This window comes from Pseudomonas sp. IT-P395, from assembly GCF_949767675.1.
Lineage (GTDB): Bacteria > Pseudomonadota > Gammaproteobacteria > Pseudomonadales > Pseudomonadaceae > Aquipseudomonas.
Genome location: NZ_CATKPW010000003.1, coordinates 113,471 through 221,153, shown reverse-complemented (window position 1 = coordinate 221,153; position 107,683 = coordinate 113,471). Strand labels below are relative to the sequence as shown.

The 107,683-nt window shown below is 59.0% G+C and carries 97 protein-coding genes, 1 tRNA gene and 1 riboswitch; of the genes, 49 read left to right on the top strand and 49 right to left on the bottom strand.

What is annotated here, in order from left to right; all coding sequences use genetic code 11:
• Nucleotides 1–103: 103 nt before the first annotated feature.
• Both ACM6IN_RS03355 and ACM6IN_RS03350 read right to left on the bottom strand, forming a co-directional pair.
• Nucleotides 104–1,579 (bottom strand): inorganic phosphate transporter, encoded by a 1,476-nt coding sequence (locus ACM6IN_RS03355; protein WP_007917114.1) that lies wholly within the window; start codon nt 1,577–1,579, stop codon nt 104–106.
• Between the two features lie 374 nt (nt 1,580–1,953).
• Nucleotides 1,954–2,154 (bottom strand): hypothetical protein, encoded by a 201-nt coding sequence (locus ACM6IN_RS03350; RefSeq protein WP_008080067.1) that lies wholly within the window; start codon nt 2,152–2,154, stop codon nt 1,954–1,956.
• A gap of 650 nt (nt 2,155–2,804) precedes the next feature.
• On the opposite strand from ACM6IN_RS03350, the gene pcaR reads away from it, so the two are divergent.
• The 11 genes from pcaR to pcaC all read left to right on the top strand — a co-directional run bounded on the left by pcaR (nt 2,805) and on the right by pcaC (nt 13,787).
• On the top strand, nt 2,805–3,647 hold the full coding sequence (gene pcaR, locus ACM6IN_RS03345) for a pca regulon transcriptional regulator PcaR (protein WP_007917109.1): 843 nt from the start codon (nt 2,805–2,807) through the stop codon (nt 3,645–3,647).
• 294 nt (nt 3,648–3,941) lie between these two features.
• Nucleotides 3,942–5,288, top strand: a complete 1,347-nt coding sequence (locus tag ACM6IN_RS03340; protein WP_007917107.1) for an MFS transporter — start codon at nt 3,942–3,944, stop codon at nt 5,286–5,288.
• Nucleotides 5,289–5,538: 250 nt separating this feature from the next.
• A complete protein-coding gene (locus ACM6IN_RS03335) occupies nt 5,539–6,396 on the top strand; it encodes a CoA transferase subunit A (RefSeq protein ID WP_007917105.1) in 858 nt (285 codons plus the stop codon).
• Nucleotides 6,393–7,175, top strand: a complete 783-nt coding sequence (locus tag ACM6IN_RS03330; protein ID WP_176472360.1) for a CoA-transferase subunit beta — start codon at nt 6,393–6,395, stop codon at nt 7,173–7,175. The genes ACM6IN_RS03335 and ACM6IN_RS03330 overlap by 4 nt, the downstream gene beginning before the upstream one ends.
• Nucleotides 7,172–8,377 (top strand): 3-oxoadipyl-CoA thiolase, encoded by a 1,206-nt coding sequence (gene pcaF / locus ACM6IN_RS03325; RefSeq protein ID WP_414915403.1) that lies wholly within the window; start codon nt 7,172–7,174, stop codon nt 8,375–8,377. Before ACM6IN_RS03330 ends, pcaF begins: the two co-directional genes overlap by 4 nt.
• 36 nt (nt 8,378–8,413) lie before the next feature.
• A complete protein-coding gene (gene pcaH / locus ACM6IN_RS03320) occupies nt 8,414–9,118 on the top strand; it encodes a protocatechuate 3,4-dioxygenase subunit beta (RefSeq protein ID WP_007917099.1) in 705 nt (234 codons plus the stop codon).
• A 1-nt stretch (nt 9,119) separates the two neighbouring features.
• Complete coding sequence (gene pcaG, locus ACM6IN_RS03315; RefSeq protein WP_414915402.1) at nt 9,120–9,686, top strand: protocatechuate 3,4-dioxygenase subunit alpha; 567 nt, start codon at nt 9,120–9,122, stop codon at nt 9,684–9,686.
• A gap of 187 nt (nt 9,687–9,873) precedes the next feature.
• The gene (locus ACM6IN_RS03310; protein ID WP_414915401.1) at nt 9,874–11,169 is read left to right on the top strand and encodes an MFS family transporter; all 1,296 of its coding nucleotides are present in this window, start codon (nt 9,874–9,876) and stop codon (nt 11,167–11,169) included.
• 46 nt (nt 11,170–11,215) lie between these two features.
• Entirely contained in the window at nt 11,216–12,580 is a 1,365-nt protein-coding gene (locus ACM6IN_RS03305) for a 3-carboxy-cis,cis-muconate cycloisomerase (protein WP_007917095.1), read from the top strand.
• Between the two features lie 12 nt (nt 12,581–12,592).
• Nucleotides 12,593–13,381, top strand: a complete 789-nt coding sequence (gene pcaD, locus ACM6IN_RS03300) for a 3-oxoadipate enol-lactonase (RefSeq protein WP_095113834.1) — start codon at nt 12,593–12,595, stop codon at nt 13,379–13,381.
• Between the two features lie 13 nt (nt 13,382–13,394).
• Nucleotides 13,395–13,787 (top strand): 4-carboxymuconolactone decarboxylase, encoded by a 393-nt coding sequence (pcaC, locus tag ACM6IN_RS03295; protein WP_095113833.1) that lies wholly within the window; start codon nt 13,395–13,397, stop codon nt 13,785–13,787.
• A gap of 131 nt (nt 13,788–13,918) precedes the next feature.
• Here the strand turns inward: pcaC and ACM6IN_RS03290 are convergent, their stop codons facing one another.
• The 5 genes from ACM6IN_RS03290 to ACM6IN_RS03270 all read right to left on the bottom strand — a co-directional run bounded on the left by ACM6IN_RS03290 (nt 13,919) and on the right by ACM6IN_RS03270 (nt 22,459).
• Nucleotides 13,919–14,722 carry a methyltransferase domain-containing protein gene (locus ACM6IN_RS03290; protein ID WP_414915400.1) on the bottom strand — a complete coding sequence of 268 codons (804 nt, stop codon included), beginning with the start codon at nt 14,720–14,722 and terminating at the stop codon, nt 13,919–13,921.
• Between the two features lie 267 nt (nt 14,723–14,989).
• Nucleotides 14,990–16,249 (bottom strand): OprD family porin, encoded by a 1,260-nt coding sequence (locus ACM6IN_RS03285; protein WP_414915399.1) that lies wholly within the window; start codon nt 16,247–16,249, stop codon nt 14,990–14,992.
• A gap of 442 nt (nt 16,250–16,691) precedes the next feature.
• Entirely contained in the window at nt 16,692–18,152 is a 1,461-nt protein-coding gene (gene emhC, locus ACM6IN_RS03280; protein WP_007917089.1) for an efflux RND transporter outer membrane subunit EmhC, read from the bottom strand.
• Nucleotides 18,149–21,298: an efflux RND transporter permease subunit EmhB gene (gene emhB / locus ACM6IN_RS03275; RefSeq protein WP_007917083.1), complete on the bottom strand. Its 3,150-nt coding sequence runs from the start codon at nt 21,296–21,298 to the stop codon at nt 18,149–18,151. The genes emhC and emhB overlap by 4 nt, the downstream gene beginning before the upstream one ends.
• 3 nt (nt 21,299–21,301) lie before the next feature.
• Nucleotides 21,302–22,459, bottom strand: coding sequence for an efflux RND transporter periplasmic adaptor subunit (locus ACM6IN_RS03270; protein WP_007917081.1), 1,158 nt, complete (start codon nt 22,457–22,459; stop codon nt 21,302–21,304).
• Nucleotides 22,460–22,725: 266 nt separating this feature from the next.
• Here ACM6IN_RS03270 and emhR point away from each other — a divergent pair, with 266 nt between their 5' ends.
• Nucleotides 22,726–23,358, top strand: coding sequence for an efflux system transcriptional repressor EmhR (gene emhR, locus ACM6IN_RS03265; RefSeq protein WP_414915398.1), 633 nt, complete (start codon nt 22,726–22,728; stop codon nt 23,356–23,358).
• A gap of 374 nt (nt 23,359–23,732) precedes the next feature.
• On the opposite strand, the gene ACM6IN_RS03260 is transcribed toward emhR, so the two are convergent.
• The 3 genes from ACM6IN_RS03260 to ACM6IN_RS03250 are packed head-to-tail and all read right to left on the bottom strand — an operon-like array spanning nt 23,733 to nt 26,314.
• Nucleotides 23,733–24,782, bottom strand: coding sequence for an alkene reductase (locus tag ACM6IN_RS03260; protein WP_122845029.1), 1,050 nt, complete (start codon nt 24,780–24,782; stop codon nt 23,733–23,735).
• A 28-nt stretch (nt 24,783–24,810) separates the two neighbouring features.
• A complete protein-coding gene (locus tag ACM6IN_RS03255; RefSeq protein ID WP_007917078.1) occupies nt 24,811–25,977 on the bottom strand; it encodes an MFS transporter in 1,167 nt (388 codons plus the stop codon).
• Between the two features lie 34 nt (nt 25,978–26,011).
• A complete protein-coding gene (locus tag ACM6IN_RS03250; protein WP_007917068.1) occupies nt 26,012–26,314 on the bottom strand; it encodes an ArsR/SmtB family transcription factor in 303 nt (100 codons plus the stop codon).
• 170 nt (nt 26,315–26,484) lie between these two features.
• Here ACM6IN_RS03250 and ACM6IN_RS03245 point away from each other — a divergent pair, with 170 nt between their 5' ends.
• Nucleotides 26,485–27,063 (top strand): ACP phosphodiesterase, encoded by a 579-nt coding sequence (locus tag ACM6IN_RS03245; RefSeq protein WP_007917067.1) that lies wholly within the window; start codon nt 26,485–26,487, stop codon nt 27,061–27,063.
• Nucleotides 27,064–27,187: 124 nt separating this feature from the next.
• Here ACM6IN_RS03245 and ACM6IN_RS03240 read toward each other — a convergent pair whose 3' ends face one another.
• Together ACM6IN_RS03240 and olsB are read right to left on the bottom strand one after the other, a co-directional pair.
• Nucleotides 27,188–27,979 (bottom strand): lysophospholipid acyltransferase family protein, encoded by a 792-nt coding sequence (locus ACM6IN_RS03240; protein WP_095113830.1) that lies wholly within the window; start codon nt 27,977–27,979, stop codon nt 27,188–27,190.
• Nucleotides 27,979–28,734 (bottom strand): L-ornithine N(alpha)-acyltransferase, encoded by a 756-nt coding sequence (olsB, locus tag ACM6IN_RS03235; RefSeq protein WP_007916280.1) that lies wholly within the window; start codon nt 28,732–28,734, stop codon nt 27,979–27,981. The genes ACM6IN_RS03240 and olsB overlap by 1 nt, the downstream gene beginning before the upstream one ends.
• A gap of 153 nt (nt 28,735–28,887) precedes the next feature.
• Here olsB and ACM6IN_RS03230 point away from each other — a divergent pair, with 153 nt between their 5' ends.
• The 5 genes from ACM6IN_RS03230 (at nt 28,888) to ACM6IN_RS03210 (ending at nt 33,268) form a co-directional block, all read left to right on the top strand.
• Complete coding sequence (locus tag ACM6IN_RS03230; protein ID WP_414915397.1) at nt 28,888–29,766, top strand: acyl-CoA dehydrogenase; 879 nt, start codon at nt 28,888–28,890, stop codon at nt 29,764–29,766.
• Nucleotides 29,767–29,932: 166 nt separating this feature from the next.
• Nucleotides 29,933–31,006, top strand: coding sequence for a serine hydrolase domain-containing protein (locus tag ACM6IN_RS03225; protein WP_414915396.1), 1,074 nt, complete (start codon nt 29,933–29,935; stop codon nt 31,004–31,006).
• Nucleotides 31,003–31,299, top strand: coding sequence for an amidase (locus tag ACM6IN_RS03220; RefSeq protein WP_123376349.1), 297 nt, complete (start codon nt 31,003–31,005; stop codon nt 31,297–31,299). Before ACM6IN_RS03225 ends, ACM6IN_RS03220 begins: the two co-directional genes overlap by 4 nt.
• A 219-nt stretch (nt 31,300–31,518) precedes the next feature.
• Entirely contained in the window at nt 31,519–32,109 is a 591-nt protein-coding gene (locus ACM6IN_RS03215) for a YceI family protein (RefSeq protein ID WP_414915395.1), read from the top strand.
• Nucleotide 32,110: 1 nt separating this feature from the next.
• The gene (locus ACM6IN_RS03210; RefSeq protein WP_414915394.1) at nt 32,111–33,268 is read left to right on the top strand and encodes a phospholipase D-like domain-containing protein; all 1,158 of its coding nucleotides are present in this window, start codon (nt 32,111–32,113) and stop codon (nt 33,266–33,268) included.
• Nucleotides 33,269–33,400: 132 nt separating this feature from the next.
• Here ACM6IN_RS03210 and bglX read toward each other — a convergent pair whose 3' ends face one another.
• Nucleotides 33,401–35,692, bottom strand: a complete 2,292-nt coding sequence (bglX, locus tag ACM6IN_RS03205) for a beta-glucosidase BglX (protein WP_095113824.1) — start codon at nt 35,690–35,692, stop codon at nt 33,401–33,403.
• Nucleotides 35,693–35,953: 261 nt separating this feature from the next.
• Between bglX and ACM6IN_RS03200 the strand changes: the two genes are divergently transcribed.
• From ACM6IN_RS03200 to ACM6IN_RS03185, 4 genes are all read left to right on the top strand, one after another.
• Nucleotides 35,954–36,562 carry a LemA family protein gene (locus ACM6IN_RS03200; RefSeq protein WP_007916301.1) on the top strand — a complete coding sequence of 203 codons (609 nt, stop codon included), beginning with the start codon at nt 35,954–35,956 and terminating at the stop codon, nt 36,560–36,562.
• 13 nt (nt 36,563–36,575) lie between these two features.
• Nucleotides 36,576–37,331, top strand: coding sequence for a TPM domain-containing protein (locus tag ACM6IN_RS03195; protein ID WP_095113823.1), 756 nt, complete (start codon nt 36,576–36,578; stop codon nt 37,329–37,331).
• 33 nt (nt 37,332–37,364) lie between these two features.
• Entirely contained in the window at nt 37,365–37,982 is a 618-nt protein-coding gene (locus ACM6IN_RS03190; RefSeq protein ID WP_414915393.1) for a TPM domain-containing protein, read from the top strand.
• Between the two features lie 305 nt (nt 37,983–38,287).
• Nucleotides 38,288–39,505: a class I SAM-dependent methyltransferase gene (locus ACM6IN_RS03185; protein WP_095113821.1), complete on the top strand. Its 1,218-nt coding sequence runs from the start codon at nt 38,288–38,290 to the stop codon at nt 39,503–39,505.
• Between the two features lie 24 nt (nt 39,506–39,529).
• Here the strand turns inward: ACM6IN_RS03185 and ACM6IN_RS03180 are convergent, their stop codons facing one another.
• Entirely contained in the window at nt 39,530–40,420 is an 891-nt protein-coding gene (locus ACM6IN_RS03180) for a DMT family transporter (RefSeq protein WP_414915392.1), read from the bottom strand.
• Between the two features lie 269 nt (nt 40,421–40,689).
• On the opposite strand from ACM6IN_RS03180, the gene ACM6IN_RS03175 reads away from it, so the two are divergent.
• The 3 genes from ACM6IN_RS03175 to ACM6IN_RS03165 all read left to right on the top strand — a co-directional run bounded on the left by ACM6IN_RS03175 (nt 40,690) and on the right by ACM6IN_RS03165 (nt 42,127).
• Complete coding sequence (locus ACM6IN_RS03175; protein ID WP_007916312.1) at nt 40,690–41,271, top strand: DJ-1/PfpI family protein; 582 nt, start codon at nt 40,690–40,692, stop codon at nt 41,269–41,271.
• A 13-nt stretch (nt 41,272–41,284) separates the two neighbouring features.
• A complete protein-coding gene (locus ACM6IN_RS03170) occupies nt 41,285–41,590 on the top strand; it encodes a ribbon-helix-helix domain-containing protein (protein ID WP_007916314.1) in 306 nt (101 codons plus the stop codon).
• A gap of 192 nt (nt 41,591–41,782) precedes the next feature.
• Entirely contained in the window at nt 41,783–42,127 is a 345-nt protein-coding gene (locus ACM6IN_RS03165; protein WP_007916316.1) for a YegP family protein, read from the top strand.
• Between the two features lie 138 nt (nt 42,128–42,265).
• On the opposite strand, the gene ACM6IN_RS03160 is transcribed toward ACM6IN_RS03165, so the two are convergent.
• Nucleotides 42,266–43,147: a dihydrodipicolinate synthase family protein gene (locus ACM6IN_RS03160; protein WP_414893900.1), complete on the bottom strand. Its 882-nt coding sequence runs from the start codon at nt 43,145–43,147 to the stop codon at nt 42,266–42,268.
• A gap of 22 nt (nt 43,148–43,169) precedes the next feature.
• Nucleotides 43,170–43,952, bottom strand: coding sequence for an aldolase (locus tag ACM6IN_RS03155; protein WP_007911518.1), 783 nt, complete (start codon nt 43,950–43,952; stop codon nt 43,170–43,172).
• Between the two features lie 106 nt (nt 43,953–44,058).
• Here ACM6IN_RS03155 and ACM6IN_RS03150 point away from each other — a divergent pair, with 106 nt between their 5' ends.
• Nucleotides 44,059–44,601, top strand: coding sequence for a helix-turn-helix domain-containing protein (locus tag ACM6IN_RS03150; RefSeq protein ID WP_201227620.1), 543 nt, complete (start codon nt 44,059–44,061; stop codon nt 44,599–44,601).
• Nucleotides 44,602–44,664: 63 nt separating this feature from the next.
• Here ACM6IN_RS03150 and ACM6IN_RS03145 read toward each other — a convergent pair whose 3' ends face one another.
• Entirely contained in the window at nt 44,665–45,684 is a 1,020-nt protein-coding gene (locus ACM6IN_RS03145; RefSeq protein ID WP_123594798.1) for a DUF4917 family protein, read from the bottom strand.
• A 156-nt stretch (nt 45,685–45,840) separates the two neighbouring features.
• Here ACM6IN_RS03145 and yiaY point away from each other — a divergent pair, with 156 nt between their 5' ends.
• Nucleotides 45,841–46,989, top strand: a complete 1,149-nt coding sequence (gene yiaY / locus ACM6IN_RS03140) for an L-threonine dehydrogenase (RefSeq protein WP_007911504.1) — start codon at nt 45,841–45,843, stop codon at nt 46,987–46,989.
• 15 nt (nt 46,990–47,004) lie between these two features.
• Here the strand turns inward: yiaY and ACM6IN_RS03135 are convergent, their stop codons facing one another.
• Nucleotides 47,005–47,610, bottom strand: a complete 606-nt coding sequence (locus ACM6IN_RS03135) for a hypothetical protein (protein ID WP_414915391.1) — start codon at nt 47,608–47,610, stop codon at nt 47,005–47,007.
• A 219-nt stretch (nt 47,611–47,829) separates the two neighbouring features.
• Here ACM6IN_RS03135 and ACM6IN_RS03130 point away from each other — a divergent pair, with 219 nt between their 5' ends.
• On the top strand, nt 47,830–49,152 hold the full coding sequence (locus tag ACM6IN_RS03130; protein WP_414915390.1) for a hypothetical protein: 1,323 nt from the start codon (nt 47,830–47,832) through the stop codon (nt 49,150–49,152).
• 167 nt (nt 49,153–49,319) lie between these two features.
• Here the strand turns inward: ACM6IN_RS03130 and ACM6IN_RS03125 are convergent, their stop codons facing one another.
• Nucleotides 49,320–49,808 carry a DMT family transporter gene (locus ACM6IN_RS03125; protein WP_095113814.1) on the bottom strand — a complete coding sequence of 163 codons (489 nt, stop codon included), beginning with the start codon at nt 49,806–49,808 and terminating at the stop codon, nt 49,320–49,322.
• Between the two features lie 78 nt (nt 49,809–49,886).
• Here ACM6IN_RS03125 and ACM6IN_RS03120 point away from each other — a divergent pair, with 78 nt between their 5' ends.
• The 8 genes from ACM6IN_RS03120 (at nt 49,887) to ACM6IN_RS03085 (ending at nt 55,708) form a co-directional block, all read left to right on the top strand.
• Entirely contained in the window at nt 49,887–50,798 is a 912-nt protein-coding gene (locus ACM6IN_RS03120) for a LysR substrate-binding domain-containing protein (protein WP_414915389.1), read from the top strand.
• 20 nt (nt 50,799–50,818) lie between these two features.
• A complete protein-coding gene (locus tag ACM6IN_RS03115; protein WP_414915388.1) occupies nt 50,819–51,553 on the top strand; it encodes a hypothetical protein in 735 nt (244 codons plus the stop codon).
• 37 nt (nt 51,554–51,590) lie between these two features.
• Complete coding sequence (locus ACM6IN_RS03110; RefSeq protein WP_007911492.1) at nt 51,591–52,307, top strand: hypothetical protein; 717 nt, start codon at nt 51,591–51,593, stop codon at nt 52,305–52,307.
• A 4-nt stretch (nt 52,308–52,311) separates the two neighbouring features.
• Nucleotides 52,312–52,728 carry a fosfomycin resistance glutathione transferase gene (gene fos, locus ACM6IN_RS03105; protein ID WP_123376339.1) on the top strand — a complete coding sequence of 139 codons (417 nt, stop codon included), beginning with the start codon at nt 52,312–52,314 and terminating at the stop codon, nt 52,726–52,728.
• Between the two features lie 60 nt (nt 52,729–52,788).
• Complete coding sequence (locus ACM6IN_RS03100) at nt 52,789–53,427, top strand: LysE family translocator (protein ID WP_095113810.1); 639 nt, start codon at nt 52,789–52,791, stop codon at nt 53,425–53,427.
• A 79-nt stretch (nt 53,428–53,506) separates the two neighbouring features.
• Nucleotides 53,507–54,856, top strand: a complete 1,350-nt coding sequence (locus tag ACM6IN_RS03095; RefSeq protein WP_414915387.1) for a diguanylate cyclase domain-containing protein — start codon at nt 53,507–53,509, stop codon at nt 54,854–54,856.
• Nucleotides 54,857–54,972: 116 nt separating this feature from the next.
• Nucleotides 54,973–55,128, top strand: a complete 156-nt coding sequence (locus ACM6IN_RS03090; protein WP_007911485.1) for a KGG domain-containing protein — start codon at nt 54,973–54,975, stop codon at nt 55,126–55,128.
• Between the two features lie 76 nt (nt 55,129–55,204).
• Nucleotides 55,205–55,708 (top strand): DUF4142 domain-containing protein, encoded by a 504-nt coding sequence (locus ACM6IN_RS03085; RefSeq protein ID WP_007911484.1) that lies wholly within the window; start codon nt 55,205–55,207, stop codon nt 55,706–55,708.
• A gap of 86 nt (nt 55,709–55,794) precedes the next feature.
• On the opposite strand, the gene ACM6IN_RS03080 is transcribed toward ACM6IN_RS03085, so the two are convergent.
• A complete protein-coding gene (locus ACM6IN_RS03080; RefSeq protein ID WP_038358294.1) occupies nt 55,795–56,205 on the bottom strand; it encodes a low affinity iron permease family protein in 411 nt (136 codons plus the stop codon).
• A gap of 214 nt (nt 56,206–56,419) precedes the next feature.
• Between ACM6IN_RS03080 and ACM6IN_RS03075 the strand changes: the two genes are divergently transcribed.
• Nucleotides 56,420–57,505, top strand: coding sequence for a type I restriction endonuclease (locus ACM6IN_RS03075; RefSeq protein ID WP_414915386.1), 1,086 nt, complete (start codon nt 56,420–56,422; stop codon nt 57,503–57,505).
• Nucleotides 57,506–57,541: 36 nt separating this feature from the next.
• Here the strand turns inward: ACM6IN_RS03075 and ACM6IN_RS03070 are convergent, their stop codons facing one another.
• Nucleotides 57,542–58,081 carry an AidA/PixA family protein gene (locus tag ACM6IN_RS03070; protein ID WP_414915385.1) on the bottom strand — a complete coding sequence of 180 codons (540 nt, stop codon included), beginning with the start codon at nt 58,079–58,081 and terminating at the stop codon, nt 57,542–57,544.
• A gap of 125 nt (nt 58,082–58,206) precedes the next feature.
• On the bottom strand, nt 58,207–58,710 hold the full coding sequence (locus ACM6IN_RS03065) for an inclusion body family protein (protein WP_007911481.1): 504 nt from the start codon (nt 58,708–58,710) through the stop codon (nt 58,207–58,209).
• Between the two features lie 377 nt (nt 58,711–59,087).
• Between ACM6IN_RS03065 and tam the strand changes: the two genes are divergently transcribed.
• The gene (tam, locus tag ACM6IN_RS03060; RefSeq protein ID WP_414915384.1) at nt 59,088–59,858 is read left to right on the top strand and encodes a trans-aconitate 2-methyltransferase; all 771 of its coding nucleotides are present in this window, start codon (nt 59,088–59,090) and stop codon (nt 59,856–59,858) included.
• A 160-nt stretch (nt 59,859–60,018) separates the two neighbouring features.
• Here the strand turns inward: tam and ACM6IN_RS03055 are convergent, their stop codons facing one another.
• Nucleotides 60,019–60,747, bottom strand: coding sequence for a class I SAM-dependent methyltransferase (locus ACM6IN_RS03055; RefSeq protein WP_414915383.1), 729 nt, complete (start codon nt 60,745–60,747; stop codon nt 60,019–60,021).
• Nucleotides 60,748–61,319: 572 nt separating this feature from the next.
• On the opposite strand from ACM6IN_RS03055, the gene ACM6IN_RS03050 reads away from it, so the two are divergent.
• Nucleotides 61,320–61,682 (top strand): DUF6124 family protein, encoded by a 363-nt coding sequence (locus ACM6IN_RS03050; RefSeq protein WP_414915382.1) that lies wholly within the window; start codon nt 61,320–61,322, stop codon nt 61,680–61,682.
• Between the two features lie 58 nt (nt 61,683–61,740).
• On the opposite strand, the gene ACM6IN_RS03045 is transcribed toward ACM6IN_RS03050, so the two are convergent.
• The 16 genes from ACM6IN_RS03045 to ACM6IN_RS02970 form a co-directional block, all read right to left on the bottom strand.
• Nucleotides 61,741–63,018 carry a type II toxin-antitoxin system HipA family toxin gene (locus ACM6IN_RS03045; protein WP_007911475.1) on the bottom strand — a complete coding sequence of 426 codons (1,278 nt, stop codon included), beginning with the start codon at nt 63,016–63,018 and terminating at the stop codon, nt 61,741–61,743.
• Nucleotides 63,011–63,328 carry a helix-turn-helix domain-containing protein gene (locus tag ACM6IN_RS03040; protein WP_007911474.1) on the bottom strand — a complete coding sequence of 106 codons (318 nt, stop codon included), beginning with the start codon at nt 63,326–63,328 and terminating at the stop codon, nt 63,011–63,013. The genes ACM6IN_RS03045 and ACM6IN_RS03040 overlap by 8 nt, the downstream gene beginning before the upstream one ends.
• Before the next feature lie 143 nt (nt 63,329–63,471).
• A complete protein-coding gene (locus ACM6IN_RS03035) occupies nt 63,472–63,879 on the bottom strand; it encodes a type II toxin-antitoxin system HicB family antitoxin (RefSeq protein ID WP_414915381.1) in 408 nt (135 codons plus the stop codon).
• A 36-nt stretch (nt 63,880–63,915) separates the two neighbouring features.
• Nucleotides 63,916–64,077: a type II toxin-antitoxin system HicA family toxin gene (locus ACM6IN_RS03030; RefSeq protein WP_414915404.1), complete on the bottom strand. Its 162-nt coding sequence runs from the start codon at nt 64,075–64,077 to the stop codon at nt 63,916–63,918.
• 225 nt (nt 64,078–64,302) lie between these two features.
• Nucleotides 64,303–64,376: transfer RNA gene (locus ACM6IN_RS03025), tRNA-Gly, on the bottom strand.
• A 158-nt stretch (nt 64,377–64,534) separates the two neighbouring features.
• Entirely contained in the window at nt 64,535–65,419 is an 885-nt protein-coding gene (locus ACM6IN_RS03020) for an alpha/beta fold hydrolase (RefSeq protein WP_007911470.1), read from the bottom strand.
• A 316-nt stretch (nt 65,420–65,735) separates the two neighbouring features.
• Nucleotides 65,736–66,428, bottom strand: coding sequence for a pseudouridine synthase (locus ACM6IN_RS03015; RefSeq protein WP_414915380.1), 693 nt, complete (start codon nt 66,426–66,428; stop codon nt 65,736–65,738).
• 33 nt (nt 66,429–66,461) lie between these two features.
• Nucleotides 66,462–66,692 carry a cysteine-rich CWC family protein gene (locus tag ACM6IN_RS03010; protein WP_414915379.1) on the bottom strand — a complete coding sequence of 77 codons (231 nt, stop codon included), beginning with the start codon at nt 66,690–66,692 and terminating at the stop codon, nt 66,462–66,464.
• Nucleotides 66,685–68,172: a sensor domain-containing diguanylate cyclase gene (locus ACM6IN_RS03005; protein WP_095113801.1), complete on the bottom strand. Its 1,488-nt coding sequence runs from the start codon at nt 68,170–68,172 to the stop codon at nt 66,685–66,687. Before ACM6IN_RS03005 ends, ACM6IN_RS03010 begins: the two co-directional genes overlap by 8 nt.
• Nucleotides 68,173–68,556: 384 nt before the next feature.
• A complete protein-coding gene (gene atzF, locus ACM6IN_RS03000; RefSeq protein ID WP_414915378.1) occupies nt 68,557–70,329 on the bottom strand; it encodes an allophanate hydrolase in 1,773 nt (590 codons plus the stop codon).
• Between the two features lie 24 nt (nt 70,330–70,353).
• Nucleotides 70,354–73,986 carry an urea carboxylase gene (gene uca / locus ACM6IN_RS02995; protein WP_414915377.1) on the bottom strand — a complete coding sequence of 1,211 codons (3,633 nt, stop codon included), beginning with the start codon at nt 73,984–73,986 and terminating at the stop codon, nt 70,354–70,356.
• Nucleotides 73,987–74,264: 278 nt separating this feature from the next.
• Nucleotides 74,265–74,906, bottom strand: coding sequence for an urea amidolyase associated protein UAAP2 (locus tag ACM6IN_RS02990; protein WP_095113798.1), 642 nt, complete (start codon nt 74,904–74,906; stop codon nt 74,265–74,267).
• Nucleotides 74,907–74,917: 11 nt separating this feature from the next.
• Entirely contained in the window at nt 74,918–75,643 is a 726-nt protein-coding gene (locus tag ACM6IN_RS02985) for an urea amidolyase associated protein UAAP1 (RefSeq protein WP_042704882.1), read from the bottom strand.
• Nucleotides 75,644–75,668: 25 nt separating this feature from the next.
• Nucleotides 75,669–76,457 (bottom strand): ABC transporter ATP-binding protein, encoded by a 789-nt coding sequence (locus tag ACM6IN_RS02980; RefSeq protein WP_123376328.1) that lies wholly within the window; start codon nt 76,455–76,457, stop codon nt 75,669–75,671.
• Nucleotides 76,454–77,269: an ABC transporter permease gene (locus ACM6IN_RS02975; protein ID WP_095113796.1), complete on the bottom strand. Its 816-nt coding sequence runs from the start codon at nt 77,267–77,269 to the stop codon at nt 76,454–76,456. The genes ACM6IN_RS02980 and ACM6IN_RS02975 overlap by 4 nt, the downstream gene beginning before the upstream one ends.
• An 18-nt stretch (nt 77,270–77,287) precedes the next feature.
• Complete coding sequence (locus ACM6IN_RS02970) at nt 77,288–78,355, bottom strand: putative urea ABC transporter substrate-binding protein (RefSeq protein ID WP_007911457.1); 1,068 nt, start codon at nt 78,353–78,355, stop codon at nt 77,288–77,290.
• 63 nt (nt 78,356–78,418) lie between these two features.
• Nucleotides 78,419–78,519: riboswitch (guanidine-I (ykkC/yxkD leader) on the bottom strand.
• Nucleotides 78,520–78,802: 283 nt separating this feature from the next.
• On the opposite strand from ACM6IN_RS02970, the gene ACM6IN_RS02965 reads away from it, so the two are divergent.
• Nucleotides 78,803–79,066 (top strand): hypothetical protein, encoded by a 264-nt coding sequence (locus tag ACM6IN_RS02965; protein ID WP_007911455.1) that lies wholly within the window; start codon nt 78,803–78,805, stop codon nt 79,064–79,066.
• A gap of 180 nt (nt 79,067–79,246) precedes the next feature.
• Nucleotides 79,247–79,654 carry a hypothetical protein gene (locus tag ACM6IN_RS02960; RefSeq protein WP_007911452.1) on the top strand — a complete coding sequence of 136 codons (408 nt, stop codon included), beginning with the start codon at nt 79,247–79,249 and terminating at the stop codon, nt 79,652–79,654.
• A 132-nt stretch (nt 79,655–79,786) separates the two neighbouring features.
• On the opposite strand, the gene ACM6IN_RS02955 is transcribed toward ACM6IN_RS02960, so the two are convergent.
• Nucleotides 79,787–84,886: an SET domain-containing protein-lysine N-methyltransferase gene (locus ACM6IN_RS02955; RefSeq protein WP_414915376.1), complete on the bottom strand. Its 5,100-nt coding sequence runs from the start codon at nt 84,884–84,886 to the stop codon at nt 79,787–79,789.
• A 580-nt stretch (nt 84,887–85,466) separates the two neighbouring features.
• Between ACM6IN_RS02955 and ACM6IN_RS02950 the strand changes: the two genes are divergently transcribed.
• Genes ACM6IN_RS02950 through ACM6IN_RS02940 form a run of 3 tightly spaced genes read left to right on the top strand, consistent with a single transcriptional unit; the run spans nt 85,467 to nt 93,113 of the window.
• Nucleotides 85,467–86,711, top strand: a complete 1,245-nt coding sequence (locus ACM6IN_RS02950) for a glycosyltransferase family 4 protein (protein WP_414915375.1) — start codon at nt 85,467–85,469, stop codon at nt 86,709–86,711.
• Nucleotide 86,712: 1 nt separating this feature from the next.
• A complete protein-coding gene (locus ACM6IN_RS02945; RefSeq protein WP_414915374.1) occupies nt 86,713–87,567 on the top strand; it encodes a hypothetical protein in 855 nt (284 codons plus the stop codon).
• A 2-nt stretch (nt 87,568–87,569) separates the two neighbouring features.
• On the top strand, nt 87,570–93,113 hold the full coding sequence (locus tag ACM6IN_RS02940) for a calcium-binding protein (RefSeq protein WP_414915373.1): 5,544 nt from the start codon (nt 87,570–87,572) through the stop codon (nt 93,111–93,113).
• A 68-nt stretch (nt 93,114–93,181) separates the two neighbouring features.
• Here ACM6IN_RS02940 and ACM6IN_RS02935 read toward each other — a convergent pair whose 3' ends face one another.
• Nucleotides 93,182–94,294 (bottom strand): enoyl-CoA hydratase/isomerase family protein, encoded by a 1,113-nt coding sequence (locus ACM6IN_RS02935; RefSeq protein WP_007911443.1) that lies wholly within the window; start codon nt 94,292–94,294, stop codon nt 93,182–93,184.
• Nucleotides 94,295–94,426: 132 nt separating this feature from the next.
• On the opposite strand from ACM6IN_RS02935, the gene ung reads away from it, so the two are divergent.
• Nucleotides 94,427–95,119, top strand: a complete 693-nt coding sequence (ung, locus tag ACM6IN_RS02930; protein WP_007911441.1) for a uracil-DNA glycosylase — start codon at nt 94,427–94,429, stop codon at nt 95,117–95,119.
• Between the two features lie 85 nt (nt 95,120–95,204).
• On the opposite strand, the gene ACM6IN_RS02925 is transcribed toward ung, so the two are convergent.
• Genes ACM6IN_RS02925 through ACM6IN_RS02905 form a run of 5 tightly spaced genes read right to left on the bottom strand, consistent with a single transcriptional unit; the run spans nt 95,205 to nt 100,586 of the window.
• The gene (locus tag ACM6IN_RS02925) at nt 95,205–96,239 is read right to left on the bottom strand and encodes an AbrB family transcriptional regulator (RefSeq protein WP_414915372.1); all 1,035 of its coding nucleotides are present in this window, start codon (nt 96,237–96,239) and stop codon (nt 95,205–95,207) included.
• Entirely contained in the window at nt 96,232–97,746 is a 1,515-nt protein-coding gene (locus ACM6IN_RS02920) for a tripartite tricarboxylate transporter permease (protein WP_007911435.1), read from the bottom strand. Before ACM6IN_RS02920 ends, ACM6IN_RS02925 begins: the two co-directional genes overlap by 8 nt.
• A gap of 1 nt (nt 97,747) precedes the next feature.
• Complete coding sequence (locus ACM6IN_RS02915) at nt 97,748–98,206, bottom strand: tripartite tricarboxylate transporter TctB family protein (protein ID WP_007911434.1); 459 nt, start codon at nt 98,204–98,206, stop codon at nt 97,748–97,750.
• A 56-nt stretch (nt 98,207–98,262) separates the two neighbouring features.
• On the bottom strand, nt 98,263–99,240 hold the full coding sequence (locus ACM6IN_RS02910; protein WP_007911432.1) for a Bug family tripartite tricarboxylate transporter substrate binding protein: 978 nt from the start codon (nt 99,238–99,240) through the stop codon (nt 98,263–98,265).
• A 53-nt stretch (nt 99,241–99,293) separates the two neighbouring features.
• Entirely contained in the window at nt 99,294–100,586 is a 1,293-nt protein-coding gene (locus ACM6IN_RS02905) for an OprD family porin (protein ID WP_007911430.1), read from the bottom strand.
• Between the two features lie 236 nt (nt 100,587–100,822).
• On the opposite strand from ACM6IN_RS02905, the gene ACM6IN_RS02900 reads away from it, so the two are divergent.
• The gene (locus ACM6IN_RS02900) at nt 100,823–101,494 is read left to right on the top strand and encodes a response regulator (protein ID WP_007911422.1); all 672 of its coding nucleotides are present in this window, start codon (nt 100,823–100,825) and stop codon (nt 101,492–101,494) included.
• Complete coding sequence (locus ACM6IN_RS02895; RefSeq protein WP_007911421.1) at nt 101,487–102,872, top strand: sensor histidine kinase; 1,386 nt, start codon at nt 101,487–101,489, stop codon at nt 102,870–102,872. The genes ACM6IN_RS02900 and ACM6IN_RS02895 overlap by 8 nt, the downstream gene beginning before the upstream one ends.
• Nucleotides 102,873–102,978: 106 nt before the next feature.
• Here ACM6IN_RS02895 and ACM6IN_RS02890 read toward each other — a convergent pair whose 3' ends face one another.
• Nucleotides 102,979–103,800, bottom strand: coding sequence for an HDOD domain-containing protein (locus tag ACM6IN_RS02890; RefSeq protein ID WP_007911420.1), 822 nt, complete (start codon nt 103,798–103,800; stop codon nt 102,979–102,981).
• A gap of 35 nt (nt 103,801–103,835) precedes the next feature.
• Nucleotides 103,836–104,777, bottom strand: coding sequence for a YgfZ/GcvT domain-containing protein (locus ACM6IN_RS02885; RefSeq protein WP_414915371.1), 942 nt, complete (start codon nt 104,775–104,777; stop codon nt 103,836–103,838).
• 150 nt (nt 104,778–104,927) lie between these two features.
• On the opposite strand from ACM6IN_RS02885, the gene ACM6IN_RS02880 reads away from it, so the two are divergent.
• Together ACM6IN_RS02880 and ACM6IN_RS02875 are read left to right on the top strand one after the other, a co-directional pair.
• The gene (locus tag ACM6IN_RS02880; protein WP_007911418.1) at nt 104,928–105,182 is read left to right on the top strand and encodes a succinate dehydrogenase assembly factor 2; all 255 of its coding nucleotides are present in this window, start codon (nt 104,928–104,930) and stop codon (nt 105,180–105,182) included.
• On the top strand, nt 105,166–105,618 hold the full coding sequence (locus tag ACM6IN_RS02875) for a protein YgfX (protein WP_095113789.1): 453 nt from the start codon (nt 105,166–105,168) through the stop codon (nt 105,616–105,618). The genes ACM6IN_RS02880 and ACM6IN_RS02875 overlap by 17 nt, the downstream gene beginning before the upstream one ends.
• Here the strand turns inward: ACM6IN_RS02875 and nadB are convergent.
• Nucleotides 105,587–107,203 (bottom strand): L-aspartate oxidase, encoded by a 1,617-nt coding sequence (gene nadB / locus ACM6IN_RS02870; protein WP_007911416.1) that lies wholly within the window; start codon nt 107,201–107,203, stop codon nt 105,587–105,589. The two genes, ACM6IN_RS02875 and nadB, sit on opposite strands and share 32 nt — an antisense overlap.
• Between the last annotated feature and the right edge of the window lie 480 nt (nt 107,204–107,683).

Below are 107,683 nucleotides of genomic sequence, written 5' to 3'. Positions count from 1 at the left end.
AACACCCGCAGCAACGGATATGCCCCCCCCCAATTCCAAACCCCCAAACACAAAAAAAGGCGCGATCCTCTCGAATCGCGCCTTTCTCATGTCCCGCTATCTATCAGCTACCCAGCGCCTTCGAAGCCAGCCAGAACAACCCAGCGGACAGCGCCACAGTCGCCGGCAAGGTCAACACCCAAGCCAACAGAATGGTGCGAACCGTTCCACCCTGCAGGCCGCTCTTGTTGGCGACCATGGTGCCCGCCACGCCCGAAGACAGCACGTGAGTGGTCGACACCGGCAGGCTGAAGATGTTGGCCATGCCGATCAAACTGGCAGTAGTGATCTGCGCGGACATGCCCTGGGAATAGGTCATGCCCTGCTTGCCGATCTTCTCGCCGATGGTCAGCACCACGCGTTTCCAGCCAACCATGGTGCCCAGGCCCAAGGCCAGTGCAACCGCCAGAATCACCCAGAACGGCGCGTATTCAGTGGTGGTGGTCAGGTCTTTGCGCAGCTTGTCGAGGTCAGCCTTTTCACGGGCTTCCAGGCCAGGCAGTTTGCCAACCTTCTTCGCGGTGTCGTCCAGGCAGAGCAGGTAGCGACGTACTTCGATGCGGCTTTCCGACGACAGCGAGTGGTAGTCCGCTACGCCTTTAAGCGTGTGCAGCAGGGCGCTGATGGTCGGTTCGGTCTGCTGCGGGTTGCAGCGGAATTTCTCCGGCAGGTCGCCTTCCACGCTCTTGCCCAAGGCCAGGAATTCACCCAGCGAATCGGCGTTGCGCTGGTAGAACTGGCTCAGGTGCAGGGTCGCATCGCGGGTGCGTTCGATCTGATACGTGGTGCTGTTCAGGTCGAGGACGAACTGCGCCGGGACGATACCGATCAGCACCAGCATGATCAGGCCGATGCCTTTCTGACCATCGTTGGAGCCGTGCACGAAGCTCACGGCCATGGCCGAGATCACCAGGACCAGACGGTTCCAGAACGGTGGATGCTTCTTGTCGTCGATCTTGCGGCGCTGTTCCGGTGTCTTGTGCATCTTCGACAGCGGACGCCACCATTTCAGGCCGATCAGAATCAGCGCGGCGATCAGGAAGCCGGCCATTGGCGAGAACACCAGCGAGGCGCCAATGTCGATCGCTTTCTGCCAGTTCACGCCGTCGGCCAACGGAATGTCGTTGATCAGGGCGTTGGCCAGGCCGACACCGAGGATCGAGCCGATCAAGGTGTGCGAGCTGGAAGCCGGGATACCGAAGTACCAGGTGCCCAGGTTCCAGGCGATTGCCGCGGCGAGCAACGAGAACACCATCGCCAGGCCATGGCCGGTGTTCACATTGATCAGCAGTTCAACCGGCAGCAAATGGACAATGGCATACGCCACGCCAACGCCGCCCAGCAGCACGCCGAGGAAATTGAACACACCGGAAAAGAACACCGCCAGGTGGGGCGGCATGGCTTTGGTGTAGATAACAGTGGCTACCGCGTTAGCGGTGTCATGAAATCCATTGATGAACTCGAAGGCGAGGACAAACGTCAGGGCGAGCAAGAGGCTCACAAGCACCCAAGCATCCAGTCCGCTGAATAAATCGATCATGAAGGTTTTCTGACCCGGTCGTAAGGGGGCGCGATTATGCCAGAAAAGACTGGAAATCGATCCCCTACCTGCTCATCGGTTACACACTTCTTCGATTTAATTTGTTGCAGCGCATGAAAACCCAGCGCAGCGCAGGGTTTTTCAAGTCATTGATTTATATAGTAAAAGGCTCATTTCGCAGGCGATTTCATCGTCGCGGAGAGGTCTCGAACGCTTGTCTGAAATATCTGTGAAACCTGTAGGACGCCCGTCCTCAGTCTGCCAGATCGGATGATGGCCGCTGCCCGCGGGTAGCGGGCGCGCAAGGCATCGTCGTTCCACCGCGCTTGTAACCGGTGTGGACGTAAAACCTTCAACGATCGAAAAACTGTGGCTCAAGGCTCTTCGGCTTTGAGTTCCTTTTCGATCTTTTCGATTTCTTGCTTGAAGACCTGATCCTGAACGGTCGGGCGTTTACGCCACGCTTTGCGTTCCGGTTCGGGCTGAGCGGCGTAGGTGGTGACTTCCCCGCCGTAAACTTCCTTGTAACGTTGTTCCTGGCGCTCAAGTTCCGCGCGCAGTTCGTCTTTCGTCACAGTGCTACCTGTATGAGTTGAGTTAAGTGTCTGGTGAAACGCACTGCAACGAATCGATTGAACGAAGCCACCGAGCATCCAGCACCTGAACAGGCATTGGTGTAATCGGTGGGGCGATCAAGACTTCCGTGTTACAGGCGGCTACGGCACCAGATAAAAACTGACGCAGCATCAGTTTCCTGTTTCAGCGAGCGCAGGCGTTGCATGAGTGATGCGCGTCAGGCGCTGGCCGGGCTGTTGGCGATGGACATCGCCGCAGCGGGTGACGACCTCTGCGTTTAAAAACGAGGTGCCACTGAGGTGCATTATAGCGGTCGATTCAGGAATGACTATCTTTGCCAAGTTAAAAACGGTTCTGAATGTGTGATTGTTTTGTGACTCGCAACTTTTCTCGCTAGTTGAAGTGCAGACGCCCACTATTTAGCGAGCGATCTGTTTTTGGCGCCATTTAGTCGAACAACTAAGGCCGTGATTCAGATAAAAGCCAAAGTTCAGCCGAACCCTTGGAGCGTCGACGCGAGCCGCATGGCTGATTGCGATTATCGGCCCGCGGTTCGATAATCGCCCAATCTTGCAGGTCCGACGCTTGTGCATTTGTTGGCGAGCCGCTTGTATAGCCCATTGATCCGTGCCGGATAAAAGGACAAGAAATGAACGATCAAATGCGCAACTCTTTCACCTCCGTGGCGCCGCCGATCGTCGCCTCGCCGGCCAAACGCATCCAGGCGTTGACCGGTGATCCGGACTTCATGACCTCGCTGGCCCGGGGCTTGGCGGTGGTGCAGGCGTTTCAGGAGCGCAAGCGTCATCTGACCATCGCCCAAATCAGTCACCGCACGGAAATTCCTCGCGCCGCCGTGCGCCGGTGTCTGCATACGCTGATCAAACTCGGCTACGCCACCACCGACGGGCGCACCTATTCGTTGCTGCCCAAAGTGCTGACCCTCGGCCACGCGTATCTGTCGTCGACGCCGTTGGCGGTGTCCGCCCAGCCCTACCTCGACCGCATGAGCGAGCAACTGCACGAAGCCTGCAACATGGCCACGCTTGAAGGCGACGACATTCTCTACATCGCGCGTTCGGCGACCACCCAACGGCTGATATCGGTGGATCTGTCGGTGGGCGGTCGGTTGCCGGCGTATTGCACATCGATGGGCCGGATTCTGCTGGCAGCCCTCGACGATACGTCGTTGCGTGAGTACCTCGATCACGCCGAACTGGTCGCCAAGACCAGTCGCACGATCCATACCCCTGATGCGTTGCTCGAATGTCTGCAGGAAGTGCGGCAGCAAGGCTGGTGCATTGTCGATCAGGAACTGGAACAAGGCCTGCGTTCGATTGCCGTGCCGGTCTACGATGCCTCGGGCCAAGTGGTGGCGGCGCTCAACGTCAGTACCCACGCCGGTCGCGTCAGTCGGACCGAGCTGGAGCAGCGCTTCCTGCCGGGCTTGCTCAGTGCCAGTCGCGACCTCAGCGCACAGCTGTTCGCCTGATGAAGCTGTTCGATAAACGCACAGTGTTGCGTTTATCGAATTGACGCTAAAACCCTCGGATCATTAATGTCGCGGCAGCGTCATCCGGCGCTGATGTGAATGAGCCCGCCGGACTGTCGACTCCCATAATAATGACAAGAGGCAACTCACCATGCGCACGCTCTCCGACTGTCTCCGCTCCACCCGCTGTTGCCGGGTTTCCCGCAACGCCTGATCCAGACCTTCTATTCTCGTGACCGTGCCTCTCTCTGGCCGGCCGCCGTTCGACTGCGTTTTTTGCGTGGAATAAAAATAATGAACCAGCCTCAGTCCGCTGTAGGTAACTGCCTCGACGTGCAGACCTTCATCAATGCCCAACCGATCTCGCGCTATCAGTGGCGGGTGGTGATCTTGTGTTTCCTGATTGTCTTTCTCGATGGCCTCGACACCGCCGCGATGGGCTTCATTGCCCCGGCGCTGTCGCAGGACTGGGGCATCGACCGCGCCAGTCTTGGCCCGGTGATGAGTGCGGCGTTGATCGGTATGGTCTTTGGCGCACTGGGTTCCGGTCCATTGGCTGACCGCTTCGGGCGAAAAGTCGTACTCGTCGGCGCTGTGGTGCTGTTCGGTGCCTTCAGCCTGGCGTCGGCCTACAGCACCAACGTCGAACAACTGTTGGTGTTGCGTTTCCTCACCGGTCTGGGTCTGGGCGCCGGCATGCCCAACGCCACCACGCTGCTCTCGGAATACACCCCGGAGCGCAAGAAATCGCTGCTGGTGACCAGCATGTTCTGCGGTTTCAACCTCGGTATGGCCGGTGGCGGGTTTATTTCCGCCAAGCTGATCCCCGCGTTCGGCTGGCACAGCCTGCTGCTGATCGGCGGGATCTTGCCGCTGATCCTCGCCGTGGTGCTGCTGTTCTGGCTGCCGGAATCGGCGCGCTACCTTGTAGTCCGCAATCGTGGCACTGACAAAATCCGCAAAACCCTGGCGCCGATTGATCCGCTCACTGTGGCCCAGGCTTCCAGCTTCAGCGTGCCGGAACAGAAAACCGTCAAGGCGCGAAACGTGTTCGCGGTGATTTTCTCCGGTACTTACAGCACTGGCACCTTGCTGCTGTGGCTGACCTATTTCATGGGCTTGGTGATCGTTTACCTGCTGACCAGTTGGCTGCCGACGCTGATGCGTGACAGTGGCGCGAGCATGGAACAAGCCGCGTTTATCGGTGCGTTGTTCCAGTTTGGCGGGGTGTTGAGTGCGGTGGCGGTGGGCTGGGCCATGGACCGCTTCAATCCGCACAAGGTCATCGGCACGTTCTACCTGCTGGCCGGGGTGTTTGCCTACGCGGTGGGGCAGAGCCTGGGCAATATCACGTTGCTGGCGACGTTGGTGCTGGTGGCGGGGATGTGCGTGAACGGTGCGCAGTCGGCGATGCCGTCACTGGCGGCGCGGTTTTATCCGACCCAAGGGCGGGCGACCGGGGTCTCGTGGATGCTGGGGATTGGCCGCTTTGGCGCGATTCTCGGGGCGTGGATGGGCGCGACGTTGTTGGGCCTGGGCTGGAATTTCGAGCAGGTGCTGACGGCGTTGGTGATTCCGGCGGCGTTGGCCACCACGGCGGTGCTGATCAAAGGCATGGTCAGTCATGCGGATGCGACCTGATATTTCGATGTAAAGCGAAAAGATCGTAGCCTTCGACAGCTCCTACATGTGAACGCGTAACCCTGTAGGAGCTGCCGAAGGCTGCGATCTTTGAACCGATAGGTTGACAACAATCTGTTCGATAAACGAACACTCAGTCGATTATCGGATTGTTTGGTGATTTTCCCAGGCTTAATCTTCAGTCACTCCGGCGCTGAACCTCGCGCCTTTTTATCACTGGCGATTCATTACAAAAACAGGAGCCCGCTCCATGGCTGAGATCCTTTCGCTGCACGACGCGGTGAAGCAATTCGTCAATGACGGTGACACCGTCGCACTCGAAGGCTTCACTCACCTGATCCCTACAGCAGCGGGTCATGAAATCATTCGTCAGGGCAAGAAAGATCTGACACTGGTGCGGATGACGCCTGACCTGATCTACGACCAACTGATCGGTGCCGGTTGTGCCCGCAAATTGATTTTCTCCTGGGGCGGCAACCCTGGCGTGGGTTCGCTGCACCGTCTGCGTGATGCGGTCGAGAAGCAATGGCCGCACGCTCTCGAAATCGAAGAGCACAGCCACGCCGACCTGGCCAATGCCTACGTCGCCGGCGCCTCCGGCCTACCGTTCGCGGTGCTGCGAGCCTACGCCGGTTCCGACCTGCCAAAGGTCAATCCGCTGATCAAAACCGTGACCTGCCCGTTCACCGGTGAAGTGTTGGCGGCGGTGCCGTCGGTGCGTCCGGACGTGACCGTGATCCACGCACAGAAAGCCGACCGCCAGGGCAACGTGTTGCTGTGGGGCATTCTTGGTGTGCAGAAAGAAGCCGCACTGGCCGCCAAGCGCTGCATCGTCACGGTTGAAGAAATCGTCGATGACCTCAACGCGCCGATGAACTCTTGTGTATTGCCGACCTGGGCCTTGAGCGCGGTCTGCCATGTTCCCGGCGGCGCACATCCTTCCTACGCCCACGGTTACAACGAGCGCGACAATCGTTTCTATCAGGCGTGGGATCCGATCGCCCGAGACCGTGAGACGTTTACTGCGTGGATCAACGAATACATCCATGGCTGCGCTGACTTCAGCGCGTTCCAGGCCAAGTTGGCCGCTGCTTCGGAGGCCAAATAATGACTTACACCACCAATGAAATGATGACCGTCGCCGCGGCCCGTCGCCTGAAGAACGGCTCGGTGTGCTTCGTCGGCATCGGCCTGCCGTCGAAAGCCGCCAACCTTGCGCGCCTGACTTCTTCGCCGGACGTGGTGCTGATCTACGAATCGGGTCCGATTGGCGCCAAGCCAAGTGTGCTGCCGCTGTCGATCGGTGACGGCGAACTCGCTGAAACCGCTGACACCGTCGTACCGACCGGCGAGATTTTTCGCTACTGGTTGCAGGGCGGGCGTATCGACGTCGGTTTTCTCGGCGCCGCGCAGGTCGACCGTTTCGGCAACATCAACACCACCGTGGTCGGCGATTACTTCTCGCCGAAAGTGCGTCTGCCAGGTGCCGGTGGCGCGCCGGAAATTGCCGGTTCGGCGAAAAGCGTGTTGATCATCCTTAAACAGTCGGCGCGTTCGTTCGTCGACAAACTCGATTTCATCACCTCGGTCGGTCACGGCGAGGGCGGTGATTCGCGCAAACGTCTGGGCCTGCCGGGCGCCGGTCCGGTCGGGATCATCACCGACCTGTGCATCATGGAGCCGGAAGAGGGCACCCACGAATTTGTGGTCACCGCACTGCATCCGGGCGTAACCCGCGAGCAAGTGGTCGCGGCCACCGGTTGGGCGGTTCGTTTTGCTGACAACGTCGAAACCACCGCTGAACCGACCGACGTCGAACTGACGGCGCTGCGCGATCTCGAAGCGCGCACGGCCGCCGCCCACGGCCAGGCACCGGGAGAAGCATGATGCGTGAAGTCTATATCTGCGACGCGGTTCGCACCCCGATCGGCCGTTTCGGCGGCGGTTTGTCTGCCGTTCGCGCCGACGACCTGGCCGCTGTGCCGATCAAGGCCCTGATGGAACGCAATCCGTCGGTGGACTGGAGCGCCATCGACGAAGTGTTCCTCGGTTGCGCCAACCAGGCCGGCGAAGACAACCGCAACGTCGCGCGCATGGCGCTGCTGTTGGCAGGCCTGCCGGACAGCGTGCCGGGCGTGACCCTCAATCGTCTTTGCGCTTCGGGCATGGATGCGATCGGCACGGCATTCCGTGCCATCGCCAGCGGCGAGATGGAGCTGGCGATTGCCGGCGGTGTCGAGTCGATGTCCCGCGCGCCGTTTGTGATGGGCAAGGCTGACGCAGCGTTTTCGCGCAACATGAAGCTGGAAGACACCACCATCGGCTGGCGTTTCATCAACCCGTTGATGAAGGCGCAGTACGGCGTCGACGCGATGCCACAGACCGCCGATAACGTCGCCGACGACTATAAAGTCTCGCGCGCCGATCAAGACGCTTTTGCCCTGCGCAGCCAGCAACGTACCGCCGCTGCGCAGGCTGCTGGCTACTTCGCTGAAGAAATCGTCGAAGTGCGGATTGCCCACAAAAAGGGCGAAACCGTGGTTAGCCAGGATGAACATCCTCGCGCCGACACGACCCTCGAAGCGCTGACCAAGCTGAAACCGGTCAACGGCCCGGACAAAACCGTCACCGCCGGCAATGCCTCCGGCGTTAACGACGGTGCCGCCGCGCTGATTCTGGCTTCCGCCGAAGCCGTAAAAAAACATGGCCTGACCGCCCGCGCCAAAGTGCTCGGCATGGCTAGTGCTGGTGTCGCCCCTCGGGTGATGGGCATCGGCCCGGTGCCAGCGGTGCGCAAATTGATCGAGCGCCTCGGCGTCGCGGTCAGCGATTTCGACGTGATCGAACTCAACGAAGCGTTTGCCAGCCAAGGTTTGGCGGTACTGCGTGAACTGGGTCTGGCGGATGACGCCGCGCAGGTCAATCCGAATGGCGGCGCGATCGCCCTCGGTCATCCGTTGGGCATGAGCGGTGCGCGTCTGGTGCTGACCGCGCTGCATCAGCTTGAAAAGATTCAAGGCAAGAAAGGTCTGGCGACCATGTGCGTCGGTGTCGGCCAAGGTCTGGCCCTGGCCATCGAACGCGTCTGACGCAAGCCGTGACGAAAAAGAACAGAGGAAAGCGACATGTCTGACAAGCCTGGTTACCGTCGTCCGCAGGAAGGCACTCAGCCTGAGTACCTGCACCCGACGTATCAATCCACCAACCTGCGCTCGCCGTCGAAGCCGTTGGTGTTTCTGCCGCACTCGCTGTCGGAAATCACCGGGCCGACCATCGGCGCCGAGCACGTGGGCGACACCGATAATGACCTGACCGCGCAGCACGAAGGCGAGCCGCAGGGCGAACGCATCATCATTCACGGCCGCGTGCTCGATGAAAATGGTCTGCCGGTGCCGGGGATTCTGGTGGAGATCTGGCAGGCCAACGCTGCCGGCCGCTACAACCACAAGCGCGACCTGCACGACGCGCCGCTGGACCCGAATTTCACCGGCACCGGCCGCACCGTCACCGACGCCGACGGCTGGTATCAATTCCAGACCATCAAACCCGGCGCCTACCCGTGGGGCAACCACCACAACGCCTGGCGCCCGGCGCACATCCACTTTTCGCTGTTCGGGCCGAGCATCCTCACCCGTCTGGTCACGCAAATGTATTTCCCGGGCGATCCGCTGCTGGCCTACGACCCGATCTACAACTGCGTGCCGGATACTTCGGCCAAGGAACGCCTGATCGCCAGTTTCGATCTGGAAAAAACCATTCCGTCCTACGCCCTCGGTTATCGCTGGGACATCGTGCTGCGCGGGCGTGAAGCCACGCCGATGGAGAAATAAGATGACGCTGACTGCGACCACGTCCCACACCGTCGGGCCGTACTACCACATCGGTCTGACCTGGCTGAACCGTGAAGACCTCACCGTCGAACAGACTCTGGGCGAACGCGTGGCGATCACCGGGCAAGTGGTGGATGGCAACGGCGATGTCGTCAACGACGCCATGCTCGAAGTCTGGCAGGCCAACGCCGCCGGCAAGTACGACCACCCGGAAGACGAGCAGGACAAACCGCTCGATCCGCACTTTGAAGGTTTTGGCCGGGTGCCGGTGGATGCAGAAGGGCGCTTCCGCTTCACCACGATCAAGCCGGGCACGGTTGAAGGGCTGAAGGGTTCGACCCAGGCGCCGCATCTGGTGGTGCTGGTGTTTGCCCGTGGCCTGGTGAAGCACTTGCTGACGCGGATCTACTTTGAGGGCGAGCCGGCCAACGTTGATGATCCGTTGCTCGAATGTGTGCCGGCTGAACGTCGCACGACCTTGCTGGCGAAAAAGGATGCGTCGGGTGTTTACCAGTGGAATGTGATTCTGCAGGGCACTGATGCCGAAACCGTGTTCTTCGATTACTGATCGCTGACAACTGATCGTTCCCACGCTCTGCGTGGGAATGCCGCCATGGACGCTCCGCGTCCACTGTGACGCGGAGCGTCACCGGATGCGTTACCACGCGGAGCGTGGGAACGATCGATATAGGATGTGGAACGGGACTGTTGCAAAGTATGTCTAGACTCTCACTGTCCCTATCGAGTGAAAAACAATGACAACTACCACCTCCCATTACACCGGCGAAGAGCGCAGCAAGCGCATCTTTGCCATTGTCGGCGCCTCGTCCGGCAACCTCGTCGAATGGTTCGACTTCTACGTCTACGCCTTCTGCGCGATCTATTTCGCCCCGGCGTTTTTCCCCTCCGACAACCCGACGGTGCAACTGGTCAACACCGCTGGCGTGTTCGCTGCCGGCTTCCTGATGCGCCCGATTGGTGGCTGGATTTTTGGCCGGGTCGCCGACAAGCACGGGCGCAAGAATTCGATGCTCATCTCGATTCTGATGATGTGCTTCGGCTCGTTGCTGATCGCCTGCCTGCCGACCTATAAAGACATCGGCGTCTGGGCACCGGTCCTGCTGTTGTTCGCACGGTTGCTGCAAGGCCTGTCGGTCGGCGGCGAGTACGGCACCACCGCCACCTACATGAGCGAAGTCGCCCTCAAGGGCCAGCGCGGATTTTTCGCCTCGTTTCAGTATGTGACGCTGATCGGCGGGCAACTGCTGGCGGTGTCGCTGGTAGTGGTCCTGCAGCAGTTCCTCACCGAAGAAGACCTGCTTGCCTACGGCTGGCGGATTCCGTTTGTGGTCGGTGCGGTGGCGGCATTGATTTCGCTGTTTCTGCGTCGCAGTCTGAAAGAAACCACCAACAAGGAAACCCGCGAACACAAGGACGCCGGCAGCATTGCCGCGCTGTTCCGCGATCACAAAGCTGCGTTCATCACCGTGCTCGGCTACACCGCCGGTGGCTCGCTGATTTTCTACACCTTCACCACCTACATGCAGAAGTATCTGGTGAACACCGCCGGCATGCACGCCAAGACCGCCAGCTACATCATGACCGGCGCGCTGTTCCTGTATATGTGCATGCAGCCGCTGTTCGGCATGCTCGCCGACAAGATCGGTCGACGTAATTCGATGCTCTGGTTCGGCGCGCTCGGTACGCTGTTTACTGTGCCCATTCTGTTGAGCCTGAAAAGCGTCAGCAGCCCGTTCCTCGCGTTTGTGTTGATCACCGTGGCGCTGGCGATCGTCAGTTTCTACACCTCGATCAGCGGCCTGGTGAAAGCCGAAATGTTCCCGCCGGAGGTCCGCGCCCTTGGCGTTGGTCTGGCCTATGCGGTGGCGAATGCGATCTTCGGCGGTTCGGCGGAATTCGTCGCCCTGAGCCTGAAGAACATCGGCATGGAAAACTCCTTCTACTGGTACGTGACGGCGATGATGGCGATCGCTTTCCTGTTCAGTTTGCGCTTGCCGAAACAAGCGGCGTACTTGCACCACGATCTCTAACCCGAAGCGCGCGAGCCGTGATGGCCCGCGCCGGCAAGGACTGTTTATGACTCAGCGACCGGGCAATCAATTGTTCGATGCCTATTTCACTGCCCGCGATATGCGTGAAGTGTTCTGCGATCAGGGCCGCGTGCAGGCGATGCTCGACTTTGAAGCGGCGCTGGCCCGGGCCGAGGCGCGGGTTGGTTTGATTCCTTCCTCTGCGGTGGCACCGATTGCGACGGCTTGCAGTGCCGGTCTGTATGATTTCGCGGCACTGGGCGAGGCGATTGCCACAGCCGGCAATTCGGCGATTCCGCTGGTCAAGGCGTTGGGTAAACAGATTGCCGCGACCGATGCACAAGCCGAGCGTTATGTGCATTTGGGTGCGACCAGTCAGGACGTGATGGATTCCGGGCTGGTGCTGCAATTGCGGCAGGCGCTGGCACTGATTGAAAGCGATCTGGCGCAATTGGCCGATTCCCTCGCGGTTCAGGCGCAACGTCATGCCTCGACGCCGCTTGCCGGACGCACCTGGCTGCAACACGCGACGCCGGTAACCCTCGGCATGAAAATCGCCGGATGGTTGGGCGCTGTCACTCGCAGTCGTCAGCGTCTGCGCGAACTCAAACCGCGTTTGCTAGTGCTGCAATTCGGTGGTGCATCCGGGACCCTCGCCGCGTTGGGCGAACAGGCCTTGCCGATTGCCCAAGCGTTGGCCGAAGAACTGCAACTGACCTTGCCCGAACAACCGTGGCACACCCAGCGTGATCGCGTGGTCGAGTTCGGCGCAGTGCTCGGTTTGATCGCCGGCAGCCTCGGCAAATTCGGCCGCGACATCAGCCTGTTGATGCAGACCGAAGCAGCAGAAGTGTTCGAGCCATCGGCACCGGGCAAGGGTGGCTCGTCGACCATGCCGCACAAGCGCAATCCAGTGGGTGCAGCGGTGTTGATTGGCGCAGCGACGCGCGTGCCCGGTCTGGTCTCGACGCTGTTCAGCGCGATGCCGCAGGAGCACGAACGCAGCCTCGGCCTGTGGCATGCCGAATGGGAAACCTTGCCGGAGATTTGCTGCCTCGTTTCGGGGTCGCTGCAACAGGCTCGGTTACTCGCCGATGGACTGGAAGTCGATGCCGAGCGCATGGGCCGAAACCTTGAATTGACGCAGGGGCTGGTGCTGGCCGAAGCCGTGAGCATCGTCCTTGCCCAGCGTGTTGGCCGCGACACCGCGCATCATCTGCTTGAGCAATGCTGCAAACGCGCGGTGGCCGAACAACGCCATTTGCGCGCCGTGCTCGGTGACGAACCGCAAGTCACCGCCGAGTTGAGCAGCGCTGAACTCGATCAACTTTTGAACCCCGCCCATTACCTCGGTCAGGCGCAAGTCTGGGTCGAGCGTGCGGTGGCCGAACACAACGCATTGTCTGTCTGAAAGGAGAGGGCTGTGGCTTTCGTTCAACTCGCCGATGGCGAACTGCACTATCAAATCGAGGGCCCGGTCGATGCGCCGGTGCTGGTGCTGTCCAACTCGCTGGGCACTGATCTGCACATGTGGGACGCGCAGATGCCGGCATTTACCGAGCATTTTCGCGTGCTGCGTTTCGATACCCGTGGCCATGGCCAATCGCTGGTGACGCCGGGGCCTTACAGCATCGAACAACTGGGTTATGACGTGCTCGGTCTGCTGGATGCACTGCACATCGAGCGCGCGCATTTCTGCGGGCTGTCGATGGGCGGTCTGATCGGGCAGTGGCTGGGGATCAACGCTGGTCATCGTCTGCACAAGCTGATCGTCTGCAACACGGCGGCAAAAATCGGCGATCCGTCGGTGTGGAATCCACGCATCGAAACCGTGTTGCGTGACGGCGCGGCGGCGATGGTTGCCTTGCGTGATGCATCGATTGCCCGTTGGTTTACCCCGGATTTTTCCGCTGCACATCCGGCCGCAGCCAAGCAGATTACCGACATGCTCGCGGCCACTTCGCCTGAAGGTTATGCGGCCAACTGCGCGGCGGTGCGTGATGCCGATTTCCGCGAGCAACTGGCGTCGATCAACGTGCCGTTGTTGGTGATTGCCGGCACTGAAGACGCGGTGACGCCGCCGGCCGGTGGGCATTTCATTCAGGAGCATGTACGCGGTGCCCAGTACGCCGAGTTCTACGCGGCGCACCTGTCCAACGTGCAGGCTGGCGCGGATTTCAGTGATCGTGTGTTGGCGTTTCTAAACGCCTGATAAGGGGATTTTCGTGGACGAGAAACAACGTTACGACGAAGGCATGCAAGTGCGCCGCGCGGTGCTCGGTGATGCGCATGTCGATCGCAGCCTGACCACGCTGACCGAGTTCAACTCGGAGTTTCAGGAGATGATCACCCGGCATGCCTGGGGCGATATCTGGACGCGTCCGGGTTTGCCTCGGCATACCCGCAGCCTGATCACCATCGCCATGCTGATCGGCATGAACCGCGAAGGCGAGCTGAAACTGCACCTGCGTGCGGCGGCCAATAATGGTGTGAGCCGGAGCGAGATCAAGGAAGTGATCATGCAGAGCGCGATCTACTGCGGGATTCCGGCGGCGAATGCGACGTTTCATCTGGCTGAATCGGTTTGGGATGAGCTAGGAGTCGAATCCCGGGAGTGATGTTGCCTGAGCTGACGCCATCGCTGGCAAGCCAGCTCCCACAGGTTTTTCAGGTGTGCACAAAATCTGTGTTCGCTGAAAATCCCTGTGGGAGCTGGCTTGCCAGCGATAGCAATAGTGGCCGCGACCAATCAAACCGTGGCAACAATAAATATCCGCTTGAACGCAAACAACGTATGCCCGTCCGCTTCCTGCGGATAATGCTCATGCACCCGCATCAGGTAGTGATAAATAAACCGCGTCTGTTCCGCTGAATTCAGCGCCTGCATCACCGGCCGCAGCGCCGAGACCTTCACCCAGTCATACACCGGCGATTTACCGTCGACTACCTGCAACTGCTCGGTCTCCCAGATATCCAGCGACGAGGTCAGCGGCGCGAGCAAACGGTAGTAATCCTCCAGTGCCAACAACGGCCGTGCGGCCATGCGCTGACGCAGTTCTGGTGTGCCTATTGGCGTGCCGCCGGGGCCGCCGTCTTCGAGGGTGTCGAGCATCAGCCGATACCACAGCGCATCGCGCCAGTCCGGCATGTGCGCCGCCAGACAACCGCCGGGATTCAGATAACCGAGCAGGTGCGGCAGCAGCGTTTCATGGCCCCCGATAAAGTGCAGTACGGCGGCAGCGAGCAGCAGATCCGCTGGCTGCTCCGGCCGCCAGTCGAGCAGATCGCAACACTTCCACTGCGCCCGGATCGGCAGACAGCGCGCTTCATCGAGCATCTGCGTGGAGCTGTCGACGCCCTGCAACTGCGCGCGCGGCCAGCGTTCGGCCAGCAACTGCGTGGCAATGCCGGTGCCGCAGCCAAGGTCGTAAATACGTTGCGGGTTCGGCAGGTCGACACGGTCGAGCAATTCATGGACTGGGCGTTGCCTGAGACGGGAAAACTGCTGGTACGCCTTGGCGTCCCAGTCGGGTGTTGCAAGACGAGAGATCATTGAGGGGGTCCTCCGGTGATCGTTGGTGTCTTCCGATGACAACCTGGCTCCCAGCTTGAGGACCGACTACGACGACGGAAGCGGAAAGGTGAAGCACCTGAGTCCTTCAGGTTTTGTCACTTTACCTGCCGACCGGCAAAGTGCCACTTCTCCTGACCAGTGGCGAGAATTCCAATGTAGAGCTGCCGCAGGCTGCGATCTTTTGATCTTGTTTTTAAGATCAAAAGATCGCAGCCTGCGGCAGCTCCTACAGGGGTGGATCGGTGTTTAGAGGAGGCTGATCGGGTAGCTGACGATCAAGCGGTTCTCGTCGAACTCGTTGTTGCTGAAGTCCCGGCGCATGGTCGAGTTGCGCCACCGGACGTTGAGATCCTTCAGCGCGCCGCTCTGCACGGTGTAGCCCAGTTCCGATTCGCGGCCCCATTCCTTACCGTCGGTGATCGTCCCGGTGTGCACGTTGTCGCCGCTGATATAGCGGTTCATCAGGGTCAGGCCGGGGATGCCCATCGCCACGAAGTTGTAGTCATGGCGCACTTGCCAGGAGCGTTCCTGCGCATTGTCATAACTGGCGTTGTAGCTGTCGTTGGCCAGCGTGCCGCCGCTGGTGCCGTTGACCCGCATCCAGGCGCTGTCGCCAGTGAGTTTCTGCAGGCCGACGTAGAAGGTGTTGCCGCCGTACTTCGCCGAGAACATGCCCGACCAGGTCTTGTTGTCGAGATCGCCGGCGCGGGCGCTACCATCGTCCTTGCCATAGAAGAAGCCGAGGTTAGCGCCGAGGGTCCAGTCGCCGAGTGGCTGGCTGTGGATCAGGTTGACGTACTGTTGGCTGTAGATGTCCTTGAGTTCGGCGTTCCACAAGCCGATCTGTGTGCGTTTTTCGTTGAAAGCGTATTCACCGCCCTGAAAGTTGAAGCGATCAGAGGTGAACGCCGCTTTGCCGGTCATCGACATGTCGCTCATGCTGCTGTCGTCGCGCGGGCTGTTGGCGCGGAACTGACCGCCGTAGAGGGTCAGGCCGTCGATTTCTTTCGAGGTAATCTGCCCGCCACGAAAGGTCTGCGGCAGCGAGCGGCCGTCGTCCGAACGCAGGATTGGCAGCACCGGCATCCACTCGCCGACCTTCACTTCGGTCTGCGAAAGCTTGGCTTTGAAGGCGACGTTGGTGCGGCCGAAGTTGTCCGCTGGGCGTCCATCGCGATCCAGTGGCAGCAATTGGGTGCCGCCGGTGCCTTTGCCGCCATCGAGCTTCACCGAATACAAGCCGAGCACGTCCAGGCCGAAACCGACGGTGCCTTGGGTGAAGCCGGATTTCGCGTCGAGGATGAAGCTCTGCGTCCACTCTTCAGCCTTGCCCTGAGCTTTGGTCGGGTTGGTGAAATTGCGGTTGATGTAGAAGTTGCGCAGGTTCAGGTTGACCTTGGCCCCTTCGATGAAACCGGCCTCTTCAGCCGCAGCGGGCAGCGCCGCGCCGGCCAGGGCCAGGACGATCAGACCGGGAAATGCGTAAGGCGCAGGGGAGGTTGTCATAGCTGGGGTCTCTCTTGTTTTTTTAAGGCGAACGGGTGCGCTGCGGCCGTTTTTTACGGTGCAGAAATGCGATGAATTCAGGGGGTGAAGCGACGGCGGTCAGCCGGTCGGAGCAGGGCGCGGGAGCATGGTGTCGAACCTGTTGTTATTGGTTTTGTTGATCGAATGGTGCGGGGGGCGGTGGTGGGGATTCAATCGGCGGAAGCGGTTTTTGGGCGATTATCGAACGCAAGATTTGCTCGGGGTTTTGGGTGAATGGGAGGGCCTCATCGCTGGCAAGCCAGCTCCCACAGGTTTTTGTGTCGTTCACAATGTTGGGTACACCACAGAACATTGTGGGAGCTGGCTTGCCAGCGATGGGGCCAGCCCAGACACCACAACTTTCAGACAGGCAACAAAAAGCCCACCAATCGGTGGGCTCCTTGTGTTCACCTGATGATGATCAGAACAACTTCATCTTCGGCGCTTCTTCTTTCAGTGGTTCGTTCTGCGCGGTTTGCGCATTCCAGCCGCCACCCAAGGCCTTGTACAGGTTGACCGCACTGGTCAGCTGCGCGAGGCGGTCGGTGATCAGCGCTTGTTGCGCGCTGAACAGCTGACGCTGGGCATCGAGGAAGGTCAGGTTGCTGTCGACACCGATGCGGTAGCGGCGCTCGGCCAGGCGGTAGTAATCCTGGTTGGCCTGCACGAAGTCACGCTGCGCTTGCAGCTGTTCGGTGTAGGTCTGGCGGGCGGCGAGGCCGTCGGCGACTTCCTGGAAGGCCGTTTGAATGGACTTCTCGTAGTTCGCCACGCCAATGTCCTTCTGGATCTTGGCGTAGTCGAGGCTGGCGCGCAGGCTGCCGGCGTTGAAGATCGGCAGGTTGATCTGCGGCTGGAACAGCCACGTCCCCGAACCACCCTTGAACAAACCGGACAGATCCGGGCTCAGGCTACCCGCGTTGGCGGTCAGGCTGATGCTCGGGAAGAACGCTGCACGGGCCGCGCCGATGTTGGCGTTGGCCGCTTTCAGGTTGTACTCGGCCTGCAGAATGTCCGGACGACGTTGCAGCAGATCCGAAGGCAGCCCCGGCGGTACGTCGCTGAGCAGGTCATCCGCCAGCGGCTTGGCCGTTTGCAGATTGGCCGGAATACCGGTGCCGAGCAGCAGGGTCAGGCTGTTTTCGTCCTGGGCCACTTGGCGGGTGTAACGCGCCAGTTGTGCCCGGGCGTTCTCGACCGAGGTGCGCGACTGCGCCAGATCCAGCGCCGAAGCGACACCGACTTCGTTGCTGCGGCTGGTCAGCTTGTAGCTTTCTTCGAAGGCACCGAGGGTGTCTTGGGTCAGCTTGAGCAGTTCCTTGTCCGCTTGCCAGGTCAGGTAAGCGTTGGCGACGCTGGCGACCAGACTGATCTGGGTGCTGCGGCGTGCTTCTTCAGTGGCGAAGTATTGTTGCAGCGCTTGCTCGCTCAGGCTACGAACGCGACCGAACAGGTCGAGTTCATAAGCGCTGATGCCGACGGTGGCGGAATACGAACTGCTGATCATCGAGTCGCCAGTCGTCGACGCGCGAGCCGGCAGACGTTGACGGCTGCCGCTGGCATTGGCCGAAACCGCCGGGAACAGGTCGGCGCGCTGGATGCGGTATTGAGCCGCATAGGCGTCGATGTTCAACGCCGCGACACGCAGGTCGCGGTTGTTTTCCAGCGAAACCTGGATCAGCTGTTGCAGCGCCGGGTCGTGGAAAAACTGCTTCCAGCCTTGCTCGGCAGCGGCCTGCGCCGGAGCCTGGGCCGGCGAGTACGCCGGCCCCTGCGGGTACTGACCTGCGACCGGAGCCTCAGGCTGCTGATAGTCAGGTATCAGCGAGCAACCGCTCAGCACGAAGGCGGCGACTGCGATGGAGAGTAGCGACTTGCTCATTGGCCAGCCTCTTTAGGAGTTTCAGTAGCCTCATCCTCGTCAGCGATTTTACGCTGGCCCAGGGACGAAACCGTAACGAAGAACAGTGGGACCCAGAAGATCGCCAGGATCGTGGCCGTGAGCATACCGCCAATCACGCCCGTACCGATCGCATGTTGACTGCCTGAACCGGCGCCGGTGGAGATCGCCAACGGTACAACACCGAGGACGAAGGCCAGCGAGGTCATGATGATCGGTCGCAGACGCATGCGGCAGGCTTCAATCGCCGCATCCCGCAGGCTGCGTCCCTGTTCATGCAGTTCCTTGGCGAACTCGACGATCAGAATGGCGTTTTTAGCTGCCAGACCGATGGTCGTCAACAGCCCCACCTGGAAGTACACGTCGTTGGACAGACCGCGCAGGCTGGTGGCCAGCAGCGCACCGATGATCCCCAGCGGCACCACGAGCATAACCGCGATCGGAATCGACCAGCTTTCGTACAGCGCCGCCAGACACAGGAACACCATCAGCAGCGACAGGGCGTACAGCGCCGGCGCTTGCGAGCCGGACAGACGTTCCTCATAAGACAGACCGGTCCAGGAGATACCGACACCCGCCGGCAGCTTCTTGGCAATCGCTTCGACTTCGGCCATCGCATCACCGGTGGAGTAACCCGGCGCCGGAGAACCGAGGATCTCCATCGCTTCTACACCGTTGTAACGCGCCAGTTTCGGCGATCCGTAGATCCACTCGCCCTTGGCGAACGCGGAGAACGGCACCATGGTCCCGGCGCTGTTGCGCACGTACCACTTCTTCAAGTCTTCAGGGCTCATGCGAGCACCGGCCTGACCTTGCACGTACACCTTCTTCACCCGACCACGGTCGATGAAGTCGTTGACGTAGCTACTACCGAAGGAGATCGACAGCGTGCTATTGATGTCGGCAATGCTCACGCCGAGGGCCTGGGCCTTCTGATCGTCGATTTCCAGGTGGTATTGCGGCTCGTCGTTCAGGCCGTTCGGACGCACCTGATAGAGCACCTTGCTCTGCGCTGCCAGACCGAGGAACTGGTTGCGCGCTTCCATCAGTTTTTCGTGACCGATACCGGCGCGGTCCTGCAGGAACACGTCGAAACCGGTGGCGTTACCCAATTCCAGTACCGCTGGCGGGGCGAAAGCAAACACCATCGCGTCGCGGAAGCTGAAGAAGTGTTGCTGCGCACGCTGGGCGAGGGCGAACACGCTGTTGCTCGCGTCACGCTCGTCCCACGGTTTGAGCATGATGAACGCCAGACCCGAACTCTGACCGCGACCGGCGAAGTTGAAGCCGTTCACGGTAAACACCGAGGCGACCGCGCCGGATTCTTTCTCCAGCAGGTAGGAACGCATTTCGTCGATCACGACTTGCGTACGTTCGGCACTGGAACCGGCCGGGGTTTGCACCTGGGCGAACAGTACGCCCTGGTCTTCTTCCGGCAGGAACGCGGTCGGAATACGGGTGAACAGCCAGATCATGCCAACAACGATCAGCAGATACGCCAGCAGATACGGGGCTTTGCGCGACAGCATGTTGCCAACGCCGCGCTCGTAGCTGCGAACGCCACGGTCGAAGTTACGGTTGAACCAGCCGAAGAAGCCTTTTTTCGGTGTGCCGTGCTCGCCTTTCGGAATCGCCTTGAGCATGGTTGCGCACAGCGCCGGGGTGAAGATCAGCGCGACCAGTACCGACAGGGCCATGGCCGAGACGATGGTGATCGAGAACTGCTTGTAGATCACACCGGTGGAACCGCTGAAGAACGCCATCGGCAACAGTACCGCCGACAGAACCAGAGCAATACCGACCAGTGCGCCCTGGATCTGGCCCATTGACTTCTTGGTCGCTTCCTTCGGTGACAAGCCTTCTTCGCTCATCACCCGCTCGACGTTTTCCACCACGACGATGGCGTCGTCCACCAGCAAGCCGATGGCCAGCACCATACCGAACATGGTCAGGGTGTTGATGCTGAAACCGAACGCCGCGAGGATGCCGAACGTACCGAGCAATACCACCGGCACGGTCATCGTGGTGATGACGGTGGCGCGGAAGTTCTGCAGGAACAGGAACATCACCAGGAACACCAGCACGATCGCTTCGACCAGGGTTTCAACCACACCTTTGATCGATTCGGTTACCACCGGGGTGGTGTCGTACGGGAACACCACTTCCATGCCTTGCGGGAAGAACGGCTTGAGTTCGTCAATCGTCTTGCGCAGGGCTTTGGCGGTGTCGAGGGCGTTGGCACCGTTGGCCAGTTTCACCGCCAGACCGGACGATGGCTTGCCGTTGAACTGTGCCGAGATGGTCGAGTTCTCACCGCCCAGACCGACATCGGCGACGTCGCCGACGCGCACTTGCGAGCCGTCCTGATTGACCTTGAGCAGAATCGCCTTGAACTGCTCGGCGGTCTGCAGACGGGTCTTGCCGATGATCGTCGCGTTTAATTGCTGGCCTGGCAGCGCCGGCAAACCGCCGAGCTGACCGGACGACACCTGAACGTTCTGCGCCGAGATGGCGGAGCTGACGTCAGCCGGGGTCAGGTTGTACTTGTTCAACTTGGCCGGATCGAGCCAGATGCGCATCGCGTACTGGGCACCGAAGACCTGGAAGTCACCGACACCGGCGGTCCGCGAAATCGGATCCTGCATGTTCGACACGATGTAGTTGGACAGGTCGTCCTTGGTCATGCTGCCGTCACGCGATACCACGCCGATGACCAAGAGGAAGTTTTTCACTGCCTTGGTCACGCGGATACCTTGTTGCTGCACTTCCTGCGGCAACAGCGGGGTGGCCAGGTTCAGCTTGTTCTGAACCTGTACCTGCGCGGTGTCGGAGTTGGTGCCTTGCTCGAAGGTCGCGGTGATGGTCATGCTGCCGTCGGAGTTACTTTCCGAGGACACATAACGCAGGTTGTCGATACCGTTGAGCTGCTGCTCGATCACCTGGACCACGGTGTCCTGCACGGTTTGCGCCGAAGCACCCGGGTAGGTCACGGAGATCGCAATGGCTGGCGGCGCAATGCTCGGGTACTGGTTGATTGGCAGTTTCAGGATCGAAAGTGCCCCGACCAGCATGATCACCAGGGCAATTACCCAAGCGAAAATCGGACGGTCGATGAAGAATTTTGACATGGATTACTCCCCTTTGCCGCCGGCGGCTTTGTCAGCTGCCTGAGCGGGGGCCGGGTTCTTGTTGCCTACGTTAGTGGCTTCGGACGGGTTGACCTGAACACCTGGGCGCACGTACTGCAGGCCTTCGGTGATCAAGCGATCGCCGGCCTTCAGGCCGTCTTCGATCAGCCACTGGCTGCCGACAGTGCGGCTGGCCTTGAGCTGACGCAGTTCAACCTTGTTGTCGGGGCCGACGACCAGTGCGGTCGGAGTGCCTTTGAGGTCGCGGGTCACGCCTTGTTGCGGTGCCAGAATGGCGGCGGCGTTGACACCGGCCTGCAACTGGGCGCGGACGAACATGCCTGGCAGCAGGGTGTGATCCGGGTTCGGGAACACTGCACGCAGGGTCACCGAACCGGTAGTCGGGTCGACCGTGACTTCGGAGAATTCCAGCTTACCGTCGAGCTTGTACTGGCTGCCGTCTTCCAGGGTCAGTTTGACTGCTGCCGAGTTTTCGCCGGATTTTTGCAGACGACCGCTTTCCAGCTCACGGCGCAGTTCCAGCAGTTCAACCGAAGACTGGGTAACGTCAACGTAGATCGGGTCCAGTTGCTGGATCGTCGCCATTGCGTCGGCCTGACCATTGCTGACCAGTGCGCCTTCGGTGACTGAAGAACGACCGATGCGGCCGGAGATCGGCGCATAGACCTTGGTGTATTTCACGTTGATCTGCGCGCTCTGCAGCGACGCTTCCGATTCCATGCGGTTGGACACGGCCGTGTCGTATTCCTGACGGCTCACGGCCTGTTCGTCGACCAGTTGCTTGTAGCGGTCGGAGATCGACTTGGTCGAACGCAGGCTGGCTTCGGCGCTTTTCAGGGTCGCTTCATAGACCGCCGGATCGATCTGATACAGCTGTTGGCCGGCTTTGACATCGCCGCCTTCCTTGAACAGACGCTTGAGAATGATGCCGTTGACCTGCGGTCGAACTTCCGCAATACGGAACGCACTGGTGCGACCCGGCAGCTCGGAGGTGAGGGTAAAGGCTTGTGGTTGCAGGGTGACGACGCCGACCTGAGGCGGAGGAGCGGCCGGTGCCGCTTCTTCCTTTTTACATCCGCTGAGCAGCGATGCCAGGGCGACGGCAGTGACCAGAGCGGTAACAGCTGGCTTGAATTGCATGAAGATCCTCGGGTCAGGCGCGCAAAAAGCGCACAAGAAGTGTGTAAGGGTAAAAAAAGGATACCGGGTGGATAAGTAGCTTGCTAAGGAATATACTTACGTTCATGGTTGTTTGTAAATACCTTGGCGTCGTATCCACCCTGTTACAAAACTCGTCGCAAGGTTTGAAATTGTAGGCCGGGGAGCTGATCCGTGAGAGATCGCCCCCTCTTTATTCAGCGGATATTCAGCCATCCCTGAAACATCCTGTTTGAGGTTTTACTGTCATGGTCCGTCGTACCAAAGAGGAAGCTCAAGAAACCCGTAGCCAGATTCTGGAAGCGGCGGAGAAAGCCTTTTATGAAAGGGGCGTCGCTCGTACGACGTTGGCCGACATCGCGGCCTTGGCCGGGGTCACGCGCGGTGCCATTTACTGGCATTTCAGCAACAAGGCCGACCTGGTCCAGGCCATGCTGGATTCGCTGCGTGAGCCGCTGGATGAGTTGGCCAGGGCCAGCGAAAGCGAAGATGAACTCAATCCACTGGGCTGCATGCGCCAACTGCTGATTCATTTGTTTCATCAAGTTGCGTTGGACCCGAAAACCCGGCGTATCAACGAAATTCTGTTTCATAAGTGCGAGTTCACCGATGAAATGTGCGATTTGCGCCAGCAGCGCAGGGACGTCAGTCTCGATTGCAATGAGCGCATCGCTCTGACGTTGCGTAATGCGGTAAATCGCGGCCAATTGCCGGAAGATCTCGACACTGCCCGTGCGGCCATCAGCATTCACAGCTATATCGATGGCCTTCTATATGGATGGCTTCTGGCGCCGGACAGCTTTGAGCTGCATGCCGAGGCCGAACGTTGGGTCGATACAGGGTTGGATATGCTGCGCCTGAGCCCCAGCCTGCGCAAATGAAACAAAATGCGTAATTGGCACAGCCTATGTCAATTGGCCTGCCTTTATATAGCTTCGCAGCGGGGGGAGTTTAAACGTAGCGAGCTACGCATTTTGTAGGGAATTTGTGTCTTCTGTGTGAATGAGTGTGAGCCGCTTGCCCTCACCCTAGCCCTCTCCCAGAGGGAGAGGGGACTGACCGAGGTGTTCTTGCAAGTTACACCGACCTGAAAAACCCAGTCGAACTCCGAATTTGAAAACTACACAAATCGGCCCCCTCTCCCTCGGGAGAGGGCTGGGGTGAGGGGCTGCGTACTCAGCCGCGCAATCAATCTCCCGGCGAACACAAAAAAGCCCCCGATTCTCTCAAGTCGGGGGCTTTATGTTTCTAGTGCTTACAGCGCTGGATAGTCGATATAACCCACCGGGCCTTTCGCATAGAACAACTCCGGACGCGCATCATTCAACGGCGCATCCGCCTTCAAGCGCGCCGGCAGATCCGGGTTGGCAATGAACGGCACACCAAACGCCACGGCATCAGCCTTGCCGCTGGCCAGCCACTCATTAGCGCTGTCCTTGGTGAAGCGTTCGTTGGCGATGTACGGGCCGCCAAAGGCTTCTTTCAGTTGCGGGCCGAGGCTGTCGGCGCCTTCTTTCTCACGGGAGCAGATGAACGCGATGCCGCGTTTGCCCAGCTCACGAGCCACGTAAGTGAAGGTTTCTGCCAGGTTGTCGTCGCCCATGTCATGGGAGTCGGCGCGCGGTGCCAGGTGCACACCGACACGGCCGGCGCCCCAGACTTCGATCGCGGCGTCAGTCACTTCCAGCAGCAGGCGTGCACGGTTTTCCAGCGAGCCGCCGTAGTTGTCGGTGCGCTGGTTGGTGCTGCTTTGCAGGAATTGATCGAGCAGGTAACCGTTGGCGCCGTGGATTTCCACGCCGTCGAAACCGGCGGCCTTGGCGTTCTCGGCACCGGTGCGGTAGGCGTCGACAATGTCGGCGATTTCAGCGGTTTCCAGGGCACGCGGGGTTGGGTAGTCGGCCAGTGGGCGCACCAGGCTGACGTGACCTTTCGGCTGGATCGCGCTAGGTGCCACCGGTGCCTCACCGTTGAGGTACGACGGGTGCGAGACGCGACCGACGTGCCACAGTTGCAGGAAGATCTTGCCGCCAGCGCCGTGAATGGCTTTGGTCACGTTGGCCCAGCCGCGCACTTGATCGTTGGACCAGATGCCCGGGGTGTCCGGGTAGCCAACGCCCATCGGCGTCACCGACGTGGCTTCGCTGAGGATCAGGCCAGCGGAAGCACGCTGTACATAGTATTCAGCCATCAGCGCGTTCGGCACACGGCCTTCGTCGGCGCGGCAGCGAGTCAACGGGGCCATGATGATGCGGTTGGCCAGTTCGATGTCGCCCAGTTTGATCGGATCAAAAATAGTTGCCATGTCTACAACCCTCGTAGGTGAAAGTTAATCAGTTGGTAGCAGGGGCCAGATCGGCATTGCCGTTCTGACGGAAAGTAATCAGGGTCACCAGCAGAGCGAGCACGGCCAGCGCGGCGGCTGCGAGTGGCACGCTGGTCAGGCCGTAGCCGTGAGCGATGACACTGCCGCCGACCCAGGCGCCGAGGGCGTTGCCGACGTTGAAGGCGCCGATGTTCAGGGTCGAGACCAGATTCGGTGCGGCTTTGCCGAAGGTCACCACGTTGACTTGCAGCGCCGGTACGGCGGCAAAACACGCGGTGGCCCAGAGGAACAGGGTGATTTCGGTGGGGATCAGCGCGACGCTGGTCCAGGTCAGTACGGTCGAGACCACGGCCATGGCGATGAACACGCCGATCAGCGTCGCGGCCATGCCCTTGTCGGCGAGTTTGCCGCCGATGATGTTGCCGACAGTCAGGCCCAGGCCGATCAGCATCAGCGTCCAGGTCACGCCACGCGGCGACACACCGGTGACTTCGCCGAGCAGCGGGGCAACGTAGGTGAACAGGGTGAAGACGGACGCGGCGAACAGCGCGGTCATGCTCAGCGACAGCCAGATTCCGGCACCTTTGAGGGCGGCGAGCTCGGCGCGCATGTCGAGCTTCTCTTCGTCACGTTTGGCCGGCAGGAAACGGATCAGGCCGATCAGCGCAATCACACCAATGACGGTCACCGCCCAGAAGGTCGAGCGCCAGCCGTATTGCTGACCCAGCGCAGTGCCCAGCGGCACACCGAGGACGTTGGCCAGGGTCAGGCCGGTGAACATCAAGGCCACTGCCGAAGCGCGTTTATTCGCTGGCACCAGATTGGCCGCGACGACAGAACCGATGCCGAAGAACGCACCGTGGCACAGCGCAGTGATCACCCGGGCGAACATCAGCACGTTGTAATCGCTGGCAATCGCACAGAGCAGGTTGCCGACAATAAAAATGCCCATCAACGCCACCAGTGCTGCTTTACGCGGCAGTTTGGCCGTGGCCATCGCCATGAACGGCGCACCGATGGCCACGCCGAGGGCGTATCCGGTCACCAGCCAGCCGGCGCCGGGGATCGACACACCGAGGTCAGCCGCCACATTGGGCAGCAGGCCCATGATGACGAATTCGGTGGTGCCGATGGCGAAGGCGCTCAAGGCGAGGATGAGGAGCGAGAGGGGCATGCAGGTTTCCTTGTCGGCTGGCTGACGTTAAGGGTCAGAGCTCTTTACTGAGGGTGCTGAGGAACGCTTGGATCACGTCCTCGTTTCGTTTGAAAAAGTGCCATTGACCGGCCTTCTGGCTGCTGATCAGACCGGCGCGTTGCAACGTCGCGAGGTGTGCAGAAACGGTCGACTGCGACAAACCGCAGCGCTGATCGATCTGCCCGGCGCAGATGCCGTACTCGTGGTTGTGCAACTGTTCCGGAAATTCGTTCTTCGGGTCTTTCAGCCAGTTGAGGATGTCTCGCCGTACTGGGTGCGCCAGGGCTTTTATTATTTCGTCGAGGTCGAGGTTCATGGCAGGGTGCTCACAATGTGTACAACGCTATATCGCGATGTGGCGAAATATAAATCGTTAGATCGCGATACACCAATATGATTTTGATCTGACGCCAGCATAAATTGGTATATCGCGTTATAACGATACATGGGTGTATGGCTTATGGGCCGCAGTGCTAAGCTGCGCCCATGAACTATCTCGCACATTTACACCTCGGTGGCCAGCGCCCCGGGCAACTGCTCGGCAGTCTGTATGGCGACTTCGTCAAAGGCCGGCTGCAAGGGCAGTTTGCGCCCGAGGTCGAGGCGGCCATTCAATTGCATCGACGGATCGATGTATTCACCGATCGCCATCCGCTGGTGGATATCGCGCTGGGGCGGTTTTCCGACACGCGCCGGCGTTATGCCGGGATTGTGCTCGATGTGTTTTTCGATCATTGCCTGGCGCGGGACTGGCGGCTGTATGCCGATCAGCCGCTGGAGGTTTTCACCGCTGACGTTTATCGGGTTCTGACCCGCGAGCGGCAACTGCCCGAGCGACTGGCGAAGATTGCCCCGCACATGGTCGCCAATGACTGGCTGGGTTCGTATCAGGAATTTGAAGTGCTGGAGCAGGTGTTGCGCGGGATCTCGCGGCGCTTGAGCCGGCCGGAGGAACTGGCGGGTGCGATGCAGGAATTGCGGCGGTTGTATGAGCCGCTCAGTGAAGACTTCCGGCTCTTCTACCCGCAACTCCAGGACTTCGCCCAATCCCCACCAACACCCTGAATCCCTGTGGGAGCTGGCTTGCCAGCGATGGCGTCAGCACATTCAACATTCGTGTCGGCTGGTCTACCGCTATCGCTGGCAAGCCAGCTCCCACAGGGGCCAAGGCGATTTCAGGATTTGTATTTCAGGCAGCGATTGCCGGACGCATTGGGGATTGTAGGGTTTCCGGAATTGCGCCAAACAACGCCTTCTGCACCGCCTGCTGCGCTTCAAACGCCAGCGCAGCACGCTCTCGTCCCTGACAGGCCATCGGCTTGAGCAAGTGCACTTCAACATCGCCGCAATCATTGCTGAACAGGCGCATCAGGTGCGAGAGCAGATCATCGTCGCCAATGAACGGCGCCAGCGCATCGATTTCGCCGTCACGCAGATAACGAATCGCCACCGGTTGCAGCATCACGTCGGAATCAATCGCCGCCGCCAGCAAACGGCCGTGAAAGGTGCGCAGCGAACGGCCATCGGTGGTGGTGCCTTCCGGAAACATCAGCAACGCATGCTCGGTTTGCAGATGACGGGTCATCTGCTTGCGGATCAACTGGCTGTCGCCCGAACCGCGACGGATGAACAGGCTGCCAGCCTTCGCCGCGAGCCAACCAGCCACCGGCCAGGTGCGCACTTCGGCCTTGGACAGAAACGACAGCGGCGTGAGCATGCCGAGCAGCGGAATGTCGGTCCACGACACATGATTGCTGACCCACAGCATCGGCTGCTTCGGCAGCTCACCGTGCACCGTCACCCGAAAGGGCAGGGCGTTGCTCAGGCGCGCCATGAAGAAGCGCGACCAGCGCTGACGCCGCTCCATCGAATGCGCCAGGCCAATGCGTTCAAACACGCCAAAGACGCTGGCCATGGTCAACCCCAGCGCCACCACCAGCAACACCCGCGCGATCCGCGCGTATACGCGCAACCGGCTCATCACACGGCCGCCTTGAAGTGCTTGGCGTAGCGCGGGCAGAGTTCGTCGCGTTTGAGCAGGATAAACACGTCGGCGACCTGGAAGTCTTCATCCCAGCACGGTTCGCCACAGATCTTCGCGCCCAGGCGCATATAGGCCTTGAGCAGCGGCGGCATTTCCGCGATCACGTTCGATGGAATATCCAGCGTCGGCAGCGGATTTTTCGGCTCGGCGCGCAGGTGTTCGGTGCACAGATAACGTTCGCGCAGGCGCTGCATGATCGCGTGGGCCTGGATGCCGCCGTCCTGCATGGGGATGCTCGCGCAACCCATCAGATAGCTGTAGCCGCCCTGATTCAGCACTTCGGCCAACTCGCCCCACAACACCGCAATGGTGCCGCCGTTGCGGTACGCCGGGTCGACGCAGGTGCGGCCGATTTCGAGGATCGGGCCTTGCAGATGGGCGAGGCCGTGCAGGCTGAATTCTTCTTCGCTGTAGAACTTGCCAAGGCTGCTGGCGGCGGTGTGATCGAGCAAACGCGTGGTCGCGACCAAACGGCCGGTGTTCAGATCACGCACGCCGATGTGGCTGCAGTGAACATCATAATCATCCATGTCCAGACCCAGCTCCGCGCCTTTCAATTTGGCGTTGAACTCGCCGCTGAAGACGTTGAAGCGCAGGGCCTGGGCTTGCTGCAAGGCCTCGGCGCCGATCAGGCGTTCGGCTTGCAGGCGGCGTTCATTGCCGGTGTCGCTGATGCGGGCGATCTGAGTCATGTGAATCTCCGTACGGGCCTTTAACCCGTCGTGGGTTGCAGCCGATCGACTTTCTTTATGCAGCCGTGTTGTGCAAAGTCAGGCTATGTAGCCCCGGTGTCATCGCCATGAACCTTTGGTGATGCTTATATGACAGCCCACGAGGAGCCTCTTATGCCCTGGCCAGATCTGCTGCACAGCCCTGACCGATTGCCCGCCGTTGCTGACCTGGCCGAGGGTTTTGCGACGTTGTTGCAGCAACTGGGCAACGTCACGCCGTTCGAATTGGCGGTCGCGGGCGGGCGGCGGATGGCCACCCCGGGGCTGGCGTTTCTGGTCGGTTATCAAGCGGCATTGCGCATGTTGTGGCCGAGTGCGCCGCTGAGCCTTGGTGCGTTGTGTGCGACCGAACAGCGCAGTCTGCGTCCGTCTGACATGCTCACGCGGCTGAGCGATTTGCGCCTGAGTGGGCGCAAGGATTTCGTTACGGCCGGCGATGCGGCGGACTGGTTGCTGATCGCTGCGCGCAGTGAAGCACCCGGTGAAACGCCGCGCTTGAGTCTGGCGGTGGTGTATCCCGGCGAGCCCGGTGTGACGGTAGAGAAACTGCCGGCGCTGCCATTGATGCCGGACATCAGCCATGGTCGGCTGCAGCTTGATAACGCGTTGTGCGAGTTGTTGGCCGGCGATGGTTGGGACGCTTACGTCAAACCGTTCCGCACCCTGGAGGACGTTTATGTGCTGAGCGCGATGACCGCGTGGCTGTATGGCGTCGGGCAGGACAGTGACTGGCCGCAAGCGCTGCAATTGCGTTTGCTGGCGCTGTTGGCCGGGTGTGCCGAGACGAGCCGGCAACCGCCGAACAATCCCGTCGGGCATGTGTTGCTGGGTGGGTTGTTTGCGCAGTTTGCGGCGCTGGAGGGGGAGGTGAGTCAGGCCTTGGCTGACGGGCCGGCAGAATGGGCGCAGATGTGGCAGCGCGATCAAGGGGTGATGCAGTTGGCCGCAGGGGCCAGGGCCAAGCGCTTGGCCAAGGCTTTGGTGGCGGGCTGAAGGGCCTCATCGCGAGCAGGCGAAGGCCTACAGTTGATCGAGTTTCGTCAGTTGAAATGCGATCCCCTGTAGGCCTTCGCCTGCTCGCGATAGCAATCTAAATAACACCGCATACTTGTCATAAACCCCGACTAGTCTCAGCAGGTTCTTTCCATGAGCCCCCACCATGTGCAAAGGCCTGTCGCTGTTTCTGCTGCTGATCACCTTCACCGTTCACGCCGAACAATGGCCGGGTGAAGAATGGCCAACCGGCCCGAAGGTCACCGATACAGAGGCGCTGGATCATTACGCCTTCCCGCCCCGCGATGACAGCACCCGCCAAGGCATCCGCACCGACGCGCTGCTGATCATCCGCGACGGCCAGATCATCTACGAACGCTACGCCGGCCCGACCACAGCACAAACCCCGCACCTGACCTGGTCGATCAGCAAAAGCCTGATGGCCAGCGTGCTCGGTGTGGCCTACGGCGAGGGCCTGTTCAAACTCGACGATCCGGCCGCGAAGTTTTACCCGTCACTGACCAAACACCCGGCGATAAAAATCGCCGATCTGCTGCACTGGGCCTCTGGTATCGATTGGCAGGAAGACTACGAATACGCCCCGCTGAAATCCTCGGTGGTGGCGATGCTCTATACCCGTGGTCATCGCGACATGGCTGCGTTTACCGCCGATCACGATGCCTACGCCGAACCGGGGCAGGCCTTCCGCTATTCCAGTGGCGACAGCAATCTCTTGGCGGCAGCGTTAAAAACGATCGTCGGCCCGCAGCGTTATGCGGATTATCCGTGGGAGGCGTTGTTCGAGCCGTTGGGCATTCGCCACGCCGTTTGGGAGACCGATGCCAGCGGCACGTTTGTCGCGTCGTCTTACGCTTACCTGACGGCAAGGGATCTGGCGCGCGTCGGGCTGTTGATGGCCCGTGACGGGCGCTGGAACGATCGGCAATTGCTGCCCAAGGATTGGGTCGACTTCAATCGGCAGCCCTTCGCCGGTTACAAGGCTCATCAGGACGAAGCGGTGCCCGGCGGCCAATGGTGGCTCAATCGTCCGGCCGATGGCGCCTTGTCACCGTGGCCCGATGCACCGCCCGACACCTTCGCCGCGCTTGGCCATTGGGGCCAGGCGCTGTACGTAATCCCCAGCGCCAACCTGGTGATCGTGCGCTACGCCGATGACCGCGACGACAGTTATCGACACAACGAATTGCTCAAACGCGTGCTGAAGGCGGTGCGGCCATGAAGCGCTTTTTGCTGTTGCTGCTGGTTTTGCTGCTCGGCTGGGTCGTCTACGAGCGCGAAAATCTGTGGGCCTTCCCCGACATCATCAGCGCCTACACCGCCAAGGAATATTGTTCGTGCCGCTATGTGATGAATAACGACGCGCAATACTGCCGTGGCTACGTAAAGCAGTGGTTGCCGACCAGCCAGTTCACCGATGACCCTGCCAGCAAAACCATCACGGTCAGCGGCATGGGCCGCAGCCACCGCGCCCAGTGGTTGAGCGAACGCTTGGGCTGCCGCCTGAACCCCTGAAAACCCGCAATCCTCCTGTGAACAGAGGCCCCTGTGGGAGCTGGCTTGCCAGCGATTGCGTCGGCACAGGCAATATTTGTGTGACTGATACACCGCCATCGCTGGCAAGCCAGCTCCCACAGGGATTTTCATCAATTGATAGATTTGCGGCGACCGAGTTTGCAATAACGGCATAGGCGGTTAAGGTTCGTGCAGGTTTATCGGCCCCACGAGTGTTCAATGTTCAACCGCTCCCTTTGTGCAACCCTGTCCAGCCTGCTGCTCGCCGCCGTCGCGCTGCCGGCGCAGGCCAATTGGTATCTGGACGGCGAGTCGTCGCGGCTGTCGTTCGTCAGCACGAAAAACGCCAACATTTCCGAAGTGCAGCGCTTTCTGGTGCTGCACGGCAAGGTCGACCCCAATGGGCGCGCCGAAGTCGAAGTCGAGCTGGATTCGATCAACAGCGGCATCCCGCTGCGCGATGAGCGCATGCGCAAGGAGCTGTTCCAGATCGAGCAATTTCCAGAAGCGACCATCACCACGCAGATTGATTTGCGCCCGATCAACGATCTGGCCCCCGGTGCGCAGCTGGAATTGCGCCTGCCACTCACCGTCAATTTGCACGGCAAACAACACGAGTACCCCGCCGAACTGCTGGCGACGCGTCTCGATGATCGACGTTTTCAAGTGGTCACGCTAGAGCCGCTGGTGATCAACGCCGAGGATTTCGACCTCGTGCCGGGGCTGGAAAGCCTGCGCAAACTCGCCGATCTGTCGGCGATCAGTCTGTCGGTGCCGGTGGGTGCGGTGCTGATCTTCACGGCGCGCTGACATGCGCGGCGCGGTGTTCCCGTGGCGAGACGGCAACCGTTTCGAGCTATTGATCGACGGCCCGCAATTCTTTCCGCGCATGCTCGAGCAGATTGCTGGTGCGCAGGAGCAGATCGAACTCGAACTGTATCTGGTCGAGGCCGGCGCCTGCGCCGAAACCATCGTGCAAGCGCTGGTGCTGGCGGCCGAACGTGGCGTGCGTGTGCGTTGCTTGTTCGATGATTACGGCAGCCTGGCTTTCACCCTCAATCTGCGTCAGCGTCTGACTCATGCCGGGGTCGAACTGCGTTTCTACAATCGGCTGAACTGGCGGCGCTGGGTCGGCAACTTCTATCGCGATCACCGCAAATTGCTGCTGGTCGATCAATGTCTCGCGGTGGTCGGTGGCACCGGTGTCACCGATGAGTTCTGGACGCCGGGCCATGACAGCAGCGAATGGCACGAAGTGATGGTCGAGATCCGCGGCCCGCTGGTGATCGACTGGCAATTGCTGTTCGACCGTCAGTGGATCGCCAACCGTTATCGCCGCGCCTGGCGCCCGGCCGCGCATTTCGGTCTGCCGCGCCTGCCTCGGGTGCCGGACAAGGGCGAGGGCATGGGCCGTGTGGCGTATGCCGATGCCCGCCAGCATCGTGACATTCTGCAGTCGCTGTTCCGCGCTTTGAACAGTGGGCAAAAACGCATTTGGATGGCCACACCGTACTTCCTGCCAACCTGGAAAATCCGCCGCTCCCTGCGCAAGGCTGCCGCACGCGGTGTCGACGTGCGGCTGCTGCTGACCGGGCCGCGCACCGATCACCCGTCAGTGCGCTACGCCGGGCATCGCTACTACCCACGACTGCTCAAGGCCGGGGTGCGGATCTTCGAATACCAGCCGTGCTTTCTGCATTTGAAAATGGTGCTGGTCGACGATTGGGTGAGCATCGGTTCGTGCAACTTCGATCACTGGAACCTGCGCTTCAATCTGGAGGCAAATCTGGAGGCGCTGGATCCGTCATTAACGGCAGCGGTAGAGGCGAGTTTCGTGAAGGACTTCGGGCTGAGTCAGCAGGTGAGTCTGGAGGAGTGGCAGCGCCGGCCGTTGTGGCGGCGGGTCAAGCAGCGGGTGTGGGGCTGGGTGGATCGGGTGGTGGTCAATCTGCTGGATCGCCGGGGATAGTTGCTACACCAAAAAAACACTGTGGGAGCTGGCTTGCCAGCGATGGCGGAGTATCAGTCAACAGAGATGTTGAATGTGCCGGCCTCATCGCTGGCAAGCCAGCTCCCACAGGTTTATGTGTTGCCTGAAAAATTACAGAAGTTCAAAGCTCTGCTGCGTCACGTCCTGGGAATCCAGGCCGATCTGCACGTTGAACTTGCCAGGCTCTGCCGCATATTTGAGCTGGGCGTTATAGAACTTCAGGTCATCCTCGCTGATGGTGAAGTGCACGACTTTCTGTTCGCCGGCCTTGAGCATGATTTTCTGGAAGTTCTTCAGTTCTTTCACCGGGCGGATCATCGAACCGGTGACATCCTGAATGTACAACTGCACCACGGTTTCGCCGTCACGCTTGCCGGTGTTTTTCACCATGACGCTGGCGTCGAGCTTGCCAGTGGCGTTAAGCGTGGTCGACGACAGCGCCATGTCGCTCAGGGCGAATTGCGTGTAGCTCAGGCCATACCCGAACGGGAACAGCGGGCCAGTCGTGTCATCGAAATACTGCGAGGTGTAGTTGCCCGGTTTGCCCGGCGTGAACGGCCGGCCAATACTCAGGTGGTTGTAGTAAGTCGGGATCTGGCCCACGGAGCGCGGGAAAGTCACCGGCAGTTTGCCCGACGGGTTGTAGTCGCCGAACAGCACGTCGGCGATGGCGTTGCCGCCCTCGGTGCCGCTGAACCAGGTTTCCAGAATCGCGTCAGCCGACTGGTTCTCTTCGAGAATGGTCAGTGGACGGCCGTTCATCAGCACCAATACCAGCGGTTTGCCGGTGGCTTTCAGCGCGCGGATCAGCTCGCGCTGGGTTTCCGGGATGTTCAGGTCGGTGCGGCTGGAGGATTCGTGAGACATGCCACGGGATTCACCTACCGCTGCAACGATCACGTCAGCATCCTTGGCAGCTTTCACTGCTTCGTCGATCAGCACGTTGGCCGGGCGCGGATCGTCGACCACTTCCGGCGCATCGAAGTTGAGGAAGTTCAGGTAGTCGAGCACCTTCTTGTCGCTGGTGATGTTGGCGCCACGGGCGTAGATCAGGTTCGACTTGTTGCCGATCACCGAACTCATGCCATCGAACAGCGTCACCGATTGCGCAGGGCGCCCGGCGGCCGCCCAACTGCCCATCATGTCGATCGGGGCTTTGGCCAACGGGCCGACCAGCGCGACTTTCGCGTCTTTCTTCAGTGGCAGCGTTTCGTTCTGGTTCTTCAGCAGCACCATGCTGCGACGCGCCACTTCACGGGCCTCGGCGCGGTGCAGACGGCTCTCGGCGTAGGTGTCGGCCGGATCATCTTCAGCCTTGCCGATGCGCAGGTACGGGTCCTTGAACAGGCCCATGTCGTACTTGGCCGCGAGCACTTCACGCACGGCGTTGTCGATGTCTTTCTGTTCGATCTCGCCGGACTTGAGCAGCCCCGGCAGTTCTTTGCCGTAGAGGGTGTCGTTCATGCTCATGTCGATGCCGGCCTTGATTGCCAGCTTCGCCGCTTCACGACCGTCGCGGGCCACGCCGTGCTTGATCAGTTCGAAGATCGCACCGTGGTCGCTGACCGCCAGGCCTTTGAAGCCCCAGTCCTTGCGCAGCAGATCATTCATCAGCCAAGTGTTGGCCGTGGCCGGAATGCCGTTGATCGAGTTCAACGCAACCATCACGCCACCGGCGCCAGCATCGATCGCGGCGCGGTACGGCGGCAGGTAATCCTGGTACATCTTCACCGGACTCATGTCGACGGTGTTGTAGTCGCGACCGCCCTCGACCGCGCCGTACAGGGCGAAGTGCTTGACGCTGGCCATGATGCTGTCGGCTGCGCTCGGGGTGGCGCCCTGATAGGCGCGCACCATGACGCCAGCGATGCGCGAAGTCAGGTAAGTGTCTTCCCCGAAACCTTCGGAGCTACGGCCCCAGCGCGGGTCGCGGGAGATGTCGACCATCGGCGCGAAGGTAATGTCGAGGCTGTCGGCAGCGGCTTCTTTAGCGGCAACACGTCCGGACTGGCCGATGGCGTCCATGTCCCAGCTCGAGGCGAGGGCCAGCGGAATCGGGAAAATCGTACGGTGACCGTGGATCACGTCGTACGCGAAAAACATCGGAATCTTCAGGCGGCTGCGCATCGCAGCGTCCTGCATCGGGCGGTTTTCCGGGCGGGTGATCGAGTTGAACGTACCGCCGATATTGCCGGCAGCAATCTCTTTGCGGATCAGCTCGCGGGGCATTTCCGGGCCGATGCTGATCAGGCGCAACTGGCCGATCTTTTCATCGAGGGTCATCTGGTTCATCAGGTTGCTGATGAACGCATCCTTGTTTTCCAGGGGTACCGGGGTCGTGGCGGCCAATACTTGATGACTGGCCAGGCTGACGAACAGACCCAGCAAACACAGCTTCTTCATGAATAGTTTTCTCAAGGGCCCAAGCGGCGATGCAACGCCGGCCAGCCAAAATTTAGGGAGCGACTATTGTTGTTCGGGTACAGGCTCAAAGAAACAGAGCCAAAAACGGCAGCCGACACTTGGCCGCATGATCACGCAGGGCACTTTTTAGCCCATTGCCCCGTCGTAATCCAGCGACGCGGCCGATTATGCCCCAAGAGCCCGCTGAGAATGTTTCGCGCTCGGTTTTTATAATGATATGTGCCAAGGAGCATCACCGCGATGAATGTAAGCCCAACCAATCGCTCGCGTTTGCAGGTCGCCACACTGCTGGTGCTGGCCACGTTGCTGACGGCGTGCGGCATCAACAATATCCCGACCCTCGACGAACAGGCCAAAGCCGCATGGGGCCAGGTGCAGAACCAGTACCAGCGCCGCGCCGACCTGATCCCCAATCTGGTGGAAACGGTCAAGGGTTACGCCAAGCATGAAGAGGAAACTCTCACGGCAGTGATTGAGGCGCGGGCGAAAGCCACGTCGATTCAGGTCGACGCCAGCACTCTCGACAATCCCGAGAAGCTCAAGCAGTTCCAGCAGGCGCAGGATCAACTGAGCGGCGCATTGAGCCGTTTGATGGTGGTCTCCGAGCGTTATCCGGACCTGAAAGCCAACCAGAACTTCCTCGCCCTGCAATCGCAACTGGAAGGCACGGAAAACCGCATTGCCGTGGCACGCCGCGATTTCATTCTGGCGGTGCAGAAATACAACACCGAGATCCGCACCTTTCCCGGTCGCCTCTGGCACAGCGTGATGTACAGCGATCTGCCGATCCGCGAAACCTTCGAAGCCACCACGCCCGGCGCGGAAAAGGCCCCGGAAGTGAAATTCTGATTCGAGGTTGTCCATGCGCGTGTTGAAAATGGGCCTGGTGTTGGTGCTGTGGGTATTAGCCTTCAGCGCCCACGCCGAGTTGACGTTCCCGGCGCTGAGCGGGCGGGTGGTGGACGAAGCGCAGATGCTCGAGCCATCGGTGCGTGCGCAACTGAGCCAGCAGTTGCAGGCCCATGAGCAGGCGACCGGCGAGCAGTTGGTCGTGGTCACGCTGCCGGATCTGCAAGGCACAACCATCGAGGACTTCGGCGTTCAGCTCGGTCGACATTGGGCCATCGGTCAGAAGGACAAGAACAACGGCGCGCTGCTGATCGTTGCCCGTGACGAGCGCAAACTGCGCATCGAAGTCGGTTATGGTCTCGAAGACCGGCTGACCGACGCGCAGACTTCAGTGATCATTCATCAAGTCATCACTCCTGCATTCAAAAGCGGCAACTTCAGCAAAGGCATCAGCGACGGCGTCGCGGCGATGCTGGTGGTGCTCGGTGGTAATCCGCTGGATGAGCCATCGACGGTTTATGAGTCCAGTGGTGATCCGTCCGATGATTTCATCTCACGGCACCCGGGATTGTTCGTGTTTTTGGTGATGTTGTTCATCCTGACGGTGTTTGTCTGCCAGATGCTCGGTATCCTGCCTGCCGGCCGGGGTGGCTCCGGAGGAGGGGGCGGCTTCGGCGGTGGTGGCGGTTTTGGCGGCGGCGGTGGAGGCGGGGGCTTCAGCGGCGGCGGGGGCAGTTTCGGCGGCGGTGGTTCGTCCGGCGGCTGGTGAAATCAGAAGAATAATGAGCAGGCACTTTTCAACATGGCACTACTGACCGAACACGAACAACGCAAAGTCGCCGAGGCGATTGCCCGGGTCGAGCGCGACACCGACGCCGAACTGGTGACGGTGCTCGCGGCGCGCGCTGATGACTACGCGTACATCCCGCTGCTGTGGGCGAGCCTCTTGGCACTGGTGGTGCCGGGCGTCGTCCACTACCTGAGCGGCTGGTTGACCTTGCGCAGTCTGCTGCTGGTCCAGTGGGGCGCGTTTATCGTGCTGTGCCTGCTGTTTCGTCTACCGAAAATCACCACCCATCTGATTCCGCGTCGCGTACGGCACTGGCGCGCGTCGAACCTGGCGCGGCGGCAGTTTCTCGAGCAGAACCTGCACCACACTGTGGGCAGTACGGGAATGCTGATTTTTGTGTGTGAAGCTGAGCGTTATGTGGAGATTCTGGTGGATGAGGGGATTTCCAAACGGCTGGATAACAAGAGCTGGGATGCGATTGTGGCGGCGTTTACCGATCAGGTCAGGCACGGGCGCACGCTGGAAGGGTTTGTGACGTGTATCGAGGCGTGTGGGGAATTGCTGAAAGTGCATGTGCCGGTGACGCAGGTTAGGAATGAGTTGCCGAATCGGTTGGTGGTGTTGGGCTGAAGTACTTTTTTCCTGTTTTAGATCCAAACCCTCACCCCAGCCCTCTCCCTGAGGGAGAGGGGGCCGACCGAGGTGTCTTGCGCTCGACATCGACCTGAAAAACCGTGTCGATTATGGATTCAAGGCAAATCGTTCAAGTCGGTGTATCTCGTCAATATCCCCCAATCAGTCCCCTCTACCTCTGGGAGAGGGCTAGGGTGAGGGCCGCTTTTAAAACCGTTGGGTAAATAAGAGCGTGTCCCCAACCCCCATCACCCCTAAAATACCCGCCATTCCCGATTTCGCCCGTCCGAGGCCGCTTTTCCATGTCCGTTACTGCACCTGCCACCAAGCCCGCGCCCGATCACCACGCCCAGTTCATCGAGCTGCTGCAAACCAGCCTCGACCAGAACGGCTTCATCAAACTGGTGCTGGCCAAGTACGTCGGCGAAGAAGTGGATTTGCAGCGAGTCATCATCAAACCGGTGACGGTCAAGGCGCAGCCGAATCTGTCGTTCGTCTATCGCTACAAAACCCGCGACATCACCAAAAACCTGACCCTGGTCGACGGCGTGGCGGCGATTGCCGCGCTGTTGCCGGCCTCGTTCAAGAATGCGCATTTACTCGCGGTAACTGACGAAGCCCAGCTGGAATACAGCAAAAAGGGCAAGCCTTCGCTGTTCAAGAGCAAACCTCAGCAATTGCGCGAGGCGCCGTCCGCCGAGCACAACCGTGAGAAAAACCGTTTTCTTGAGTTGAGCCGACCGTTCCTCAAAGACTTGGGCGTGACCAACGCGCAACATGAGCTGATTCCGGCGATGTCGCGCAAGTGGAAGCAGATCAACAAGTTCATCGAAGTATTCAGCCATGCCCTGACCTCGTCGCCGCTGGCGCTGGACCAACCGGTACGCGTGGCGGATTTCGGTTCGGGCAAGGGCTATTTGACGTTCGCGATTCACGATTACCTGCGCAACACGCTTAAGGCGGAAGGCGAAGTCACCGGCGTCGAGTTGCGCGAAGAGATGGTCAACCTGTGCAACGCTGCCGCCGCGAAACTCGATCATCCGGGGCTGGTGTTCAAGTGCGGTGACGTGCGCAGCGTGGCGCCGAGCGAGCTGGATGTGATGATCGCCCTGCATGCCTGCGACATCGCCACCGACTACGCGATCCACACCGGCATCCGCTCAGGCGCGTCGATCATCATGTGCTCGCCGTGCTGCCACAAACAGATTCGCCTGCAGATCCAGAGCCCGGCGCTGCTCAAACCGATGTTGCAATATGGTTTGCACCTGGGCCAGCAGGCGGAAATGGTCACCGACAGCCTGCGTGCGTTGTTCCTTGAAGCCTGTGGTTACGAGACCAAGGTGTTCGAGTTCATCTCGCTGGAACACACCAACAAGAACAAAATGATTCTGGCGGTGAAACGCGCCGAGCCGGTCGACCCAGCGCAGTTGTTGGTGAAGATCGAAGAGTTGAAAGCGTTCTACAACATCAGCGAACACTGCCTGGAAACCTTGCTGCGCGCGGATGGCTATCTCGCCTGACTCGGTCCCTACAAGGTTATGTGTTCAAGCTGTGGCAGGTTGCGCCGGGCGCACCGCGGTTTTACGACCGAGCATGACCGTTGCAATCACGCCACACGCAAACAGCCAGGTAATCGGCTCGACATGTTCGCCAAAGAACAGCACCGAAAACGCAATGGTGACGAAGATCTGCAACAACTGGATCTGACTGACCCGGGCAATCCCACCCATGGCCAGCCCGGCGTACCACGCAAAGAACCCAAGAAACTGCGAAAACAACGCCACATACCCAAACGCCCACCAGGTCTTGGCCGATACCGCGCCCTGATGCTGAAGCGCCAGATACAACACCGGCCCGATCAACAGCGGCGTCGACAGCACCAGCGCCCAGCAGATCACCTGCCAGCCACCCATCTCCTTGGCCAACCGGCCACCTTCGGCGTAACCCAAGCCGCCGACGGCAATCGCGCCGAGCATCAACAGATCACCGGCCTGAATACTGCCGGCCCCGGTGTACAACGCATAACCGAGCACCAATGCACTGCCCAACGCCGCACAGGCCCAGAAGGCTTTCGATGGACGTTCGTGGGACAGCCATGCGGCATACAGCGCCACGCACAATGGTTGCAAGCCGTTGACCAGTGCACCGTGGGACGCGGGCAAGGTTTGCATGGCCCACGCCGACAACACTGGAAAACCCAGAATCACCCCGGCGATCACCATGCTCAGGCCTTTGATTTGCTGCCAGGTTGGCCACTTCTCGCGACGCCACAACAACAGCAACGCTGCTGGAATCGCCGCGAACAGTGCCCGGCCCAAACCGTTGAGCAGCGGGTGCAGTTCCTGCACCACGATGCGGGTGAAGGGCAGGGTGAGGCTGAAGATCACCACGCCGAGCAGGCCGAGGGCCATGCCGGTGTTTTCGCGCGAGGACATGATGGGGACCGAAATTGAAGGTGGTTGGGAATGACCTTCATCAAGCCATAAACCGGGCGTTGCGGGCTGTTACAGCTAGGCACAGACTTATCCGTACAGTTTGCTGACGCCGTCGCGAGCAGGCTCACTCCTACAGTTGAGATGCGTACCCCTGTAGGAGTGAGCCTGCTCGCGATGGCGTCAACTCGGTAGTAGCCCGTTGTTACCCGTCACTGTCGAATAGGTCTACCTTGAATACTCCCAAGCATTCCCCCAGAGGAGACCTCCCCATGGCCGCGAAAAAGATCCTGATGCTGGTCGGCGATTACGTCGAAGACTACGAAGTGATGGTGCCATTCCAGGCCCTGCAAATGGTTGGTCATACCGTTCACGCCGTATGCCCGGACAAGGCTGCCGGCAAAACCGTGCGCACCGCGATCCATGATTTCGAAGGCGATCAGACCTACAGCGAAAAGCCCGGTCACCTGTTCGCCCTCAACTTCGACTTCGCCAAGGTCAGCGAAGCCGATTACGACGCGCTGTTGATCCCCGGCGGTCGTGCCCCGGAATACCTGCGCCTGAACGAAAAAGTCCTCGACCTGGTGCGTGCCTTCGACAAGGCCGGTAAACCGATTGCTGCCGTTTGCCACGGCGCGCAACTGCTGGCAGCAGCGGGCATTCTGGAAGGTCGCGAATGCAGCGCCTATCCAGCCTGCGCGCCGGAAGTGCGACTGGCGGGCGGGACGTACATCGATATTCCGGTGACGGACGGCCACGTTCAAGGCAATCTGGCCACGGCGCCGGCATGGCCGGCGCATCCGAACTGGCTGGCGGGTTTCCTCGGCTTGCTCGGCACTAAAATCACCCTGTAACGAGGATCCGCTGATGTGCGAGCTCTACGTCAAGGCTGACCCGATTCTTTATGAGTCACGCTCGCGTTCGCTGCGCATCTGCGGCGTGGTGACGACGCTGCGCCTGGAGAATCAGTTCTGGGACATCCTCAGCGAAATCGCCGAGGTCGACGGCATGACCACCAACCAACTGATCGCCAAGCTGTATGAAGAGGTGATGGATTATCGCGGTGAGGTGGTGAATTTTGCCTCGTTCCTGCGGGTGAGTTGTATGCGCTATCTGAGTCAGCGGCGGGTGAGTGCGCCGGAGTTGTCGGTGGTGCGGGCGGTGGTGAAATAGGCCAGACCGGGTTGACCCCATCGCTGGCAAGCCAGCTCCCACAGGTATTGTGATGCGGCACAGTTATAGGGCACACAACAGACCCCTGTGGGAGCTGGCTTGCCTGCGATTGGGCCGGTACAGGCGACAGAAGGCTGGGGCTGGTCTTTACTCATTTGCGCGAAATCTCTCAATCGCCAAGGAGCAACGAACATGTCCGGATGGTACGAACTCAGTAAAAGCAGCAACGGCCAGTTCAGGTTCGTGTTGAAAGCGGCGAATGCCGAAACGATTCTGACCAGCGAGCTGTACACCACTCGCGCAGCGGCCGACGGCGGCATCGCGGCGGTGCAAACCAACAGCCCGCTCGATGAGCGCTACGAGAAGAAGTCGACGAAGGACGGCCATCCGTATTTCAACCTGAAAGCGGCCAATCATCAGGTCATCGGCAGCAGCGAGGCGTATTCATCGGATGCGGCGTGCGATAAAGGCATTGCCAGCGTCAAGGTGAACGGGCCGAGCAAAGTGATCAAGGACAAGACTTTGCCGGTTCTCTAAACCCGCTTTCAAATCCAACACCATTCCTGTGGGAGCTGGCTTGCCAGCGATGAGGCCATTTCATTCAGCATTGATGTTGAATGATTCACCGCCATCGCTGGCAAGCCAGCTCCCACAGGTTTTTGCGTTGTCAGTGGATCAGCGCAGGGTTTTCAGGATTGCTTGCAGCTGAGTCTGGCCCGCCTCACTCAACGGGAATACCGGCAAGCGCGGATCACCCACCTCCAGCCCGGTCTGACGCAATCCGGCCTTGATCGTCGCCGGCAACCCACCCTTGAGGATGAAATCCAGCAGCGGCAACTGGCGGTAAAACAAATCCCGCGCGCGATCCAGATCGCCGGCCATGGCCGCGTCATAAAGATCCAGATTCAACTGCGGGATCAGGTTCGGCGCCGCCGTGCACCAGCCTTTCGCCCCGGCCGCAAACGCTTCCAGCGCCAGCGGATTGCAGCCGTTGTAGAACGGCACCTGACCTTCACCGAGCAATTGCAGCTTGTGCATGCGCTGAATATCGCCGGTGCTCTCTTTGACCATGGTCACGTTGTCCACGGCATTGACGATGCGCAGAATCAAATCCACCGACATGTCAGTGCCGCTGGTGGCCGGGTTGTTGTAGAGCATGATCGGCACGCCGATGCGCTCGCCGATGGCGCGGTAGTGGGCGAGGATTTCCGCTTCGCTGAGTTTCCAGTACGAAGCCGGCAGCACCATCACCACGTCGGCACCATGGGCTTCGGCGAAACGCGCGCGGCGCACGGCTTTGGCGGTGGTCAGGTCGGACACGCTGACAATGGTCGGCACGCGTTTGGCCACATGCTTGATGCTGAACTCGGCGACCTGATCCCACTCCGCGTCGCTCAGGTAAGCGCCTTCGCCGGTGCTGCCCAGTGGGGCGATGGCGTGGACGCCGCTGTCGATCAGACGATCGATAGATTGTCCGAGCGCTGGCAAATCCAGCCCTTCGCCATTGGCGCCGAACGGGGTGATGGTGTAGCCGATGATGCCGTGAATAGTGGACATGGGAATCTCTCCGTAACAGGTTTCAGTTCAGGCAATCGGCGTGTTGACGCAGGTTCTGCCGGGCGTAGTAGTTGAACGCAGCGGCGTGGCGTTTCGGCTTGGCGATCCAGTCGTGCGCCTCGCGGCCCAGCTCCGGGATGATCGGTTTGATCGTGCCGGCGGCCATCGCCAGCAGTTGCAGTTTGGCCGCGCGTTCGATCAATTGAGCGATGACGCAGGCTTCTTCAATCGTCGTACCGGTCGACAGCTGACCGTGGTGCGAAAGCAGGATCGCGCGTTTGTCGCCCAGCGCACCGGCAATCAGCTCGCCTTCTTCGTTGCCCACCGGCACACCCGGCCAGCCTTCGAGAAATGCGCAGTCGTCGTACAGCGGGCACAGGTCCATGTGGGAAATCTGCAGCGGTACTTCCAGCATCGACAACGCCGCGACGTGCGTCGGGTGGGTGTGGATGATGCAATTCACATCCGGGCGTGCGCGGTACACCCAGCTGTGGAAACGGTTGGCCGGGTTGGCCATGCCGTGACCTTCGAGGACTTCCAGATCCTCGTTGACCAGCAACAGATTGCTCGCGGTGATTTCGTCGAAACCCAGGCCCAATTGCTGAGTGTAATAGGTGCCGGGCTGCGGGCCACGGGCGGTGATTTGGCCGGCGAGGCCTGAGTCGTGACCGTTCTCGAACAGAATCCGGCAGGTCAAAGCCAGCTTTTGCCGGTCTGTCCACGTATTATCCGCGAGGCTTTTTTGCATCTGGGTCAGTGCTTGCTTGACCAGTTGGTCTTTGGGTAGTGCTAATGTCTTGGCCATGTCTGTGTCCTTTGGGTGATTGCAAATGACACGAAAGAGGCTATATGACACAAAGTGTCATTGGCAAGCACAAATCGTCGCTTCCTTGCTGGAATAACTGCCGCGCATGTCTATCCGTTTGAAATTGTTAAGAAAAAAACTTGGGGTAACCCTTGAGGCACTGGCCGAAAAGTCCGGCATGACCAAGAGTTATCTGTCGAAAGTCGAGCGCGGGCTGAACACCCCCTCGATTGCTGCCGCGTTGAAACTGGCGAAGGCGTTGAACGTGAAAGTCGAGGAATTGTTCTCCGAAGACAACGTCAGCCTCGACAGCTACAGCCTGGTGCGCAGCCATGAGCGCCAGTCATTGGCGGCCAATGACCAGAGTCCGGGATATGCCGTGCTCGCGCATCAGGTCAGCGAGCGCAACCTGCTGCCGTTCATCATCTACCCGCCGAGCGAGTTCACTGACAAAACCTTCAAGGAGCATTTGGGCGAGGAGTTTCTGTTCGTCCACGAAGGGCAGGTTGAAGTGGATTTCATGAACGAGAAGGTGCTGCTGGAGCGCGGTGACGCGCTGCACTTCAATGCGCAGAAACCACACCGGATCCGCTCGGTTGGCGAGGTGCAGGCGCAGTTGCTGGTGGTGGTACACAGCGCCGAAGAATGAACCTTAGAGTCAAAGGATCGTCCGAAGGCTCGGGCCGCGTTCGGACGATCTTTTGATCTTGCTTTAAACCTCGACCGGCACCGACAACTTAGGGCTGCCGAGCGCATGGCTCTTGGCATCAAAAAACCGCAACTCAACGCCCGTGCCTTCGAACACCTGCGCGTAATGCCGCTTCTGATGCTGAACAAACGCCGCACTGCGCGGATAAATCGAGATCGCCACCGTTGCAGGTTTCGCCAAGCGCAGCGCCCGAACGATGTGCGCATCCTGCTCGCCCAAGGCATGGCCAAAGATGCACAGACTGCCGCCATGCCCGAGCAACTGCTCATAACAGAACGACAGGTAATCCGAACTGCGAATAGTCTTGAGCTTGTCCGCACTCGGTCCTTCGGTGACGAACAGCGGCACGTCATCCAGTGTCTTGATCGTGTTGTTGATCGCAAAACTACCGAGCAACGTGCCCTCGGTTGAAGTCAGTTTGCGCGCCGTGCCGTCCTGATTGCGCACCAGATGCAGACCGCCGTGCAGGTACAACAGGCGCGGTTTGTCGGTGGCAGTTTCGCTCAGATCAAAACTCGCATTGGCGCCGTTGAACAGGTCGTCGATGGCGTCGCTTTGATGTTGCAGCGCCCAGTAATTGAGCAAGTCGTAGTTGGTGGTGAACACGGTGCGATAGCGCGCCAGTTCTTCGTTCAACGTCGCCAGCGTCGAAGGCTTCACCAGTCGCCACGGAATGTGCACCGCGTGCACGGTGTTGATCAGCGCTTCCTTGATCGCGTAGTAACGATTGCGCGGCGCCGCCGAGCTGACAGCCAACGCCTTGTTGACCCGGCTGGTGGTTTTCAGTGCGCCGAGTACCTGCTCGAAACTGCGCGTCTGCATCGCGTCGAACACCGCCAGTTCCGACGGGCTCAGCGGTTTTTCTTCGACGGTGCGGGCGTTTTCAAACAGCGAGTCGTAGCCGAAGTCGTCCCACACCGCACGGCTGGCGCCATTGCCTACCAACAGACCGTTGAAGTCGGTCGCGGCGCGCAGGGTGTTCCAGTCTTCGAGGCTGGCGTCGACATCGAGAAAATCGGTCATTGCGTAGGCGGTCTCAAAACAAAGGGGCTGATGGACGGTGACTTTATCACGAGCGGGCATTGAGCCAGATCAAGATCGCTCGTGACCGATCGGTCGATGCTGTGTCTATCCGCCGAACCGGAGCAGTCGATTCGGCCCCTGTCAGGAGATGCGCGCATGACCAGCACCTTTTTCATTCCGGCGGTAAACATCATGGGCAACGGCTGCCTCGATGAAGCTATGGTCGCCATTCGCAACTACGGTTTTCGCAAAGCGTTGATCGTCACTGACACGGGGCTGGCCAAGGCTGGCGTGGCCACGATGGTTGCCGAGAAACTGGCGATGCAGGACATCGATTCGGTGATTTTCGACGGCGCCAAACCGAACCCGAGCATTGCCAATGTCGAGTCGGGTCTGGGGCTGCTAAAGGAAAGTCGCTGCGATTTCGTCGTCTCGCTGGGCGGCGGTTCGCCGCACGACTGCGCCAAAGGCATTGCCCTGTGCGCGACCAATGGCGGGCAGATCCGTGATTACGAAGGCGTCGATCAATCGAGCAAGCCGCAACTGCCGCTGATCGCGATCAACACCACCGCCGGCACCGCCAGCGAGATGACCCGGTTCTGCATCATCACCGACGAATCACGGCACGTGAAAATGGCCATCGTCGACCGCAACGTCACACCGCTGCTGTCGGTCAATGACCCCGAGCTGATGGTCGCCATGCCCAAAGGTCTGACGGCCGCCACCGGCATGGATGCGCTGACTCACGCCATCGAGGCGTATGTCTCGACTGCCGCCAATCCGATCACCGACGCCTGTGCGCTGAAAGCCATGACCCTGATCAGCAACAACCTGCGCCTGGCTGTGCGTGACGGCAGCGACCTCGCCGCGCGGGAAAATATGGCTTACGCGCAGTTCCTCGCCGGCATGGCTTTCAACAATGCCTCGCTCGGTTACGTGCATGCGATGGCGCATCAATTGGGCGGGTTCTACGACTTGGCCCATGGCGTGTGCAACGCGGTGCTGCTGCCCCACGTGCAGACGTTCAATGCGCTGGTCTGCGCCGATCGGCTGACCGATGTTGCTCACGCCATGGGCGCCGACATTCGCGGTTTCAGCGCCGAAGAGGGGGCGCAGGCGGCGATCAATGCGATCCGCTGCCTGGCCAAAGATGTCGAGATTCCCGATGGCCTGCGCGAATTGGGCGCCAGGCTCAGTGACATTCCGCTGCTCGCCAGCAATGCGCTGAAAGACGCCTGCGGTCTGACCAATCCTCGGGCGGCGGATCAGCGCCAGATCGAGGAGATTTTTCGTAACGCGTTTTGAGCGGTTACGACGGGGTCAGCCCTTGCCCTCAGAGGTCACCGTAAACGTTCGAACACGGCCCCAATCAGACAATTTTCCATTGATGTTGTGAATGGCGGATATTCGATACCTGCCTTCCTTCAGGGGGAGGGTAGGTTGAGTATGCCATTGCATTTCGCTGTCGACGTCGGCTCTGGCAATCTCCAGGCCGTTGTCCAAATCGATAATGCTAACTCTGCCGATGGGCTGCGTGACATCGCCACGAAAGACCGGAACGGCATCTACCTCGGCTTCTTCCTCCGGTTCCATAACGACCGGAATGTTGATGGGGGGCCGCAAGAGCACCTTGTATTTGCGCTCCTCACTCCAACCTGACTTGACGCCTTCCACCTCCTGGCGGGCTTTAATCCCATGCTCCCCCGGGGACTGGGCTCCGCTGAAGCTGAACGCCCATCGTCCATTTTTGCTGACCTGTCCTCCACCCAGCGAATGCGTCTCTTCAATGTTCCAAACCTGCACCAGAGCACCCGGTATACCGCTGCCGAGAAACAGTGTTGCAACCCCCGTGTTCTTGTCCTTTTCGGGGTACGTGATGGTCGGGGGCGGGACAGGTTGCGTGTTGGGCTTGTCGGGAGTGCTCATTGTGTTTCTCGTTTCAGGCTGATTTGAAACGAAACACTGGCACGGCGTGTCCCGTTTCGAACCTGTAAAAACTACCAGTTTTTTAGCTTTTTTTGCTTGATACGCAATTTCATTTTCTTCTAAAAAACTGTCATTTCTGTCAGTTGTCCGGCGTGGCTACTTCGGATCGAATGCTCTGACAACGGGGGTCGACTTCGATCTCTCTAGGAGCACACGAACATGCCGAAAGCCACAGCACCCACAGCATCGAAAGCCCCCAAAACAGCAAAAGCACAATCAGCAGGAGAGCTGGATGATCGCTTTGGCCTGCGAACGCTGAATTTTCCCGGAGCGAGCAAGACCATTGGCCATGGGGTGGCGATAACGCCGTCGGGGCAAATCATGGTCAGCGCAACCGTTGAGGTATCGGGCCTTTCGTACTACGGCCTGGCGCGTCTGGATGCCAATGGCAATCCAGATCCGGGCTTTGGTAATGGCGGCTATCTTCGCGGCCGATTTGGCAATGGTCTGCTCTCGCAAGCCGGACAGTTGATCGTGGATGCAACCGGCCGGATCTACCTGTGCGGCGTGATTGGCGAGAGCAAAGACACCGCCATCGAATACCAACAGGTCATCGCTCGATTCATGCCCGACGGCTCGCCGGATACCGGGTTCGGCGACGATGACGATGACCATAAAAGCGGTTATCGGATTGTGCCCACGCGTATTCCTCTGCTGACAGGTGCCACGGGTGGCGGTCTGATTCTGGCGAAGTCCACGCCCCTGGCGGCGGAGCCGGACAGGCTGCTTTTCGTGACCTCGCAAAAGGGCAGTGGCTTGCTGACGCGCTTCCTACTGGATGGCTCCGACGACTCATCGTTCGCTGCCAACGGCTGGATTGTCCTGACGCTTAAGGGGGTGGCAATTTCATTGCGAGGGATCATCCAGCTCGACGATGGGCTTATTCTGGTGCATGGCAAAACGGAAATAACCAATCAGGGATTGGTCATGGCGTTCGACAGCAGCGGAAACGTCGCAGAGGCGTTTGGCAACAAGGGGACATTGCTGTTGAACCTTGAACAGGATGACAAGCCGCTCGAAAGCTCGGTCGAGCAGGTCATTGTGCAAACGTCAGAGCGCTTGCTCTTGCTCGGTTCGGCGGTCGAAGCATCGGCAGGGGACAAATTCCAGCACGCGTTTATCAGCGGCATCACCCACACCGGCGAAAAGGATGAAGCATTCAATGGCAAATATCCGGTTATCACCCCTGCGACAGGGACCCTCGATCTCAGGAGCTGGACGGAAGGGTTCGCCCTGGATGACAGCGCCGGCCATCGAATCGTCACGGTTGGACAAACCTCGGGGGGCACACGAGGTTTACTGACGGGAGGCTTTTTGGCAAATGGCGCCGTGGATCCGGCATTCAACGTCGAGGGTGCGGCGCAGATCGAGTGGCCTGCCAAGAGTGCCTGTATGCAGAATTCATCGGTGCTGGTCTTGGGGAACAGAAATGGCAGGGCGCAACTGATTCGCTTGCTAACCGCATCGGTCAGTGATCTGTGAAATCCCCCCGTCGGTTGATTGGCAGAACGGCAATCCTCCGAGATCGGTGGCCTGCTGTGACGCGTTCGCAAACAAGCCCGCTCCCACATTGAAATTCGATCCCCTGTGGGAGCGAGCCTGCTCGCGAAGACTGACTTCCAGACACTGAAAAACATCGATTCAAACGATCATCCAGCAGCCACTGTATTCTTCTCAAACACCCCGCCAAACTGAATCAACACCACTCCGGCAATCAACAACAGCGCGCCCGACACCCGCGATACCGTCAGTTGTTTTTCAACCAGCCCGAACCACCCGAAGTGATCCAGCACCATCGACGCAATGACTTGCCCTGCCAACGCCAGCGCGACAAACCCTGAAGCGCCAAGCTTGGGCAACAACGCTACCGCCAACGCCACAAAACACACACCAAACGCACCACCGGCCCACATCCACAATGGCGCCTTGCTGATAAACGCCAACGACGGCAACGGCAAGCGCAACGCCAGAATCACCGGCAGCAACACGATCACGCTGACCAGCAACGACGCCAATGTCGCCCACAACGGATGTCCCAGCCCACGCGCCAGATTGCTGTTGATCGCACTCTGAAACGGCACCACCGCCCCGGCAAACGCGGCCAGCACCAGCAAACCGGCCCACTGCAACGTACTCATGTTCATCACTCCAAGAGGTTTTGCTGGACTCTAGGGTATTCGTCGAGCAGATTTAAATTCCGTTTCGTCATCCAGTACATGCATCAGATGAATGATCTGCGCCGTATCGACCTCAACCTGTTGGTGATCCTCGACGCCTTGCTCAGCGAGCAGCACGTCACCCGCGCCGCCGAGCGTTTGCACCTCAGTCAACCGGCGGTCAGCCATGCACTGGCACGGTTGCGCGATCTGCTCGGCGATCCGCTGCTGGTGCGGGCCGGCTCGACGCTGGTGCCCACCGCGCGAGCGCTGGAACTGGTCGCGCCGCTGGCCGAAGCGTTGGCTCAGGTGCAATCGCTGCTGGCGCCGAACACCTTCGATCCGGCGAGTGCGCGCAGGACGTTTCGCGTGGCGATGTCGGACTACGGCGCAGCGATCATTCTGCCTACGCTGATCCGCACCCTGCGCCGGGAAGCGCCGGGGATCGACCTGCAAATCAGCCATGCCAGTCGCGAAGGCATGCTGGAAGGCGTGCTCAATGGCGATATCGATGTCGCCGCCGGCGTCTTCCCGGAAATGCCCCACGAACTGCGCAGCTCGGTACTGTTTGAAGAGCGCTACGTCTGCCTGCTGGATCGCCAGACGTTGCCGGGCAACGGTGTTCTGGATTTGCCGACCTACCTGTCACGTCCACATGTACTGCTGGAAATGCGCGGCAGCGGCACGCCGGAAATCGAGCGCGCATTGACGTCATTGCGTGAGCGTCGCCGCGTCGCGATCAGCCTGCCGCACTGGAACGTCGCGCCGCAGTTAATCAGTGGCACGGATCTGATTCTTACGGTGTCTTCACGCAGCGTGCGCGAGATTGATCAGCGCGAACTGATCGTGGTGTCGCCGCCGTTCGAGATTGCGCCATTCACGTTTGTGCTGGCGTGGCATAAGCGGCGGGGCGGGGATCAGGCGTTGAACTGGTTGAATCGGACGATTGAGGAGGGGATAGTGCGCGGCTGAAAAAGTACAAGGAGAAGGAAGTGACAATGAAGTCTGGCTGGATCGGATGTGCGGCATTGTGCGGGTGGTTGCTGGCGGGGCAGGCATTGGCCGATTGCACGCCACCCGCGGTGTCGGGAAACTGGGACTTTGGCCAGTGCAAGGATTGGCCTGCTTATCCAGGGCTGACCATCTCTTTGCTATTGAAGTTTGAGCCGGATCCAGTTGACACCGATGGCGATAAGATTGGCTCTTACGATTTGGGTTTATCCGTTTTATCAGCAGACGACCCAACCCCCATCGCCACTTACCATCAACCTGTTGCATTTTTTTCTGATGCGTTCGCGCTGGATAGCGTGCAGATCGACACCGCGCGCTACAAACTCACGCCTGAACTTCGTGCTTTTGGTATTCGGGCAAATTTCAAAGGCTCGTCTCGCGTTAATCCATTGGATGAAACCGTGCTGTCGCTCTATGTGAAAGAGGGAAGCAAACTGCGTCCTGTGTTGGATCGATTAGTGGTTTACCGCTTCAGTGGTGAATGGGACGGCAATTGCGCGGGAGAACGCGCGACCACTGTTCGCACCATCGAAATGGGTAAAACCAGCTCTCATGGTTTTGCCGACCTTGTCGTTAAATCAGTCACCACCGGTCTCGTCGGAGAAGGATCGCCTGACAATTGCGAAATGAAGACTACGAACGACAAGCCCGTGCTGACCACGCTCCGCTACGACGGAAAAGCGTACGTCCTGCCGCAAGAATTCAAAGGCCTTTAACCGGCCTGCTTAACCCGACTTTTATCAAGGAAGAACAATGCTCACGCCCACCAGACTCCTTATAGCCCTCAGTATTCTGGCCCTCGTTCCTCAAGCCCAGGCCGCTTGCCAGACCAAAGACTTCGACGGCAAATCCCTGTCGCGCTGCAAAGTCTGGCCGGCCGTGCAGAGCCAGGCGATTTCGGTTAAATCCACTTACCTTGCCGACGCCGGCGACGATGAGGCCGGGGTGTTCGATCTGGATCTGTCGATCGTCAATGCGAGCACTTACAACCCCATCGTCACTTACCGTAAACCGGGGGCTTACAACTCCGATGCCGTGCGCTTTGAGGATCTGCGCATCGACACTGCCCGTTATCGACTGGCGCCGGAGGTTCGGGCTTTCGGCTTGCGTTCAAAGTTCGCGCACAGTTCCCACGCCATTCCCTACGAGAAAACCGATCTGGCGCTGTATGTTCGCGAAGGCAATGAGTTGCGTCCGGTGCTGGAGGGCTTGGTGGTTGCCAAGAGCAATGGCGAGTTCATGAATGATTGCGAAGGCTACACAAAGACGATTCGCCGAACCGTCGAGATCGGCTCTTCCAGTCATCATGGTCTGGCCGATTTGATCGTCACGACCAGCGGCAGCAAAATGAAAAACACCCAGTCGGGTAAAGAGTGCGTTTCCAATACCACACGTCTGAAGCAAAAACAGATCACCCTGACCTACGACGGCCAGCAATACATCGTCCCCGAAGACCTCAGAGGTTACTGACCGCATGCTCACCGGCCTCAACCACTTGACCCTCGCCGTCGGCGATTTGCAGCGCAGCCTGGCGTTCTATCGCGATGTGTTGCAGCTGCGCGTCGAAGCCACGTGGGACGCCGGTGCTTACCTGTCGCTGTCTGGGCTGTGGTTGTGTCTGTCGCTTGATCCGCTGCGTTCAAGCGAACCGTGCGCCGATTACACCCATTACGCTTTCAGCCTCAATGCAGCCGATTTCTCAACGTTCGTAGCAAGGCTAAAAGCGGCGAATGTGCAGGAATGGCGCGATAACCGCAGCGAAGGTGCGTCGTTCTACTTTCTCGATCCCGACGGCCACAAGCTGGAAATTCACGTCGGCGATCTCGCTTCGCGACTGGGGGCGTGTCGGCAAAAACCGTACGCCGGCATGCGTTTTTACGACGAGTCATGATCAGACACATTTGTCTGTTATAGACTGGCGTCCACGTGTTCTGGCGCTTGCAGGTTTTCCATGACTCCATCGTTGCTAATGGCCGTGCTGGCCTCGGGTTTCATTTACGGCATTACGCCAGGGCCGGGGGTGCTGGCGGTGTTCGGCATCGGTGCAGCCCACGGGCGGCGGGCCGGGGCGGGGTTTCTTTGCGGGCACCTGCTCGGTGATGTGGTCTGGTGCAGCACGGCGCTGATCGCGATTGTCGGCGCCCGGGAAATCGGCAGCACCGCGTTTGATGTGCTCGGTGTGCTCAGCGGTTTGTACTTGTTCTGGCTCGGCTGGCGCGCGGTGCGCGCCCAGCGTCGCAACGGTGACGAGCCGCAGGGCGCGGCGCGCAATCCGTTCTGGCACGGCATTCTGTTCGGTTTGACCAATCCCAAGGCCTATCCGGTGGCGGTCGCGACCTTCACCGCGCTGTTGTCGAGCCGCGCCGAACTGCTCAACTGGTCGATGCTGCCGGCGTTGATTGCCCTGAGTTTCCTCGGCGGCCTGCTGGCCTACGCTATTCTGATTGGCGTGGTCGGCGCGCAACGGGTACGCACGCTGTATCAGCGTCATGAGTTGCTTATCACCCGCTTGTGCGGCGTGATGTTTATCGGTTTTGCCATCAACGCGCTGGTGCATGCACTGCCGGGGCTGATGCCGAACAAGGCTTGAAAATGTGTGCAGGGAGGCGCAATAAAAAGGTCAGGGATGGTTGATCAGTGCTGCATTGTCCGGACACCCACGCTGAACCATGGAAAGCCGAAATTCCGCGCCGTTGGCGAGTTTTATCGATTTGTTGCTGGACGCCGTCTGCGCGGTCGACAAGCAGGGTCGCTTTGTTTTTGTCAGTGCCGCTTGTGAGCGTGTTTTCGGATATTCGCCTGAAGAGTTGATCGGCCGGCAAATGATCGAGCTGGTGCATCCGGCGGATCGGCAGCGCACTCTCGCAGCCGCAAACGAAATCATGGGAGGCGAACCCAAGCTCAACTTCGAAAACCGTTACCTGCGCAAGGACGGCAGCGTCGTGCATATCCTCTGGTCGGCGCGTTGGTCGGAAGTCGATCAACTGCGCATCGCCGTGGCGCGCGACATCACCGAGCGCAAACAGGCCGAATCGCGCCAGGCAGCGTTGTACGCGATTTCCGAAGCGGCGCATGCGGCGGAAGATCTGCTGGCGCTGTTCAAGCGTATTCATCTGATCATCGGCGAATGGTTGCCAGCGATGAATTTCTCCGTGGCGCTGTACGACGAGCACTGCGCACAACTGAATTTCCCTTATCACGTCGACGATCACGAATTGCAGCCCGAGCAACCGGGCACCGTCACCGGACGCCTGTGCGCGGAAGTTATCCGTAGCGGCCAGCCGATTCTTCTGACGCCGGACAGTGCAGATTCCCCAGCCGATTTCGCCGAACTGGTGGCCGGGCAGAACGCGCCTTGCTGGCTCGGTGTGCCGTTGAACTCGAAGAACGGCACCATCGGCGCCTTGATCGTCAAAAGCCTGCCCGGCGGCGAGCGCTACACCGAGCAAGACAAGGAACTGCTGCAATACGTTTGCGCCCAGGTCGCCACGGCCATCGAGCGTCAGCAATTGCACGCCCGCCTGCGACGTATGGCGCAGTACGACCAACTGACGCAGCTGCCCAATCGTGAATTGCTGCGCGATCGCTTGAAGGCTGCGTTGGCCAGCGCGCGCGAGCAATCCGGGCACATGGCCTTGTTGTATGTCGATCTGGACCGCTTCAAACAGGTCAATGACACCTTTGGTCACGCCGTCGGCGACATGCTCCTGCAAACCGTAGCCAATCGCCTCAAGGGCTGCGTGCGGGAAACCGATACCGTGGCCAGAATCGGCGGCGATGAATTTGTCGTGTTGCTGCACAGTGTCCAGGTCTCGGAAGATGCTGACGGCGTGGCGGAAAAAATCCGACAGGTGCTGGTGCAACCGATGCGTCTCGATGGCCACAACCTGCACATCGAACCAAGCATCGGCGTGGCCCGCTATCCAGAGCACGGCAGTGAAGAACAGCAACTGTTCCGCCATGCCGATCAGGCGATGTACGCCGCCAAACGCTTGAACCATAACGCGTTGAATAGTTGATCCGGGGCCGCCGTTCGTCGCAGCGACTGCAACTTTTCTAAACCTTTGCCGGCCAGAAAATTCTCAATCTAGGCGGGCACCTGCTCGCCACGATCATTACCAAGAGGTAGAGAATCATGCCTAATTCAAGAAACTCGAACTCGGGAAACTTCGCCAACGATCGAACCAAGGCCTCTGAAGCAGGTCGCAAAGGTGGGAAAACCACCACAACGACCGTCGACAAAGAGCCAAAACCAGACATGGGCCGCAAGCCCGCTCAGAAATCGAAGTAGTCGGTGAAGGTAGTTTTGATTGAGAGGCGGGGGCGTAAGCTCCCGCTTGAATTTTGCAAGTAAGGAGGGCGCGACCATGAGCCGAATGGCCACCCGTATACGCACCATGAGTTTTGCATCGCTATTGGGCCTCTGTGCCAGCAGTGCTTTTGCCCAGTCGCCCGCCGATTTCATCAACGATGCCTCGGCCAAAGGCATGGCCGACATCGAGGCCAGTCGTCTGGCCCACAGCAAGGCCGAATCGAAAGAGGTCAAGGACTACACCATCGTCGTCATCAACGACCGCACGACGGCCAACCAGCACCTGGCGAAAATCGCCAAGAAACTTGACCTGCCCGTCGCGCCTCGTGAAGAGCTGGCCGACAAGGCCAAGGAATTGATGCCGCAAGTGACCGACGGCGCCTCCTTTGATCAGGCCTACGCCGCCAGTCAGGTCAAAGCCACTGAAGAGGCCATCGAGCAGATTCAGCAGGAAGCGCAGACCACCGACGTGCCGGAGATCAAGGCGTTTGCTGACGAGACCTTGCCGAAACTGCAAAGCCATCTGGAGATGGCTCGCCAGTTGCAGGCCAGCCGCTAATCAAGAGCAAAAGATCGCAGCCTTCGGCAGCTCCTACTCAATCCCTGTAGGAGCCGCCGAAGGCTGCGATCTTTTGCTTTCAATCCTCAACACTCATTTAAATCCTGCTTCGACTTACTCTTCTCGCCCAATCCCTCAAGATTGAACACCTCACCCTCGCCCAGCGAGCGGTAGTGTCTGCGCAACGCCTCCAGCTGCTTCAAATCCAGCGCCTCCAGCCCGAGCATTGCGTTCTGCGCTTCTTTGGTCACCAACAGCAATTCATCGATTTTCAAATGAAGAATGTCGGTGTCGCGGTTCTGCGTGTTCTGAATCAGGAACACCATCAGGAAGGTGATGATGGTGGTCGAGGTGTTGATGATCAGTTGCCAAGTGTCGTTGTAGTCGAAGATCGGCCCGCTCAAACCCCACAACCCGATCAGGATCAACGCGCCCATGAAGGTCTTCGGACTACCGGCCCATAGAGCGAGCTTCTGGGAGATTTTTGCGAATTTCATAGCCGTGTTCCTTATTGGGGGGAGTGCTTGAAATTCAGACATTGGCGGCGTTATGAAAATTCTACTTACATCCATGCCCTTTCGATAAAAACACGGTCGCGCGAAGTCCGCCTGATAGCGAAACTTTCATTGTGTAGGTTTGTGGCTAGTATCAAGTGGCGATCAAATTGCCAGTAGCCCATTACACGGACAGACATCACGCAAGAGGCCACTCATGGAATTCTTCGAAAAGTTAGCCAGCCTAGCCGCCAAAGTTCGGTTGCAGAGCGCAGCAATCCAGACGGAAGAAGCAACGAAAAATGCATTCGTCATGCCATTTATCAGTACGGTGCTGGGCTACGACGTCTTTGACCCGACTGAGGTGACGCCAGAGTTTGTCTGTGACATCGGTACGAAGAAGGGCGAGAAAATTGATTACGCCATCATGAAGGAGGGCGAAGTACAGATTTTGATTGAGTGCAAAAAGATCGGTGAGCCTCTGCATATCAATCATGCCTCCCAGTTATTTCGTTACTTTCACGTCACCAGCGCTCGAATCTCCATCCTCACCAACGGTCAGGTCTACAAGTTTTTTACCGACCTGGATGCGCCGAACAAGATGGATGAAAAGCCATTTCTGGAGCTGGATCTTCTCGATATCGATGAGTATTCGGTTCCAGAGCTGATCAAACTGACGAAGTCGGCTTTTGATGTGGACTCGATCATCAACGCCGCTGGCGAATTGAAGTATGTCAGCCAAATCAAAAAGGTTATCGCTGCTCAGGTCAGCAAACCGGATGATGACTTCGTTAAGGTTTTTGCCTCTCGTGTTTACGACGGTGTGATCACTCAAAAAGTACGTGAGCAGTTTCATGAGCTGACGAGAAAAGCCGTTGTGCAGTTTTTGAATGACCAGATCAATGATCGCCTCAAATCGGCAATGAGTGGGGCTATTCAACCCGCGTTGACATCGTTGCCGTCCGCTTCTAGCGGCACTGATCCAGTAGATCCGAGGGATGAGTCAGACGACAAAGTCCTGACAACTCTGGAGGACCTTGAGGGCTATCACATCGTTCGTGCGCTAGTTCGGTCGGTGGTCGATGCCAAGCGAATCGTTCAGCGTGATACGCAGAGTTACTTCGGGATACTGCTGGATGACAACAATCGCAAACCAATCTGCCGGCTGCATTTCAATCGGTCACAGAAGTACATCGGTATATTTGATGAGGAAAAAAATGAGACCCGTCATCCGATCAGCTCTGTGGATGATATCTACGAGTATTCGGATCATCTGAAAAAAACGGTCGGCTATTACGACTGAAAATGAAACCGGCCTTGAGGGCCGGTTTTTTGTCGATTAGTTCGTGATTTTCAGTCCTAACGTCCAGTGGAAGTAACCCACCACCTCACACTGCTGATTGACCAGCATGAAACTCAGTTCGCATTGCACATCGCCAGGTTTCTTCGGCGTGCAGGTCCAATAGTGGTCGTCAGCTTTTCGACTGCCCGGCGTGGTCGGGTCGTCCGGGTTGGGCGCGGGCACCGTCAGGTTGGTATGAATTTGCAGGTTCGGTTCGGAAAGCACACCGCTGTCAGCCACGGTCATGCGGTACACAACCACACTGTGTTCGGCGATCAGGCTGACGGAGCGTCCACGAACGTGCAGGTCGCAGCCAGTTTCGACCTGGATTGTTATTGAGCTGTCATTTATGACTATTTCTTTCGGATTGTTACCAGTTGCGAAAAAGATAAAACCATCGGTAATGCTCGTCGGCGCGGCGGCGTCCAGACTTGGATTTGGGTAATGCTTCAGTACTGATTCGGCATCGACGATCAGCAACACGTTGTGTGCGCTGCTAACGCCGGATGAGGGCGACGGGATCGGTTCGCTGGTCATCATGGATTCCTTTCATGATGTTGGCACAAAACGACAGCCGCTTCGGTCAAGGCAACACTTCCTGTTCCGGCCGCAGCGGCAGCGGATCGGTTGAGCCCCTTGTCACCAAAGGGCTCGACACATCATCAGTTATGAATGGAGATGAACGGATCCCACGAACAGCAGCCGATGATCTGGCAGTTGCGATCGACGATCAGGAAGTGGAAGTGATAGGTCACGCGACCACAGTCGAGGGTTTCGGATGACCAATAGTGGTTGTCGACTTTCTGGCAGCTTGGTACGGATGGATTGCTCGTGTTGGGCACAGCAACGCACGCTGTGGCCTTGCGCGGCGAGGGCGGCGAGATCAGGTTCTCTCCGGCGTTGGGGACGAATTTGTAGAAAATTACCGCCTGTTCGAAGCTCTGCGACAGGCTGGTTTCACGCCAGCGGATCAGATCGCCGACCTGAGCCTTGAGATCCAGTTCGCCACCGGCCTGACCACTGACGACGTTGTCCTGATTGGTGACCATGTACACATGTTTCCAATCAATCAGCGTTGGGTTCTTCGGATCCTTGCTGATGTTTGGATACTTTTTCAGAATGGTTTCGGTGTCGATGGAAACCAGAATATCCGTCACTCGAGACATGGTGATGCTCCTTTTTCATAGTGAACGTCGGACTGCAATCCAGGCACGACGACGCTTGCTTGCCGTATGGCTTTTGCGAGCACACTACTGGGGGGAACCCACTGATCACGAGAAATGAACAGGCCGTGCTCCTTGCACGAAATCGACTGATTCGGGTTCCTTCCGATTGCCGCTCCTTGACTATAGGTATGATTTTTTAGCTGTCAAAATCGCTTTTGTCTGGCTCGACGGACGGTCACCTGATTTATTAGAACCAACCCATTGGCGATAAGCCGATGGGTTGGTCCGACACCCTTTGCAATTCAGTCGCTCTGGAACTGTTTGCTGTGCGGCCTGTATCGTGACGAACCGCTGGTATGTCCCGACAGGAGAACGCAATGAGTTGGTCCGCCAAACAATACGTCGCTTTCGAAGATGAACGCACCCGCCCGGCCCGCGATCTGCTCGCCGCGATTCCTACGCCTGAAGCGCGAACTGTGGTCGATATCGGTTGCGGTCCCGGCAACTCGACGGAGTTGCTGGTGCAGCGTTTTCCCGGGGCGAAGGTCAGCGGGCTGGACAGCTCGGCAGACATGATCGACGCGGCTCGCAAGCGCTTGCCGGATTTGCGCTTTGATGTCGCCGAGATTGATCAGTGGGCTGATGCCGGGCCGTTCGATGTGATCTTCGCCAATGCCGTGTTGCAGTGGGTGCCGGATCACGCGACGTTGTTGCCGGCGTTGGCCAGCAAGTTGTCGGCCGGTGGCAGCCTGGCGATCCAGATGCCGGACAATCTCAATGAATCCTCACACCGCTTGATGCGTGAAGTCGCTGCTAATGGTCCGTGGGCGAGCAAGCTTTCCGGCGCTGCGGGGCAACGTACCGACATGGCCAGCGCCAGTGATTATTTCTCGATGCTGCGACCACACTGCGCGCGGGTCGATGTGTGGCGTACGACCTATCACCATCAGTTGTCTGGCGGTGCGGCGGGAGTAGTGGAGTGGTTCAAGGGCAGCGGGTTGATTCCGTTTTTGAGTCGGTTGACCGAGGCGGAAAAGGCGCAGTATCTGGAGCAGTATCTGGCGGAGGTTGAGAAGGCTTATCCAGCGCTGGCGGATGACTCGGTGCTGTTGCCATTTCCACGGTTATTTATCGTTGCGACGCGCTGAAATAAATTGGCCCACTCACCCCAGCCCTCTCCCGAGGGAGAGGGAGCCGATTGGTGTCGCTTCCAAAACCTGGGTTCGACTCGATTTCGCACGTCGGCGTATCTCGTACTGGCGCTGCGGTCAGTCCCCTCTCCCTCTGGGAGAGGGTTAGGGTGAGGGCTCAGCGCTGCACCGCCACCAACATCATCATCGGCCGCTCTCGCTCTTCTGCCAGAGCCGGTTGCGCCGCCACTTCAGCATCGCTCGGCCCCCATTCATTGACATGTCGAATCGTGAATCCTGCATCGATCAGCGAATTGAGCAACGTCCCAACCGTACGATGCTGCTTGATCACGCCCTCAGCCAGCCAATTCGTAACCCGCTCACCCTCCAACTGATAGCTGTCCAGCGGCCAACGCTTGTTGCCTTCAGCGTCAATCAACCAACCCGGATTACGTGGCGCCATAAAGATCGGATGCTCAATGGAAAACACAAAATGCGAACCCGGTTTCAGCACCGCGTACAGGTGCGCAAACAACCCCGGCAGATCCTTGATGTAATGCAGCGCTAGCGAACTGTAAGCCAGATCGAAACTGCAGGCGGGCAGGTCGAGCTGTTCCAGGTCGCCGCGCTCATAGCGAATATTCGCCGTCGTGGTGGTCTCCCGCGCCCGCTCCAGCATCTTTTCCGAGACATCCAGCCCCAAGACACTGGCCGCGCCATTCTCAATGGCCCAGCGACTGAACCAGCCATAACCGCAGCCCAGATCCACCACGTTCAGGCCATGCATGGAGGGCAACAGCGCCTTGAGCGCTGGCCACTCCGGCGCCGCGTCGAGGCCGCCGATGGAACGGTTCATCTGGCTGTAACCCTGGAAGAATTCGGGATCGTCGTAAATGTTTTGCGTCATGGTGAATGGCTCTTTTGAGTTCTATCGTCAGCGGCAAAGTGGCCGCGATTGGAATCCCTCGAAAGTGATGGCGCGTATTCGTCGATGGCCGCGCAGGGGGAGGGTGGTGGTTGATGAGGAAATGCTAGTCGGTTGGGCGGGAGGTGAAAACCGGTGGAGTGTTGTAGATCTGTAATGTCGGGGAAATCGCTATTTGTTATCGCTTCATAAACATGTTCCGACTGAAGTGTTTAGAGGCGTGCGGTGTTACGTCCTGAAGCCTACAAATCCTTGCGCCGTTGCCTACCGCTACGCCAGAATCCGCCGGCTTGTGCGCTTGGGGGGCGGTCGGTAACTTGGTTCGCGTCACTGATTTCCAGTGATCGGGTTTAGTAGCCCGGTATCCTCAATCTAAATAGCTGCATGAGTACCACTCAGTCAGGCGAATGCCTGCACCTGATGGTGGCTGTGCGCATGGCGCCCTCGGGTGCGCCGGATTTGGATTGGGGTCCGGTCTACTAACTTGCGCACAGCTGCCACCCATCCGTTTAGTAGCGAGATCGGTTGCGGCCTTACTAAAAGGTCTCAATCCAATGTTCAAAGTTACGCCCAATCCGCCGGAAACCGATCCGGCATCCCCCTACGAATCACCCAATTCCAAGAAATTCCACGAAGCCGCCGAACGCGCGCTCGACCACTACCTCAGCCCGACCGCGCAGATCATGGGTTCCTCCCGCGAACCCGAACCGATGTACCTCGCCAACCCTGCCTATGACACCGAATCCCTGCTGGCCAACGCCAGCGAAACACTCGGCTCGGCCACCACCATGCTCAACAACTTCGCCGCACAACTCGACACCTCGCACCGCAAGACTGCACTCGGCATCGCGCAGGTCGTCATGTTGGGGGAATTGGCGGTGAATCAGGCGCTGGATAAGGTTGTGCCGGCGGGTTAACCCTTTCGCTTCAAGAAGCCAAAGAAACCGGCCAATGAGTGCCGGTTTCTCGAGACGGCTACCTGGCAGCACGACTTCCGGCAAGTAGCCCGATGTTTTGGTCGATGCGTTGTTGAATGGTGCGCAAGGTTTCCTGGGTGATCACACCCGGATACAAACTTTCAGCCATGGCTGTGAATCGGCTAGCCACCTCGCAAAATCGGTCAATGATATCGGCGGCCGTAGCGGCGTTTACTTCAGCCTCCACTGCAAGGTTGAGCAGGTGTTCTCTTCCAATTTCCAAGGCTTCACCCATCACGTCCATCTGGTGATAGCCTCCCGGCCCCTCGCAGAAAGTGACGTCATAGGCCGGCGCTAATTTCCAGTCTCCGCCAGGCGACATGATGTAAGCAAAGTTCTTCGGATGGTCGTCTCGGTTATTGAATGCGACATTGAAGACGACCCGCTCAAACGCTACGGCTTTCTCTCGTACGTCATTGCTGCACTTATGAGTCGCACGCAAGAAGTTGACGTAGTCCAGCGCCCCTGGGGATCTGAAGTCCGCACCGGTAAAGGCTGCAAGACTCTGCATGGGCACCCGCAAGTCGTTTTGTCGGTCAAAGCGTTTGGTGGCAAAAGCGGCCATTCCTTCAGACAGGCTGAAATAACGAGTGTCAGGGGTTTGGATACCGCACAAGCGTAAACATTCGGCATAGACCATTTCGATGGCGCACACCTCGGGATGTTCTTGCTGAGCCGGAAACTTCACCAACCAGGCTTCGAAACCGGGAGTGGCAGCCGTAGTAAAGGCGTCAGTGTGCGGATCGCGATACACCAGCGCTTTTGGTCGGGCGCCTTGTGGAGAACCTCCGACCAGTAGCAGCTTCTGGAGAAGCTCTCCACCTTTACCTTTGAGTACTTCCTGCACTTCGGACGCGAGCAACTCGATGGGAACATGCATTTGCGGTTCCAGCGCCTCGGGTGCAACAGGTTCAAACGACATGGCCCCCATGGCATTGTTGCCAATGTAGGCTAGCCGCTCCAAGGGGCCTATGCGCGCGGGGTTGAGGCCTCGACGTTTGAACAATCGGTCCATCAGCAACATGCCCCAGCCATCTGGCAGCGAGTCATAAACCGGCCCAGGCAGTCCCAACTGATGTGACGGGAAATCCCGGTTTAACCTGGCTCCCTGTAATGGAAGCCTCAAGGAGGAGAGTTCCAGCCCTCTGTTTTTTGCCTCATCGCTGTACTCAAACATGACCTGCGGGCGACCGGTCAGGGCTTTCGTCGAAGCAAGTGTGCCCCACCGCCAACGTTCACCCCAGCCCTCGTAGTAGACGTCCACTTGTTCAAGCATTGTCGGCTTTCCTTTTGATGCGATGACGCTTGGCCGTTTTTTCGTAGCGAATGATATCGTCTAGAGTTTCGAGCCTTGGCAGAAACAACCCTTCGAGTTCCTTTTCGCGCCCGAGAACCATTGCCACTCGCACCATGTTGTCGAAACTCACATTACGACCGGCTTCAAGGTTTGACACCGTATTCGTCGCAATGCCCGCGCGAGCGGCCACGTCTGCCTGTGTCATCTCCAAAGCCAATCGTTCTGTGCGCAGGCGGTGGCAAATCCGTTTGACGATCTCGCTTGCGGTGGTGAGGCTTAAATCCAGCATGTCGTGTGTACCGTCGGCATTCAGTTTTGATTCTCAGTACGCAATATACTGTGGATTAAACCTGAAAATATCCTTTAACTCACAAGAAAGTGTAATTAGGTTTAATGGGTAGGATAGGCCAGCACGGGTTGACGCGCCAAGGTTCAACCCTGCTGCAAAACTTTCAGAGCCGCCGACGCCAGAAAGCCCGAGCGGCTTTTCTCTTCCGGGTGATGCAACACATACTCATCAATGCGATTGAGCAAATGGCCCGGCAGGGTGATGTTGAGCTTTTGGGCTTTGCCCAAGTACTTCACGACATCTATATCGACCACGGCCCATGCCCATCCTGCGTACTTCGGATTAGCGACGTTCACGCCCAGTTTGCTCGCAGGCGGGATCGGCGCACCGTCCTCAGCCAAAATTTCGAAATGTCCCTCGATGGCTTCGCGAGCCATGGCGACGGCATCATCCAGATCATCGCCAGCCGAAAAGCAGCCCGGAATGTCCGGCACCTCCACGCCCCAGGCGTGTTCCTCATCACCTATTGAAATCGCAATCGGGTAGAGCATATCCGTTTCCTCCTTCGTGCCGATGACCTGAACAAGTCAGAGCAGCGCTTGTTGCAAAATACTGATGGCCGTTTTCTTCAACAGATTTTTCTTCGGATGCGGCACAGTGACCAGTCCAGGCTTGACTGGTTGTTTGAAGTGATGGTGGCTGCCTCTGACCCGCACTAAAGGCCAACCGTCTGCGACGAGCTGGCCTATACCTACTTGGCTTTTGTGATCAACACTATAACCACCAAGTGGTCATTGTCCGTCATTCGGCTTAGAGGTTTGAATCCCCAAGGATTCAGAGTGTGTTGCAGGTTTTTGCATTGTTTCGAAATGCAGCATCGGATTTTTTCAGGCACAAAAAAACCGGCCATCAAGGCCGGCTTTTTCTGTTCCTGCATCCCCCGTCAAAAAAAACAACGTGAGACAAAAATTGAGTGGAGCGGGTAGAGGGAATCGAACCCTCGTCGGAAGCTTGGGAAGCTACTGTTCTACCATTAAACTATACCCGCTCAGAGCGGCTGACTTTGTACCAGACTCGGCCACGGATTTGAAGTTTTTCTTTTACTCATGAACGCTTTGAATCACTGAAAACGGTCAATCGCGGGCGAGCACTGCGGTGCGTAAAGCAATATCCCAGCCCCACAGCCTCGCTCGCGACGACACCCTTTCAAATAGCCAATGCATGTTGATCCTGAACAAACGAGTAACGCGTTCGGCTGGTCTGCTGTGCCGGTTTCAGAAAGCCGAGCAAGGCGTTCTGGCTATCGCGGCACGCAGCCTTGTGTTCCATGTCGAGAAAGTGCCCGGTGGCTTGCAGCGTGGTGAACGTGCTCTGCGCCACGTGGTTGCCGAACAGGCGGGCGTCTTCGGCAGCGGTGTATTCGTCCCATTCGCCGTTTAGAAACAGCACTGGCACGTTGATCTTTTTCGCTGCGTTCAGATAGCACTGCCGATCACTGTGCAGTACGTCGCTGATGTGGAAGTGCATCTGCCCGTATTCGTGCTCGGCCAGGCTGCTGACGTGGCGATAGTTGAAGCGTTTGAACAGTGACGGCAGGTGTTTGCCGATGGTGCTGTTGACCAGATGGCCGACGCGGTCGCCGTCGCGCTGGCCTAGGTAGTCGACGCCACGTTCGAGGTAATCGAGCATGTGCGCGTTGATCACTGGCGAGAACGAGCTGATCACCGCCCGTTCAATGCGCCGTGGCTGGTGGGCGAGAGCGACCAGGGTCGCGGCGCCGCCCCAGGAAAACGACAGCACGTGTTCGGCGGCGAAGTGGTCGATCAGCTCGAGCAGAATCTGCCCTTCGACGTCCTTCGTCAGATGTTTCTCGTGGCGATTGTGGGCTTTTGACCGGCCCGCGTAGGGCTGGTCGTAGCAGACCACGTTGAATTGCGGGTGCAGGTTTTTCACAGTCTGTGCAAACGACGCAGTCGTGGCCATCGAGCCGTTGACCAGGATGATGGTCTTTTCTGCGGCGTCTGCGCGATAGAACTCCGTGTAAACCCGATACTGACCCTGTATATCCAGCACAGCGATTTCTGGCCTCATGTCATAAGACTCCTGGCAAGCAAGCGGGTATGCGCGCAAATAGAGATTGCACGAGCTTTGTGACAGGTAGGCATACGCCTGGAATTTGCTTGGCCCATGTCGATCCATGACTGCGGTCGACGGGTGTTGTTATTGGCGGGCAGTCTGCCGGCTGAGGCGGAGCCTTGAAGGCTCTCTACCGGCAAAAAGTTTCTTGGATGTATGTTGTGACTCATCGGTCACAATCTGGCCGACGTCCTGATTCAAGCAGGGGAGTCGGGATCGCGCAAGTGCCGTTGGTAAATTGTTCGACAACTTCTGCTGAGCGGTCGCCGGCTTAGAACAAATGGATCTCTTCGGTGCGCAAAGCACGGTACTCGCCCGGTTTTAGCGCGTTATCGAGGTGCAGAAGACCCATGGATTCACGGTGCAGGCGCAGGACTTTGTTGTTGAAGAACCCAAACATGCGCTTCACCTGATGGTAACGACCTTCGACGATGCTCAGCCGCGCCGAGCGTGGGCCGAGCAGTTCCAGCTGCGCCGGTTGCGTGGTCAGGTCTTCGAAGGCGAAGTAGATGCCCTCGGCAAAGGTGCTCGCATATTGCGCGCCAATCTCCTGCTCGGTCTCGACGTAGTAGACCTTCGGCAATTTGGTCCGCGGCTGGGTCAGGCGGCGCGACCACGCGCCGTCGTTGGTGATCAGCATCAGACCGGTGGTGTTGAAGTCCAGGCGTCCGGCGATGTGCAGGTCGTCCTTGTCCGGTTCATCGATCAGGTCGAGCACGGTCGGATGTTGCGGATCGCGAGTGGCGCTGACGCAGCCCGGCGGCTTGTGCAGCATGAAGTAGCGTGCCGCTTTGCCGCTTTGCAGTATTTCGTCATCAACTTCGACGCGGCTGAATTCCACGACCTCACTGTGCGGGTCGCTGACGACTTTTCCGTCAATCCGTACGCGCTTTTCCACCAGCAACAAGCGAACCTGCTGACGGTTGTAGCGGGGCAGGTTGCTGAGGAAACGGTCGACGCGCATGTTCAGTGTTCGATCAATGAAGGGGCGCGCATCTTACGGGATCGGCTGCTTGGCCGCTTGCAGTTGCGCCTCGACCTGCGCGCAACGCGGGCACAGGCAGGATTGGTTGCGCAACTCTGGCGGCAACGCTTCAAGCACGGCCGGGTCGATGCTCACGCCATAGCACCAGCATTCGCGGTCGGCGCTGCGCGGGTCGGCGAGGCTGCAGTCGTTGCGGGCGCCGCAGGCCGGGCAATGGTCGGGTTTAACGTCAGAATCAGGCATAAGTCGAGTGAGGCATTTCCACGCAGGTGCGATTGCGGCCGGTTTGTTTGGCCCGGTACATCGCATGATCGGCCCGCGACAGCAGGCTGTGCAAGGTGTCATCGCGTTGCAGGGTGGTGGCGCCGATGCTTACCGTCAGATGGAGGCGGTGGCCGTCGTAGGCATATTCGTGCTGTTCGACGTGTTGGCGGATCTTTTCGGCAATTTTCTGACCGGTGTCGCCGTCGGTGTCCTTCAGTAAAACGATAAATTCCTCACCGCCCCAGCGGCAGACAATGTCGGCGTGGCGCAGGCAACTTTGCAGGTCGCGGGCAAAACCGATCAATACCTGATCGCCGGCCATGTGCCCGTAGGTGTCGTTCAACACCTTGAAATGATCGAGGTCGAGCAGCAACGCCGTCAGCGGTTTGGTTTCGCGTTGGGCTTCGTGCAGAGCCTGCGCGGCGAGAATGTCGAAGCCACGGCGGTTGGGCAGTTCGGTGAGACTGTCGAGAATGGCCTGCGCCTGGATTTTGCTTTGATAACGCTTGATCACGCGGTTGAGCAGCGCCAGAACGATCAGCGTCACCAGCAGGCAGATCAGCAGATTCAGGTACAGAGACTGGCGAATCTCACTCAGCGCGCCGTCTTCGCGTTTATCGACAAACAGGTACCAGTTCAGCTCCGGAATAAACCGTACGTTGAGGAAATGCCCTTGCCCATGAGCGGAATATTCGTAGCTGCCGCTGTGCGGTTTCGGCAACTGGCTCACCAGACTTTTCATGCTCTCCAGTTCACTCAGGCTCTGACCGATGTGCGCGCCTTCAGGCCCGCCCTCGGCGCCGGTCAACACCAGTCGGCCGAAGGTGTCGACGAAGTACACGCTGCGTTGATAGCGCTGTTGATACTTGTCGATCAACTTGATCACCGCGTCCACGGTCAGACCGACCCCGGCCGCGCCGATGAAGCGATTGTGATAGTCGTAAACCTTGTAGTTGATGAAGAACGTCAGGTTGTCCTTGTTAGCCAGATCCGGGTCGACGTTGATCTCGTACGGGTCCTTCATGTCGCGCACGCGGAAGTACCAGGCGTCGCGCGGCTCATCGACCTTGACCTGCTTGAGCACGCCTTTGGCGTGGTAGTAGGTGAGGGTGCTGTTGGAGACGAAGAAAGCCGTGTAGGCGCCGTAATGGGTCATGACTTCGTCGAGGTAGCGGGTCATCTGCTCGGGATTTTGCTCGCCGTTGACCACCCAGTCGCGCATGAAGGTGTCGCGGGACATCATCGAGGAAATCAGGATCGGCCTGACGAGGTCTTTCTGGATTTCCGAGTAGACCGTGTCGGACGTCAGCGGCAGTTCGGTGTTGACGATGTTGTCGCGGATCGACTCGCGGGAGGCGTAGTAGCTGAGTAACGACGTGGCAAGGAACCCGGCGCCGAGCAGGGCGATCAGCGTCAGGACCAGTGAGCGTTGCGAGTACAGGGGAGAACGAAGCGGCATGGCAGATCCGTTAGCAGTGGCCCGATGGCATGCATTCTAGTGGGATGGCCGGGAAAAGACTGCGGGATTTATGCCTGAAATGGCGGGGGATATGACGTTGAGGGTGTGTCTGGAGGATCGCTCCCTCACCCCAGCCCTCTCCCGGAGGGAGAGGGAGCTAGATTGTGGTGATTTCAAAAATTTTGTTCGGCTCGGTATCACCGAATGGCAACTATCTTAAAGACACCCCGGTCAGTTCTCTCTCCCTCAGGGATGAGGGCTGAATTGTGGTGATTTCAAAACCTGAGTTCGACGGATTATCACTGAATGGCAATCCCATCACAGACACCTCGGTCAGTCCCCTCTCCCTCCGGGAGAGGGCTAGGGTGAGGGCTGGTTTCTGGATCAACTCCGAGTTTCAAGATACGCCCGCCATCCCCCCAAATGGCTGATGTCCAGCGCCCCTTCCAGACCATACGGCTCACAAATAAACCCGCTCTCCCAACGTCCATCCGCCAGTTGCACCTTGCCCAACCCAAGCGGTGCCGGAATCCCGCTGAGGAACGAGCCCAACTCACTGCTCGGCAATTCCCACACCTCCACCGCAATCGCCACACCGCCAGCCTTGACCCGCACCATGCCCGGACGCAGCGGTGGGCCGCCGGCCAACGCGTGCAGTTGATAGTCCGGCGAACTCAACGTCGTCTCCAGCAATCTCCCGCCACGCTGCGTCAGTTGCCAGTTCAACGCCAACCCTTGCAAATGCGCGCCACACACCACGATGCGTGCGCGATCATGGCGCGCAACGTTTGCGGGCGTGGGCAATGCCGAGTCCTGCTGACGCTGCAGCGCATCGGCCACGCTCAGCAGATATTGATCGGTGAACGCCCGGCCAAACAGCGTCACGCCCCACGGCAATCCATTGGCCATAAACCCGCTCGGCACGGCGACGGCGGCGTAGTCGAGCAGGTTCATGAAGTTGGTGTAGTAACCCAGTTCGGAGTTACGCAAAACCGGTTCGGCGTGCAGTTCGGCCAGTGTCACCGGGCGGCCGATAGTCGGTGTGAGTACGCAGTCGAGATCTTCGAGTGCCTGATCGCACAGCGCTTTCAAGGCTTGCAGCCGATATTGCGCACGGAAGGTCTGTACGCCGCTCACCGCCGGCGCCTTGGCCAGCACGGCACGAATCACCGGCAAAACCGCTTCGGGATTCTGCTCCATCAACTCGCCTGCCACGCTATAGCGTTCGGCGACCCACGGCCCTTCGTAAAGCAGGCGCGCGGCTTCAAGGAATGGCGACAGGTCCAGTTCAAGCGCTTCGCCACCCAGGGCCTTGAGCCGGTCGATGGCATCGCCGAACAGCAGCGGGCCTTCGACGCAGCCGAAAAACTTGAGATCCTGCGCGCGCGGCACACCGAATCGAAATGCGCGTGGCGCACCAAACGCCGAGCCGTCATTCCACGATGGATTGCGGCGGCTGTATTCGTCGCGCGGATCAAGTTTTGCCGTCAACGCGAGCAACTGACTGGCTTCACGCGCCGTCGCGGTAAACGTGGTCACGCAATCCAGCGTGCGGCATGCGGGCAGCACACCGGCCGTGGAAATCAGGCCTTTGCTCGCCTTCAATCCAACCAGATTATTCAGCGCCGCCGGCACCCGACCGGAGCCTGCGGTGTCGGTGCCCAAGGCAAAACTCGCCACGCCCAACGCCACCGCCAGCGACGAACCGGCGCTGGAACCCCCGGACGGATACTCCGGCAACACGCTGTTTGGGCACGCGCCATACGGCGAGCGGCTGCCGTTGAGCCCCGTGGCGAATTGATCGAGGTTGGTCTTGCCCAGCGGAATCGCCCCCAAGGCGATCAACTGCTCGACGATGGTCGCCGAGCGCTCCGGCACATAAGCAAAGTCCGGGCACGCGGCGGTGGTGGCAATACCCGCCAGATCAATGTTGTCCTTGATCGCAAACGGCACGCCATACAGCGGCAGACTGTCGAGGTCGCGGCCGTCGAGGGCGGCAAGGTAGGGCTCCAGTTCAACGACGCTGAGCAGATGAATGAACAGGTGATAATCCGGGTTCAGCGCGGCAGCTTTCTCGCGCAGTTTCGCCAGCAGTTGACGTGGTGTTGTGTCGCCATTGCGATAGGCCTGGCGCAGAACATCGAGTTGCAGATTCATGAGTTGATCCTTATCCAATTGGCTTCAGTCGAGTTCCAGCACCACGACCCGTTGTCCGGCGCGCACCGCCGAACCGGGCTGCACGCGGATCTCGCGCACCACCCCGGCCATCGGCGCGAGTACCGGGATTTCCATCTTCATCGACTCGAGAATCACCAGCACGTCACCCGCCGCGACACGGCTGCCGGCCTCGACCTGCACCTGCCAGAGATTGCCGGCAATGTGGCTGTCGACGCTGTGCTCACCGTCGGCCAGTGGAGCGTCTTCGCTGGACTCCGCCACGGCTTCTTCGCTGTCGAAATGCGCCTGACCGCTGGCGATCCAGCGTTCGCGCTCGGCGTTGAATGCGCCTTGTTGCTGAGCACGAAACGCGTTGATGCTCTCGGCTTCACGGCTGAGAAACGCCTGATACTCGGCGAGGTTGAGCTGGCTGTGTTCGATGTTCAGCTCGAAACGCCCCAGCGGAAAATCGCGGCGAATGCGCAGCAGTTCTTCGGCGCTGACCGGGTAGAAACGAATCTGATCGAAGAAGCGCAGCAGCCACGGTTTGCCGTCGAACGCGGCGACTTCGCGGTAGCGGTTCCACATCTGCAAGGTGCGCCCGACAAACTGATAACCGCCGGGACCTTCCATGCCGTACACGCACATATAGGCACCGCCGATGCCCACCGAATTCTCGGCGGTCCAGGTGCGTGCCGGGTTGTATTTGGTTGTGACCAGACGATGACGCGGATCGAGTGGTGTGGCCACTGGCGCGCCGAGGTAAACGTCGCCAAGCCCCATCACCAGATAGCTCGCCTCGAACACCGTGCGCTGCACTTCGTCGAGGTTGGGCAGGTCGTTGATGCGGCGGATGAACTCCAGATTGCTCGGGCACCACGGCGCGTCCTTGCGCACAGTAGTCATGTATTTTTCGATGGCCAACTGGCAGGCTGGGTCGTCCCACGACAGCGGCAAATGGATGATGCGCGACGGCACTTGCAGGTCGTTGGCGGCGCACACCGCGTCCCATTCACCGGCGACGATGTCGAGCAGATCGGCCAGCGGCAGTTGCTCGGGTTGATAGTGGATTTGCAATGAGCGAATGCCGGGGGTGAGGTCGATCACGCCGTGCAGGGATTTGTGTTCCAGCGCTTGCATGAGGGCGTGGGCGCGGAAGCGCAGGACGAGATTGAGTTCAGGCTCGCCGATTTCCAACAATAGGTGAGTATCGCCAGAGACCCGCCCAACCAAGCGCATATCACCCTGACCCAACTCCAGCACCACAGGCGACACAAGATCCTGTGGGAGCTGGCTTGCCAGCGATGAAGTTAATGCGGTGTCTGGACGGGCCCCATCGCTGGCAAGCCAGCTCCCACAGTTATCCCATTTCAGGGCGAGATCGCGGGCGGTTTTGAGGTCGACGGGGATGAACTGGATTTTATCGCCAGCCTTGAGCTGCCCCAGTTGCCACAGATCCGCCTCGATCACCGTCACCGGGCAGACAAACCCACCAAGGCTCGGGCCGTCCGGGCCGAGGATGACGGGCATGTCACCGGTGAAATCCACCGCGCCGATGGCATACGGATTGTCGTGAATGTTCGATGGATGCAACCCGGCCTCGCCACCGTCGGCACGCACCCATTCCGGCTTCGGCCCGATCAGGCGGACACCGGTGCGGCTGGAGTTGAAATGCACTTCCCACTGGGTTTGAAAAAAACTGCCGATGTAGTTTTCCGTAAAATATTCTGGTGCGCCGTGCGGGCCGTAAATCACCCTGATCTGCCGCACCGCTGGCAACGCGGTGATGTGCTGCTCGGTCAACTGCTGGCCAGCACTGCGGTCAGTCAGCGCAGGGATATGCAACACATCCCCGGCACGCAACGCCCGACCACCATGCCCACCAAACTGGCCGAGGGTGAAAGTGCTTTTACTGCCCAGATAATCCGGCACCTGCAAACCACCGCGCAGGCACAGATAACTGCGTGCCCCGGCGCCGCTGATGCTGCCCAGATGCAACGTCGCGCCCGCCGGGATCAGCAGCGCGGTGTTCATCGGCACGCTTGTGCCTTCAAGCGTCAAGGCAATCGGCGCCCCCGTCACCGCGACCACTGCTGTGCAATTGAAGCGCAGCAACGGCCCGCTCATGGTGATTTCCAGCGCCGCCGCGCCGTCAGCGTTGCCGAGCAGACGATTGCCCAAACGCAGCGCGCGACTGTCCATCGGCCCCGATGGAGGTACACCGACAGCCCAGTAACCGAGGCGACCGGGATAATCCTGCACGCTGGTTTGCGTGCCTGCGCTGAGCACTTCAAAAGTGTTGGCGCGATAGACCAGACCTTCCAGACAACGGGTCCACGGCTCACCGCTGGCGAACGGCGCGTCGAGGAGAATCTGCCGCAGGTAATCGCGGTTGGTTTCCACGCCGTACAACAGACTGTCGCCTAACGCTTGATGCAACTCGGCACGCGCCTGTTCGCGGGTCGGCGCCCAGGTGATGACCTTGGCAATCATCGGATCGAAGTACGGCGGAATCTCGCAACCGGCCTCAACCCAGGTATCGATGCGCAGTTGAATACCGTTGGCCGGCGGGAATTCCACGGCTGTCAGCAAGCCTGGGCTCGGCTGAAAATCGCGGCCGGGATCCTCCGCGTACAGGCGCGCCTGAATCGCGTGGCCCTCGGGTTTCAGCTGACGATACAACTCGCTCAGCGGCGGTAAATCTCCCGCCGCCAGCTCAACCATCCAGCGCACCAGATCCACGCCCCATACTTGCTCAGTGACGCCATGCTCCACCTGCAACCGTGTGTTCACTTCGAGAAAGTAGAAGCGCTGCGCGTCGCTGTCGAAGACGAATTCAACCGTGCCGGCGCTTCGGTAGTTCACCGCCTTCGCCAGTTTGATCGCCGCCGCGCACAGCTCGTCGGCCATGCCGTCGGGCAAGTTCGGCGCCGGGGTTTCTTCGAGGACTTTCTGATTGCGCCGCTGCACCGAGCAGTCGCGCACGCCGAGGGCGATGACCTCGCCGCGTCCGTCGCCGAACATCTGCACCTCCAGGTGCCGGGCGCGCTGAATGTACTTCTCGATAAACACGCCGGCGTCGCTGAAGTTGTTCTGACCGAGGCGTTTCACCGCTTCGAACGACTCGCTCAGTTCGCTGGCGCTGCGGCACACGCGCATGCCGATGCCGCCACCGCCGGCGGTGCTTTTCAGCATCACCGGGTAGCCGACTTGTTCGCCGGCAATCAGCGCGGCGTCGAGGCTGTCGAGCAGTTCGGTGCCTTCGAGCATGGGCACGCCGTGTTGTTTGGCCAACGCGCGGGCGGTGTGTTTGAGGCCGAACACGCGCAGTTGCTCCGGCGTCGGGCCGATGAAGGCGATGTTCTGCGCTGCGCAGGCTTCGGCGAACGCGGCGTTTTCCGAGAGGAATCCGTAGCCGGGATGGATCGCGGTGGCGCCGCTTTGCTTGGCGATGGCGAGGATTTTTTCGACCGCCAGATAGGTGCCGGCGGCAGCGCCTTCACCGAGGCTGTGCGCTTCATCGGCGTGCAGGATGTGCAGGCTGGCGGCGTCGGCTTCGGAATACACCGCCACGCCTTTGACCTGCAGTGCGCCGAGGGTGCGCAGGATGCGGCAGGCAATGGCGCCACGGTTGGCGATGAGGACTTTTTCGAACATGGCATAACCCCTAAAGGGGAAGCGGGCCGTCCCGCTGTTTTTCGACAGACATCCGGGCCGTCCCGGATGAAAAAACCACTTCAGATCACCACCGAGCCCCTGTAGGAGTGAGCCTGCTCGCGATAGCGTCGGATCAATCAAAACTGATGTGTCTGACACACCGCGATCGCGAGCAGGCTCACTCCTACAATGGGATTTGTGCTGGTTTCACTTTTTAAGGCATTGCCCGGAACGGGCCTGGCACAGGGCGAAAAGCCAACGGCGCAAACGGCTGATTTTCAGTTCCATACCAGCAGCTCCGCAGGTGTCGGGTTGTAGGCGTTGCACGGGTTGTTCAACTGCGGACAGTTGGAAATCAACACAATCACATCCATCTCCGCACGCAAGTCGACGTACTTGCCCGGCGCCGAAATCCCGTCCTCGAAGGTCAGCCCGCCATCGGCGGTCACTGGCACGTTCATGAAGAAATTGATGTTCGGCCCGATGTCACCTTTGCCCAGTCGCCCATCATGGGCACAGGCGCGCAGGTAGTTGTCGCGGCAGCTGTGCATGTAGCGTTTTTCCAGGGCGTAGCGCACGGTGTTGCTCTCTTGCGCGCACGCGCCGCCGAGGGTGTCGTGGCGTCCGCAGGTGTCGGCGACGATGGTCAGCATTGCGTGGCCGAGGTTGGAATACAGCACGCTGCCGGTGCTCAGGTAGACGCTGTTCTGTCGACGCAAGGTGCGCTGCACGTCGTAGCGTTCCTTGGGGTTGGCGAGGCTGTAGAACAAGGTATCGACGGCCTGATTGCCTTCCAGGTCGAGAATGCGCAGGGTCTGGCCAGCCTTGACCTCCATCAGCCAGGGTTCACCGGCCGGGATTGTGGCGCGGTACACCGCTGCGTCGGGTTGTTTTTGCGAAGTGGCGATAGCAACTGACATGGCAGCGATCCTCAGGCGAACAAACGGTCGGTGTTGATAAAGCCGCGCTCATTTTCCGGGCGCGAGGTGCGGCAGTGTTCGGCGACGCTGGCGTCGGCGTTCATCCAGCTCAGCTTCAGTGGTTTTGGTGCGTATTCCGGCGCCGGATCCATCGGGTGTTGCAGCGCGGTGAGCACCACCAGCGTGTCCATCGGCGCGTACAGTTCGATGTAATCGCCAGCCTTGGAATTGCCCTCGACGAAGTGGAAACGCCCGGCCTCATCTACATTCACGCGGCTGAACAGATTGAGCGTCATCAGCAGGTCGGACAGGCCCAAACCCCACTTACCGAGTTCCACCAACAGGTTGTCGGTGCCGTTGCGGAAGAAGCCGTTGCGCAGTTCCTGATAGCGGCCCTGGCCGTACTTTTCTGCGACTTCTTCGGCGCAGAGCACACCGCCGAGACTGTCGCTCCAGCCGCAGGTGTCGGCAGTGATTGCGGCGAGTACGCGGCCCATGTCCGAGTACAGGCAGTGGCCGCTGGTGAGTTTGGCGGTGTGTTGGCACTTGAGGCTGTCGGGCAGGTTCAGCCGCTCGGTTTTTTCATTGGCGTTGAGCAGGGTCAGGCTGACGTTGGCGCCACCGCGCAGATCAGTCAGGCGCAGCAATTGGCCGCGCTTCAACACGAAGGAACGGTGGCCGCCACCGGGGAGCATTTCTTCGGCAAACGGTGGGAACAGTTGGGTCGAATCAGTCATCGGTTTATTCATTGGAGCAGTCCTCTCAAGCGGTGCGAAGGGCGCCTGCCAGTGGCAACGGCAAGGCGTCGACGGCGGCGCGTTGGGCGCGGCGGTCGCTGTTCAAAGGGATGTCGTAGGTGATGCGTGCGCCATAGGCGCCGGGGGCGTGCGGGTCGAGGCGCACCTTGTCGAACACCAGCAGACGGGTGCCGAGGCTGAAACCTTCGGACAGGTCATGGGTGACCATGAACACGGTCAACTGGGTCTCGCGCCACAGCTCCAGCAGCAAGGCGTGCATGTCCTTGCGGATGCCCGGATCGAGCGCGCCGAACGGTTCGTCGAGCAGCAACACCCGCGGTTTCATGATCAGTGCCTGGGCAATCGCCAAGCGTTGCTGCATGCCGCCGGACAACTGCGCCGGGTATTTGTCGAGGGCATGGCCGAGGCCGACTTTATTCAGCAATGCCGCCGCTTGTTCGCGCGCCTCACGTTTGGCGCTGCCGAACAACCGACCGATCAGCGGCGCACGCGGCAATTCGAGGCCGAGGGCGACGTTGTCGAGCACGCTCAAATGCGGGAACACCGAGTAGCGCTGGAACACCACGCCACGGCTGGCATCCGGTTCGCTGGCCAGCGCTTGACCGTCGAGCAGAATCTCGCCGCGACTCGCGGTTTCCTGGCCGAGCAGCAGGCGCAGGAAGGTCGATTTGCCGCAACCGGACGCGCCGACCAGGGTGCAGAACTCGCCCTCATTGACGCTCAGGTTCAAGCCTTCCAGCACCACCTGATCGGCGTATTGCTGCCAGACGTTTTTCACGGTGATGAAGCTCATTTGGCCGCTCCCTCATACCAAGGGAAGGCGCGACGGGTCAGGTATTTCAGGCCCCAATCCATCAGCCAGGCGAGGAGGGTGATCCACACCACGTACGGCAGAATCACATCCATCGCCAGATAACGCCGGACCAGAAAAATCCGGTAGCCGAGGCCGTCGGTGGAGGCGATCGCTTCGGCGGCAATCAGGAACAGCCACGCTGAACCGAGCATCAGCCGCAACGAGATCAACAAACGCGGCAACAGTTGCGGCAACACCACCCGCAGCATCAATGTCCAGGTCGAGGCGCCGAGGGTCTGCGCCTTGATCAGCAGTTCGACGGGAATTTCCCGTGCGCGCTGTTCCAGGTCGCGAGCGAGGGCCGGGGTGATGCCGATCACGATCAGCATGACTTTCGACAACTCGCCCAGACCGAAGACGATGAACAGAATCGGCAGGATCGCCAGCGGCGGCACCATCGACAGCACTGTCAGCAGCGGCGACAACGGCGCGCCGAACAACGGCAGCGTGCCGGCGGCGATGCCCAGGCACAGCCCGGCCAATGCAGCGATGCCGAGGCCGATGGCCAGGCGCCGCAGACTCGACGCGGTGTCCTGCCACAACAGGTAGTCACCGGTGCGGCTGTCGGCATTGAAGGCCAGGCGTTTTACCGCGTCGCTCATCTGCACGGCGCTGGGCAGCAGTTTGTCGTTGGGGTTTTCCGCCAGGCGCTCGGCCGAGCCCATGAAGTAGGCGAACAACACCAGCGCGAACGGCAGGATCACCAACAGCAGGCGACTGGGGCGATCCGGGTGGCGATTGATCAGGCGCATGGCCAAATCCTCCGTGGCTTACAGCTTGGCGTCGGCGGCCATCTGCACGTAAGTCGGATCGAAACGCAGCTTGAGGTTGCCGGTGTCGCCACTGGTCACGCCGTTGGCGAAGGCCATGCCGACCGCGCTGGTGTCTTTCGCGCCTTCGCCGAGCAAGCCGTGCTGGAAGGAGAATTCGGCGACCTTGCGCATGGTTTCCGGCAGTTGTTTGCTGGTGGCGAAGTTCAGCGCTTCGCTTGGCGTGGCGAACAGTTTGGTGGTGTCGAGTTGCGCCTGGAATCCAGCGAGGTCGGTGCCCGAGGCTTTGGCCATGTGCTCCAGCGCAGCTTTGCTCGCGGCGTTCTTGGCGTTCATCAGCTCGACCACTTCGAACCACGCACCGGTCAGTGCTTTGCCCAGCGCCGGGTTGTCTTTGAGGGTGGCGCTGTTGACCACCATCATGTCCATGATCTCGCCAGGAATCTGGCTGGAATTGAACACCTCGGTCACGCCCGGTTTGGCCTTGATGTCCGAGAGCATTGGGTTCCAAGTAGTGACGGCGTTGACCTGTTCGGTGTTGAAAGCGGCGGAGATATCTGCGTCGGAAGTGTTGACCACTTTCAGGTCTTTCTCGGTCAGGTCGACCGAGTCCAGCGCGCGGGCCAGCAGGTAGTGCGAGACCGACAGTTCGACCAGGTTGACGTCCATGCCCTTGAGGTCGGCGACTTTCTTGCCGGCGCCCTTGAGGACGATGCCGTCGTTACCGTTGGAAAAGTCGCTGACGATCAACGCGGTGCTGTCGACGCCGCCGGCGGCCGGAATGGTCAGCGCGTCCATGTTGGTCATGGTGCAGCCGTCGAACTGGCCGGCGGTGTACTGGTTGATCGATTCGACGTAGTCGTTGAGCTGCACGACGTCGATCTTGATCCCGTACTTCTTCGCCCATTTGTCGACGATGCCCTGGCTGCCGGCGTATTCCCAGGGCATCCAGCCGGCGTAAATCGTCCAGCAGACGCTGAAGTGGTCTTTCTGGGCGGCGGGGGATTGCGTGCTGATGAGCGCGGCGAAGGCGGCGGCGAGCAGGGCGGGCAAACGTAGTCGGGTCATGGTGGATTCTCCAGTTGATCAAGGGCGGACAGGAAGGCAACGCGGCACCGCGAACGGTGGCTTGTCTCCCGGGCTTTTGTCCCGCCGTGTAACCTCAACTGGAGGTCGCCAACTCTCGGACCAGCCACTCGCGATTGCGAGCCGGAACCCTAGTCAGCCATTGCAAATTGTGGTGCCGCGAACCTGTGATGACTCCTGCACGGGTTTGCTAAAGCGAGAGGCGTGCCAAGTTGCGTCAGGCGCTCTGGCTCGGGCGCGCGGGTGGCGTCGGTTTGCAGGTGAGGGCGATGTGGCGCTTTGTGTTGGTGCGCGGCTGCACCGTCATGCAGCGTGGTTGCCGCTGATCTGATGGTTTTGCGGTGTTGGCACTCGGCATGGCTTCGCCAGTCAAAACAGATGTCAGCCGGTCTGTGCCGACTGCTGTCGCGGGTCTTTCAGGAGGCCGCCATGCTCATTCAAAAAACGTTGCGAAGGGCGCTGCTGGGAGCGGTGCTCGGTTTCGGTCTGTCCGGTTGTTATTACTACGCCGGTCCCTACGATGCGTATCCGTCCACCTACTACTATCCCGGCTATTACTCGCCTTATTACTACGGTGGTTATTACGGGCCACGCTACTACGGCGGTGCGCGTTATTACCACGGTGGCTACGGGTATCGGGGTGGTTACGGACGGGGTTATCACGGCGGCGGATATCACGGTGGCCACCATTAATCAGCGGCTGAATGACAGCGTTTTCCAAATGAACAGGATTTCATTAATCACTTGTTTCAACTTGTTGCAGGAACGCACCAGATGCCGAAAACGCTGTCTGATTTTTCGACAGTCACCGATTAAATGACTGTCGCCTGCCAGCGTCGCTGGTGTGGCCAACCCGCGGTCCAGGAGGCCGCCATGTATAGACGAATTCTTCTGCTTGCTGCGTTGATGTTTTCCGTTGCCGGTTGCGTCCCGTACTCTTACGCGGACTCGTATTACAGCTCAGAGGTCTACACGTCACCCGCACCGGCCTACTACAACACAGGCGGCACCTATTACCGGGGTGGCAGCACGTATTACGCGCAGCCACGTTACTACCAGCCAGCCCCGCGGTACTACCAGCAACCGCGCTATTACCAGTCGGCGCCGCGTTACTACCAACCGGCCCCGCGCTACTACGAAAGCCGTCGCTGGCACGACAATGATCGCGGGCGCTGGAATGGCCACCGTCGCGGCGGTTGGGATAACGACCATCGCGGTCGTGGCAACTACGACCGACACAGTGGACGCGGCGATCACAATGGGCGTGGTAACCGCTGGTAATCACCCGCAAATGAAAAGCGGCGCTTGAAGCGCCGCTTTTTTGTGCCTGAGGATATCGTCAGGATGAAGACCAACTGTTAAGCGCACTAAATGACTTAAGGCCGCGGTCGCTTTGGCGCTTGAATCTGATGATCAGCGACTAGGGTCCGGTTTGATCGCTATATCAGGCACCGGCTTGTAGGACAGGCCGTAATCCACCAGTAATTCATCTCCCTTGCGAATGTCATTCAGCGCCACGTAGAAGGTCAGGTTTTTCCCCGCGGCGATGGTAATGACGTTATTCGACCTCCATGCCGGGCCATTGCCCAGTTGCGAGGTATTGATCAGGCTCAGGGTATTGCCCGTGTGCAGCGCACTCACTGAGCGATTGCCCGAACGTGTGCCGAACAAATAGGTCAGTACAGCCCGTGAACCTTGTTTGCGTATCTCCCGAAACAATGACGCTTCTGATTCGTGGAATTTGCCCGCGTACGGTCCAAGCACCTCAAATTTGGCAATATCGCGGCGCGCCCATACCGACGCGCCGCGATTGGGTCCACCGTCATCCAGGGCCGTGAGCACTTCCAGAGTCTGATCAAACCTCGGCTGATGCTGCCCTTCGGTACGCAACCAGTCTTTGATCGATTCCTTGATCTGAGTTGATACGTGTTGTTTGCTTGCGCTATCGAGACCGTCAAGCAGGCCTCTCCAGTTGGCGATACGGATGTCATCAATCGGTCCCTCTACGGATAAGGTCCGGCTGATTGTCGGGTTTTGCGGGTCTTGCAGGATCGGCAATGTGTTGTCGGCTTGATGAGGCAACGACGAGGAAGCCCCAGGTTCAATCTTGATGGTGACTGGCAAGATGTCGGAAGAGGGGCCTGGAATTTCGTCGACACGCTCTGGCGCCTCGGCGGGCTTCTTCGGTTGCGGTGAGTCCAGCGAGACCGGCGCCGGGCGCTTTTGTGGCGCAATCGTTTCAGGGGGCTGGTCTTCAAGGCGTGGCAGGGGACTTTGCCCCACTCCTTCGAGACGTCGCAAGGCTGTGTCTTTTAACGTGCCGTCAATGTTGACGTAGCTCATCCATTGGCGGAGATCGAGTCCGTTCTGGCGCCCGAACGCTGTCGCCGAGACGGTGTTGTCCGCAAGCCTGAAAAGCATGTCCCAGCGGCGTAAATGTTCGTCGGTAATTGCGTTATAAGTATGGCCTATGGCCCTGTGCATCAAGGCCTGCCCCTTTGGCCCCAGACCTCCATCGGCCCGGACATAACTGTAAAGTGTATTCGGATGAAGATGATGATGACCGGCAAAACCTTCCACGGTCATTGTGTCTCGCTCCTGCTGAGACATCTTCTGCCAGTCACGGACATGTGTTTCATCCGGCTGGTTGAAGGCCAGGTCGGCAGGACGGTCTCGTACTGATATGCCGGTCGCGCTCAAGTCGCCGTCAGGTTTCACGTAGTACTCAAATGTTTTCCGCGGCAGATTGTTCTGTCGGGCAAAGCCTGCGCGTGTGAGGCTCTGTCGCTCTGCTTGCGGTAACGCCTGCCAGTTTCGCAAATGTTCGGTAGTGATCCTTTGTTTGCGCACTCTTGTGCTTTGTGCTCCGCTTTCGATACGCCGTAAGGCTGCGGTTCTGAGGGTACCATCGACTTTGACTTTCGATTGCCATGTAGCAGGATTGAGTGAGTGCCGACGGACAAAATCCTCTGCCGTGAGGGTGTTGTCTTGCTGTCTGGAAAGCTCGTACCACTGACGCAAATGTTCATCGGTCAAAATGTTATAGGTGCCACCGGCCGCGCGGTGCAGTAGCGATTGTCCAGCTGGCCTCAAGCTTCCATTGGCGTACACATACCCCGCAAAGGTCTCTGGTTGAAGATAATGATGACCGGAAAATCCTTGAATTGTGATGGTGTCACGCTCTTGCTGAGTCATGTTTTGCCAGTAACGGACGTGCGTTTCGCTTGTCCGATTGAAGGTTTTGTCTGTCGGACGGTCGCGTACGAGTACGCCGGTTTCGCTCAATTGGCCGTCAGGCTTCACGTAGTACTCGAATGTTTTTCGCGGCAGATTATTCTGCAGTGCAAAGCCTTCTCGGGTTAACTGTTGCTGTTCTGCTTGAGGCAGTGCCTCCCATCGCCGCAGGTGCTCGGCAGTGACCCTCTGGGTCTTGCCCTTCGGAACCTTGCCGGGCACCTCGATCTGCCGAATCACCTGCGCTTCTGATTGCTGAAGCGAGACAGGCTGATTGATGTTTTGTCCCGCCTTATCGAGACGTTTGATAGCTTCCTCTGTCAGGGATCCATCTTGCTTGACGTTCTTCTGCCATATGAAGGGGTTGAGCTGATGTTGATGCATGAACTGCGTGGCTGTCATCGCGTTGTCCGGCTGCCTGAAGAGCGCATTCCACTGGTGCAGATAGTCATCTGTAAATGGGTTATAGGTACCCCCGGCCGCTCTGTGCAGCAGCACTTCGCCAGCCGGCCCCAGGCGACCGTCGGCCCTGACGTAACTTCTGAAGGTTGCCGGGTTCAGGTGATGCAGGCCGGCAAATCCACCCATGGTCATTACGTCACGGGCGTTCTGCGTCATTTTCTGCCATTCGCGGACATGCGCTTCGCTCGGCAGATTGAATGGCGTGTCAACGGGGCGGTCGCGCACCAGCACGCCCGTGGCGTTCAATTGGCCATCAGGCTTGACGTAATACTCAAATGTTTTGCGAGGTAGCAGATACTGTCGGGCGAAGCCGCTGCGAGTAACTTGTTGCTGTTGCGCCGTCGACAATGCTTCCCATATCCGCAAATGCAATGCGGTAATCTCCCGCCCAGCCCCTTGTGCGCCCAGTCGTTGCCACTGCTCATCCCGGAGATGCTGAATCAGCAATTCGGTTTGCCGGTTATTGTGATAGACCCGCGCCTGCACAATGCCGTCTTCCGTGCGAGTGATCTGTCTGACCTCGTACACCGCCGATTTACCGCTGCTATCGGTATGGCGTATGTGGGAGAGATGCCCATCGGCGGCAACATATACCCCTTGACTGTTGCGAGAGAGCCCGGTGATTGTGGACTCGGGCACACCGTAATGCCCGAAAAGATCATGGCTCAGCTCGAGTAACTCATCGACGTGTGAAATGATCACTCTGCCGGCGACCGCCTGGGTGGCGACCGCGAACTCCACGATCGGGCTGCCATAAGGTCGCATCGTGTTGGCATCAAATGAATACCAGTGACCATTCTTCAACACGGCGGCGCCTTCCACAGTCTGGCCAGCCACTTTTATGGTGCCTGTTGCCGCCGCATCATATTGTGTGCTGACAGCTTTCAATACGTCGTAGCTGTCAGCGGCGCCCCTGAGCCGGTTGACGGTTTTGGCACCTCGGGAGAGTAGATGAGCGCCGCCGGTAGCGAGGAGTCTGGCCAGATTACCCAGGCCACCCACCGGGTTGAGCACCTCGATGGTGGCGACGCCGATAACATGAACGGTCTTCAGTGCCTTGGTCCCGGCGGAAAGAGCTGTCCTGCCGATCCTGATCAATTTTCCGGCAGTGGCGGCGCCCGCAGTGAGAAAACCGAATACATCCACTGTGAGATCAAATACCGCCTCGCCGTAGTTGCCCTTCTGAAAATTGACGATGGCGGACCTGAAGGGAATCAGGTTCAACAAAAACTCCCCCAGCGCCTTGGGCCGGTAATATTCGTCCATAGGCGTCTGCCCGCGTGCCAGCTCTTTGATTGTGGGGTCATCCAGATCAAGATGTTGTACAAAGGTATCGGCAATCGCACGGGACCGAGCGCTGTTGAAACTGTTCAAAAGTGATTCGCTGACGGTGCGCTCACGACCCAGTTCATTTGCCGCCTCACGGGGGACAAGCTCTCTGGTCGTAAAATATTTGTTGGCTTCCCTGGAATCCTGATGCTTTGCCTTGTGCGGGGCTATGCGTTCGATCGTGTCTTTATTGATGTTGATTTCATACGCGTGGAAGTGGCCGCTCAACTGCGTTCCAATGAGCAGTCCGGGCGCGTTCGGGCAGGGGGTATGGTTGAAAAAGCCATCTGACAAAAATGATCCTTGCTGGAAAAAGCTGATTTTTCCAAACTCGAAATTCTTTCGGTCCTCCCGTGGGAGCAGGGAGATCATGTGCCTGACCGTTGTATTGACAGCGGTTTTTTTAGCCTCTATGGCGCGCGTGAATTGCTGTTCGAAAGCCTCCCGCACGCCAAATGTCGGGTTACTGTTCAATGCCTCCAAGGGAATACGCGAGTCACTCGATGCCAGCGGCCGTGGATTCGGCAAATCCATCATCGCGTAATCCAGTAGCGAATGAATGCCACTAAAACCCGTCTGTCCACGCTCGCCACGATATGTATCTGTGTGGAGTGCCTTGACTTCGAAAAGCGGACCCAAATCGCCAAATCGCTCCATCAATATGGCCAGGGCAATGTCTTTTCGTGTCGGTAATTCCTTGTCCAGTATTCTGGCGGCAGCAAGCCGCTCATCCAGCTCCTGGTTAAATGTCGCTCTTATCGTTTCAAGTTGTCCGGCGGTGTAGCTGTCATCGTTTATTTTCAGGATGATTTCGTTGGCCATGGCCCAATCGAGTAAAGCAGCTGTCTGAATGCGCTGGGTAGACGCAGGGTCTGCCAGGCGGGCACTTTGCGCCATGCTCATGACCTGGGCAAACGTCAGGCCGGGGACTTTGCCCGGTGTTTGAGCTTCGATGGCCATTGCTGCCATGGTCAGGTTGGCCCAAGCCAGACTGCCAACTTTCAGATTCTGAGGAGTCTCTGCAATCAGAAACTGCGGGGCCAGCCTGGCCAACAAAAGGTACGCACCGGCTTTCGCCAAGTCAGCGCTGGTTTTACCTTCACGGCTTAAATGAGCAGCCAGTTCACCTGCAACTTCAGAGGCGTGCCGACCCCAATGCCGATCACTGGCCAGATCAAAGCCGGCTGTTTTGTGCCGATCAGGGGTTGTGATCGATTCGGGGTCCAGCTGCAGTGTGATGCCCGCCAGCAGGTAATCGATCGCACTGCTTGCGCTGTCAATGCCTTGCATTTTCTGTTGCAAAGCTCTGCCCATCAGTTGCCCTTGCGCACAGCCGAGCAGGGTTTCAAGTATCCAGGCCGGATCGTTCACGATGTTATCCGGGAGTGGGCAGCGATAGCGCAGAAACTCCAGCACACCGCCCTTGGTTTGCATCACCAGCGGCTGATCGCCCAAATGGTGCGCATGATTCATCGTGATCAGGCGCAAGCGCCGTTGTTCGTCTGGACTCAGTGGAATCGGCCAGGACAACGCCCCACCCGGATTACCCAGCGGTTGCCGGATGGCACTGCCGGTACCTGCGTTTGACGAGTCGATGTCGTCAGGTTCTGGCGTGGATTGATCGTCAAGGGGGAGCGGGTGAATCTGCGAAGGTGTGATTACGAGGGTATTGCCCGTCATGAGACTGTCCATAGTCAAAGAGTCGTCCTTGGGAAACGCGGGGGCGCTTCCAGCATTCACGAGAGTAAAAACACTCCGTGAACAAACGCCATAAACCAAGTGTGAGACTTTGCGTACAGGTCAGATGAGCCCAGTGTCGCGCGGCCGGAGAGGATGTAAACGGACTTCCTGTCCAATCCGGCGATAGGCCCAGTAAACCCTCAAATCCGCCAACGGGTGCCGCACCGCTTTTTTATGCCCGTCGAAAAGTCGTCCCATTAGCCTTCTCCTAGGGCATTCCCGGACGCTTCCTACAGTTTCATTTCCTTGCATTTGTTAGCGTTTGTTCCTGCCGATCGAGGTGAGCAAAACTCAGTTCATTAGCGGCGAATAAAAGGACGATGCCGCTATGAAGCTTCTTGTGATTCACCAAAACTTTCCGGGCCAGTTCCGTCACGTGGTGCTGGCGGCGATTGACAGGCGTTACGAGGTTTTGGCGATAGGTCGGGATACGGCGCCGGGTATCGCAGAGGTGAAAATATATCGATACCGCGCCGCCAGCAGAGCAGCGGGCGCTATTCACCCCTATCTGATCCGTTACGAACAAGCGGTGACTGATGGAGAGAAAGTTTTTCAAATTCTGAGCCGACTGAAACATTCGGGTTATCGGCCGGACGTGATTCTTGCTCATCCCGGATGGGGGGAAACGCTCTTCGTCAAGGATGTCTATCCTGACACGCCGCTTATTCACTATTGCGAATATTACTATCGAGCGCAGGGCGCGGACTCTGGGTTCGACCCTGAATTCCCGCGAGCCACAAGAGAGTCATCAAGGCTGCGAGTGCTCAATTCGCTGCATCTTTTGAATCTCGAACAATGTGACATTGCCATTGCGCCTACGCGGTGGCAGCGCAGTCTGTTTCCGGCCGCTCATCAGTCGGCCATTCGGGTTATTCACGAGGGCGTCATTCAAAGTTCTTGCTTGGCGAAAGTTGGGGCCGTCAGGTTGCCCAATGGCGTCGAGCTGAGAGCCGGGCAGCCGATCGTTACTTATGTCGCGAGGAATCTTGAGCCTTATCGCGGGTTTCACAGTTTTATGCGAGCGATCCCGCATATTCAGGCTGAGTGTCCCCATGCGCAGATAATCGTAGTGGGCGGTGATGACGTCAGTTATGGGTGTAAGCCGGTTGGCTATGCAAATTGGCGCAGCAGGATGCAGGCAGAGGTAAGTTTCGATCATTCCACCGTTCATTTCACTGGGAAGCTTCCTTACCGGACTTACCGCGCGATTCTGGACTGCTCAAAGATTCATGTTTATTTGACGTATCCGTTTGTTTTGTCGTGGTCGTTATTGGAGGCGATGGCGGCTGGGTGTGTGGTAGTAGCGTCAGATACGGCTCCGGTAAGGGAGGTGATCGTCGATGGTCACAATGGAATGCTGGTGGATTTCTTCGATCATCACGGTATCGCCAAACGTATTACCAAGGTTCTTGATTCCGTTGATGAGTACGACAGCCTGCGCAGCGCCGCGAAGTTGACGGCGAGCAGATTTGATGTGGAGTACGGCACTAAACACTACTTTGAGGTATTTGAAAGCGCGATGTCCGGACATCTCAAGAAACAGCCTGAAACTCAGTTTGACCGGGAGCTTTGAAATGCTCGGGATGTCGCGTAAGCAATGGGTTAAATGGTTTAAGACGTTGTTGAAATACGGCTTGTTTATTTATGTCTGTTACTGCGTGGTTGATTTTTATATCCGTAAAGAAGAAGTCGCTGAGGCAATGGCAATCTATTACGCGGATCAGGAGGCCTGTCAAAAGAAGCTGGCGAGCCTGAAGCAGGTGCCCATACTGGGCGGCAGCTATGTGGATAAGACTCTGGTCCCGGAGTTTTATGTGGGCATGCCTGAATTGGCGAATAAGAAAGCGTGTCTGGCCAATACGCTCAAGGGGCATTTCTGGTGGACCGGGACGGGCTTGCGCCGGTACCAGGATCAGAGCCTGAAGTCGATTCCTGAAAGTTGGCGTCTTTATAAACTGAACGCCGGGCTTTATACAAAAAAAGAAACCACCGAGCCTCATGAACGGGGCTATCGCCACATCAACTGGCCGGATGAGTTGATTGTGAAGTTGAAAAATTATCCTGGACTGGAACTTTGGCTGAATGCACCTCCTCCGCATTTCAAGAATGAGGCTTCCGTTCGAAAGTTTGTCATTGCTGACTGGCCGCGGCGTGATGGCACCCCTCGATTGATAAGCTGTAACGGCTTGATTCGCCCGGCTGCTGAAGAAGAACTGACTGACAAGAAATTGGCAAAGCTCAGTAGAACCGAATTGGAAAACCTGGATTTTGGGGGTTTGAACTTTTTTTGCACTGTGGAGTTACACAGCTTCGACTTTTCCGGAGGGCGCGGTCGGGTAAGTCTCGGTTTATGGTCATTACGAGAATCACCTGAAATGCTTAAATTTCTCAGTGGCTATCTTTCACGCTCTGTTATTACAAGGAAGTAACGATGAGTTATGTTTTTAATGATCTGGAAAAAACAGAAATTTTAAATGCAGCAAACATTTGCAAGGGGCTGATGTTCGATTCTGAAGATGTCGAATATCTTGCGCTGGAATTAACAGGGGCTCACTGCGCTCCCCTGTATCAAAAGCTATTCGATATTATTGGCAGAAGAGTTTCTGAGGTTACCGCTGTCGATCAAGAAGCGGGAGAAATTCTGAAAAGTGCCAGGCTCTGGCTTGCCGTGGCCATTGATGCCAACGGTGGAAACGGTGCCTACTCCGCCCTGATTCGCGGTTATACGTCGCGGCAAGGTGAACTGAGATTGAATAAAATTTTCAGTGAAGAGCTGATGCAACTGTCATCGAATCAGGTCGCCGCCAATTTCATCAATACCTTGATCGACGGATCTCTCGCCGGTCGACTGGCACCCTGGACGGTGCCGTCCATCAGCCAGATTGCAGAGATTGATGCCAGTGCGATCGGCAAGGCACTGTTTAGTGAGGCTTGCGGAGAGAAAGATACAGCCGTGAGCCATAACGCCGGTTGGTCCGGGACAGTCGGGTTCAGCCTGCTGGGTGGAATGCCACCCTATGAAACCTGGAGATTAATCTCCGCTGGTGATGCGGAGCGGGAAGATGGCGGCCCACCAATTCAGGCACAAGCCAACAGGCTCGATGACTATAAAAATATTCTGTTCGCCATCGATTCATACAGTGTCGGCCTGCGAGCGGCGATCAGCAATTTCGGCATCAATCCATTGCAAAGTCTGCTTTCTGTCGTGCCGGAGCAAATCAATATCGCGCTCGCCAGTGGCAGCCTCAATCCCCTGATTCAGCATGTCGTGAAAGGCACGCCGGTTTCCGCCGTGGTCGACCTTATGTTGCGTTACGGCCAGAACGAATTTCTGGACATGTTCAAGCGCACCTACGACGGCGATTCAGCAGCGCCACCTACCACCGATGAAAGCTTCGCCACCAACGCTTACGCATTCTTCTCGGCATTTCCACCAGAGCAGTCCCAAAGCATCGTCACCCGATCAATAGGTGAATACGGAAACGCGAATTCATGGGCAAAACTGGCTGGCGAGTCGACACCCATCGGCCTGGCGCTGCGCAATTCCCTGAAGCAACTCAGTGAAATCGTCCTTGAGCGAGCTGACGGTTACCCCGGACGCGGACTGGAGCTCTACGATCCGCTGACTGGCGAAGGTTTCATTACCGCGCAATGGCTTACCGATCGTGCGCAGATGTTGGCCCGTTTGATTGCCCGAACTCAGCGCTCGTTTGGAGAACACTCGCTGCAGAAGTTTTCCTACTCCGATCTCGCCTCAGCCAAACAGGTGCCGATGACCACGGGTGTGTTGAACTCGCTGGTCATGTTCGGTGATGACGGCGCGCGGTCTTTCGCGGGCGGTGCGAACACTGATCATCTTTATGGTGGCGCGGGCAATGACACGATCAACGGGCTGGCAGGTCACGATGTCATTGAGGGTGGACGCGGCAACGATTTGCTTGCCGGAGGCGACGGCAATGATGCGCTGCACGGAATGGCCGGTGATGATGTTCTGCTCGGAGGAAAGGGTAACGACTCTTTGATCGGTGGTGAGGGCAGCGACCGCTATGAGTTTTCCAGCGGTGATGGCATCGATGAAATCTTCGACGCCACCCCAAATGGGCAGCTATGGATCAACGGCTCGCCGATTCCTTCACTCAAACGTTGCGCCCCTTTGGGCAATATCTGGTCGACCGAGGATCAGGCCATCACCCTGACCCTCATCGAAGAACTCACTGAACCCACGCTCAACATCAAATATGGCCTGAACGACCTCGTCGTTATCAAGAACTTCCGCTCCGGGATGCTTGGCATCCGACTTCCTGAATACCAAGGCCATACGGTCTCTGCTCCCGATCTGGTTCTTAAGGGCGACTGGAAAGCGAAAGATTTCGACCCCAATGTGCCCGGGGATCAGTTCTCATACGATGAGCTGGGCAACGCCTTGCTATTGGCCAACGTAAAACAGAGAAACAAGGCCGATGTGCTTTACGGCTCTGCCAAGGACGACGTCATTCTCGGACTTGGCGGTTCTGATCGATTGTTCGGCAAGGATGGAAACGATCAATTGTTTGGGGATAAACAGACGACGCTCGAAAAAGCCATGGCCGCTGGCGACGTTAAAGGGAAAGCAGCTCGAGGTGATTGGCTTGATGGAGGCGCCGGCCACGATTTGCTCATCGGTACGGCATCCCAGGACGTGCTTCTGGGCGGTAACGATCGGGATACGCTGATTGGAGGTGCGGGGGATGACATTTTATCAGGCGATGAAACGACCGGCGCGCTGGAGCAGAAATGGGGATTCAAACGCGTCGACGTTCTTATAGATGGTGGTGTCACCAGTCACCGAACTGTCTTTTCAAAGGCCTCCTTTAACAGTTCGACGCAGGGTGATAACGATGTTCTCTACGGCCAGGGCGGTCGTGATGTTCTCAATGGTGGATGGGGCGAGGACCTGCTTGATGGCGGAACTGAAGATGATCTTCTTTCGGGGGATGGTGGAAATGACACGCTGGCCGGAGGAAGCGGTAACGACACAATGATGGGCGATAACCTCGACTGGGGCGGTGGCCTGCAAAGCAAACACCATGGCAACGATGTATTGGACGGTGGCAGTGGCGATGATTGGCTCACTGGTAACGGTGGAGCCGATGCGATTTATGGTGGCTCAGGCAATGACACTCTCAAGGGGGATGACGATGTACTGAACGGCGTTGCCGGGGACGCCGCCCACTTTTTTGGAAATGACCTGCTGGACGGTGGTGCAGGAGACGACAAGCTCTGGGGCGGTGGGGCGGATGATCTGCTGCTCGGAGGTGAAGGTAACGACGCGCTGGCCGGGGATCATGCTGAGCATCCGGTTCGTTATCACGGCAATGATTTACTTGATGGTGGAGCGGGCGATGACACACTTCAGGGAATGGGTGGCTCCGATACCCTGATCGGTGGGGCAGGAGCTGACGCGATGGATGGCGATGTGTCCAACCTGCAGTCAGGTGGAATCAACAATGATTACCTTCAAGGCGATGAAGGAAACGATACCCTTTTGGGCGGCTTGGGCGCCGACACGCTTTATGGCGGCGCTGATGATGACATTTTATCCGGCGACTATGAGCAGACAGCCGAGGCCGAACACGGCGCAGATTATCTGGACGGTGGATCAGGCAACGATACCTTGCTGGGCGGTGGTGGCAACGACACGTTATTGGGCGGGGAGGGCGTAGACCACCTTCGCGGCGATTCCGGCAATAACGTTTTTGATGGCGGTGCCGGTAACGACGTGCTGGAAGGCCGTGACGGCGCTGATGTTTACTATTTCGGCGCTGGCGATGGTCTGGATATTGTTACCGATGCCGGCGGCTGCAACATCATCAGGTTCGGCGCAGGCTTTTCCGCACAAAGTCTGAAAGCCGACATTATTGAAGTTGCCGTCGGCACGGTATTGCGGCTGGCCAACGGCGCGGGCGACGCGATACTCATCAAGAGTCACGAGCAGTGGAAGGATTCCACATTCAGTTTCAGCGATGGCGTTGTACTTGATTATGAGGATGTCCTGCGTAAAACATTGCCGCCGATAAAGGTGCCCGAGTCACCTGTACCGGAAGTTGTAACCGCCTCAGGAATCCAGCAAAGCAAAGTTGAAGATCCGGTCCAGCCAGACGATGTAACCATCGCGGCGCCACGCCCTGTGGCATCTGATCACCCCGTTGACTGGACTGAAAAATTCCTCGCGCAAATCAAATCCAAGCGCTACGCCCGCAAACACGCCACAGGTTTCACCTTGAGTGATCAAGGCGTCTGGGTTCGCAGTCATATCACGACTAGCGACACCGGTTACATCACTCACACCGAGCTGAGCGATGACGGCGTCGAAACGGGAACACTGTCTGACGCGCCGCCATGGATGAAGGTTGATGCAGGGCATGCCGTGGTCAGTGAAAGGCAGTCGAAAACCACAACCCGTGTCGAACATAAGCAGGTGAAAGCCGATGGGGCGATAGCCTCTTCGAGTCAGGCGCCTCGCTATTATCGATCCGGCTCGGCCAACGGCTTTTCATTCAATACCGGAGATGTATTGGTTGAAGACCGTAAGGAATCCGGCGCGCTTGAGGGCTGGTACATCTATCCGGCAGCAAGCTTCGGTTCGGGGGAAACGGTGCCCAAGGCGTTTCGCTGGGATGTCACAACTGAAACGATCAAACGCAAAATCGTCTCTGGCGACGATGCCGGCGGGCGAGTCAACGTCGAAGTGGAAAACGTTTTTCACGGCGGCGCGGGAGACGATCTGATTGTCGCTTATGCAGGCTCCCCACTTGACTACGGCACTATCGGCGACAGAACACCGGGCGCGTTTTTATCCGCAGGTGCAGGTGACGATACCTTGCTGGGCTCCGAGGGCGCCGACTATCTGGTCAGCGGGGCAGGGGATGATTGGCTTTACGGTGAAGACGGTGCCGACACCTACATCGTGCAAGCGCACGCCGGAGCAACTACCACGATTGCGGATGTGCCGAACCCTGTTTTCCACCGAGCAGAAGTTGGCGCAGCGGGGTGGAAAGACAAGTACGGATTGATCGATCAGGACACGGTCGTCCTTCCAGCAGATGCGCAGCGCAATGCACTGCAATTGAGCTGGGGTGCTGCGCTGATAGAAACCACACATGTCGAGCTGGAACCCAACCCTGGTCGCGGGGCACACCGCAATCCGCCAAGAGCGAAAATGCTCCATCCGACACTCGATATCAATTGGGGCGGGATACAGAAAGTTCGCATCGTCCTGCCCCTCAACGGTGAACTTGAGGGGGCCGGGATTGAGCTCTTGAATTTCGCCGATGGGTCGGTCGTGAGTTTGAAGCAACTCTTGGAGTCAAGTCAGCTGGGCCCTGCGCCCGAGACTTTTCATACGGGTGTAACCGTTAACAATTCAACGCGTTTTACGTCTCTGCGAGACGGACGGGCGCTGCCGTTAGTCGGTGGTCGAGGCAACGACACGATAAGCGGCGCGGGGGAAATCCGAGGCATGGAAGGGGATGACGTGCTCACGGGCAGCCCCGGTGATGATCTGCTGTTGGGTGGGCCGGGCAATGACACGCTGACCGGCGGCGCCGGAAATGATATCTACCGATACGATGGCCTCGGCAGGGACGTGATCATCAATCGCGGAGACGGCCTTGACGGGATCGACTTTTCCGAACGTAGGCTGACGATCGACAGCTTGAAGTTTCACCGTGAGCGCGATGATCTGGTGATCGTGGTGGATTACGGCATGGCACCGAAAATCCGGGTTTCCAATCATTTTGCCGCAGGCGAAAGCGCAATCGGCTTCATAAGAGCCAGCGAAGGAACAGCGACTCAAGACTACAGCGCGATGCAGATTGCTGAACGTCTGCACCCGCTTCCGCCATTGAGGGATGTCGAAGACATTTTGATAAAGGGCGACGAAGAAGCGCAGCGGGCGATGACGGAGATCATTCAGTTTTACGAGCTGAATGTCTGAGTCGTATGGCGACTGATTGAGCCAGCTCGCGATGGGAATCCAGTCGTCATCGCGAGCATCGCGTCAGTTCAATACTGCGTCAAATCCGCCAACGGATGCCGCCCCTCCCAAACCTTGTGAAAGTGCGCGTCAACCACCGCATCCGGCACATTGTTGATATCCGGCCAGTGCCAGTGCGGCTTTTGATCCTTGTCGATCAACCGCGCGCGAACCCCTTCGCTGAACTCCGGATGCCGGCAGCAATTGAGGCTCAGGGTGTACTCCATCTGAAAGACTTCGGCCAACGACATGTGCCGGGCGCGGATGATCTGTTCCCAGACCAGATGCGCGGTCAGCGGCGAGCCTTCGCTCATGGTTTTCGCTGCTCGGGCAATCAACGGATCGCTGCTGTCGCGCTGCAGGCTGATGGCTTTCCAGGCGCAGGCCACATCGCTGACGTCGAGCAGTTCGTCGATCTGCTGCCGCCGTGGCAGCCACTGCGCCTCGGGCAACTGCGCCACGGCTTCCTGCTGCAGGGCCTTGAGCAGGCTGTTGAGTTGCATGTCGGTCTGTTCCTGCCAATTCAGTTGCAACAGGCCTTCGATCAGTTGCGGCTGTTGTTCGTCGAGCAGGAAGCGATCGGCCAGATCCAGATCGATCGCATCACGGCCGTTCATGTGCGCACCGGTCAGGCCCAGAAACAAGCCGAGCTTGCCCGGCAGCCGGGCGAGAAACCAACTGGCGCCGACGTCCGGATACAGACCAATGGTGATTTCCGGCATGGCCAAACGACTGCTCGGCGTGACGATCCGCGTACTCGCGCCTTGCAGCAAGCCCATGCCGCCGCCGAGCACGTAACCATGGCCCCAGCAGATCAGCGGTTTCGGATAGGTGTGCAGGCTGTAATCCAGACGATATTCCGCGCTGAAAAACTGCGCGGCCAGCGGGGGTACCTCGCCGGGGTGGGCACGACAGGCCTCGACCAGGCTGCGCACCTCGCCGCCGGCGCAGAAGGCCTTGGCGCCGTTGCCGCGCAGCAGCACGCAGACGATTTGCGGATCCTTGGCCCAGGCGTTCAGTTTGTCGCTGAGGGCGTTGATCATCGGCAGCGATAGCGCGTTCAGCGATTGTTCAGCATCCAGGCTGGCGATACCGATGCGGGCGCCGTCGGTGCCGGTGAGTTCTTCGAAGTGCAGATTCATCGTGACCTCGATCGGGAATTTGAACGATCAGTATGATCGTTGTGTGGGAAAGTGCCGGATCTGCGTCAGATCAATTGACAAGCGTGGTCGGCTTTCCTAGGGTTCGCCCCATTGTTTTTGCCGGGTATGACCATGACTGCTGACGACCGTATCAAACTCGAACCGAGCTGGAAGGAGGCACTGCGTGCTGAATTCGACCAGCCTTACATGGCAGAGTTGCGCCAGTTTCTGCAGCAGGAGCGGGCGGCCGGCAAGGAAATCTATCCGCCGGGGCCGATGATTTTCAATGCCTTGAACTCGACGCCGCTGGATAAAGTGAAGGTGGTAATCCTCGGCCAGGACCCGTATCACGGCCCGGGGCAGGCCCACGGTTTGTGCTTCTCGGTGCAACCGGGCGTGCCGGCACCGCCGTCGCTGGTCAACATCTATAAAGAGTTGAAGCGCGACCTCAACATCGACATTCCCAATCACGGCTACCTGCAGAGCTGGGCCGATCAGGGCGTGCTGATGATCAACACGACCATGACCGTCGAGCGCGCCAACGCCAATGCGCACAAGGACAAGGGCTGGCAGTTTTTTACTGATCGGATCATTGAACTGGTCAGCGAGCGCCAGCCGCATCTGGTGTTCATGCTCTGGGGCGCCCATGCGCAGAGCAAGCAGAAGCTGATCGACGCGACCAAGCATCTGGTGCTGACGTCGGTGCATCCGTCGCCGCTGTCGGCGTATCGCGGGTTTTTGGGTTGTGGGCACTTTAGCCGCACCAACAAGTTTCTTGAGCAGAATGGCGAGACGCCGATCGAGTGGCGTTTGCCGCCGATCTAAAAAGCATCGCGAGCAGGCTCACTCCTACAGTTGAAATGCGCTCCCCTGTAGGAGTGAGCCTGCTCGCGATGGGGGCAACCCGGTCTTACTCCGGATTACGATTCCAGTATTTGAACAATGGCTCCGCCAGAAACAGCACAAACAGCAACCGCATCACCTGCATCGCTGTCACCAGCGGCACAGACAGTTGCAGCGTCTCCGCCGTCAGGCTCATTTCGGCGATGCCGCCAGGCATCATGCCCAGCGTCAGTGAACGCAGATCCAGATGAGTGAGCGCGCTCAAGCCCAACGCCGCCAGTGAGGCGATCAACATGGTCAACGCCGTGCCAATCAACGTCCGCCCCATAAAGGATGGCGCGCGACGGAAAAACTGCCGATTGAAGTGGCAACCCAAACCGCTGCCAATCAACCACTGGCCAATCTGACTGCCGCCATTGGGCAAGCCAATGTGCAGATCCCAGCCAATGCTCACCGCCGCACTCACCAGCAACGGCCCGAACAACCACGGATTGGGTTGACGCAAACGCTGCCAGAGCCACGCAAGCAAACCACCTGCCGGAAATAGAAACGCCAGCCAGCGCCAATCGACGCTGCCGGCATGAGAAATCGGTGTGTCATCGCCAAGCAAATACTTGAACGCCGCCGGCACGCACAGCACCACCACCAGCACGCGCAAACTCTGCCCCGCCGCAACATGACTGAGCAGCGCGCCATTGCGCGCGCCGAGGTTGACCATCTCCCCGGAACCCCCCGGCATGCTGGAAAAAAACGCCGTGGCGCGATCCTCGCCAGTACGGCGCATCAACCACACACCGACCACCGCCGACAGGCTGGTGACCAGCGCGCCGAAGAAGATCAATCCGAAATGACTGAGCACCTGTTCCATCACCACCGGGGTGAAGTGCAGGCCGATGCCAATGCCGACAATCCACTGGCCGCACTTGCGGCCGCCAGGGATTTCCGTGAGTTGCCACGGGGTCAGGCAGCGCACGAGGATGATCGCCAGCAACGAGCCGACCATCCACGGCAGTGGCCAGCCGATCTGACTGGCGAGATAACCGCCGAGCAGACCGACCAGCGGGGTTCCCCACCAGGATTTCAGTGAGGCGCGATCAAACATCGGCGATGGCGCGACGCGCGACCGAACGTTTGCGCCAGATGCGCAGCAGCGGCATCAGCAGCATGATCGCGGTCAGCACCCAGACACCGAAGGTGATCGGGCTCGACCAGAGGATCTCCAGCGCACCGTTGGAAATCGACAGTGCACGACGCAGGTTCTGCTCCATCAGACCACCGAGGATGAAGCCCAGCAGCACTGGCGACAACGGGAAGTCGAGTTTGCGCAGGATGTAGCCGAAGATACCGATGCCGACCATCAGGAACAGGTCGAACGTGGTGGCGTGCACCGCGTAGACGCCGATCCCGGTAATGATCGCGATCACCGGCACCAGTGCCCAGTTCGGCACCGCGAGGATGCGGGTGAAGATGCGGATCATCGGAATGTTGAGGATCACCAGCATGATGTTGGCGATGAACAACGAGGCGATCAGGCCCCAGACGATGTCCGGTTGTTGCTGGAACAGCAGCGGGCCCGGGGTGATGTTGTACAGCGACAGCGCGCCGATCATCACCGCCGTGGTGCCCGAACCTGGCACGCCCAGCGTCAGCATTGGCACCAGCGCACCGCAGGCCGACGCGCCAATGGCGGTTTCCGGCGCGGCGAGGCCACGGGCATCACCCTGACCGAATTTGCCGCTGGCGCCGGCGATGCGTTTTTCGGTCATGTAGGCCACGGCACTGGCCAGCGTCGCGCCGGCACCCGGCAATACGCCCATGATGAAACCGAGCAGGCCGCAACGGATGTTCACCACGAATACCGAAGACGCTTCCTTGAAGTTGAACATCATCCGGCCGGTAGCTTTCACTGCTTCCTGGCCGCGATGGGTTTTCTCCAGCAGCAACAGAATTTCACTGACCGAGAACAGGCCCAACACCAGCACGACGAATTGAATGCCGTCAGTCAGGTGAATGTTGTCACCGGTAAAGCGGTAAACGCCGCTGTTGGCGTCGATGCCGACGCTCGACAGGAACAGGCCGATCAACGCCGCGATAAAGGTTTTCAACGGTCGATCACCGGCCATGCCGCCGAGACAGACAATCGCAAACACCATCAGCACGAAGTATTCCGCCGGCCCAAAGGCAATCGCCCATTTCGCCAGCAGCGGCGCGAACAACACCATGCCGCAGGTGGCGATAAACGCGCCGATAAACGAACTCCACGCCGACAGCGACAGCGCTACACCGGCCAGACCTTTGCGGGCCATCGGGTAGCCGTCGAGGGTGGTCATCACGGTCGACGCTTCGCCCGGAATGTTCAGCAGAATCGAGCTGATCCGCCCGCCGTATTCGCAGCCCAGATATACCGCCGCGAGCAGGATCAACGCCGACTCCGGCGGTAGGCCGAGGGCGAAGGCAATCGGAATCAGCAGTGCCACGCCGTTGATCGGACCGAGGCCCGGCAGCAGGCCGACGACAGTGCCGATCAGTGTGCCAGTCAGGGCCGTGACCAGGTTGTAAGGGCTCAGCGCAACGCCGAAGCCTTGACCCAAATAACCGAGGGTATCCATATCAGTTCTCCAGCACGTCGAGCAGGCCAAGGGGCAGCGGAACGTCCATCACACGGTCGAACAGCAGGTACAGACCGATGGCCATCAGCGTCGTCACCACGATGCTCGGCATCCAGCGACCGCCATACAGGCGCGCCATCGGAATGCCGATGAGGATGCTGCTGAGGATGAAACCCAGCGGTTCGAAGAGGCCGGCGAACACCAGCAGCAGTGCGACGCAAATGGCGATCTTGGTCAGGGTTTCGCGATCCAGTGGCGGCTCGTCTTCACTGTGTTTGATCGGCGCCGGGCGGAACACCATGTACAGCAGCGCCGCGCCCATCAGGCCGAGCATCAGCAGAGGGAAGGCGCGCGGGCCCACCGGTTCGTAGGAAAAAGCCGCTTGGTACGGCCACGCCATCAATGCCAGGCCGGCGCAAACCAGCAACAACACGGAGGCGAAAATGCGTTGAATAAGCATGGGAGCTCCTGTGCTGCGTCCCCGTCAGCGGGAACGCAGCCGCTAGACAGGGACGATCACTGGATCAGGCCGAACTCTTTGGCCAGCACTTTGTAGTCCGCGACCTGCTTCTTCACGTAGGTGTCCAGTTCCGGGCCAGTCATGGCGAACGGGAACAGTTCACGCTGATCGCGCAGCTTGGCGAACTCCGGCGAGGCCAGCAGTTTGTCGAACGAGTCTTTCCACCAGGCGTAATCTTCGTCGCTGACTTTTGGCCCCAGGTAGAAGCCGCGCACTACCGGCCAGACGATGTCGTAGCCTTGCTCGCGCGCGGTCGGGATGTCTTTCATTTCCGGCTCGTCGAGACGCTTGTCGGCGAACACTGCGAGCAGACGCATGTCACCGCTCTGGATGTGCGGCATGGAGTCGGAGATGTCGGTACTGCCGACCTGGATGTGTCCGCCGAGCAGGGCGGTAGCGATTTCGCCGCCACCTTCGAGGGCGACGTAACGCAGGTCACGCGGGTTGATCCCGGCAGCCTTGGCGATCAGGGCGGTTTGCATCCAGTCCTGGCTGCCGACGGTGCCGCCGGAACCGATCACCACCGAGCTTGGATCTTTCTTCAGAGCCTGAACGAGATCGTCGAGGGTCTTGTAGGGCGAATCGCTTTTCACCGCGATGGCGCCGTAGCTGGTGCCAACCGCTGCCAGCCAGCGCACGTTGGTTTCATCGAAACGCCCGAACTTGCCTTGGGCCAGGTTCAGCAACGAACCGCTCGACCACGCCACCAGCGTGCCGGCATCGGCAGGGCGCTGAGCGACCACGGCGTTGTACGCCACCGCGCCGACACCGCCGGGCATGTAGGTGACGCGCATCGGTTTGGTCAGCAGTTTTTCGTTGACCAGTGCGCTCTGCACCAGTTTGCAGGTCAGGTCGAAACCACCGCCGGGGGAGGCCGGGGCGATACATTCCGGACGTTTCGGTTCAGCCATCAGTTGGCCGGCAAACAGGATGCAACTGGCGGCCAGTGCAACTTTACGCAGTGACAGGTTCATTCGATTCTCCACGGGCATTGTTGTTATTCGACGTGTTTTTCTTCAGCCGGCCATTACCACAACGCAACGCTGTAGCTCACCAGCAAACGCACTTCGTCTGCATCGCGAGCCGAGTAGTTGGAGCGGTAAGTGGCATTACGCAAACGCACGGCGACATCCTTCAAGGCGCCGCTTTGTACTACATATTTGATCTCGGTGTTGCGTTCCCACTCTTTGCCTTCTTCGCCGTTCTTGAGCTTGATGTTGTCACCGCTCAAGTAGCGGCTCATGAAGCTCAGGCCTGGAATGCCGAGCTTGGCGAAGTCAAAGTCGTAGCGAGCCTGCCAGGAGCGTTCTTCTGCGCCGGCGAAATCGTTGATCTGCACGAAGTTGACCAGATACGGGTCGCTGCCATCGACATACGGGAAGGCGCTGTCGCCGGACATGTGCTGATAACCGGCGCTGAACTTGTGGCCGCTCAGCGCATAGCTGACCAGGCCGTTGAGAGAGCGGTTGTCGATCTCGCCGCCACGGGCTGCGCCTTGGTCATCGCTGACGGCGAAACGCAGGTCAGTGGCAAACGTGCCCGGGCCCATCGGCCGTGAGGCGACCAGGCCGAAGAAGTGCTGGTTATAGACTTCGTCGAGTTGAGCGAAGTGGTAACTGCCGGTGATCTTGTCGGTGAACTTGTAATCCACGCCGCCAAAATCGAAATGCTTGCCGGCAGCGGTGCCAGCAAAACGGCTGTTCTTGTTATTGAGGGCGATGTCCTCGAAATCGGTGCTGTCGCGATCCTTGGCTTTCTCCAGACGGCCACCGGTGAACGTCAGGTTCTTGATCTCTTTGGAGGTCAGTAAACCGCCTTCAAAGGTCTGCGGCAGAATGCGCCCATCGTTCGGTTTGAGGATCGGCAGTTCAGGAATCAGGCTGCCGATTTTAAGTTCGGTGGCAGAGATTTTCACTTTGCCGGTCAGGCCGACTTTCGAGTATTCGTCAGCCGCGCGCCCATCATCGTGGGTCGGCAGCAGGCCTGTGCCGGTGCGGTCCGGACTCGAATCAAGTTTGACCCCAAGCATGCCTAACGCATCGACACCGAACCCGACGGTACCATCGGTGTATCCCGATTGCAGATTGAGCATGAAGCCTTGAGCCCATTCGTCACGCTTGGACTGCTGGGCACTGGTGCCATCGCGAAAGTCGCGGTTGAAATACATGTTGCGGGTTTCGAAGGTGGCGCTGCTGTCTTCAATGAAGTCGGCAAAACTCAACGGCGAAAAACCGGCAAGAGCGGCGGCACTGACGAGGGCGGTGTGGCTGAAACGGGAAGGGCGAACAGGCGTGGACGCCTGAGGCTGCATGGACGGCATGCGGGTGTACTCCGTTTATTGTTCTTATTGGTCGAAAACGCTTCGAGGCGTTTTTCGTTGCGCTGTGTGGCATCAGCGACGGCAGTCGGAACTGTCCGTGGGCCGACTCTAACCAGCTAACCTTTCGCTAACCTTTCAGCAGACTTTCAAGGTTTTCGGGCTTCACAGCGGCGGTTGCGGCTGTAAACTCCGCGGCAAAGCGTGGCGTTGGCCATCACTCAATGAGGTAAAGATCCATGCGTGTTCTGCTCGTCGAAGACCATCTGCAATTGGCCGAAAGCGTTGCGCAGGCGCTCAAGAGCACCGGTCTGACCGTGGATGTGTTGCACGATGGCGTGGCCGCCGATCTGGCGCTGGGCAGTGAGGAATACGCCGTGGCGATCCTCGATGTCGGCCTGCCACGCATGGACGGTTTCGAGGTCCTCGCGCGGTTGCGCGCACGTGGAAAAAATCTGCCGGTGTTGATGCTGACGGCGCGTAGCGATGTGAAGGATCGCGTCCACGGCCTCAATCTGGGCGCCGACGATTACCTCGCCAAACCGTTCGAACTGACCGAACTGGAAGCGCGGGTCAAAGCCTTGCTGCGTCGCAGTGTGCTCGGTGGCGAACGCCAGCAGCGCTGTGGCGTGCTGGCCTACGACCTCGACACCCGACGTTTCACCCTTGGCGAAGAATTGCTGACGTTGACGTCCCGCGAGCAAGCGGTGCTGGAAGCGCTGATTGCCCGGCCGGGGCGGGTGATGAGCAAGGAGCAACTGGCCTCCCAGGTGTTCGGTCTCGACGAAGAGGCCAGCCCCGATGCCATCGAAATCTACGTGCACCGCTTGCGCAAGAAACTCGACGGCCAACCGGTGGCGATCGTGACGTTCCGTGGTCTGGGGTATCTACTGGAAAGCCGCGATGCATAAGCCCAGCAGCCTGCGCTGGCGCTTGCTGTGGAACCTTGCATTGCTGCTGGTGGTGCTGATGCTCGCCAGCGGCTTGAGTGCCTACTGGAATGGTCGCGAAGCCGCCGACACCGCCTACGACCGCACGCTGCTGGCCTCGGCGCGAACCATCGCCGCAGGCCTGTCGCAACGTGACGGCACATTGAGCGCCGATGTGCCTTACGTGGCACTCGACACTTTCGCTTATGACAGCGCCGGGCGGATTTACTATCAGGTCAATGACATCCATCAGAAGCTGATTTCCGGCTATGAAAACCTGCCCGGGCCGCCACCGGGGACACCACGCACCGACAGTTACCCCGCGTTGGCGCGCTTCTATAACGCCACCTACAAAGGGCAAAACGTGCGCGTGGTCAGCCTGCTTAAAGCAGTGACCGAACCGAACATGAACGGCATGGCGGAAATCCGCGTCGCCGAAACCGATGAGGCACGGGTGAGCATGGCGCGCAGTCTGGCTGCCGATACCTTGCTGCGCCTGGGTATGTTGGCGATCGGTGCGTTGTTGTTGGTCTGGTTCGCGGTCAGTGCGGCACTGCGCCCATTGGAGCGCCTGCGCACGGCGGTGGAAGAGCGTCAGCCCGACGACTTGCGTCCGTTGCCATTGGTCGAAGTGCAGCATGAACTATGGCCGCTGGTGCGTGGACTTAACCATTTCACCGAGCGCCTGCGTGGGCAGTTTGAACGGCAGGCGCAGTTCATCGCCGATGCGGCCCATGAGTTGCGTACGCCTTTGGCAGCGCTGAAGGCGCGGCTTGAGTTGGGCCTGCGCTCCAACGATGCGGAAGTCTGGCGTTCGACGCTGGAGTCTTCGGCACAAAGCACTGATCGCCTGACTCATCTGGCCAATCAGTTGCTGTCGCTGGCACGCGTTGAAAACGGCGCCCGAGCGATTGCCGAGGGCGGCGCGCAGTTGCTCGATCTGAGTCAGTTGGCCCGGGAACTGGGCATGGCCATGGCACCGCTGGCGCACAAACGCGGGGTGGCGCTGGCGCTGGAGGCGGACGAACCGGTCTGGCTGCGCGGTGAGCCGACCCTGCTGAATGAGCTGCTGAGCAATCTGGTGGACAACGCCTTGGCGCACACCCCACCGGGCGGCAACGTGATTCTACGGGTGACCGCGCCGGCGGTACTTGAGGTTGAAGATGACGGGCCGGGTATTCCGCTGGAGGATCGCGATCGCGTGTTCGAGCGGTTCTACCGACGTAATCAGCAGGTGGCGGGCTCAGGGCTGGGGCTGGCAATCGTCGGTGAGATCTGTCGAGCGCATCTGGCCCAGATCAGCTTGCATGATGGCGAGCAGGCGGGGTTGAAGGTGCGGGTCAGTTTTATAGCCGGGTGATTGTGGTGGTTTTGCTGGCCCCTTCGCGAGCAGGCTCGCTCCCACTCTGGAATGCATTTTCCTGTGGGAGCGAGCCTGCTCACGAAGGGCGCGCCTCGGTCTCGGATCAGTAAAACATCGTCCGCGACTCTTCCAGATCCGCGCACAGTTCCTTGTTCTCCTGGTCGATCCCAAGCTTCCTGAACGCCGGAACTGTCATTGGATCAATCCGCGCAAACGGATGATCAGTGTCCTTGTGGCAATACAGGCTCGCCACTTGCACTAGATCGACGTAATCGATGGCTGTCGAATCGCGCTTGAAGTCCTGATAGCGCCCCGGCAACTCCACCAGACGTTCCGGAAACTCCCAGACCCGCAGGAGCTTGTCGCCCAGCAACGGATGAATGTGATCGATCACATGGTTGAGGCTGACCGGATCCGACAGCAGCTCATAGTGATCTTCGGCGTAGGTCAGAATCGGCAACACGCCGATCTGATGCACCAGCCCGCCGAGCGCTGCCTGATCGGGTTTGAGTTGTGTGTAGCGGCGGCACAACGCGTAACTGACCCCGGCAATTTCCAGGCTCTTGCGCCAGACTTCGCGCATCTTCTGCTCGACCACTTCGGAGCGGGCGTGGAAGATCTGCTCCATCACCAGGCCGATCGCCAGGTTGCTGCTGTAGTTGATGCCCAGCCGGGTGATGGCGGTGTGCAGGTCGGTGACTTCCTGTGCGGCGCGCAGCAGCGGGCTGTTGACCACTTTGATCAGGCGCGCTGACAGCGCCGTGTCCCGGCCGATGACTTTGCTCAGGTCGCTGACGCTGATTTCCGGGTCTTCAGCGGCCTTGCGAATCTGCAGGGCCACTTCCGGCAACGTGGGCAGAACCAGGTCATCGTTATCGATGGCCTCAACCAAATCCTGTTGGACTTTTTCCGCCAGTTCGCTCATTTAAACTCTCTAGGGTGTTGCAACAAATGCTGCGATCAGCGCTGGATTTCGCGGTCGCGATCCAGTTCGTAAGGCAGGTCGAGCAGATGCAGCGCGGGACCTTCGAGGGTGCCCAGATGCAAATCACCGGCTTCGGCAGCTTCGGCCTGCAGCACCGCCAGGAGTTCAATGTTTTGCCCGGCCTTGGCGGCCAGCACCACTTCGCCGATGGAGCTGTTGTGGCTTGGTGCAAACAGTTGTGTGCCAGGTTCTGGCAGGTCAGCAGCGTCCAGGCTCAAGCGGTACAGACGACGCTTGAGTTTGCCCAGGTACTGCATGCGCGCGACGATTTCCTGGCCGGTGTAGCAGCCTTTCTTGAAGCTCACGCCGCCAACGGCTTGCAGGTTGAGCATTTGCGGGATGAACAGCTCGCGGGTACTTGGCATGACCTGACCGATACCGGCACGGATCTGGCCCAGCAGCCATTGATTCAGCTCGGCTTCAGGCAGGGCTGCGGACAATTTGGCTTTGATCGCGTCAGTCTGATCGGCCGGTGCCCAGAGTTCGGCGCGATCCGGCGAGACGCGAATCGCGATCAGACCCTCATTACGCACAACGCTGTCGGTTTCCTCCGGCAGGTCCAGACCGAGGCTAGTCAAGGCGTTATCGCCATGCTCCAGGCCAAAACGTACCCAAGCGGCACTTTCGTCGGTCAGTTTCGATTTGGAGAACACCGCGTATTTTTTCAGGTCCGCCAGTTGCGGCTCCAGCAGCTCGCTGGCCATCGCCAGAACCACGCCGTCACCTTCGAGCAGAATGCGGAAGCTCGACTGCATCCGGCCTTTCTGCGTGCAGCGGGCGCCGAGGCTGGCGCGAGTGTCGTTGAGGTAATTGAGGTTGCAGGTCAACTGGCCTTGCAGGAATTTTCCGGCATCCGCGCCGCGAACCGCGAGAACGCCTTCATGAGACAGGGTGCAGAAAAAAGCAGAATCGGCCATGGGTCATCGCAGGGTAAATAGACTGGGGCACATCATAAGGGCGCGTTGTTGAAATGGGTAGTTGATAAAGGATCGGTGGTCCCCGACCAAAGCCGACTGTGCGACCTGTCTCGGGGCTGTATACTTGCCGCCAAATTTGAGGAGGGCTCCATGGTCGAACAAGTTGAACTGAATCGCCTCTTTTGGCACAGCCGTCGCGGCATGCTTGAGCTTGACGTGTTGCTGGTGCCGTTCGTGCAGGAGGTTTACGCGACGTTGAACCAGGTGGATCGCGATCTGTATGTCCGTCTGCTGACGTGCGAGGATCAGGACATGTTCGGTTGGTTCATGGAGCGCAGCGAGTCTGAAGATCCGGAACTGCAGCGCATGGTTCGCATGATCCTGGACCGTGTCCAGCCCAAGTAATACGTTCGAATGCCGCTGGCATGCCTCACGGCAGTTGCTGGCGGCGTATCTGCTGGCCCAGGCGTTCGCACTGGGTGCATTGTTTCTGCTATCGATTCCACTCTGGGCCAGTCTGCTCGGGGCTTTCGCCTGCCTGCTTCATGGCGTCTGGGTGTTGCCTCGGCAGATTCTGCTGAATCACCGTCGGGCTTTTCGCGGATTGCGCCGGGACGTCGATGGCTGGCAGTTGTGGAATCAGGCTGATGGTTGGCAGTCGGTGCAGTTGCGCCAGGACAGCCTCGCGCTGCCATTGATCGTGGTTCTGCGTTTTCGCCTGCGCGGCGAGTGGCGGGTCAGATCGATCTGTGTGCCCCGGGACTCGCAGGCGGCGGATCTGCACCGACGCCTGCGAGTACGGCTCAAGTTCAGCCGGCGTAGGTGGGCGGCACCAGAATAGTGTCGAGTGCCTCGGGCAGCAGATCAGGATAGTCGAGGGTGTAATGCAGGCCGCGACTCTCCTTGCGTTCCATGGCTGAGCAGATCATCAGTTCGGCGACTTGCGCCAGATTGCGCAACTCGATCAGATCGCGGCTGACTTTATAGTTGCTATAGAACTCGTCGATCTCGTCCAGCAGCAGGCGCACACGGTGTTGCGCCCGTTGCAGGCGCTTGTTGGTGCGCACGATACCGACGTAGTCCCACATGAACCGCCGCAGTTCATCCCAGTTGTGCGCGATGATCACATCCTCGTCCGAGTCGGTGACCTGGCTGGCGTCCCAGACGGGCAGGGCGTTTGGCGCGGTGATATCGTCCAGTTGCGCGAGAATGTCGGCTGCTGCCGAACGGGCATAGACGAAACATTCCAGCAGCGAATTACTGGCCATTCGGTTGGCGCCGTGCAGGCCGGTGAAACTCGTTTCGCCGATCGCGTACAGGCCCGGCACGTCGGTGCGGCCATGTTGATCGACCATCACGCCACCGCAGGTGTAGTGCGCCGCCGGCACGACGGGAATTGGTTGTTTGGTGATGTCGATGCCAAATCCGAGGCAGCGCTCATAAACAGTGGGGAAGTGCGTCTTGATGAAGTCTTCGGGCTTGTGGCTGATATCGAGATAGACGCAGTCGACACCCAGGCGCTTCATTTCGTGGTCGATGGCCCGGGCGACGATGTCGCGCGGTGCCAGTTCGGCGCGTTTGTCGAAGCGAGACATGAAGCGTTCGCCATTGGGCAGCTTCAAATGCGCGCCTTCGCCACGCAGGGCTTCGGTGATCAGAAAACTCTTGGCCTGCGGGTGATACAGGCAGGTCGGGTGGAACTGGTTGAATTCCAGGTTCGCCACCCGGCAACCCGAACGCCAGGCCATGGCGATGCCATCGCCGCAAGCGCCGTCGGGGTTGCTGGTATAGAGGTAGACCTTGGCGGCACCGCCGGAGGCCAGAATCACGAAGCGTGCACCGTAGGTGTCGACTTCGCCGGTTTTTCGATTGAGTACGTAGGCGCCGAGGCAGCGCTCGCCGTCCATGCCCAAACGTCGTTCGGTGATCAGATCGACAGCAACCCGCTGCTCCAGGAGTTCGATGTTCGAACGCTCTTTGGCCTGGGCCAGCAAGGTTTTGAAAATGGCCGCGCCGGTAGCATCAGCGGCGTGGATGATGCGCCGATGGCTGTGGCCGCCCTCTCGGGTCAAATGGAATTCGAACCCGCCGTCTTCAGTACCTGACTGATCGTCGCGGGTGAAGGGGACGCCTTGATCGATCAGCCACTGGATGGCTTCGCGGCTGTGCTCCACAGTGAAGCGCACGGCGTCTTCATGGCACAGCCCGCCGCCGGCGTTCAGGGTGTCGTCTACATGGGATTCGACAGTATCAGTGTCATCGAGCACGGCGGCGACGCCACCCTGGGCCCAGAAAGTTGAACCGTTGGCGAGATCGCCTTTGCTCAATACGGCAATGCGCAAATGACCTGGCAGGGTCAGCGCGAGACTCAAACCGGCAGCACCGCTGCCTATGACCAGAACATCGTGTTGGAATTGTTGGCTCATTACAGGATTCCGCTCAAAGCGACCCGGGTCGGGGGTGGTGCAAGACCGCTGGATCGGCGAGTCAAGACAGCCACACAGCCCACTAGTATATAGAGGGGGGGGACGGCACAATAGCCGGGCCGATATGGCATTGTGAAACTACTGTGACGGGAAAAAGGTGTGCTTCGTCGGAAGTTTTTTTTCCCTGTTTGGGGGAAAGGCGACTGTATCGGCGCTGAAACAGACGTTTTCTGCACAGAGTCGCCCAATGTCGGGTGGCGACGGCTATAAATAATTGGAACTTTTGCCAAAGGCCCAAGATCAATAGTCGGTGCCAGAGATAAGGGACAGTGTCGGCTTCAGTGCGGAATCCGCGGTTGGATTCCTGCCGGCGAAACCGATGACAAGATTATTCGCGCAGCCGGTTTATCCCGAGCTGCGTTTTTCGTGCGTGCCAAATCAGAGCCCGCAGGAAACTTGCCTGGAGGGGGAGAACTTTTG

Bases quoted from the DNA above. Each gene is read 5' to 3' on its own strand.
- ACM6IN_RS02925 (WP_414915372.1), bottom strand. From the start codon at position 96,239: ATGTTTGATCGCGCCTCACTGAAATCCTGGTGGGGAACCCCGCTGGTC.
- pcaH (WP_007917099.1), top strand. From the start codon at position 8,414: ATGTCTGACAAGCCTGGTTACCGTCGTCCGCAGGAAGGCACTCAGCCT.
- emhR (WP_414915398.1), top strand. From the start codon at position 22,726: ATGGTCCGTCGTACCAAAGAGGAAGCTCAAGAAACCCGTAGCCAGATT.
- ACM6IN_RS03180 (WP_414915392.1), bottom strand. From the start codon at position 40,420: ATGTCCTCGCGCGAAAACACCGGCATGGCCCTCGGCCTGCTCGGCGTG.
- ACM6IN_RS03305 (WP_007917095.1), top strand. From the start codon at position 11,216: ATGACTCAGCGACCGGGCAATCAATTGTTCGATGCCTATTTCACTGCC.
- ACM6IN_RS03080 (WP_038358294.1), bottom strand. From the start codon at position 56,205: ATGAAATTCGCAAAAATCTCCCAGAAGCTCGCTCTATGGGCCGGTAGT.
- pcaR (WP_007917109.1), top strand. From the start codon at position 2,805: ATGAACGATCAAATGCGCAACTCTTTCACCTCCGTGGCGCCGCCGATC.
- ACM6IN_RS02990 (WP_095113798.1), bottom strand. From the start codon at position 74,906: ATGTCAGTTGCTATCGCCACTTCGCAAAAACAACCCGACGCAGCGGTG.
- ACM6IN_RS03310 (WP_414915401.1), top strand. From the start codon at position 9,874: ATGACAACTACCACCTCCCATTACACCGGCGAAGAGCGCAGCAAGCGC.
- ACM6IN_RS02970 (WP_007911457.1), bottom strand. From the start codon at position 78,355: ATGACCCGACTACGTTTGCCCGCCCTGCTCGCCGCCGCCTTCGCCGCG.
- tam (WP_414915384.1), top strand. From the start codon at position 59,088: ATGAGTTGGTCCGCCAAACAATACGTCGCTTTCGAAGATGAACGCACC.
- ACM6IN_RS03355 (WP_007917114.1), bottom strand. From the start codon at position 1,579: ATGATCGATTTATTCAGCGGACTGGATGCTTGGGTGCTTGTGAGCCTC.
- ACM6IN_RS03255 (WP_007917078.1), bottom strand. From the start codon at position 25,977: ATGCCCCTCTCGCTCCTCATCCTCGCCTTGAGCGCCTTCGCCATCGGC.
- ACM6IN_RS03040 (WP_007911474.1), bottom strand. From the start codon at position 63,328: ATGCTGGATTTAAGCCTCACCACCGCAAGCGAGATCGTCAAACGGATT.
- ACM6IN_RS02960 (WP_007911452.1), top strand. From the start codon at position 79,247: ATGTATAGACGAATTCTTCTGCTTGCTGCGTTGATGTTTTCCGTTGCC.
- emhC (WP_007917089.1), bottom strand. From the start codon at position 18,152: ATGAGCAAGTCGCTACTCTCCATCGCAGTCGCCGCCTTCGTGCTGAGC.
- ACM6IN_RS03120 (WP_414915389.1), top strand. From the start codon at position 49,887: ATGCATCAGATGAATGATCTGCGCCGTATCGACCTCAACCTGTTGGTG.
- ACM6IN_RS03230 (WP_414915397.1), top strand. From the start codon at position 28,888: ATGCCCTGGCCAGATCTGCTGCACAGCCCTGACCGATTGCCCGCCGTT.
- ACM6IN_RS03170 (WP_007916314.1), top strand. From the start codon at position 41,285: ATGTGCGAGCTCTACGTCAAGGCTGACCCGATTCTTTATGAGTCACGC.
- ACM6IN_RS03225 (WP_414915396.1), top strand. From the start codon at position 29,933: ATGTGCAAAGGCCTGTCGCTGTTTCTGCTGCTGATCACCTTCACCGTT.
- ACM6IN_RS03100 (WP_095113810.1), top strand. From the start codon at position 52,789: ATGACTCCATCGTTGCTAATGGCCGTGCTGGCCTCGGGTTTCATTTAC.
- ACM6IN_RS03335 (WP_007917105.1), top strand. From the start codon at position 5,539: ATGGCTGAGATCCTTTCGCTGCACGACGCGGTGAAGCAATTCGTCAAT.
- ACM6IN_RS02895 (WP_007911421.1), top strand. From the start codon at position 101,487: ATGCATAAGCCCAGCAGCCTGCGCTGGCGCTTGCTGTGGAACCTTGCA.
- ACM6IN_RS03130 (WP_414915390.1), top strand. From the start codon at position 47,830: ATGCCGAAAGCCACAGCACCCACAGCATCGAAAGCCCCCAAAACAGCA.
- ACM6IN_RS03155 (WP_007911518.1), bottom strand. From the start codon at position 43,952: ATGGCCAAGACATTAGCACTACCCAAAGACCAACTGGTCAAGCAAGCA.
- ACM6IN_RS03185 (WP_095113821.1), top strand. From the start codon at position 38,288: ATGTCCGTTACTGCACCTGCCACCAAGCCCGCGCCCGATCACCACGCC.
- ACM6IN_RS02975 (WP_095113796.1), bottom strand. From the start codon at position 77,269: ATGCGCCTGATCAATCGCCACCCGGATCGCCCCAGTCGCCTGCTGTTG.
- ACM6IN_RS03075 (WP_414915386.1), top strand. From the start codon at position 56,420: ATGGAATTCTTCGAAAAGTTAGCCAGCCTAGCCGCCAAAGTTCGGTTG.
- ACM6IN_RS02885 (WP_414915371.1), bottom strand. From the start codon at position 104,777: ATGGCCGATTCTGCTTTTTTCTGCACCCTGTCTCATGAAGGCGTTCTC.
- ACM6IN_RS02905 (WP_007911430.1), bottom strand. From the start codon at position 100,586: ATGCCGTCCATGCAGCCTCAGGCGTCCACGCCTGTTCGCCCTTCCCGT.
- ACM6IN_RS02935 (WP_007911443.1), bottom strand. From the start codon at position 94,294: ATGAATCTGCACTTCGAAGAACTCACCGGCACCGACGGCGCCCGCATC.
- ACM6IN_RS03005 (WP_095113801.1), bottom strand. From the start codon at position 68,172: ATGCCGCTTCGTTCTCCCCTGTACTCGCAACGCTCACTGGTCCTGACG.
- ACM6IN_RS03095 (WP_414915387.1), top strand. From the start codon at position 53,507: ATGGAAAGCCGAAATTCCGCGCCGTTGGCGAGTTTTATCGATTTGTTG.
- ACM6IN_RS03250 (WP_007917068.1), bottom strand. From the start codon at position 26,314: ATGAACCTCGACCTCGACGAAATAATAAAAGCCCTGGCGCACCCAGTA.
- ACM6IN_RS02900 (WP_007911422.1), top strand. From the start codon at position 100,823: ATGCGTGTTCTGCTCGTCGAAGACCATCTGCAATTGGCCGAAAGCGTT.
- ACM6IN_RS03050 (WP_414915382.1), top strand. From the start codon at position 61,320: ATGTTCAAAGTTACGCCCAATCCGCCGGAAACCGATCCGGCATCCCCC.
- ACM6IN_RS03085 (WP_007911484.1), top strand. From the start codon at position 55,205: ATGAGCCGAATGGCCACCCGTATACGCACCATGAGTTTTGCATCGCTA.
- ACM6IN_RS03055 (WP_414915383.1), bottom strand. From the start codon at position 60,747: ATGACGCAAAACATTTACGACGATCCCGAATTCTTCCAGGGTTACAGC.
- ACM6IN_RS02985 (WP_042704882.1), bottom strand. From the start codon at position 75,643: ATGACTGATTCGACCCAACTGTTCCCACCGTTTGCCGAAGAAATGCTC.
- ACM6IN_RS03175 (WP_007916312.1), top strand. From the start codon at position 40,690: ATGGCCGCGAAAAAGATCCTGATGCTGGTCGGCGATTACGTCGAAGAC.
- emhB (WP_007917083.1), bottom strand. From the start codon at position 21,298: ATGTCAAAATTCTTCATCGACCGTCCGATTTTCGCTTGGGTAATTGCC.
- ACM6IN_RS03260 (WP_122845029.1), bottom strand. From the start codon at position 24,782: ATGGCAACTATTTTTGATCCGATCAAACTGGGCGACATCGAACTGGCC.
- atzF (WP_414915378.1), bottom strand. From the start codon at position 70,329: ATGAATCTGCAACTCGATGTTCTGCGCCAGGCCTATCGCAATGGCGAC.
- ACM6IN_RS03340 (WP_007917107.1), top strand. From the start codon at position 3,942: ATGAACCAGCCTCAGTCCGCTGTAGGTAACTGCCTCGACGTGCAGACC.
- fos (WP_123376339.1), top strand. From the start codon at position 52,312: ATGCTCACCGGCCTCAACCACTTGACCCTCGCCGTCGGCGATTTGCAG.
- ACM6IN_RS03195 (WP_095113823.1), top strand. From the start codon at position 36,576: ATGCGCGTGTTGAAAATGGGCCTGGTGTTGGTGCTGTGGGTATTAGCC.
- nadB (WP_007911416.1), bottom strand. From the start codon at position 107,203: ATGAGCCAACAATTCCAACACGATGTTCTGGTCATAGGCAGCGGTGCT.
- ACM6IN_RS03125 (WP_095113814.1), bottom strand. From the start codon at position 49,808: ATGAGTACGTTGCAGTGGGCCGGTTTGCTGGTGCTGGCCGCGTTTGCC.
- ACM6IN_RS03070 (WP_414915385.1), bottom strand. From the start codon at position 58,081: ATGACCAGCGAACCGATCCCGTCGCCCTCATCCGGCGTTAGCAGCGCA.
- ACM6IN_RS02945 (WP_414915374.1), top strand. From the start codon at position 86,713: ATGCTCGGGATGTCGCGTAAGCAATGGGTTAAATGGTTTAAGACGTTG.
- ACM6IN_RS03285 (WP_414915399.1), bottom strand. From the start codon at position 16,249: ATGACAACCTCCCCTGCGCCTTACGCATTTCCCGGTCTGATCGTCCTG.
- ACM6IN_RS02910 (WP_007911432.1), bottom strand. From the start codon at position 99,240: ATGAACCTGTCACTGCGTAAAGTTGCACTGGCCGCCAGTTGCATCCTG.
- olsB (WP_007916280.1), bottom strand. From the start codon at position 28,734: ATGACTCAGATCGCCCGCATCAGCGACACCGGCAATGAACGCCGCCTG.
- ACM6IN_RS03210 (WP_414915394.1), top strand. From the start codon at position 32,111: ATGCGCGGCGCGGTGTTCCCGTGGCGAGACGGCAACCGTTTCGAGCTA.
- ACM6IN_RS03165 (WP_007916316.1), top strand. From the start codon at position 41,783: ATGTCCGGATGGTACGAACTCAGTAAAAGCAGCAACGGCCAGTTCAGG.
- ACM6IN_RS03110 (WP_007911492.1), top strand. From the start codon at position 51,591: ATGCTCACGCCCACCAGACTCCTTATAGCCCTCAGTATTCTGGCCCTC.
- ACM6IN_RS03035 (WP_414915381.1), bottom strand. From the start codon at position 63,879: ATGCTCTACCCGATTGCGATTTCAATAGGTGATGAGGAACACGCCTGG.
- ACM6IN_RS03270 (WP_007917081.1), bottom strand. From the start codon at position 22,459: ATGCAATTCAAGCCAGCTGTTACCGCTCTGGTCACTGCCGTCGCCCTG.
- ung (WP_007911441.1), top strand. From the start codon at position 94,427: ATGACTGCTGACGACCGTATCAAACTCGAACCGAGCTGGAAGGAGGCA.
- ACM6IN_RS03010 (WP_414915379.1), bottom strand. From the start codon at position 66,692: ATGCCTGATTCTGACGTTAAACCCGACCATTGCCCGGCCTGCGGCGCC.
- ACM6IN_RS02920 (WP_007911435.1), bottom strand. From the start codon at position 97,746: ATGGATACCCTCGGTTATTTGGGTCAAGGCTTCGGCGTTGCGCTGAGC.
- ACM6IN_RS02880 (WP_007911418.1), top strand. From the start codon at position 104,928: ATGGTCGAACAAGTTGAACTGAATCGCCTCTTTTGGCACAGCCGTCGC.
- ACM6IN_RS02980 (WP_123376328.1), bottom strand. From the start codon at position 76,457: ATGAGCTTCATCACCGTGAAAAACGTCTGGCAGCAATACGCCGATCAG.
- uca (WP_414915377.1), bottom strand. From the start codon at position 73,986: ATGTTCGAAAAAGTCCTCATCGCCAACCGTGGCGCCATTGCCTGCCGC.
- ACM6IN_RS03090 (WP_007911485.1), top strand. From the start codon at position 54,973: ATGCCTAATTCAAGAAACTCGAACTCGGGAAACTTCGCCAACGATCGA.
- ACM6IN_RS03245 (WP_007917067.1), top strand. From the start codon at position 26,485: ATGAACTATCTCGCACATTTACACCTCGGTGGCCAGCGCCCCGGGCAA.
- ACM6IN_RS03190 (WP_414915393.1), top strand. From the start codon at position 37,365: ATGGCACTACTGACCGAACACGAACAACGCAAAGTCGCCGAGGCGATT.
- ACM6IN_RS03220 (WP_123376349.1), top strand. From the start codon at position 31,003: ATGAAGCGCTTTTTGCTGTTGCTGCTGGTTTTGCTGCTCGGCTGGGTC.
- ACM6IN_RS03045 (WP_007911475.1), bottom strand. From the start codon at position 63,018: ATGCTTGAACAAGTGGACGTCTACTACGAGGGCTGGGGTGAACGTTGG.
- ACM6IN_RS02950 (WP_414915375.1), top strand. From the start codon at position 85,467: ATGAAGCTTCTTGTGATTCACCAAAACTTTCCGGGCCAGTTCCGTCAC.
- yiaY (WP_007911504.1), top strand. From the start codon at position 45,841: ATGACCAGCACCTTTTTCATTCCGGCGGTAAACATCATGGGCAACGGC.
- ACM6IN_RS02915 (WP_007911434.1), bottom strand. From the start codon at position 98,206: ATGCTTATTCAACGCATTTTCGCCTCCGTGTTGTTGCTGGTTTGCGCC.
- ACM6IN_RS02890 (WP_007911420.1), bottom strand. From the start codon at position 103,800: ATGAGCGAACTGGCGGAAAAAGTCCAACAGGATTTGGTTGAGGCCATC.
- ACM6IN_RS02940 (WP_414915373.1), top strand. From the start codon at position 87,570: ATGAGTTATGTTTTTAATGATCTGGAAAAAACAGAAATTTTAAATGCA.
- ACM6IN_RS03135 (WP_414915391.1), bottom strand. From the start codon at position 47,610: ATGAGCACTCCCGACAAGCCCAACACGCAACCTGTCCCGCCCCCGACC.
- ACM6IN_RS03160 (WP_414893900.1), bottom strand. From the start codon at position 43,147: ATGTCCACTATTCACGGCATCATCGGCTACACCATCACCCCGTTCGGC.
- ACM6IN_RS03020 (WP_007911470.1), bottom strand. From the start codon at position 65,419: ATGAGGCCAGAAATCGCTGTGCTGGATATACAGGGTCAGTATCGGGTT.
- pcaF (WP_414915403.1), top strand. From the start codon at position 7,172: ATGATGCGTGAAGTCTATATCTGCGACGCGGTTCGCACCCCGATCGGC.
- ACM6IN_RS03145 (WP_123594798.1), bottom strand. From the start codon at position 45,684: ATGACCGATTTTCTCGATGTCGACGCCAGCCTCGAAGACTGGAACACC.
- pcaG (WP_414915402.1), top strand. From the start codon at position 9,120: ATGACGCTGACTGCGACCACGTCCCACACCGTCGGGCCGTACTACCAC.
- ACM6IN_RS03150 (WP_201227620.1), top strand. From the start codon at position 44,059: ATGTCTATCCGTTTGAAATTGTTAAGAAAAAAACTTGGGGTAACCCTT.
- ACM6IN_RS03200 (WP_007916301.1), top strand. From the start codon at position 35,954: ATGAATGTAAGCCCAACCAATCGCTCGCGTTTGCAGGTCGCCACACTG.
- ACM6IN_RS03015 (WP_414915380.1), bottom strand. From the start codon at position 66,428: ATGCGCGTCGACCGTTTCCTCAGCAACCTGCCCCGCTACAACCGTCAG.
- bglX (WP_095113824.1), bottom strand. From the start codon at position 35,692: ATGAAGAAGCTGTGTTTGCTGGGTCTGTTCGTCAGCCTGGCCAGTCAT.
- ACM6IN_RS02965 (WP_007911455.1), top strand. From the start codon at position 78,803: ATGCTCATTCAAAAAACGTTGCGAAGGGCGCTGCTGGGAGCGGTGCTC.
- ACM6IN_RS03240 (WP_095113830.1), bottom strand. From the start codon at position 27,979: ATGAGCCGGTTGCGCGTATACGCGCGGATCGCGCGGGTGTTGCTGGTG.
- ACM6IN_RS03215 (WP_414915395.1), top strand. From the start codon at position 31,519: ATGTTCAACCGCTCCCTTTGTGCAACCCTGTCCAGCCTGCTGCTCGCC.
- ACM6IN_RS03290 (WP_414915400.1), bottom strand. From the start codon at position 14,722: ATGATCTCTCGTCTTGCAACACCCGACTGGGACGCCAAGGCGTACCAG.
- ACM6IN_RS03065 (WP_007911481.1), bottom strand. From the start codon at position 58,710: ATGTCTCGAGTGACGGATATTCTGGTTTCCATCGACACCGAAACCATT.